Source organism: Citrobacter sp. Cpo061 (assembly GCF_030332845.1).
Classification (GTDB): Bacteria; Pseudomonadota; Gammaproteobacteria; order Enterobacterales; family Enterobacteriaceae; genus Citrobacter; species Citrobacter portucalensis.
In genome coordinates this window covers 173,015-288,357 of sequence record NZ_JAOWHB010000050.1, presented here as the reverse complement: position 1 = coordinate 288,357, position 115,343 = coordinate 173,015, and the positions used below count along the sequence as shown (strand labels likewise).

106 protein-coding genes, 1 other RNA gene, 1 pseudogene and 1 other annotated feature (2 of these 109 running past the window's edge) are annotated in these 115,343 nt (G+C 52.9%); of the genes and pseudogenes, 50 read left to right on the top strand and 58 right to left on the bottom strand.

Annotation, left to right across the window (positions count from 1 at the left end; all coding sequences use genetic code 11):
* From OGX97_RS16280 to ybaK, 9 genes are all read left to right on the top strand, one after another.
* Positions 1 to 552 carry the 3' portion of a heme/hemin ABC transporter substrate-binding protein gene (locus OGX97_RS16280; RefSeq protein WP_057067782.1) on the top strand. Its footprint begins 273 nt before the window's first position, so the window shows 552 of its 825 coding nt (coding positions 274-825); the start codon falls outside the window, past its left edge; the stop codon is at positions 550 to 552.
* An 18-nt stretch (positions 553 to 570) separates the two neighbouring features.
* Positions 571 to 1,908: a heme anaerobic degradation radical SAM methyltransferase ChuW/HutW gene (hutW, locus tag OGX97_RS16275; protein WP_008783980.1), complete on the top strand. Its 1,338-nt coding sequence runs from the start codon at positions 571 to 573 to the stop codon at positions 1,906 to 1,908.
* Positions 1,909 to 1,920: 12 nt separating this feature from the next.
* A complete protein-coding gene (gene hutX, locus OGX97_RS16270) occupies positions 1,921 to 2,415 on the top strand; it encodes a heme utilization cystosolic carrier protein HutX (protein WP_032942563.1) in 495 nt (164 codons plus the stop codon).
* Entirely contained in the window at positions 2,415 to 3,038 is a 624-nt protein-coding gene (gene chuY, locus OGX97_RS16265) for an anaerobilin reductase (RefSeq protein ID WP_057067778.1), read from the top strand. The genes hutX and chuY overlap by 1 nt, the downstream gene beginning before the upstream one ends.
* Positions 3,039 to 3,089: 51 nt before the next feature.
* On the top strand, positions 3,090 to 4,082 hold the full coding sequence (locus OGX97_RS16260) for a FecCD family ABC transporter permease (RefSeq protein ID WP_103284820.1): 993 nt from the start codon (positions 3,090 to 3,092) through the stop codon (positions 4,080 to 4,082).
* Positions 4,079 to 4,849 (top strand): heme ABC transporter ATP-binding protein, encoded by a 771-nt coding sequence (locus OGX97_RS16255; protein WP_032942558.1) that lies wholly within the window; start codon positions 4,079 to 4,081, stop codon positions 4,847 to 4,849. The genes OGX97_RS16260 and OGX97_RS16255 overlap by 4 nt, the downstream gene beginning before the upstream one ends.
* A gap of 147 nt (positions 4,850 to 4,996) precedes the next feature.
* On the top strand, positions 4,997 to 7,498 hold the full coding sequence (copA, locus tag OGX97_RS16250) for a copper-exporting P-type ATPase CopA (protein ID WP_057067776.1): 2,502 nt from the start codon (positions 4,997 to 4,999) through the stop codon (positions 7,496 to 7,498).
* Positions 7,499 to 7,651: 153 nt separating this feature from the next.
* Positions 7,652 to 8,446, top strand: a complete 795-nt coding sequence (locus OGX97_RS16245) for a TraB/GumN family protein (RefSeq protein ID WP_003831057.1) — start codon at positions 7,652 to 7,654, stop codon at positions 8,444 to 8,446.
* A gap of 201 nt (positions 8,447 to 8,647) precedes the next feature.
* The gene (ybaK, locus tag OGX97_RS16240) at positions 8,648 to 9,127 is read left to right on the top strand and encodes a Cys-tRNA(Pro)/Cys-tRNA(Cys) deacylase YbaK (RefSeq protein ID WP_003831056.1); all 480 of its coding nucleotides are present in this window, start codon (positions 8,648 to 8,650) and stop codon (positions 9,125 to 9,127) included.
* A 181-nt stretch (positions 9,128 to 9,308) separates the two neighbouring features.
* On the opposite strand, the gene ushA is transcribed toward ybaK, so the two are convergent.
* A complete protein-coding gene (gene ushA / locus OGX97_RS16235) occupies positions 9,309 to 10,961 on the bottom strand; it encodes a bifunctional UDP-sugar hydrolase/5'-nucleotidase UshA (protein WP_057067773.1) in 1,653 nt (550 codons plus the stop codon).
* Between the two features lie 174 nt (positions 10,962 to 11,135).
* On the opposite strand from ushA, the gene fsr reads away from it, so the two are divergent.
* Together fsr and ybaL are read left to right on the top strand one after the other, a co-directional pair.
* Positions 11,136 to 12,356, top strand: a complete 1,221-nt coding sequence (fsr, locus tag OGX97_RS16230) for a fosmidomycin MFS transporter (protein WP_003021788.1) — start codon at positions 11,136 to 11,138, stop codon at positions 12,354 to 12,356.
* A gap of 225 nt (positions 12,357 to 12,581) precedes the next feature.
* Positions 12,582 to 14,261: a YbaL family putative K(+) efflux transporter gene (ybaL, locus tag OGX97_RS16225; RefSeq protein WP_003021783.1), complete on the top strand. Its 1,680-nt coding sequence runs from the start codon at positions 12,582 to 12,584 to the stop codon at positions 14,259 to 14,261.
* A gap of 45 nt (positions 14,262 to 14,306) precedes the next feature.
* On the opposite strand, the gene gsk is transcribed toward ybaL, so the two are convergent.
* Positions 14,307 to 15,611 (bottom strand): inosine/guanosine kinase, encoded by a 1,305-nt coding sequence (gene gsk / locus OGX97_RS16220; protein ID WP_235124942.1) that lies wholly within the window; start codon positions 15,609 to 15,611, stop codon positions 14,307 to 14,309.
* A gap of 152 nt (positions 15,612 to 15,763) precedes the next feature.
* Here gsk and aes point away from each other — a divergent pair, with 152 nt between their 5' ends.
* Positions 15,764 to 16,723, top strand: a complete 960-nt coding sequence (gene aes / locus OGX97_RS16215; protein ID WP_003831053.1) for an acetyl esterase — start codon at positions 15,764 to 15,766, stop codon at positions 16,721 to 16,723.
* On the opposite strand, the gene hemH is transcribed toward aes, so the two are convergent.
* From hemH to OGX97_RS16175, 8 genes are all read right to left on the bottom strand, one after another.
* A complete protein-coding gene (gene hemH, locus OGX97_RS16210) occupies positions 16,720 to 17,682 on the bottom strand; it encodes a ferrochelatase (RefSeq protein WP_003831052.1) in 963 nt (320 codons plus the stop codon). The two genes, aes and hemH, sit on opposite strands and share 4 nt — an antisense overlap.
* A 163-nt stretch (positions 17,683 to 17,845) precedes the next feature.
* Positions 17,846 to 18,490 carry an adenylate kinase gene (adk, locus tag OGX97_RS16205; RefSeq protein ID WP_003021773.1) on the bottom strand — a complete coding sequence of 215 codons (645 nt, stop codon included), beginning with the start codon at positions 18,488 to 18,490 and terminating at the stop codon, positions 17,846 to 17,848.
* A 231-nt stretch (positions 18,491 to 18,721) separates the two neighbouring features.
* The gene (gene htpG / locus OGX97_RS16200) at positions 18,722 to 20,596 is read right to left on the bottom strand and encodes a molecular chaperone HtpG (protein ID WP_057063194.1); all 1,875 of its coding nucleotides are present in this window, start codon (positions 20,594 to 20,596) and stop codon (positions 18,722 to 18,724) included.
* A gap of 109 nt (positions 20,597 to 20,705) precedes the next feature.
* Entirely contained in the window at positions 20,706 to 21,311 is a 606-nt protein-coding gene (recR, locus tag OGX97_RS16195; protein ID WP_003831050.1) for a recombination mediator RecR, read from the bottom strand.
* Complete coding sequence (locus tag OGX97_RS16190) at positions 21,311 to 21,640, bottom strand: YbaB/EbfC family nucleoid-associated protein (RefSeq protein ID WP_003021764.1); 330 nt, start codon at positions 21,638 to 21,640, stop codon at positions 21,311 to 21,313. The genes recR and OGX97_RS16190 overlap by 1 nt, the downstream gene beginning before the upstream one ends.
* Positions 21,641 to 21,697: 57 nt before the next feature.
* Complete coding sequence (gene dnaX, locus OGX97_RS16185; protein ID WP_003831049.1) at positions 21,698 to 23,626, bottom strand: DNA polymerase III subunit gamma/tau; 1,929 nt, start codon at positions 23,624 to 23,626, stop codon at positions 21,698 to 21,700.
* Positions 22,301 to 22,365, bottom strand: a sequence feature (DnaX frameshifting element). It overlaps the preceding gene by 65 nt.
* Positions 23,627 to 23,836: 210 nt before the next feature.
* A complete protein-coding gene (gene apt / locus OGX97_RS16180; RefSeq protein WP_003021759.1) occupies positions 23,837 to 24,388 on the bottom strand; it encodes an adenine phosphoribosyltransferase in 552 nt (183 codons plus the stop codon).
* 193 nt (positions 24,389 to 24,581) lie between these two features.
* Positions 24,582 to 24,959: a DUF454 family protein gene (locus OGX97_RS16175; RefSeq protein ID WP_008783969.1), complete on the bottom strand. Its 378-nt coding sequence runs from the start codon at positions 24,957 to 24,959 to the stop codon at positions 24,582 to 24,584.
* A gap of 69 nt (positions 24,960 to 25,028) precedes the next feature.
* On the opposite strand from OGX97_RS16175, the gene priC reads away from it, so the two are divergent.
* The 3 genes from priC (at position 25,029) to OGX97_RS16160 (ending at position 26,731) form a co-directional block, all read left to right on the top strand.
* Positions 25,029 to 25,556 (top strand): primosomal replication protein N'', encoded by a 528-nt coding sequence (gene priC / locus OGX97_RS16170; RefSeq protein ID WP_008783968.1) that lies wholly within the window; start codon positions 25,029 to 25,031, stop codon positions 25,554 to 25,556.
* Positions 25,557 to 25,570: 14 nt separating this feature from the next.
* Positions 25,571 to 25,738, top strand: coding sequence for a pleiotropic regulatory protein RsmS (gene rsmS / locus OGX97_RS16165; protein ID WP_065772037.1), 168 nt, complete (start codon positions 25,571 to 25,573; stop codon positions 25,736 to 25,738).
* Positions 25,739 to 25,807: 69 nt separating this feature from the next.
* A complete protein-coding gene (locus OGX97_RS16160; RefSeq protein ID WP_048214781.1) occupies positions 25,808 to 26,731 on the top strand; it encodes an Rpn family recombination-promoting nuclease/putative transposase in 924 nt (307 codons plus the stop codon).
* A 39-nt stretch (positions 26,732 to 26,770) separates the two neighbouring features.
* Here the strand turns inward: OGX97_RS16160 and mscK are convergent, their stop codons facing one another.
* Together mscK and acrR are read right to left on the bottom strand one after the other, a co-directional pair.
* On the bottom strand, positions 26,771 to 30,136 hold the full coding sequence (gene mscK / locus OGX97_RS16155; RefSeq protein ID WP_048214782.1) for a mechanosensitive channel MscK: 3,366 nt from the start codon (positions 30,134 to 30,136) through the stop codon (positions 26,771 to 26,773).
* A gap of 128 nt (positions 30,137 to 30,264) precedes the next feature.
* Positions 30,265 to 30,915, bottom strand: a complete 651-nt coding sequence (gene acrR, locus OGX97_RS16150) for a multidrug efflux transporter transcriptional repressor AcrR (protein ID WP_003831045.1) — start codon at positions 30,913 to 30,915, stop codon at positions 30,265 to 30,267.
* A gap of 141 nt (positions 30,916 to 31,056) precedes the next feature.
* Here acrR and acrA point away from each other — a divergent pair, with 141 nt between their 5' ends.
* From acrA to OGX97_RS16120, 6 genes are all read left to right on the top strand, one after another.
* Positions 31,057 to 32,250 (top strand): multidrug efflux RND transporter periplasmic adaptor subunit AcrA, encoded by a 1,194-nt coding sequence (acrA, locus tag OGX97_RS16145; RefSeq protein WP_032942549.1) that lies wholly within the window; start codon positions 31,057 to 31,059, stop codon positions 32,248 to 32,250.
* A 22-nt stretch (positions 32,251 to 32,272) separates the two neighbouring features.
* Positions 32,273 to 35,422 carry an efflux RND transporter permease AcrB gene (gene acrB, locus OGX97_RS16140; protein WP_008783964.1) on the top strand — a complete coding sequence of 1,050 codons (3,150 nt, stop codon included), beginning with the start codon at positions 32,273 to 32,275 and terminating at the stop codon, positions 35,420 to 35,422.
* A 488-nt stretch (positions 35,423 to 35,910) separates the two neighbouring features.
* Positions 35,911 to 36,285, top strand: a complete 375-nt coding sequence (tomB, locus tag OGX97_RS16135; protein ID WP_003021733.1) for an Hha toxicity modulator TomB — start codon at positions 35,911 to 35,913, stop codon at positions 36,283 to 36,285.
* 27 nt (positions 36,286 to 36,312) lie between these two features.
* Positions 36,313 to 36,531, top strand: a complete 219-nt coding sequence (locus OGX97_RS16130; RefSeq protein WP_002892050.1) for an HHA domain-containing protein — start codon at positions 36,313 to 36,315, stop codon at positions 36,529 to 36,531.
* Between the two features lie 181 nt (positions 36,532 to 36,712).
* Positions 36,713 to 37,264, top strand: coding sequence for a maltose O-acetyltransferase (gene maa / locus OGX97_RS16125; protein WP_003835924.1), 552 nt, complete (start codon positions 36,713 to 36,715; stop codon positions 37,262 to 37,264).
* Between the two features lie 116 nt (positions 37,265 to 37,380).
* On the top strand, positions 37,381 to 37,851 hold the full coding sequence (locus tag OGX97_RS16120; RefSeq protein ID WP_063941318.1) for a YlaC family protein: 471 nt from the start codon (positions 37,381 to 37,383) through the stop codon (positions 37,849 to 37,851).
* 78 nt (positions 37,852 to 37,929) lie between these two features.
* Here OGX97_RS16120 and ykgO read toward each other — a convergent pair whose 3' ends face one another.
* Positions 37,930 to 38,070, bottom strand: coding sequence for a type B 50S ribosomal protein L36 (ykgO, locus tag OGX97_RS16115; RefSeq protein ID WP_005125190.1), 141 nt, complete (start codon positions 38,068 to 38,070; stop codon positions 37,930 to 37,932).
* A gap of 1 nt (position 38,071) precedes the next feature.
* On the bottom strand, positions 38,072 to 38,332 hold the full coding sequence (locus OGX97_RS16110) for a type B 50S ribosomal protein L31 (protein ID WP_008783961.1): 261 nt from the start codon (positions 38,330 to 38,332) through the stop codon (positions 38,072 to 38,074).
* A gap of 188 nt (positions 38,333 to 38,520) precedes the next feature.
* Here OGX97_RS16110 and OGX97_RS16105 point away from each other — a divergent pair, with 188 nt between their 5' ends.
* Positions 38,521 to 40,074, top strand: coding sequence for an EAL domain-containing protein (locus OGX97_RS16105; RefSeq protein WP_071692491.1), 1,554 nt, complete (start codon positions 38,521 to 38,523; stop codon positions 40,072 to 40,074).
* Between the two features lie 51 nt (positions 40,075 to 40,125).
* Here OGX97_RS16105 and OGX97_RS16100 read toward each other — a convergent pair whose 3' ends face one another.
* Positions 40,126 to 40,479 carry a DUF1428 domain-containing protein gene (locus tag OGX97_RS16100; protein ID WP_048226278.1) on the bottom strand — a complete coding sequence of 118 codons (354 nt, stop codon included), beginning with the start codon at positions 40,477 to 40,479 and terminating at the stop codon, positions 40,126 to 40,128.
* Positions 40,480 to 40,543: 64 nt separating this feature from the next.
* On the bottom strand, positions 40,544 to 41,173 hold the full coding sequence (gene yczE, locus OGX97_RS16095) for a membrane protein YczE (RefSeq protein ID WP_071445860.1): 630 nt from the start codon (positions 41,171 to 41,173) through the stop codon (positions 40,544 to 40,546).
* A gap of 87 nt (positions 41,174 to 41,260) precedes the next feature.
* Here yczE and yczR point away from each other — a divergent pair, with 87 nt between their 5' ends.
* Entirely contained in the window at positions 41,261 to 42,688 is a 1,428-nt protein-coding gene (gene yczR, locus OGX97_RS16090) for a MocR-like transcription factor YczR (protein ID WP_136391582.1), read from the top strand.
* Between the two features lie 59 nt (positions 42,689 to 42,747).
* On the opposite strand, the gene OGX97_RS16085 is transcribed toward yczR, so the two are convergent.
* The 3 genes from OGX97_RS16085 to ffs form a co-directional block, all read right to left on the bottom strand.
* Positions 42,748 to 42,966: a hypothetical protein gene (locus OGX97_RS16085; RefSeq protein ID WP_032942544.1), complete on the bottom strand. Its 219-nt coding sequence runs from the start codon at positions 42,964 to 42,966 to the stop codon at positions 42,748 to 42,750.
* A complete protein-coding gene (locus tag OGX97_RS16080; protein WP_003831029.1) occupies positions 42,963 to 43,214 on the bottom strand; it encodes a hypothetical protein in 252 nt (83 codons plus the stop codon). Before OGX97_RS16080 ends, OGX97_RS16085 begins: the two co-directional genes overlap by 4 nt.
* 198 nt (positions 43,215 to 43,412) lie before the next feature.
* An RNA gene (ffs, locus tag OGX97_RS16075) (signal recognition particle sRNA small type) lies at positions 43,413 to 43,509 on the bottom strand.
* 84 nt (positions 43,510 to 43,593) lie between these two features.
* Between ffs and OGX97_RS16070 the strand changes: the two are divergent.
* A pseudogene (locus OGX97_RS16070) lies at positions 43,594 to 43,983 on the top strand (MGMT family protein).
* A gap of 31 nt (positions 43,984 to 44,014) precedes the next feature.
* Here the strand turns inward: OGX97_RS16070 and OGX97_RS16065 are convergent.
* Entirely contained in the window at positions 44,015 to 44,584 is a 570-nt protein-coding gene (locus tag OGX97_RS16065; protein ID WP_003021666.1) for a YbaY family lipoprotein, read from the bottom strand.
* Between the two features lie 212 nt (positions 44,585 to 44,796).
* Here OGX97_RS16065 and tesB point away from each other — a divergent pair, with 212 nt between their 5' ends.
* Positions 44,797 to 45,657, top strand: a complete 861-nt coding sequence (tesB, locus tag OGX97_RS16060; protein WP_003831027.1) for an acyl-CoA thioesterase II — start codon at positions 44,797 to 44,799, stop codon at positions 45,655 to 45,657.
* Between the two features lie 50 nt (positions 45,658 to 45,707).
* On the opposite strand, the gene amtB is transcribed toward tesB, so the two are convergent.
* The 5 genes from amtB to decR form a co-directional block, all read right to left on the bottom strand.
* Positions 45,708 to 46,994: an ammonium transporter AmtB gene (gene amtB, locus OGX97_RS16055; RefSeq protein ID WP_008783954.1), complete on the bottom strand. Its 1,287-nt coding sequence runs from the start codon at positions 46,992 to 46,994 to the stop codon at positions 45,708 to 45,710.
* Positions 46,995 to 47,025: 31 nt separating this feature from the next.
* Positions 47,026 to 47,364, bottom strand: a complete 339-nt coding sequence (glnK, locus tag OGX97_RS16050; RefSeq protein ID WP_003021657.1) for a P-II family nitrogen regulator — start codon at positions 47,362 to 47,364, stop codon at positions 47,026 to 47,028.
* Positions 47,365 to 47,612: 248 nt separating this feature from the next.
* Positions 47,613 to 49,391, bottom strand: a complete 1,779-nt coding sequence (locus OGX97_RS16045; RefSeq protein ID WP_279850397.1) for a SmdB family multidrug efflux ABC transporter permease/ATP-binding protein — start codon at positions 49,389 to 49,391, stop codon at positions 47,613 to 47,615.
* Entirely contained in the window at positions 49,384 to 51,156 is a 1,773-nt protein-coding gene (locus OGX97_RS16040) for a SmdA family multidrug ABC transporter permease/ATP-binding protein (RefSeq protein WP_020996575.1), read from the bottom strand. Before OGX97_RS16040 ends, OGX97_RS16045 begins: the two co-directional genes overlap by 8 nt.
* A gap of 44 nt (positions 51,157 to 51,200) precedes the next feature.
* Positions 51,201 to 51,659: a DNA-binding transcriptional regulator DecR gene (decR, locus tag OGX97_RS16035; protein ID WP_003831023.1), complete on the bottom strand. Its 459-nt coding sequence runs from the start codon at positions 51,657 to 51,659 to the stop codon at positions 51,201 to 51,203.
* Between the two features lie 116 nt (positions 51,660 to 51,775).
* Here decR and OGX97_RS16030 point away from each other — a divergent pair, with 116 nt between their 5' ends.
* Positions 51,776 to 52,831, top strand: a complete 1,056-nt coding sequence (locus tag OGX97_RS16030) for a PLP-dependent cysteine synthase family protein (RefSeq protein ID WP_220471131.1) — start codon at positions 51,776 to 51,778, stop codon at positions 52,829 to 52,831.
* Positions 52,832 to 52,881: 50 nt separating this feature from the next.
* Here the strand turns inward: OGX97_RS16030 and cof are convergent, their stop codons facing one another.
* The gene (cof, locus tag OGX97_RS16025) at positions 52,882 to 53,700 is read right to left on the bottom strand and encodes an HMP-PP phosphatase (RefSeq protein ID WP_008783948.1); all 819 of its coding nucleotides are present in this window, start codon (positions 53,698 to 53,700) and stop codon (positions 52,882 to 52,884) included.
* Between the two features lie 144 nt (positions 53,701 to 53,844).
* Here cof and OGX97_RS16020 point away from each other — a divergent pair, with 144 nt between their 5' ends.
* Positions 53,845 to 55,545, top strand: a complete 1,701-nt coding sequence (locus tag OGX97_RS16020; RefSeq protein ID WP_235124951.1) for an SgrR family transcriptional regulator — start codon at positions 53,845 to 53,847, stop codon at positions 55,543 to 55,545.
* A 65-nt stretch (positions 55,546 to 55,610) separates the two neighbouring features.
* Positions 55,611 to 56,306 carry a 7-cyano-7-deazaguanine synthase QueC gene (gene queC, locus OGX97_RS16015; protein WP_003021638.1) on the top strand — a complete coding sequence of 232 codons (696 nt, stop codon included), beginning with the start codon at positions 55,611 to 55,613 and terminating at the stop codon, positions 56,304 to 56,306.
* 105 nt (positions 56,307 to 56,411) lie between these two features.
* On the opposite strand, the gene fadM is transcribed toward queC, so the two are convergent.
* The 9 genes from fadM to bolA form a co-directional block, all read right to left on the bottom strand.
* Positions 56,412 to 56,810, bottom strand: coding sequence for a long-chain acyl-CoA thioesterase FadM (gene fadM, locus OGX97_RS16010; protein WP_003021636.1), 399 nt, complete (start codon positions 56,808 to 56,810; stop codon positions 56,412 to 56,414).
* 106 nt (positions 56,811 to 56,916) lie between these two features.
* Entirely contained in the window at positions 56,917 to 57,291 is a 375-nt protein-coding gene (locus OGX97_RS16005) for a helix-hairpin-helix domain-containing protein (RefSeq protein WP_235124954.1), read from the bottom strand.
* A 146-nt stretch (positions 57,292 to 57,437) separates the two neighbouring features.
* Positions 57,438 to 59,312 carry a peptidylprolyl isomerase gene (gene ppiD / locus OGX97_RS16000; RefSeq protein ID WP_235124962.1) on the bottom strand — a complete coding sequence of 625 codons (1,875 nt, stop codon included), beginning with the start codon at positions 59,310 to 59,312 and terminating at the stop codon, positions 57,438 to 57,440.
* Between the two features lie 268 nt (positions 59,313 to 59,580).
* Positions 59,581 to 59,871, bottom strand: a complete 291-nt coding sequence (gene hupB / locus OGX97_RS15995; protein ID WP_219352570.1) for a nucleoid-associated protein HU-beta — start codon at positions 59,869 to 59,871, stop codon at positions 59,581 to 59,583.
* Between the two features lie 190 nt (positions 59,872 to 60,061).
* On the bottom strand, positions 60,062 to 62,416 hold the full coding sequence (gene lon / locus OGX97_RS15990) for an endopeptidase La (protein ID WP_003831014.1): 2,355 nt from the start codon (positions 62,414 to 62,416) through the stop codon (positions 60,062 to 60,064).
* 184 nt (positions 62,417 to 62,600) lie between these two features.
* Positions 62,601 to 63,875 (bottom strand): ATP-dependent protease ATP-binding subunit ClpX, encoded by a 1,275-nt coding sequence (gene clpX, locus OGX97_RS15985; RefSeq protein WP_003831013.1) that lies wholly within the window; start codon positions 63,873 to 63,875, stop codon positions 62,601 to 62,603.
* Positions 63,876 to 64,001: 126 nt separating this feature from the next.
* A complete protein-coding gene (clpP, locus tag OGX97_RS15980) occupies positions 64,002 to 64,625 on the bottom strand; it encodes an ATP-dependent Clp endopeptidase proteolytic subunit ClpP (RefSeq protein ID WP_003021624.1) in 624 nt (207 codons plus the stop codon).
* 247 nt (positions 64,626 to 64,872) lie between these two features.
* Positions 64,873 to 66,171, bottom strand: a complete 1,299-nt coding sequence (tig, locus tag OGX97_RS15975) for a trigger factor (RefSeq protein ID WP_003021622.1) — start codon at positions 66,169 to 66,171, stop codon at positions 64,873 to 64,875.
* A gap of 344 nt (positions 66,172 to 66,515) precedes the next feature.
* Positions 66,516 to 66,833, bottom strand: a complete 318-nt coding sequence (bolA, locus tag OGX97_RS15970; protein ID WP_003021619.1) for a transcriptional regulator BolA — start codon at positions 66,831 to 66,833, stop codon at positions 66,516 to 66,518.
* A 306-nt stretch (positions 66,834 to 67,139) separates the two neighbouring features.
* Between bolA and OGX97_RS15965 the strand changes: the two genes are divergently transcribed.
* The 8 genes from OGX97_RS15965 to OGX97_RS15930 all read left to right on the top strand — a co-directional run bounded on the left by OGX97_RS15965 (position 67,140) and on the right by OGX97_RS15930 (position 76,078).
* Positions 67,140 to 67,718 carry a lipoprotein gene (locus OGX97_RS15965; RefSeq protein ID WP_032941838.1) on the top strand — a complete coding sequence of 193 codons (579 nt, stop codon included), beginning with the start codon at positions 67,140 to 67,142 and terminating at the stop codon, positions 67,716 to 67,718.
* A gap of 44 nt (positions 67,719 to 67,762) precedes the next feature.
* Entirely contained in the window at positions 67,763 to 69,238 is a 1,476-nt protein-coding gene (ampG, locus tag OGX97_RS15960) for a muropeptide MFS transporter AmpG (protein ID WP_057067572.1), read from the top strand.
* 460 nt (positions 69,239 to 69,698) lie between these two features.
* Positions 69,699 to 70,646, top strand: a complete 948-nt coding sequence (cyoA, locus tag OGX97_RS15955; protein ID WP_032942534.1) for a cytochrome o ubiquinol oxidase subunit II — start codon at positions 69,699 to 69,701, stop codon at positions 70,644 to 70,646.
* A 19-nt stretch (positions 70,647 to 70,665) separates the two neighbouring features.
* On the top strand, positions 70,666 to 72,657 hold the full coding sequence (gene cyoB, locus OGX97_RS15950; RefSeq protein ID WP_003831008.1) for a cytochrome o ubiquinol oxidase subunit I: 1,992 nt from the start codon (positions 70,666 to 70,668) through the stop codon (positions 72,655 to 72,657).
* Positions 72,647 to 73,261, top strand: a complete 615-nt coding sequence (locus OGX97_RS15945; RefSeq protein ID WP_003831007.1) for a cytochrome o ubiquinol oxidase subunit III — start codon at positions 72,647 to 72,649, stop codon at positions 73,259 to 73,261. The genes cyoB and OGX97_RS15945 overlap by 11 nt, the downstream gene beginning before the upstream one ends.
* Complete coding sequence (locus OGX97_RS15940) at positions 73,261 to 73,590, top strand: cytochrome o ubiquinol oxidase subunit IV (RefSeq protein ID WP_003831006.1); 330 nt, start codon at positions 73,261 to 73,263, stop codon at positions 73,588 to 73,590. The genes OGX97_RS15945 and OGX97_RS15940 overlap by 1 nt, the downstream gene beginning before the upstream one ends.
* Before the next feature lie 11 nt (positions 73,591 to 73,601).
* Positions 73,602 to 74,492, top strand: a complete 891-nt coding sequence (gene cyoE, locus OGX97_RS15935; protein ID WP_003831005.1) for a heme o synthase — start codon at positions 73,602 to 73,604, stop codon at positions 74,490 to 74,492.
* A gap of 221 nt (positions 74,493 to 74,713) precedes the next feature.
* Positions 74,714 to 76,078, top strand: a complete 1,365-nt coding sequence (locus OGX97_RS15930; RefSeq protein WP_071445875.1) for an MFS transporter — start codon at positions 74,714 to 74,716, stop codon at positions 76,076 to 76,078.
* A gap of 46 nt (positions 76,079 to 76,124) precedes the next feature.
* On the opposite strand, the gene OGX97_RS15925 is transcribed toward OGX97_RS15930, so the two are convergent.
* On the bottom strand, positions 76,125 to 76,616 hold the full coding sequence (locus OGX97_RS15925; RefSeq protein WP_003831002.1) for a YajQ family cyclic di-GMP-binding protein: 492 nt from the start codon (positions 76,614 to 76,616) through the stop codon (positions 76,125 to 76,127).
* A gap of 174 nt (positions 76,617 to 76,790) precedes the next feature.
* On the opposite strand from OGX97_RS15925, the gene panE reads away from it, so the two are divergent.
* The 3 genes from panE to OGX97_RS15910 are packed head-to-tail and all read left to right on the top strand — an operon-like array spanning position 76,791 to position 79,370.
* Complete coding sequence (panE, locus tag OGX97_RS15920) at positions 76,791 to 77,702, top strand: 2-dehydropantoate 2-reductase (RefSeq protein WP_048235974.1); 912 nt, start codon at positions 76,791 to 76,793, stop codon at positions 77,700 to 77,702.
* Positions 77,665 to 78,255 carry a protein deglycase YajL gene (gene yajL, locus OGX97_RS15915; protein WP_008783935.1) on the top strand — a complete coding sequence of 197 codons (591 nt, stop codon included), beginning with the start codon at positions 77,665 to 77,667 and terminating at the stop codon, positions 78,253 to 78,255. Before panE ends, yajL begins: the two co-directional genes overlap by 38 nt.
* A 32-nt stretch (positions 78,256 to 78,287) precedes the next feature.
* Positions 78,288 to 79,370, top strand: coding sequence for a hypothetical protein (locus tag OGX97_RS15910; protein ID WP_279850396.1), 1,083 nt, complete (start codon positions 78,288 to 78,290; stop codon positions 79,368 to 79,370).
* 65 nt (positions 79,371 to 79,435) lie between these two features.
* On the opposite strand, the gene thiI is transcribed toward OGX97_RS15910, so the two are convergent.
* Entirely contained in the window at positions 79,436 to 80,884 is a 1,449-nt protein-coding gene (gene thiI, locus OGX97_RS15905; protein ID WP_008783933.1) for a tRNA uracil 4-sulfurtransferase ThiI, read from the bottom strand.
* 196 nt (positions 80,885 to 81,080) lie between these two features.
* Between thiI and xseB the strand changes: the two genes are divergently transcribed.
* Genes xseB through yajO form a run of 4 tightly spaced genes read left to right on the top strand, consistent with a single transcriptional unit; the run spans position 81,081 to position 85,141 of the window.
* Positions 81,081 to 81,323: an exodeoxyribonuclease VII small subunit gene (gene xseB / locus OGX97_RS15900; RefSeq protein WP_003021586.1), complete on the top strand. Its 243-nt coding sequence runs from the start codon at positions 81,081 to 81,083 to the stop codon at positions 81,321 to 81,323.
* Complete coding sequence (gene ispA / locus OGX97_RS15895) at positions 81,324 to 82,223, top strand: (2E,6E)-farnesyl diphosphate synthase (protein WP_153686885.1); 900 nt, start codon at positions 81,324 to 81,326, stop codon at positions 82,221 to 82,223.
* Positions 82,224 to 82,247: 24 nt separating this feature from the next.
* Positions 82,248 to 84,110 carry a 1-deoxy-D-xylulose-5-phosphate synthase gene (gene dxs, locus OGX97_RS15890; RefSeq protein WP_003830996.1) on the top strand — a complete coding sequence of 621 codons (1,863 nt, stop codon included), beginning with the start codon at positions 82,248 to 82,250 and terminating at the stop codon, positions 84,108 to 84,110.
* 56 nt (positions 84,111 to 84,166) lie between these two features.
* The gene (yajO, locus tag OGX97_RS15885; RefSeq protein WP_286592603.1) at positions 84,167 to 85,141 is read left to right on the top strand and encodes a 1-deoxyxylulose-5-phosphate synthase YajO; all 975 of its coding nucleotides are present in this window, start codon (positions 84,167 to 84,169) and stop codon (positions 85,139 to 85,141) included.
* Between the two features lie 99 nt (positions 85,142 to 85,240).
* On the opposite strand, the gene pgpA is transcribed toward yajO, so the two are convergent.
* The 6 genes from pgpA to nrdR all read right to left on the bottom strand — a co-directional run bounded on the left by pgpA (position 85,241) and on the right by nrdR (position 89,348).
* Entirely contained in the window at positions 85,241 to 85,759 is a 519-nt protein-coding gene (pgpA, locus tag OGX97_RS15880) for a phosphatidylglycerophosphatase A (protein ID WP_003021578.1), read from the bottom strand.
* Positions 85,737 to 86,714, bottom strand: coding sequence for a thiamine-phosphate kinase (thiL, locus tag OGX97_RS15875; protein ID WP_279850394.1), 978 nt, complete (start codon positions 86,712 to 86,714; stop codon positions 85,737 to 85,739). Before thiL ends, pgpA begins: the two co-directional genes overlap by 23 nt.
* 77 nt (positions 86,715 to 86,791) lie before the next feature.
* Positions 86,792 to 87,211 carry a transcription antitermination factor NusB gene (gene nusB, locus OGX97_RS15870; RefSeq protein WP_000801129.1) on the bottom strand — a complete coding sequence of 140 codons (420 nt, stop codon included), beginning with the start codon at positions 87,209 to 87,211 and terminating at the stop codon, positions 86,792 to 86,794.
* Between the two features lie 19 nt (positions 87,212 to 87,230).
* Positions 87,231 to 87,701, bottom strand: coding sequence for a 6,7-dimethyl-8-ribityllumazine synthase (ribH, locus tag OGX97_RS15865; protein ID WP_003021575.1), 471 nt, complete (start codon positions 87,699 to 87,701; stop codon positions 87,231 to 87,233).
* A gap of 90 nt (positions 87,702 to 87,791) precedes the next feature.
* Positions 87,792 to 88,895: a bifunctional diaminohydroxyphosphoribosylaminopyrimidine deaminase/5-amino-6-(5-phosphoribosylamino)uracil reductase RibD gene (ribD, locus tag OGX97_RS15860; RefSeq protein ID WP_008783929.1), complete on the bottom strand. Its 1,104-nt coding sequence runs from the start codon at positions 88,893 to 88,895 to the stop codon at positions 87,792 to 87,794.
* A gap of 3 nt (positions 88,896 to 88,898) precedes the next feature.
* On the bottom strand, positions 88,899 to 89,348 hold the full coding sequence (gene nrdR, locus OGX97_RS15855) for a transcriptional regulator NrdR (protein WP_003021571.1): 450 nt from the start codon (positions 89,346 to 89,348) through the stop codon (positions 88,899 to 88,901).
* Positions 89,349 to 89,501: 153 nt separating this feature from the next.
* Between nrdR and OGX97_RS15850 the strand changes: the two genes are divergently transcribed.
* The gene (locus OGX97_RS15850) at positions 89,502 to 90,041 is read left to right on the top strand and encodes a DUF3251 domain-containing protein (RefSeq protein ID WP_032944319.1); all 540 of its coding nucleotides are present in this window, start codon (positions 89,502 to 89,504) and stop codon (positions 90,039 to 90,041) included.
* A 298-nt stretch (positions 90,042 to 90,339) separates the two neighbouring features.
* Entirely contained in the window at positions 90,340 to 91,203 is an 864-nt protein-coding gene (locus OGX97_RS15845) for a nucleoside-specific channel-forming protein Tsx (RefSeq protein WP_003021561.1), read from the top strand.
* A 45-nt stretch (positions 91,204 to 91,248) separates the two neighbouring features.
* Here OGX97_RS15845 and OGX97_RS15840 read toward each other — a convergent pair whose 3' ends face one another.
* The 7 genes from OGX97_RS15840 to queA form a co-directional block, all read right to left on the bottom strand.
* A complete protein-coding gene (locus OGX97_RS15840; protein ID WP_057067578.1) occupies positions 91,249 to 91,941 on the bottom strand; it encodes a helix-turn-helix transcriptional regulator in 693 nt (230 codons plus the stop codon).
* 23 nt (positions 91,942 to 91,964) lie between these two features.
* A complete protein-coding gene (locus OGX97_RS15835; RefSeq protein ID WP_008783926.1) occupies positions 91,965 to 92,330 on the bottom strand; it encodes a VOC family protein in 366 nt (121 codons plus the stop codon).
* Between the two features lie 170 nt (positions 92,331 to 92,500).
* The gene (gene secF, locus OGX97_RS15830) at positions 92,501 to 93,472 is read right to left on the bottom strand and encodes a protein translocase subunit SecF (RefSeq protein ID WP_003021550.1); all 972 of its coding nucleotides are present in this window, start codon (positions 93,470 to 93,472) and stop codon (positions 92,501 to 92,503) included.
* Between the two features lie 10 nt (positions 93,473 to 93,482).
* Positions 93,483 to 95,330 carry a protein translocase subunit SecD gene (secD, locus tag OGX97_RS15825; RefSeq protein ID WP_003021547.1) on the bottom strand — a complete coding sequence of 616 codons (1,848 nt, stop codon included), beginning with the start codon at positions 95,328 to 95,330 and terminating at the stop codon, positions 93,483 to 93,485.
* 27 nt (positions 95,331 to 95,357) lie between these two features.
* Positions 95,358 to 95,690 carry a preprotein translocase subunit YajC gene (gene yajC / locus OGX97_RS15820; RefSeq protein WP_003021544.1) on the bottom strand — a complete coding sequence of 111 codons (333 nt, stop codon included), beginning with the start codon at positions 95,688 to 95,690 and terminating at the stop codon, positions 95,358 to 95,360.
* A gap of 22 nt (positions 95,691 to 95,712) precedes the next feature.
* A complete protein-coding gene (gene tgt, locus OGX97_RS15815; RefSeq protein WP_003021535.1) occupies positions 95,713 to 96,840 on the bottom strand; it encodes a tRNA guanosine(34) transglycosylase Tgt in 1,128 nt (375 codons plus the stop codon).
* Positions 96,841 to 97,048: 208 nt separating this feature from the next.
* Positions 97,049 to 98,113 (bottom strand): tRNA preQ1(34) S-adenosylmethionine ribosyltransferase-isomerase QueA, encoded by a 1,065-nt coding sequence (gene queA / locus OGX97_RS15810; protein ID WP_032942525.1) that lies wholly within the window; start codon positions 98,111 to 98,113, stop codon positions 97,049 to 97,051.
* Between the two features lie 90 nt (positions 98,114 to 98,203).
* Between queA and acpH the strand changes: the two genes are divergently transcribed.
* Together acpH and OGX97_RS15800 are read left to right on the top strand one after the other, a co-directional pair.
* The gene (acpH, locus tag OGX97_RS15805) at positions 98,204 to 98,785 is read left to right on the top strand and encodes an ACP phosphodiesterase (RefSeq protein WP_003830978.1); all 582 of its coding nucleotides are present in this window, start codon (positions 98,204 to 98,206) and stop codon (positions 98,783 to 98,785) included.
* A 168-nt stretch (positions 98,786 to 98,953) separates the two neighbouring features.
* A complete protein-coding gene (locus tag OGX97_RS15800) occupies positions 98,954 to 99,556 on the top strand; it encodes a peroxiredoxin (RefSeq protein WP_003021524.1) in 603 nt (200 codons plus the stop codon).
* A gap of 67 nt (positions 99,557 to 99,623) precedes the next feature.
* Here OGX97_RS15800 and OGX97_RS15795 read toward each other — a convergent pair whose 3' ends face one another.
* The 3 genes from OGX97_RS15795 to OGX97_RS15785 form a co-directional block, all read right to left on the bottom strand.
* Positions 99,624 to 101,492 carry an amidohydrolase gene (locus tag OGX97_RS15795; protein ID WP_128612079.1) on the bottom strand — a complete coding sequence of 623 codons (1,869 nt, stop codon included), beginning with the start codon at positions 101,490 to 101,492 and terminating at the stop codon, positions 99,624 to 99,626.
* Between the two features lie 21 nt (positions 101,493 to 101,513).
* On the bottom strand, positions 101,514 to 102,059 hold the full coding sequence (locus OGX97_RS15790; protein WP_003830975.1) for an antibiotic biosynthesis monooxygenase: 546 nt from the start codon (positions 102,057 to 102,059) through the stop codon (positions 101,514 to 101,516).
* Positions 102,060 to 102,232: 173 nt separating this feature from the next.
* Positions 102,233 to 102,874 (bottom strand): hydrolase, encoded by a 642-nt coding sequence (locus tag OGX97_RS15785; protein ID WP_003021513.1) that lies wholly within the window; start codon positions 102,872 to 102,874, stop codon positions 102,233 to 102,235.
* A gap of 273 nt (positions 102,875 to 103,147) precedes the next feature.
* Here OGX97_RS15785 and OGX97_RS15780 point away from each other — a divergent pair, with 273 nt between their 5' ends.
* Positions 103,148 to 104,050, top strand: coding sequence for a LysR family transcriptional regulator (locus OGX97_RS15780; protein ID WP_048235979.1), 903 nt, complete (start codon positions 103,148 to 103,150; stop codon positions 104,048 to 104,050).
* Here OGX97_RS15780 and malZ read toward each other — a convergent pair.
* The 5 genes from malZ to phoB all read right to left on the bottom strand — a co-directional run bounded on the left by malZ (position 104,044) and on the right by phoB (position 111,215).
* Entirely contained in the window at positions 104,044 to 105,861 is a 1,818-nt protein-coding gene (gene malZ, locus OGX97_RS15775) for a maltodextrin glucosidase (RefSeq protein WP_279850392.1), read from the bottom strand. The genes OGX97_RS15780 and malZ overlap by 7 nt on opposite strands.
* A 138-nt stretch (positions 105,862 to 105,999) precedes the next feature.
* A complete protein-coding gene (gene proY, locus OGX97_RS15770; protein ID WP_003021504.1) occupies positions 106,000 to 107,373 on the bottom strand; it encodes a proline-specific permease ProY in 1,374 nt (457 codons plus the stop codon).
* Positions 107,374 to 107,454: 81 nt separating this feature from the next.
* On the bottom strand, positions 107,455 to 108,774 hold the full coding sequence (brnQ, locus tag OGX97_RS15765; RefSeq protein WP_003021501.1) for a branched-chain amino acid transporter carrier protein BrnQ: 1,320 nt from the start codon (positions 108,772 to 108,774) through the stop codon (positions 107,455 to 107,457).
* A gap of 405 nt (positions 108,775 to 109,179) precedes the next feature.
* Positions 109,180 to 110,475 (bottom strand): phosphate regulon sensor histidine kinase PhoR, encoded by a 1,296-nt coding sequence (gene phoR / locus OGX97_RS15760; RefSeq protein ID WP_048235981.1) that lies wholly within the window; start codon positions 110,473 to 110,475, stop codon positions 109,180 to 109,182.
* Between the two features lie 50 nt (positions 110,476 to 110,525).
* Positions 110,526 to 111,215, bottom strand: a complete 690-nt coding sequence (gene phoB / locus OGX97_RS15755; protein WP_003830970.1) for a phosphate response regulator transcription factor PhoB — start codon at positions 111,213 to 111,215, stop codon at positions 110,526 to 110,528.
* Positions 111,216 to 111,405: 190 nt separating this feature from the next.
* Here phoB and sbcD point away from each other — a divergent pair, with 190 nt between their 5' ends.
* Together sbcD and sbcC are read left to right on the top strand one after the other, a co-directional pair.
* The gene (gene sbcD, locus OGX97_RS15750; RefSeq protein ID WP_191226337.1) at positions 111,406 to 112,608 is read left to right on the top strand and encodes an exonuclease subunit SbcD; all 1,203 of its coding nucleotides are present in this window, start codon (positions 111,406 to 111,408) and stop codon (positions 112,606 to 112,608) included.
* Positions 112,605 to 115,343, top strand: the 5' portion of a protein-coding gene (gene sbcC, locus OGX97_RS15745) for an exonuclease subunit SbcC (RefSeq protein ID WP_286592599.1). It continues 405 nt past the right edge of the window; only the first 2,739 of its 3,144 coding nucleotides appear in the window; the start codon lies at positions 112,605 to 112,607; its stop codon lies beyond the right edge, outside the window. The genes sbcD and sbcC overlap by 4 nt, the downstream gene beginning before the upstream one ends.

Genomic DNA, 115,343 nt, shown 5'->3' with positions numbered 1-115,343 from the left:
GTGTTGGATCAGTTGCGGGCGCAAAAGGTTAACGTCGTGACGTTGCCGCGCGTACCGGCCACCGTCGAACAGATGTACGCCAACATTCGAGAACTGGCGACAACACTGCACATTCCTGACCAAGGTGAGGCGCTAGTCAATCGCCTGCAGCAACGTCTGGAGCGTATTAAGCACAGCGTGGCGGCGAAAAACGCGCCGGTCAAAGCCATGTTCATTCTCTCTGCTGGCGGCAGCGCACCTCAGATCGCCGGAAAAGGCAGCGTTGCCGATGCCATTATGACCCTCGCAGGCGCACAAAATGTCGCCACCCATGCGCAGTATAAAAGCTACAGCGCGGAGTCACTGATCGCCGCCAACCCGGAGGTGATCGTGGTGACGTCGCAAATGGTCGATGGCGGTCCGGCTCGCCTGAGCGCGATTGCCGGTATTACCCACACTGCGGCCTGGAAAAACCAGCGCATTGTGGCGGTAGACCAGGCGCTGATTCTGGGAATGGGACCACGCGTCGCCGATGCGGTTGAAGCCCTGCACCAGCAATTCTGGCCTCACTAACTGGATTTATTAAGAAGAATGAAAACTGAACATTCGCTGGATCTCACCGCGCATTTTGCGCTCGAGGGAAGTCAGCCATTTAAGGATCGCCGCGCCACGATGCCCTGGCGTGGGGCGATCCCGGTTGCCAAAGAGCTATTGTCACAGACCTGGCAGGAGGTCATCAACCAGCCAACCCCACCGCGTAAACGGCTGGTGTACTTGCATATTCCTTTTTGTGCAACACATTGTACTTTCTGCGGTTTTTATCAAAACCGATTTGAAGAAGACAACTGCGCCCTCTACACCAACGCGCTGTTGCGCGAAATAGAGATGGAAGCTGATAGCGCATTACATCAGTCGGCCCCCATTCACGCCGTCTATTTTGGCGGCGGTACGCCTTCTGCGCTGTCTGCACAGGACCTGGCCAGAATCATTACCGCGCTGCGTGACAAGCTACCGTTGGCGCCGGACTGCGAAATCACCATTGAGGGACGGGTGCTCAATTTTGACGATGCGCGAATTGATGCCTGCCTTGACGCTGGCGCCAATAGATTTTCAATCGGTATTCAGTCTTTTAACAGCCGAATCCGCAAGAAAATGGCGCGTACTTCGGACGGCCCGACCGCGACGGCCTTTATGCAGGGACTGGTAAAACGAGATCGTGCCGCCGTGGTGTGCGATCTGCTGTTTGGTCTGCCAGGACAAGACGCAAAACTGTGGGGCGAGGATCTGGCGATTGCCCGCGACATCGGCCTCGACGGCGTAGATCTTTATGCGCTGAATCTGATCCCTAATACACCGCTTGGCAAAGCGGTTGAAACCGGGCGCACAACCGTTCCCTCTCCCGCCGAACGCCGCGATCTCTATCTTCAGGGCTGCGATTTCATGGACAGCGCGGGCTGGCGCTGCATCAGCAACAGCCACTGGGCGCGTACCACACGGGAACGCAATCTGTACAACCTGCTGATTAAACAGGGTGCAGACTGTCTGGCATTCGGCTCTGGCGCAGGAGGGTCAGTCAATGGCTATTCCTGGATGGTCGAGCGCAACCTGAATACATGGCATGAATCTATCGCCGCCGGAAAAAAACCGCTAATGATGATGATGCGCACCGCCGAGCGTGGTTTCCAGTGGCGACACACTCTCCAGGCCGGTATTGAGACGGCCCGCATTCCGCTGGATGAGCTGACGCCTCATGCACAAAAACTGGCCCCGCTACTGACCCAATGGCATCACGCAGGGCTGACGCGAGATGCCAGCACCTGTGTACGCCTGACCAATGAAGGGCGTTTTTGGGCGAGCAATATTTTGCAGTCTCTTGATGAACTGATTCAGGAACTTAACGCGCCGCGCATTGCGGTAGAGCAACCATAAAAGGAGTGAATAATGAGCCATGTCTCTTTACAGGATTTTTTGAAAACTGAGCCGGACGGTACGCTGGAAGCTATCGCAGCCCAGTACAACACTACATTGCTGGAGGTGGTGAAAAACCTCCCTTCCCCAACGCTGGTTTCCGGCAGTCAATTTGATACCGTCTGGGAAACCGTCTGCGAATGGGGCAAAGTCACCACCCTGGTCCATACTGCTGATGTCATTCTGGAATTCACCGGTGAATTACCTTCCGGATTCCACCGCCACGGTTACTTCAACCTGCGCGGCAAAAAAGGCATGACCGGTCATATCAAGGCAGAAAACTGCACGCATATTGCCCTGATTGAACGCAAATTTATGGGAATGGACACTGCGTCCATTCTCTTCTTCAACCAGGCGGGTAGCGCTATGTTCAAAATTTTCCTCGGTCGCGATGAGCATCGACAGCTGCTGGCCGAACAGGTCAGCGCCTTTCACACGTTGTCTTCATCTTTAAAGGAACATGCCTGATGGCTCCATGGCTTATTTTTGGTGCAGGTGGAAGCGGCGTCGGCGCGAAAACGCTGAAGCTCGCACTGGCGGAGCATCGTCCGGTGATTGCTGTCGTTCGCAATCCCCAGGTTGCTGCCGGGCTGCAGGAAAAAGGTGTGCAGGTTTTTATTGGCGACGCCTGCGACAGCCAGGTCACCGCCTGCGCCTGTCGCGCAGCAGGTCAGCATGCCACGGTAATCTCCTCCATGGGCGGTGCCCAGGATTATCTGGCGCACAGAACCGTCATTGATGAAGCAGAAAAAGCTGAGATCAAACGCATGATTCTGGTTACCTCTCTGGGCTGTGGCGACAGTTGGCCCTTTTTGTCCCCACGCGCCAGGGCCGCATTTGGCCAGGCCGTACGGGAAAAATCGTTGGCTGAAAGCTGGCTACAAACCAGTCTACTGGACTACGCCATTCTCCGCCCCGGCGGTTTGCTGAATGGTGAAGCCACAGGTCTGGCGCAACGCATACAGGCCGAGGAGTGTCATGGCTTTGTGATGCGCGCGGATGTTGCCAGGCACATTCACGAACTGGCCACGGCGCCGACACTCAATAACCAGATTTACAGTTTAGTTGAGCCGGGACTGAAACCCGCGTAAACCCCTCGCGGCGCGGAAACTTCGCGCCGCAAAGACGTTATGGAGCGTTGCGTGCTTAAGGACTCGCTTTCTTCCGTTAGCATTCTGACGGGCCTTTCTCTCTTGCTGGTCGCTCTGATGCTGTTCGGTGCCAGCCAGGGGGCGTTGAACATTAGCTTCAGCGCCCTGTTCAACGACGAATACCGAGATATCTGGTTGAACATCCGCCTGCCCCGCGTACTGCTGGCCGTTTTGGTCGGTGCTGCGCTGGCTACGGCAGGGGTCATTATGCAGGGACTTTTTCGCAATCCAATGGCCGATCCCGGCCTGCTTGGCGTCAGCAGCGGCTCCGCGCTGATGGTCGGCATCGCGATAGTTATCCCATTTTCATTCCCCGTAGTGCTGGTGTTGTATGAGCAGATGATTTTTGCCGTCGCGGGCAGCATGGTGGTCTGCACGATTATTTTCCTGATAAGTCAGCGTCATAACCACGGCGGAATGATGCAACTACTGTTAGCAGGTATCGCTATCAATGCTCTGTGCGGTTCGGCTATTGGTGTGCTGAGCTATGTGGGCGACGAACAGCAGCTACGTCAACTTACGCTGTGGATGATGGGGAATCTCGGCCAGGCCCAGTGGCCAACGCTGCTGGTTGCCAGCACGTTTGTTCTTCCAGCCATTGCAGTCACCGTCTGTATGGCGGGAACGCTTAATTTGCTGCAGTTGGGTGATGAAGAGGCGCATTACCTCGGCATAAACGTCAAACGTAAGCGCCAGCAGTTACTGTTGCTCAGCTCGCTCCTAGTTGGCGCTGCCGTTTCCGTCAGCGGCGTGATTGGCTTTATTGGCCTGGTGATCCCGCATCTGATCAGAATGACTACCGGCGCCGATCATCGCTGGTTGATTCCCTGCTCTACGCTGGCCGGCGCCTGTTTACTTCTGATTGCCGACACGCTGGCCCGCACTCTTGTTCAGCCTGCCGAAATGCCTGTTGGTCTGTTAACCAGTCTGATCGGTGGACCGTATTTCCTGTGGTTAATACTGCGTAGCCGGAGGATGTCATGATCGTCGCTGAAAATCTGGTCTACCACATTCAGGGCAGACGACTGACCGATGACGTTTCCCTGACGCTACCTGATGGAGAAATCATCGCGATTCTTGGCCCGAATGGTGCCGGAAAATCGACGCTGCTGCGCCAGCTTACGGGCTATCTGCAGCCCCACAGCGGGCGTTGTAGCTTGTTTGGCAAGCCGCTGAACGAGTGGTCAATCACCGAGCTGGCAAAAACCCGTGCCGTGATGCGCCAGAACAGTCATATGGCCTTCCCGTTTAGCGTGCAGGAGGTCATCCGCATGGGCAGGCATCCGTATCGTACGCGCAACACGGGCGATGAAACGGAGCACATCATGACGTTGTGTGACTGCCAGGCGCTGGCCGCGCGCGATTACCGGCACCTGTCGGGAGGAGAACAACAGCGGGTACAGCTGGCGCGTCTGCTGGTTCAACTTTGGGAGCCCGAACCCAGGCCAAAATGGTTGTTTCTCGATGAACCCACCTCCGCCCTGGATATTCACCACCAACAGCATCTTTTTCGTCTGCTGCGTCGTCTGGTAGGTGAACGACAGTTCAGCGTCTGCTGCGTCCTGCACGATCTCAACCTTGCGGCGCGCTATGCTGACCGCGTTGTATTGATGGAACGCGGTAGGATAGTTGATAACGGTCGTCCGCAGGATGTTCTGCAGCAATCGTCACTAAATGCACTGTACGGCGCCGATCTCACGGTGATGAATGAACCGCAGCATCGAACGCCGCTTATCGTTCTCAATCAATAACAGACCGGGAACGTGCTGACCTGACGTTCCCGTTTTTCTTCCTTTACGCCCTTTTTGCACCTTTTCTAAAAACTCCCTTGACCTTCCCCTAGATGGAAGGTTTAACCTTTATCACAGTCAGTTAATCCTGCAATAAAGGAGTTGGTTATGTCTCAAACAATCGATCTAACCCTGGACGGCTTGTCCTGTGGTCACTGCGTAAAACGCGTTAAAGAAAGTCTGGAGCAACGCCCGGACGTTGAGCAAGCGGATGTCACTGTGACTGAAGCGCACATCACCGGGAGCGCCAGTGCTGAAGCGCTGATTGAAACCATCAAACAAGCCGGTTACGGCGCGGAGTTAAGCCACCCAAAGGCTAAACCGCTGACGGAGTCATCAATCCCGTCGGAAGCACTGGCAGCGGTCCCTTCCGAGCTTCCGGCAGCTACGGCTGATGATGACAGCCAACAGTTGCTGTTAAACGGCATGAGCTGCGCCAGCTGTGTTATCCGCGTACAAGATGCTCTGCAAAGCGTACCGGGTGTCACGCAGGCACGGGTAAACCTGGCGGAACGTACTGCGCTGGTAATGGGCAGTGCGTCCGCCGACCAGTTAGTGAAAGCGGTGGAAAAAGCGGGCTACGGCGCAGAAGCCATTGAAGATGATGTTAAGCGCCGCGAGCGTCAGCAAGAAACCGCCGTAGCAACCATGAAACGTTTTCGCTGGCAGGCGGCCGTCGCGCTGCTGTTGGGTATCCCTGTCATGGTATGGGGAATGATTGGCGAAAACATGATGGTCACTGACGACAACCGCAGCCTGTGGCTGACGATTGGTCTGGCAACGCTTGCCGTGATGGTTTTCGCGGGCGGTCATTTTTACCGCAATGCGTGGAAAAGCCTGATGAACGGCACCGCGACCATGGATACGCTGGTGGCGCTGGGTACAGGGGTGGCATGGCTTTATTCTATGAGCGTCAACCTCTGGCCGCAATGGTTCCCGATGGAAGCGCGACACCTCTATTATGAAGCCAGTGCGATGATTATCGGTCTGATTAACCTCGGGCACATGCTGGAAGCGCGGGCTCGCCAGCGTTCGTCCAAAGCACTGGAAAAATTACTCGATCTGACGCCGCCGACCGCGCGTGTTGTTACCGACGAAGGTGAAAAGAACGTGCCGCTGGCAGACGTTCAGGCGGGAATGTTGCTGCGCCTGACCACCGGTGACCGCGTTCCGGTAGATGGCGAAATCACTCAGGGAGAAGCCTGGCTGGATGAAGCCATGCTGACCGGAGAGCCTATTCCGCAACAAAAAGGCGAAGGCGATAGCGTCCACGCCGGTACGGTCGTACAGGACGGCAGCGTGCTGTTCCGCGCCAGTGCCGTTGGCAGCCATACCACGCTGTCACGCATTATTCGTATGGTGCGCCAGGCGCAAAGCAGTAAACCGGAGATTGGTAAACTAGCCGACCGTATCTCCTCAGTGTTCGTTCCGGTCGTCGTCGTCATTGCGCTGGTGAGTGCGGCAATCTGGTATTTCTTCGGGCCGGCACCACAAATTGTTTATACGCTGGTGATTGCCACTACCGTACTGATTATTGCCTGCCCTTGTGCGCTGGGCCTGGCTACACCAATGTCGATTATTTCCGGTGTGGGTCGTGCTGCTGAGTTTGGGGTTCTGGTACGTGATGCCGATGCGCTTCAGCGCGCCAGTACGCTTGATACCGTCGTATTTGATAAAACCGGGACATTGACTGAAGGTAAACCGCAGGTTGTCGCCATCAAAACGTTTGGCAACACCGATGAAGCACTGGCAATTCGTCTGGCAGCAGCCCTTGAACAGGGGTCCAGCCACCCGCTGGCCAGAGCGATACTGGACAAAGCCGGTGATGTTACGCTGCCACAGGTCAATGGTTTCCGTACGCTGCGCGGTTTAGGCGTAAGCGGTGAAACGGAAGGTCATACGCTGCTGCTGGGCAACCAGGCGCTGCTCAATGAGCAACAGGTAGATACCACTGAAATGGAAGCTGAAATCACCGCTCAGGCATCCCAGGGGTCAACCCCGGTCCTGTTGGCGATTGATGGTAAAGCGGCGGCGCTGTTAGCGGTGCGTGATCCACTGCGTAGCGACAGCGTGGCAGCACTTCAGCGTCTGCACCGCAACGGGTATCGTCTGGTGATGCTTACCGGTGACAACCCGACCACGGCTAACGCTATTGCCAAAGAAGCCGGTATTGATGAGGTGATTGCCGGTGTTCTGCCGGACGGTAAAGCCGAGGCGATTAAACGTCTGCAAAGCCAGGGGCGTCAGGTTGCCATGGTGGGTGACGGTATCAACGATGCACCTGCGCTGGCTCAGGCCGATGTAGGGATTGCCATGGGTGGCGGCAGCGATGTGGCGATTGAAACCGCCGCGATTACGCTGATGCGCCATAGCCTGATGGGCGTCGCGGATGCACTGTCTATCTCCCGGGCAACCTTGCGTAATATGAAGCAGAACCTGGTCGGCGCGTTTATTTATAACAGCATCGGTATTCCCGTTGCCGCGGGGATCCTGTGGCCGTTCACCGGAACACTGCTGAATCCGGTCGTTGCCGGGGCGGCGATGGCGCTCTCCTCCATTACTGTGGTGAGCAACGCTAACCGACTGCTGCGCTTCAAACCGAAAGAGTAACCCTCTGCCGCATGGCGCTCACGCTTATCCGGCCTACAAAGTGCAGGTAACATTGTAGGCTGGATAAGACGATTTCGCGTCGCCATCCGGCGATTCTCGCATTGCACCTTCCTGGACCACGCGCTAGCATGAAAGTCTACTTAGGGAGGTCGTATGGATCTGTTATACCGGGTAAAAACATTTTTCACCGCGCTACGCGGCAACCACTATACCTGGCCTGCCATCGACATTTCATTGCCCGGCAACCGCCATTTTCATCTGATTGGCAGTATTCACATGGGCAGTCGCGATATGGCACCTCTGCCTGCCAAATTACTCAAAAAACTCAACCATGCCGACGCGCTGATTGTCGAAGCGGATGTTTCCGGTGACGACGCGCCGTTTGCTAACCTTCCTACATTTGCCGCACTCGAAGAACGTATCAGCCCGGAGCAGTTAGAAAACCTGCGTAAAGTCACCAACGAACTGGGTATTTCCCCATCGCTGTTATCTACTCAGCCGTTGTGGCAAATCGCCATGGTATTACAGGCGACACAGGCACAGCAGTTGGGTCTACGGGCAGAATACGGGATTGATTACCAATTGCTGAAAGCGGCAAAACAAGCGCATAAACCCGTTATCGAGCTGGAGGGCGCATCCAGTCAAATCGAGCTGTTATGTCAGTTGCCTGATAACGGACTGGCCTTGTTGGACGATACTCTGACGCACTGGCATACCAATGCCAGATTGTTGCAACAAATGATGGGCTGGTGGCTTAAAACACCGCCACGCAATAGCGAACTGACGCTTCCCAATACCTTTAGCCAGTCGTTGTATGACGTATTGATGCATCAACGCAACACAGCCTGGCGCGATCGGCTCAGGGCGATGCCTGCTGGTCATTACGTCGTGGCCGTTGGCGCGCTACATCTGTACGGAGAGGGAAATTTGCCGGAGATGTTACGGTAAAAAAAATGGCCAATATTTCTATTGGCCCGTCAAAGAGGAATTTCATCATTATTATGATCCCAATGCTTAAAGCATCGGTGTAGTTCGATTGTCGCTCAAAGTCATCATCCTGCCAATACTATTGCGCAAGATGGTACTATTTTTTAGACAGACATCAGGCGTATGCTTGAGTCGTATTTTGTCTGGTCCAGGAAAATTGCTATGACACCCGCCGTTAAATTACTCGAAAAAAACAAAATTTCTTTCCAGATCCACACCTACGATCACGATCCGTCCGAGACGAACTTTGGTGATGAAGTGGTACGCAAGTTAGGTCTGAATGCGGACCAGGTCTACAAAACGCTGCTGGTTGCCGTGAATGGCGATATGAAGCATCTGGCAGTTGCGGTCACGCCTGTAGCCGGTCAACTGGATCTCAAAAAGGTCGCTAAGGCGCTGGGAGCTAAAAAGGTTGATATGGCCGATCCAATGGTTGCGCAACGAACCACCGGTTATCTGGTGGGGGGGATCAGCCCATTAGGACAGAAAAAGAGATTGCCAACGCTCATTGATGCCCCTGCCCAGACGTTTGACACCATTTATGTTTCCGGCGGCAAACGCGGGCTGGATATCGAACTGGCAGCGGGCGATCTGGCGAAAATTCTGGATGCGAAATTCGCCGACATCGCACGCCGCGATTAAGCGGTTATAGACTGATTGCCTGATGGCGCGCAGCTTTAAGGCCTACAAACCGAATACTCAACAGGGCGTTATTGGTGAAGGCAGTTTGGACTCGGCCAGCGCGCAGGAACCGGAGCGTACATGTAGTACGTGAGGATTCCGAGCACTGCCCGCGTTCAAAATGGCGAACAAAATAGCCCTGTTACTGCCAGGTAACTTCACCCTTCGGCTCATACACACTGGCATCCAGCGGTGAGTTCTTCTGCACGAACTCTTTCAGCACTTCTGCATCAATAAACCCGGTATTCACATAGCCTGGTTTGTTATCAATTCGCGGATAGCCATCGCCGCCGGTTGCGTTGAAGCTTAGCGTTGCCATACGATAGTTTTTGGCTGGGTCAACGGGTTCGCCTTTGATTTTCAAATCGTTAAGCTTGCCGTCTTTCGCCACAAAGCTGACGTTGGCAAACTGTGGATAGGCCCCGGAGTCCGGCTTCATTTGCGCCACGGCGGTCAGATAGTCAATCACCTCTTTCCCGCTCATGTCGGCATACACCACGATGTTTCCGAACGGCTGTACTTTCAGCACGCTCTTATAAGTGATATCGCCGCCTTCGATGGAATCACGGATGCCACCACCGCTCATCACGCCAAAATCAGCGCTGGTTCGCGCCATTTGCGCAGCCAGCAGCAAATGTCCCATGTTGGTCTGCACGAAACGGACTTTGCTTCGGTCGCCTTCGAGGCGCGCATTGACGCTACCTATTTTCACGTCGAGCTGCGCTTTACCTTTATTCTGGAACGGCGTCAGCAACGAAAGCATTTGCTGATTTTCAGCTATTTCCGGGGTGTAGAGTACGCGCTCACTTTTACCGTTGTCCCAGGTCACTTTTTTCTTCAGGTTGACGGGAATGAGCTGGTAGTTGACCATTTTCATTTCGCCGTTACGGAACTCAAAGTCCGCCCGGCCCACATATTTCCCCCACTCGTGCGCCTGCACAATCCAGATCCCATTTTGCTTGTCTGGCGCACACGGCGTACCCGGTACGTAATCAACCTGCTTCTTGTTCTCTGAAGCCATACACACCGGATCCTGCGAGTGACCACCGACAATCATCGCCAGCGATCCCGCCGGCAGGCTACGCGCCATTTCGACATCGCCAGGGGCGTTCGAGCCGTGGTTGCCGTTGTCATAATGTCCCATATGGGTGGTCGCGATAATGATGTCTGGCTTTTCACCCATATTCAGTTCCTGGATAACCAGTTTGGCTTCATCAGCAGGTTTACGGAACTCAATATCGGTAAAGAACTCGGGGTTGCCTATTTTCGCCGTATCGTCGGTGGTTAAACCGAGTACAGCAATTTTTAAATCCTGGCGCTTAAAGATGGCCCACGGCTTAAATAAACGCTCGCCGGTGCTTTTCTGATAGATATTGGCCGAGAGAAACGGAAATTTGGACCATTTTTCCTGCTGACGCAATACGGTCATGGGATTATCAAACTCGTGGTTTCCGACCGCCATCGCGTCATAGCCAATCAGGTTCATCCCACGAAAATCAGGTTCCGCATCCTGCAGATCGGACTCCGGTACACCGGTATTAATGTCGCCACCGGAAAGCAGCAGTACGCTGCCCCCTTCCTCTGCCACCTCTTTACGAATACCGTCCACCAGCGTTTTTTGCGCCGCCAGTCCGTATTCTCCGTATTCGCTGCGCCAGAAGTGACCGTGATGATCGTTGGTATGCAGAATGGTAATTTTGTAGGTTTTATCTTTTTCGTACGCTTGTGCAGGCTGACCTGCCAGCGTAAATGCGGCTAATAACGCCAGCGCCACGCCCCGTTTTAAAAACTTCATATTTCTCTCCCTGAGCCAAAATCAACGACTGAAATTACAATGATATGAAATAATAGTCGAAAATGTTTTCAGAAATGAGACTTCCTTCAAACACCTTCCGCAGGTATGTTAGTCAGGTAATAATAACAAAATAGATTACCCTCATAATCGCAACCCAAACAGAAGTGACTTTCTATGGCAATAAGTGAACCAACCCAGCCTGTGGCTGGCGCGTCAGCGTCGGTTGCTAAAGCACGCACCTCATTTGGCATTTTAGGAGCGATCAGCCTCTCCCATCTGCTAAACGATATGATTCAGTCGCTGATCCTGGCGATTTATCCGCTATTGCAGTCAGAGTTCTCGCTAACGTTCATGCAGATCGGGATGATCACCCTAACCTTCCAGCTTGCTTCCTCGCTGCTGCAACCGGTGGTGGGTTACTGGACGGACAAATACCCGATGCCGTGGTCGCTGCCCATTGGGATGTGCTTCACGCTGAGTGGGCTTGTTTTGCTGGCCATGGCCGGTAGTTTCCATATGGTGCTGCTCGCCGCGGCGCTGGTTGGCACCGGCTCTTCGGTATTTCATCCGGAATCGTCCCGCGTGGCGCGCATGGCCTCCGGCGGTCGTCACGGCCTGGCGCAGTCAATTTTCCAGGTTGGTGGCAACTTCGGCAGCTCTCTGGGACCCTTGCTGGCAGCTGTCATCATCGCGCCATATGGTAAGGGTAATGTGGCCTGGTTTGTTCTGGCTGCGTTATTAGCGATTGTCGTCCTGGCACAAATCAGCCGTTGGTATGCCGCGCAGCATCGGATGAGTAAAGGAAAACCGAAAGTTGCCATCGTAAATCCGTTACCGCGCAATAAAGTGGTGCTGGCGGTAAGCATCCTGCTGGTGCTGATTTTCTCCAAATACTTCTATATGGCGAGCATCAGCAGCTATTACACCTTTTATCTGATGCAAAAATTCGGATTATCGGTACAAAACGCCCAGTTTCACCTGTTTGCCTTCCTGTTTGCCGTCGCGGCCGGGACGGTGATTGGCGGACCATTAGGCGATAAAATTGGCAGAAAATATGTTATTTGGGGGTCTATCCTCGGCGTTGCGCCATTTACCCTCGTTTTACCCTACGCAACGCTGGAATGGACCGGGATTTTAACCGTGATCATTGGTTTTATCCTCGCATCGGCGTTTTCTGCTATTTTGGTCTACGCGCAGGAGCTGCTTCCTGGGCGTATCGGCATGGTTTCTGGGCTATTTTTCGGTTTTGCCTTCGGCATGGGCGGCTTGGGAGCCGCGGTGCTAGGGCTGATAGCCGACCATACCAGCATCGATTTGGTCTACAAAATATGTGCTTTCCTGCCACTTCTGGGAATACTGACCATATTCTTACCTGATAACCGACACAAAGCCTGATTTTCTGACGGCCAAAAGTAAATTTTGGCCGTCATTACTTGCAGTAGCCATCAGCCTTTACCTCTCACATATCACCGTACTTTTCCGATCCGTGCTTTTTTACGCTTAAAATTCCGTTTTCTTCAAAATTCAATAATTATTCATAAACATAAACATTAAAATTGTCATAAACTATTACTCGTAGTTTGGGTTTTCAGGATCATCACAGCAACCAAAGGAGACGGAATGCATCACGCCACCCCGCTTATCACCACCATTGTCGGCGGCCTTGTGCTCGCTTTTATATTAGGCATGATTGCCAATAAACTGCGTATTTCTCCTCTGGTGGGATATCTGTTAGCGGGCGTTCTGGCCGGTCCATTTACACCTGGTTTTGTTGCTGATACTAAGCTCGCGCCTGAGCTGGCCGAGCTTGGCGTTATTCTGCTGATGTTTGGCGTGGGGCTGCACTTTTCATTGAAGGATTTGATGGCGGTAAAGTCTATCGCCATTCCCGGCGCGATTGCCCAGATAGCAGTGGCAACGCTGCTGGGTATGGCGCTTTCAGCCGTATTAGGCTGGTCGCTGATGGTGGGGATCGTGTTTGGTCTGTGTCTTTCAACCGCCAGTACCGTGGTGCTACTGCGCGCGCTTGAAGAACGACAGCTCATTGACAGCCAGCGCGGGCAAATTGCCATTGGCTGGTTGATTGTCGAAGACCTTATGATGGTGCTGACGCTGGTTCTCCTGCCAGCCGTCGCCGGGATGCTGGAAAAAGAAGATGTCGGCTTCGCCTCGCTGGCCGTCGATATGGGCATTACCATCGGTAAGGTGGTGGCGTTTATCGCGATTATGATGCTGGTGGGTCGTCGCCTGGTACCGTGGATTATGGCCCGCAGCGCCGCAACCGGTTCACGCGAACTGTTTACCCTCTCTGTCCTCGCCCTCGCCTTAGGTATCGCCTTTGGCGCAGTAGAGCTGTTCGATGTCTCCTTTGCGCTGGGCGCGTTCTTCGCCGGTATGGTGCTGAATGAATCTGAACTAAGCCACCGTGCGGCGCATGATACTCTGCCGCTGCGCGATGCGTTCGCCGTGCTGTTCTTCGTCTCCGTCGGGATGCTGTTCGATCCGTTAGTTCTGATCCAGCAGCCGTTGGCGGTACTGGGCACGCTGGCGATTATCATCTTTGGTAAATCCCTTGCCGCCTATTTCCTGGTGCGCCTGTTTGGTCACTCCCAACGCACGGCGCTCACCATTGCCACCAGCCTGGCGCAGATTGGTGAATTTGCCTTTATCCTGGCGGGTCTGGGAATGGCGTTGAACCTGCTGCCGCAGGCCGGACAGAATCTGGTGCTGGCGGGGGCAATCCTGTCCATCATGCTCAACCCGGTGCTGTTTGCGGTGTTAGAAAAATACCTCGCCAAAACAGAAACGCTGGAAGAGCAGACGCTGGAAGAGGCTATCGAAGAAGAGAAGCAAATTCCGGTGGATATCTGCAACCATGCCTTGCTGGTTGGCTTTGGTCGCGTCGGCAGCCTGCTGGGTGAGAAATTGATGGCTGCGGGGATCCCGCTGGTGGTGATTGAAACCTCACGTACCCGGGTGGATGAACTGCGCGAGCGTGGGATCCGCGCGGTACTGGGAAATGCCGCCAACGAAGAGATTATGAATCTGGCGCATCTGGATTGCGCGCGCTGGCTGCTGTTGACCATCCCCAATGGTTATGAAGCGGGTGAAATTGTCGCTTCCGCGCGTGAGAAATGCCCGTCGATTGAGATTATCGCCCGCGCGCATTATGACGATGAGGTGGAATATATTACCGAACGCGGCGCCAACCAGGTCGTCATGGGTGAGCGTGAAATCGCCCGCACCATGCTGGAGCTGATTGAAACGCCGCCTGCAGGTGAAGTTGCTACGGCCAGTTAATGTCCGTGCCGGATAGCGTTATCGCTTATCCGGCCTATACAAGATTTAACGGTCCCAGTACGACTCTTCGAGACTGTCTTCACGTTCCGGTAAACCGCGCGTCAGGCGCGGTGAATGCTGGTTCAGCACCTGATAACTCACGCGATTAGCATACTTACACACCTGGGCTAACGACGAATAGGTCAGCCAGGTGAACTTGTGCTTGCTGGAGTTAGGCACGTTGCTGCGGTGATAGCTGTTGGCGGTAATATCATGCAGCAATGCCGCCAGCGCGCCGTCACCTGCGCCGTTGGTGTTCATTATCTTCTCAGGCCCGCCCATATACGGAGCGATGTGCGAATACACGCGCAGCGGATTGGTACAGTCTTTATGGCGCATGGCGCGGCTGAATTCGTACTGGTTAAATTCGGCAATAGCACCGGGCAGCAGCGGATGCTGGGTTTTACGTTTCACTTCTTCTTCCGTAAAGCCCGCCATATACAGACCCGCCGGACCCGCCGTGCACAGCACCAGATCCACCCAATCCAGCGCCTTGTCAGATGCCAGCAGCGGATCGTTCTCGCCGGTCAGCGCTTCAGCCTCTTCTTCATTCATCGCCAGAATAGAGACATGCTCTTTCAGGAATGCCTGCCACCACTGCGGGTTATCGGCAATGACGAATTTGGTGCCCAGGGTCAGAACCACCGGTACATTGTGTTTTTTGGCATATTCAATCGCCTTCATGGTCGCTTCCGGCATCGGCTCACCCGGTTCGCAGCGCACCAGATAGGACGTCAGCACCAGCGCGGACGCTCCGGCAATCACCGATTCAGGGATGCTATCCGCTCGTAGCTTATTCATATGCCCAGGGCTGATTGCGAAGGTACGCTCACCTGACTCGCCAATCAGCGTAAAGCAGCGGCCAATCGGTCCGTTAACGCCTTGCAGGTAGTTCAGGTCGGTACGGCTGGAGGTATTGCATAAATAGCGGTACGCATAGCTGCCAATCTCGATATTGCTGCACATCACGCCCAGCAGCACCGAGCGGTCATCCGCCAGCACAGAGTAGTTGTGCATCGTGTTACCGATAGTACCGCCCGCAAACTGATGGGTGATCAAGTTTTCATGCACTAGTTCCTGGTAGAGCGCTTCTGCGACATCATCGGCAATCACCAGAGAATGCCCGGCGCTTAATCCATAACGTTTTACAAAGTCATCATCCACTTTGGCTTCAATATCCACCAGCGTCTGGTCGATACCCACCACCCAGGCTGCGCTGGTTTCATTTTCTGGCTGAATTTGTTGCAGCAACGGATCGCGCGCGCTGACGGGAAAATAGTGTTTGGATTTGCGTTTACCGGGAAATTTCATGGTCGATTTTACGGGTGGTTAACTGAGCGATGCATGGTAGCACATTCCCTGCCACGCATGCGATGCGGCGCTAAGTTTCAATATCAGACGGTGAGATCGCAGTTTATACGGGATTAATTTCTACAATAACTCACCTTCACAAGGAGCGTTTTATGAAGCCGGAAAACAAGATCCCCGTACTCGACAGAATTTCGGATGAAATGAAAAGCGTGGTGAATTTTCATCGCGACGATCTGCCGCCGTGGCCCGCTGCAGATGACTTCGTGGCCCAGCGCCAACACTACATTCATGAACGGCAGTTGTGGAATGCCGATGCCCCAGAGATGAATACCCGCGAATGCGTTATTTCTACCGCATGCGGCCCCGTGGCCACACGTATTTACTCACCGCAGCCTCATAGCCTGGCAACGTTGTATTATCTGCACGGCGGCGGTTTTATTCTCGGTAATCTGGATACCCACGACCGTATTATGCGCTTGCTGGCGCGCTATACGCAGTGCACGGTAATTGGTATCGATTATTCGCTTGCGCCAGAAGCCCGTTTCCCGCAAGCCATCGAAGAGATTGCCGCCGTCTGCCAGTATTTTCATCAGCACGCTGGCGACTATTCTCTTAATGTGAATCATATCGGTTTTGCGGGCGATTCCGCCGGAGCCATGCTGGCGCTTGCCAGTGCGCTGTGGCTGCGGGATAAACGCATTGTCTGCGGCAAGGTGGCTGGGGTGCTGTTGTGGTATGGACTTTACGGCCTGCAGGATTCACTGAGCCGACGGCTGATGGGCGGAGCGTGGGATGGGTTAACCCGCGAGGACTTGCAGATGTACGAAAACGCGTACCTGCGTAGCGCTGACGATCGCGAGTCACCGTATTATTGCCTGTTTAATAACGATCTGACGCGTGACGTGCCACCGTGTTTTATCGCTGGCGCTGAGTTTGATCCGCTGATTGACGATAGCCGCTTACTATTCCAGACGTTGCAGGCGCATCAGCAGCCCTGCCAGTACAAAATGTACCCCGGTACGCTGCACGCCTTCCTGCACTATTCGCGAATGATGAAAACCGCCGACGATGCCTTGCGGGAAGGCGCTCGTTACTTCAGAGCCCAGCTTTAACGGTAAGCGTCGGTCAGTTTAACCATCATTTCGATATGTTCCGGTGCGGCATTAAGCGCCGGAATATATTCATATTGCTTACCGCCAGCCTCGAGGAAAATCTCCCGGTTTTGTACCGCTATCTCTTCCAGCGTTTCGAGGCAATCTGCCGAGAAGCCCGGACACATAACCTGGATATGTTGTGTCCCTTTCTCCGCCAGCATTTTTAACGTTTCGTCGGTATACGGCGTCAGCCACGGTTCGCGACCAAAGCGAGACTGGAAGGTCATCATTACTTTTTCTGGCGGCAGACCAAGCGCTGAAACCAGCTCTCGGGTGGTATCGCGACAGCGCTGCGGGTAGTCATCACCTTCATCGGCGTAACGCTGCGGAATGCCGTGATAGGAGAGCAGCAGCAAATCAGGTTCACCGTGTTGAGCAAATGAATCCCGGGCACTCTTCGCCAGCGCATCGATGTAGCTGCTGTCATCGGCGTAATCACGAATAAATGAAACGCCAGGAATACCGCGTTTACGCGCTAAGATACGCGCCAGTTCGTCCCAGACGGCCGCTACCGTCGAACAGGAATATTGCGGGTACAGCGGTAACACCACCATGTGTTCAACCCCGCTTGCCAACAGTTCATCGACCGCGCTTTCAAGCGACGGCGAACCGTAGCTCATTCCCAGCGCGACAGGGGTATTTGGTAGGCGTTCTGCCAGCGCCCGCTGTTGTGCCTTGCTATAAACCATCAGCGGAGAACCGTCTTCCATCCAGATTGACTGGTACAGCTTGGCTACGCGTGGCGCACGCAACGGTAAAATCACCCCGCGCAGCAGCGGCCACCACAGTGCAGGTGACGTATCAACTACGCGTGGATCGCTTAAAAACTGGCGCAGGTAGCGCTTAACGGCTTCGGGGGTTGGGGCATCGGGAGTGCCGAGGTTTGCCAGCAGGATACCGGTTTTCGTCTGACGCATTACCGCCTCTTATCGATTCAAATTGTTGATAATTGTAGCGGAAAAGCGATAAAGAAGAACTAATTGCTGTGAGAGGTAAGACGAGAATTTGCCTGATGGCGCTACGCTTATCAGGCCTACGCGATAATGGCAGGCCTGATAAGAGGTTTATTACGCGAAAAAATTAGCCGAGGATTTTTTCCAGCGCTGCGCGCACGTCAGCAACGGCCTGGGTGCCGTCAACTTTCGCGTATTTGGTGTTACCCGCCTGCGCTTCTTTAGAGTAGTAGCCGATCAGCGGAGCGGTCATCTGATGGTATTCCACCAGGCGCTTACGTACAGTTTCTTCCTGATCGTCTTTACGGGTGGTCAGCTCTTCGCCGGTCACGTCGTCTTTACCTTCAACCTTAGGCGGGTTGAATTTGATGTGGTAAACGCGGCCAGAAGCAGCGTGTACGCGACGACCCACGATACGGTCAACGATCAGTTCGTCAGGAACATCGAACTCCAGAACGTAGTCCACGTTGATGCCCGCTTCTTTCATGGCGTCTGCCTGCGGAATAGTACGCGGGAAGCCATCCAGCAGGAAACCATTACGGCAGTCTTCCTGAGCAATACGCTCTTTTACCAGCGCGATCACCAGCTCATCAGTCACCAGCTTACCGGCGTCCATGATGTCTTTCGCTTGTTTGCCCAGCTCGGAGCCAGATTTCACGGCGGCACGCAGCATATCACCGGTGGAGATTTGCGGAATACCATACTTCTCCATGATGAACTGAGCCTGAGTTCCTTTACCCGCGCCCGGAGCGCCAAGCAGAATGATACGCATTACGAAAATCCCCTTAAAGGTTGTCGATATTTTTTAAAAAGCGCTAAACGATACCACCATCACGCAATTGGCTCAAGAAAGACGCCCGACGCTGAAACGGTTAACGGTGGGAAAATTAAAAATAAGGCGAGAAAATGCCGGATGGCGGTGGAAACACCGTATCCGGCATACTATTACGAGATGCTGTAGGCCGGATAAGCGTTAGCGCCATCCGGCATTACATTACGGGTATCAGGACACCAGCAACTGGTTCATACGACGGATGAACTGGTTCGGGTCTTCCAGCGTGCCGCGCTCAGCAAACAGCGCCTGATCCAGCAGCAGTTCGACCCATTCTTTGAACTGCGCTTCGTCCTGGGTATCCGCCGTGCGTTTTACCAGCACGTGGTCCGGGTTCAGTTCAAAGATATATTTCACTTCCGGTACGGCCTGGCCCGCAGCGGCAAACAGTTTCGCCATCTGAGTGCTCATTTCATCCGCATCGGTGGTGACGATGGCTGGCGTGTCAGTCAGACGGTGAGTCAGACGCACTTCTTTCACGCGGTCGCCCAGCAGGGTTTTCACGCGCTCAACGAACGGCGTCAGCGCTTTTTCCGCTTCTTTTGCCGATTCATCAACTTCATCCGCCAGCTTGTCGATGGACTCGTCTGCTTTGGCAACAGACTGGAATGCCTTACCGTCGAACTCGGTCAGGTAGTTCATCATCCACTCATCGATGCGGTCAGAAAGCAGCAGGACTTCGATGCCTTTCTTACGCAGCAGTTCCAGGTGCGGGCTGCTCTTCGCTGCCGCATAGCTGTCTGCGGTGATGTAGTAGATTTTCTCCTGCCCTTCTTTCATACGCAACACGTAGTCTTCCAGCGACACGGTCTGTGCGGAGGAGTCAGTGTGCGTAGACGCGAAGCGCATCAGCTTAGCGATCGTTTCCTGGTTGGCGTGATCTTCCGCCGGGCCTTCTTTCAGTACCAGGCCGAACTGTTTCCAGAAGGTCTGGTATTTTTCCGCGTCGTCTTTCGCCAGTTTTTCCAGCATCTGCAGTACGCGTTTGGTCAGCGCGCTGCGCAGGTTACGGGTGACGGTGCTGTCCTGCAGGATCTCACGGGAAACGTTCAGCGGCAGATCGTTGGAATCTATCAGACCGCGCACAAAGCGCAGGTAGTTCGGCATGAACTGCTCGGCGTCGTCCATAATAAACACACGCTGAACGTACAGTTTCAGACCATGCTTGTGATCGCGGTTCCACATATCCCACGGAGCCTGGGACGGGATGTACAGCAGGCTGGTGTACTCCTGCTTACCTTCCACACGGTTGTGGCTCCAGGTCAGCGGGTCAGTGAAGTCGTGGGCGATGTGCTTGTAGAACTCGTTGTATTCGTCGTCTTTGATTTCCGACTTGTTACGGGTCCACAGCGCCTGCGCTTTGTTGATCTTTTCCCAGGAAACCACGGTCTCGCCGTCTTTTTCTTCGGATTTTTCGATCTCTACCGGCAGCGCGATATGGTCGGAATATTTGCTGATGATGGAACGTACGCGCCAGTCATCAAGGAACTCATCTTCGCCTTCACGCAGATGCAGGGTGATTTCGGTGCCGCGATCGTCTTTGGTGATGTCGGCAACGGTGTACTCACCTTCGCCCGCAGATTCCCAGAACACGCCGTTTTCCGGCTTATCGCCCGCAGCGCGGGTACGCACGGTGACTTTGTCCGCCACGATGAACGCAGAGTAGAAACCCACCCCGAACTGGCCGATCAACTGGCTGTCTTTCGCCTGATCGGATCCCATGGATTCGAGGAAAGATTTAGTACCGGATTTCGCAATGGTCCCCAGATGATCGATAACGTCATCACGGTTCATCCCCACGCCGTTATCGGCAATGGTCAACGTACGTTTATCTTTATCGAAGGAAACACGTACACGCAGCTCACCGTCGCCTTCATACAGGTCCGGGTTAGACAGGGCGCGGAAACGCAGCTTGTCTGCCGCATCCGAGGCGTTAGAGATAAGCTCACGCAGGAAGATTTCTTTATTGGAATACAGAGAATGGATCATCAGGTGCAGAAGCTGTTTTACTTCTGACTGAAAACCACGAGTTTCTTGTCCTTTCATGTAGATCTACCTCAACAATGCCATTTTCAATGGTAAAACACGTTGAGGGTGAAATGGGGACAAGCGGGAAGGATTTCAAGCGGAAGCCGCCGTCGCGGCCTCCGTTTGTTCAGAATTTAATCTTGTGTCGCCCTGCCAGAGAGTGCGACAGCGTAGTGCCATCGACCATTTCCAGCTCGCCGCCGACCGGTACGCCATGGGCGATACGGCTGGCTTCAACGCCATATTGCATGCAAAGCTCAGCAATATAGTTGGCGGTCGCCTCTCCTTCGACCGTAGGATTGGTCGCCAGGATCAGTTCGTTGATTTGCTCAGACTCCAGTCGCTGTTCGAGACGATCCAGCCCGATATCATCAGGGCCAATACCGTCCAGCGGCGACAGGTGTCCCATCAGCACGAAGTAACGTCCGGAAAACTGCCCGGTTTGCTCAATGGCGTAGATGTCCGCCGGACTCTCCACCACACAAATCTGACCGTTTTCCTGGCGACGCGGGTTCGAGCAAATGTTGCAGACGTCTTGCTCTGTGAAGGTGCGGCAATCGGCACAATGGCCGATTTCCGACATTGCCTTCGTTAACGCCTGTGCCAGACGCATCCCGCCGCTGCGATCGCGCTGAAGTAGCGTGAACGCCATGCGCTGCGCCGACTTCGGGCCAACGCCCGGCAGACAGCGCAGTGCTTCCATAAGCTGAGTTAACAGCGGGCTGGTTTGCATCAGAACGGCATCTTAAAGCCAGGCGGCAGCTGCATTCCGGAGGAAACAGAGGCCATCTTCTCTTTCTGCGTCTCTTCAATGCGACGCGCCGCGTCGTTGAATGCCGCAGCAACCAGGTCTTCCAGCATTTCTTTGTCGTCTTCCAGCAAGCTTGGATCGATCTCCACGCGACGGCAGTTGTGCGCGCCGTTAATGGTCACTTTTACCAGACCCGCGCCAGATTCGCCGGTCACTTCCAGCTTGGCGACTTCTTCCTGCATCTGCTGCATTTTTTCTTGCATCTGCTGGGCCTGTTTCATCAGGTTACCCAGACCGCCTTTACCAAACATAGGCTTCTCTCTCAATCACGTTAAGGGATGACGACCGTCAAACCATTAGGCTCACGATCAAATGGGGCGAATACTCTCTTCGTCCAGCTCCGCATCGAAAAAACGACGCAGCGTCTGGATGTTATTATCCGCAATAATCGACTCACGCGCCTGCGCGAGTTTCTCTTCATAAATGGCCTGACGCCACTCCAGCGGCGTACGCACCGCTGGATTATCATCTTCAACGATGGTCAATTCAACCGTTGACCCCGTTAAGGAACTCAGTGCTTCAGCCAGTTTTTGCTGCGCGCCGCTGGAATTTAGGTGTCGCTGCGTGGAACGCAGGTGCAGGCAAACTACGTTGCCATTCTCTTCTTTCCAGGCATTAAGCGCCACCTGCTCCACCAGTTTAGGCAGCGAGAGCTGACTCACCTGGGCGGCCCACGGGTCTCGTTCAATGGCTTCAGCCGCAAGCTTTGCCGCCAGTTCCGGCGTTTTTTCATGCTCAAGCGCTTTTTTCAGCGCTTTCGGCGTGGCAACGACTTCTTTAACTTCTGCAACAGGATTGGTCGCTTTCCAGCGATACGCTTCTTTCTTCGCCGGTGCTTTTTCCAGCGCAGAGACCGCCGGACGCGCCTGAACACGTTCCGACACCGAAGCCAGTCTTTCCAGCGCAGCATTATTCACCGGCCGCGCGCGGGAAGCGGCTGCCGGTTCACTCTTTTTTGCTTTGGTTGCTCCCTGAGCGCGTTGCAACTGGCTACGCGCCGCCAACACCTGACTGGTGGCATCGGAGAGCGGCACATTCTGTTGCTGTTGTGCAGGCGCAGGCTGCTGCTGCACCTGCGTCGGGGTCATCACCGCAGTGGGTGCGACCGGGGCAAACGACTGTCGTGGAACTTCAGGTTCCGGGAGCGGCATGCGCGGATGAAAAGCCAGCGCACGCAGCAGCGTCATTTCGACGCCCATTCGCCTGTCCGGTGCATACGGCAGTTCTTTGCGGCCGATTAACAAAGTCTGGTAGTAAAGCTGCACATCGGTTGGCGGAACAATTCGAGCCAGTTCACGCATACGCTGTTCAATGGCGGCCATATCGCTGCCGAGCGCGGCAGGCGAAAGCTGAACCATGGCAATACGATGCAGCAAAGCCGACATCTCAACCAGCAGCGCTTCCCATTCGATACCGCGCGCGGCGGCGTCGTTTACTAGCGCCATAACGCGTTCGCCGTCCGCAGCCACAACCGCTTCAACGAGCGAGAGCGCCTGGTCGTCGTCCAGCGTGCCGAGCATGGTGCTGACCGCCTCGGTCGAGACCTGACCATCGCCGCTGGCGATCGCCTGATCGGTAAGGCTCAGCGCATCACGCAGGCTGCCGTCCGCGGCGCGAGCCAGCAGTTGCAGTGCACGCGGTTCATGGGCGATATGCTCTTCTTTGAGGATATGCTCAAGCTGATGGCGAATCTGTTCGACATCCAACGCTTTAAGATGGAATTGCAGACAGCGCGACAGGATAGTCACCGGCAGCTTCTGCGGATCGGTAGTCGCCAGCAGGAACTTAACGTGCGCGGGCGGCTCTTCGAGCGTTTTCAGCAAGGCATTAAAACTGTGGCGCGACAGCATGTGCACTTCGTCGATCAAGTAGACCTTGAAGCGACCGCGCGCAGGCGCATACTGGACGTTATCCAGCAGGTCACGGGTGTCTTCGACTTTGGTGCGTGAGGCGGCGTCGATTTCAATCAGATCGACAAAACGCCCCTGCTCGATTTCCCGGCAATTATCGCACACGCCGCACGGCGTAGCGGTGATACCGGTTTCACAGTTTAATCCCTTCGCCAGTAAGCGGGCGATAGAGGTTTTCCCGACGCCACGGGTGCCGGAAAACAAATAAGCATGATGAATACGCCCTAACGACAAGCCGTTCGCCAGTGCCGTCAGCACATGTTCCTGGCCGACGACGTCAGCAAAGGTTTGTGGGCGCCATTTTCGGGCTAAGACCTGATAACTCATTGGCAGGCTCTGAAAGGCTGGAGGGTGGATTCACAGGGGGATAATGCTAACACAACCTCGCAGCGACGGCGAGGTTGACACGTTATATTCGGGCGTTATCGTTGCAGTCAGTTTGGTTTCGGGCAGCGCACAGAAACCGGAGCGTACACGCAGTACGTGAGGATTTCGAGCACTGACCGGGGCCAAAATGGCAAAAAAGATAGCCCTAAATTAGTGGCCCGGGAATGGAACCAGGCTATAACAGGTAAGCCCCTGTTTTTCCAGACGCTGTTCGCCGCCCAGATCAAACAGGTTAATGATAAAAGCAGCATCGGTAACTTCACCACCCAGACGGCGGATCAGCTTCACGGTCGCTTCAATCGTGCCGCCAGTTGCCAGCAGGTCGTCCACAACCAGCACTTTATCGCCAGGTTTGATGGCATCAACGTGGATTTCCAGCTGATCGGTGCCGTACTCCAGCTCATAGGTCTCAGCAATAACTTCACGCGGAAGCTTACGGGGTTTGCGTACCGGAACAAAGCCGACGCCCAAACCCAACGCTACCGGCGCGCCAAACAGGAAGCCACGCGCTTCGGTGCCAACCACTTTAGTGATACCCGCATTTTTGTAGCGTTCAACCAGCAATTCAATGCTGAGGGCGTAGGCTTTCGGGTCTTCCAGTAAACTGGTGACATCACGAAAGAGAATGCCCGGTTTTGGGTAGTCGTGGATGCTTTTGATGCTATTTTTGAGAAACTCAAGCTGCTGTGCTGTCGCGGTCATAAGTTTGTGCCTGATTAATACAGTATTACTTCACGGCGCACTAAACACTTCATCCTCGACGAATCTTGAATGATTTTGTGTCTATATAAGAGCCAAGGTTACACTTGCTTAACCTTTGACCACCTGCGCCTGTGCTCGAAAACGGTCGAATTTACTGGCTGTGAGAGACAATTGCAACAGCGATTATTGCGCTTTACTGCTTTTGTTGTTTTTCATCAATCACCGGGATCCGCCACATAAAAATCAGTAAACAGGCGAGAATAACCAGCAGCAGGCCGCGTACCCACATCATATTGACCAGCCACAGTGAAATACCAAACGTCACCAGGATCAACAAAATAGCGCGCGGTTTTGCTCCCGGCGGCATCGCACGGTGTTTTTGCCAGTGGCGCAAATACCCGCCGAACCACGAACGGTAAAGCAACCAGTCGTGAAAACGCGGCGATGAGCGGGCAAAACACCAGGCAGCCAGCAGTATAAACGGCGTCGTCGGCAACAGAGGCAATACAACGCCCAGCGTACCTAGCACTACCGCTATCCAGCCAATGATGATTAGAATAATGCGTTGCATAATATGAGTACTTAACACAGAGAATCGCTACTTTAGCATAACGGTTCTCATTTTCATCGGAGTGTTGTTGTGAAAACCGCCATGCTGTTACAGACGCTCGAAAACCAGCTTAACCGCTTGCGACAACATTGCGCCCCGCTGGCGCACCACACAACGCTTAGCGCCCGCTTTGACAGGCATCTGTTTCACACGCGCAGCACGTTGCTGCAGGCCTGTCTGGATGAGGCTGACGATAATCTTACTGCCCTGCGTCGCGCCGTTGAGCAGCAGCAACTCCCACAAATCACCTGGCTTGCGGAACACCTTGCCTCACAGTTAGAGGCGATTTCACGTGAAACCGCCAGTTGGTCGCTCCGGGAGTGGGACAGCGCATCTCCAGGTCTTGCGCGCTGGCAGCGCAAGCGGGTCCAACACCAGGAGTTTGAACGCCGTCTGGTTGAAATGACGCGAGAACGCAAAGAGCGCCTGGCTCAGGCTACCGGCTTTGAAGAACAGCAAAAACTGCATCGTGAAGTAGAAGCATTCGAAGCGCGACTCGCGCGTTGTCGTCATGCACTGGCAAGAATAGAAAACGTGCTGGCGCGTTTAACCCGCTAATCCCCGGAGAATTTATGTCATTAGAGAACGCCCCGGACGAGGTCAAACTGGCCGTCGACCTGATTGTTTTACTTGAGGAAAATCAGCTACCAGCACGAACAGTGCTACGCGCGCTGGAGATCGTCATGCGTGATTATGAAAACAAACTTAAAACTGCGGAAGGCACCTCGCAAACTGATTAATTGCCCTCTGGTCTGCCATTGGCTTCGGTGTCAGAGTCGTCGCAACATCACGACGATAACGGACAGATCATGGAACGACTCCCCACCACACCCCACGACGCGGTCTTTCGGCAAATGCTGACGCAAAAGGAGGTTGCCCGAGATTTTTTGCAGATCCATTTGCCTGAAGCATTTCTCAATATATGCGATATGGATACATTAACGCTGGAATCAGGCAGCTTTATTGAGGACGATTTACATACCAGCTATTCAGATATCCTCTATTCCCTGCAAACAACACATGGACCCAGCTACGTTTACGCACTGATTGAACATCAGAGTAAGCCCGATAAATTCATGGCCTTTCGCCTGATGCGCTACGCAATTGCCGCCATGCAACACCATCTTAACGCCGGGCATAAGACATTACCTCTGGTCGTTCCTATCCTGTTTTACCATGGTATGGAAAGTCCGTGGCCTTATACCCTTAACTGGCATCACCTGTTTAGCGAACCAAAGCTTGCGAAAGCGCTTTACGGCAATGAATTTACACTGGTAGACCTGACCGTAATGCCAGATAATCAGATCTTGCAGCATCAACGGGTAGCGATGCTGGAACTCCTGCAAAAACATATTCGTCGACGGGATCTGAGTGAGCTATTGGATCAACTGGTCACACTCTTAACACAAGAGCATCTGACAGAATATCAAATCGACGTTTTGATTAATTACATGCTTAAAGCAGGAAATACCACGGAACCCGGCGTACTTGTCCGCCATCTGGCGCAGAGTGCGCCACAGTACAAGGAACAGCTGATGACGATTGCCGAATGGTTGGAAGAAAAAGGCAGAGTGGAAGGCATACAACAAGGGCTGGAAAAAGGGTTAGAAGAAGGTCGGCAGGTTGAAGCGCGTAATATCGCACAAAAAATGCTCGCCCGCGGCCTGGAACTGGAGCTGATTACGCACCTTACAGGCCTGACGCAGGAAGAACTGGTCGCGCTGGCGCACTAAATGCAATCAGGGCGACAAATATGCCGCCCTGATTGCAACTTAACCTACCGAAGGCGTCGGATCATCACCTTTAATGATGTCACGCTTAACCTCGGTCACGGTATCACCTTTCGCGTTATGCAGATGCACTTCGAGCTGGTTAAAGGCGATATCAATGTCGTTTTCACGGCACAAACGATCGACCGCACGGTTCAGTTCATCAACCGTGTGGCTACGATCGCGCAGTTCACGTACGTATAATCGCAGTTCATGATCCAGCGTGCTGGCGCCGAAGGCGGTAAAGAACACCGCAGGCTCTGGATCATGCATCACTTTCGGGTGTTCCATCGCCGCCTGCAGCAGCACTTTCTTCACTTTATCCAGATCCGAACCGTAGGCCACACCGATGCGGATCACCAGACGCGTGGTGGTATCGGAAAGCGACCAGTTGATCAAACGCTCCGTCACAAATGCTTTGTTCGGGATGATCACCTCTTTGCGATCGAAGTCGGTAATAGTGGTGGCACGGATACGGATCTTGCTGACCGTTCCTGAGAACGTACCGATAGTCACGGTATCGCCGATGCGGACCGGGCGTTCAAACAGAATAATCAGACCCGAAACAAAGTTACCGAAGATTTCCTGCAAGCCAAAACCAAGACCAACCGACAGGGCTGCTGCCAGCCACTGTAGCTTATCCCATGAAACACCGAGCGATCCGAAGACCGTCATCGCGCCGATGGCGATGATCGCGTAGTTAAGGATCGTGGTGATCGCATACGAAGCGCCCTGGCGCATCTTCAGTCGCGACAGCACCAGCACTTCCAGCAGGCCGGGTAAGTTACGGATCAGCGCCCACGCGACCATTGACGCAATAATCGCAAACAGCAGGCTGCCCATGGTGACGTCTTTCACCACCGCAGCTCCCGCTTCGGTGCCGTTGTAATGCCAGAGCGTAATGCTATCGAGGTAGCTGAATACAGTTATCAAATCAGACCAAATAGCCCAGAACAGAACACCAAACAGGGCAACCATTACCAGCATGGTGATGCGCAGCGTTTGCTGGTTCACCTGCTCAAGCGCAATGGTCGGTTCTTCCTGCGGCTCGGCTCCTTCCGCCCCTTCTTTCACCAGGTTCTGACGACGCGCTAAGGCACGGCGCCAGGCGATACGCCGTGCCGCCACGCTCAATCCACGCAGTACCGTCTGATACAGCAGGTTCCAGAGGATAACCAGATAGACCGTTTCAATCCAACGACCGGCCAGGCGCAACGTGGTGTAGAAATACCCTGTCGCCGTCAGCACCATTAATGCAATCGGGATAATTGAGAGGACAGTAATGGTAACCAGACGCAAGCCATGCGACTCTTTGTCGCGCCAGCTTTCACGACACATTGGCCATACCAGGAAGGCGATCAGCAGCAGGTTGAGGAAAATAACTACCTGACCCAGCACATCGTCCATCAAATTAAGCGGCGACAGCTCAGCAATGACCGACCAGAAGTTGAGCGGTAACAGCGCCAGGCTAATACGCACGATCTGGCGGCGCCAGTGGCTGGTCTGCTTCGCTGGCATACCAAAATGACGAATTGCCACGCCATCTTTTTCCAGCACCTTCCAGCACAGACCAAACACCAGCCAGAAGACTGTCATCTTCTTACTGAACGCCCACAGCAGGTCGCTGATATTCAACTGCATGGTAAGCAGAATCAGGCCCACGGCGAGGATAATCAGGCACGCCGGCAACGCTCGGATCAGATCGATCAGAATCGCTTTTGGCGTATTGAGCTGACTGTCATTACGTAGATTCCCTACTGCGGCGGCTAATTTCGCCTGATACTCTTTCAACCATTTCAAACGCCAGCGGATTAACCCAGCAATAAGCAGTAGTGGCAGCCCCGCCAGGAACGCAATAAAGACGGCGGGCCAGGCTTTTTCCCAGTTCACCGTGATTTTCATCGACTTAAACTGGTCTTTTAGCGTTTGTGGGAAGGCTTTGATCCAGTCCCAGTCCATCGGACGGTTACTATTAACCCAGAAGATTTGCTGCGTGAGGATCCCTTTCAGGTTCTTCGAGACGCTCATTAGCTGCTGTTGATTGATTTGCAGGTTAATCGCCATCATCAACTGGTTGCCCAGCTGCTTGTTCAGCTGATCCAACAGTTCACGGCGCATATCCACAACCTGCAGCAGGGCATCATGGACTTCACCATTCACTTCGTTGCTGTGCCCTTCTTCCAATTTGGCGACAAACGCATCGTTCTGGAATAGCGCATCACGCTGCTGGTTAATCTCAAACTGTTCCAGACGCAAATCAGCGATCCGGTTAGTCATATCGGCAAGTTCATCCGCCGACGGCAGTGTTTGTTGTTGCTGATACAGAATACGCGACAGCAGCAGGCTGCCTTTCAGGACGGCGATCTGTTCTTTAATATTGCGTTCGGATTGCAGCGCGCGGTCAAGCCAGTTTTTGACTTTGATATTCTGCTGCATCAGGTTGTTGCCGTTTTCGGTCGCGGCAATCAGACGCTGGCTGAGCTGATGGTTAACGTCCAGTTCCTGCTTCACTAACGGGTTTGACTGAATACGTTCGGCTTCATCCGGCGTTACCGCTTCCTGAGCCGTCTTTTCGGTTAACGTTAGTCGTTTGCTGTTCACCGCTTCTTGCAGAAGCTGGAGCTGATGTTCAAGCCGGTTACTGTTAGCTGTTACGTAATCACGTTGTTTTTGCAAGGTATCCTGCAAAACAGTATTACCTTCGAGGCTCTTACGCTGTTGGTCGATCTGCGCATTCAGCAGCGCCTGCTGCGCCTGCAGCAACACCTGCTGGCTGGGGCGTAACGCCGCCTCTCCCACATTGGTGCCATCGAGTCGATTGCGGATTTGCTGCATTTGCTGCGACGCGGTGTACATCGCATTCTGCACACGCTCTGGCTGCGTTTGCAGCGACACCAATTGGCTGTTGTAGGCAGCAAGATCGTTTTGCGAGCTTTGCAGATCATCCAAAACCTGTGCCACGCGCGACTCAAGCTGTCGTAAGGAGAGTGTACTCAGCGTTTTTCGCGTTTCATCGTCGTTATCGACATCGCTGAGCGAATTTAACGCATCCGTCGCCTGACGCATTTTCTCCGGCGCCTGGGCAACTTTCTGACGAAGCTGTACGGTCTCATCTTTCACGCGATCGATTTTATCCAGCGTGGCGATGGTATCGAGGAGATCCTGTTGAACCAGCTTATCCTGCGCGGAGAGATCTTTTTGTTTACTCAGTGCATCCAGTTGGCTCTGAATATCCGCTTTCGTCGGCAGTTCACCACTCTGTTGCGCCCGCGCAAAAGCAGACGACTGGCAAGAAAGCAAGAGAATGAAGAAAAGGATGGTAATAGCAATAAGATGCTGTGAACGTTTATAGAGCTGCAACATAGTCATGAGAGTGAACGTTTCTGAACCGGAAAAGTGACCGAAAATAGTCAAGCGGCAAGAATATCACGGCTGTGACCGGCAGAATAGCAGCAGGCAAAACGACCAGGAGAATTCCTGGTACAGGCCCAAAACATTTAGTGGATTTCCGCCACGCCAAGCCGCAGAGTTGGGCACATAAGGCACATCTCCAGCAGCACTGCGACGTATTCCCGAGCTTCTTTTTTCAGATCAAACGATTCGGGGGCAAATAACCAGTTTTCTATGATTCCGGTAATATAGCTACGCAACAGGACCGCCACGCGACGGGTGTTCAGGTTTTCCGGCAGCATATTGGCATCCATACAGTGCCGCAATGTTTGTTCGATACGATCGTAATTTTCAATACAAAGATGGCGTTGAGCTAACTGAACAGAGGCCATTTCCCCGACAAATTCGCATTTGTGGAATATAATTTCCAGCAACAAACGTCGGCGTTCTTCTGTCACGGTAGCTTCAAGAACGTAAATTAAAATTTCTCTTAATACTGATAGTGGATCGTCGGGGAATTTTGCCTGATACTCAGTCTCTAACTCATCAATGTTAGGTTTTGCTAGCTCCCAGATTTCACTGAATAAATCCGACTTGTTTTTGAAATGCCAATAGATTGCGCCGCGCGTGACACCAGCGGCTTTTGCGATCTCCGCAAGCGAGGTGGATGATACCCCTTGTTGCGAAAACAAATGCAGAGCAACATCGAGAATATGCTGTCGTGTTTCCTGTGCTTGTTGTTTGGTTTTTCGTGCCATATGTCAGTGAATTTACAGGCGTTAGATTTACATACATTTGTGAATGTATGTACCATAGCACGACGATAATATAAACGCAGCAATGGGTTTATGGGCTTTAAGCCATTGATCAATTTGAAATCGGACACTCGAGGTTTACATATGAACAAAAACAGAGGGTTAACGCCTCTGGCAGTCGTTCTGATGCTCTCAGGCAGCTTAGCGCTAACAGGATGTGACGACAAACAGGCCCAACAAGGGGGCCAGCAGATGCCAGAGGTTGGAGTTGTTACGCTCAAAACTGAACCTCTACAGATAACAACTGAGCTTCCGGGTCGCACCAGTGCGTTTCGCATTGCAGAAGTTCGTCCTCAGGTTAGCGGTATTATCCTGAAGCGTAATTTCACCGAAGGTGGTGACATCGAAGCGGGTGTATCTCTCTATCAGATTGATCCTGCGACTTACCAGGCCGCTTATGAAAGCGCAAAAGGCGATCTGGCCAAAGCACAAGCCGCAGCAAATATCGCTCAACTGACGGTTAAACGTTATCAGAAACTGTTGGGTACCAAGTACATCAGTCAACAGGATTACGATAGCGCGCAGGCAGACGCACAGCAGGCAAACGCCGCCGTTGTCGCCGCGAAAGCCGCGGTAGAAACTGCACGCATCAATCTGGCCTATACCAAAGTGACGTCGCCGATCAGCGGCCGTATTGGTAAATCATCCGTTACGGAAGGTGCTCTGGTGCAAAACGGTCAAGCGACCGCACTGGCGACCGTTCAACAGTTGGACCCGATCTACGTGGACGTGACGCAGTCAAGCAACGACTTCCTGCGCCTGAAACAAGAGCTGGCCAACGGCACGCTGAAGCAAGAGAACGGCAAAGCGAAAGTCGAACTGGTGACCAACGACGGCATTAAATACCCGCAGTCCGGTACGCTGGAATTTTCTGATGTGACGGTTGATCAAACTACCGGGTCGATTACGTTACGCGCCATCTTCCCTAACCCGGATCACACCTTACTGCCGGGTATGTTCGTTCGCGCACGTCTGGAAGAAGGGATTAACCCAACGGCATTACTGGTTCCACAGCAAGGCGTTACCCGTACACCGCGTGGCGATGCCAGTGCATTGGTTATCGGTGCAGACAACAAAGTTGAAACTCGTCAAATTGTCGCCGCACAAGCGATTGGCGACAAATGGTTAGTCACTGATGGACTTAAGCCGGGCGACCGCGTGATTGTCACTGGGCTGCAGAAAGTACGTCCTGGCGCGCAGGTAAAAGCGCAGGAAATCACCGCTGATAACAACCAGCAAGGCCAAAGCGGTAGCCAGCCTGAACAGTCCAAGTCTTAACTTAAACAGGAGCCGTTAAGACATGCCTAATTTCTTTATCGATCGCCCAATATTTGCGTGGGTGATCGCCATTATCATCATGTTGGCAGGGGGGCTCGCGATCCTCAAATTGCCGGTAGCGCAATATCCAACTATTGCACCGCCAGCAGTGACGATCTCCGCGACCTACCCTGGCGCTGATGCCAAAACAGTACAGGATACTGTTACGCAGGTTATCGAACAGAACATGAACGGTATCGATAACCTGATGTACATGTCCTCTAACAGTGACTCCACGGGTACCGTGCAGATCACCCTAACCTTCCAGTCTGGTACTGATGCGGATATCGCGCAGGTACAGGTGCAGAACAAACTGCAGCTGGCCATGCCGTTGCTGCCTCAGGAAGTACAGCAACAAGGGGTTAGCGTTGAGAAGTCATCCAGCAGCTTCCTGATGGTGGTCGGTGTTATCAACACCAACGGCACCATGACGCAGGAGGATATTTCCGACTACGTTGGCGCCAACATGAAGGATGCCATCAGCCGTACTTCAGGTGTAGGTGATGTTCAGCTGTTCGGTTCTCAGTACGCGATGCGTATCTGGATGGATCCGAACAAACTGAACAACTTCCAGCTGACGCCGGTTGATGTAATCAGCGCCATCAAAGCGCAGAACGCCCAGGTTGCAGCCGGTCAGTTAGGTGGTACACCACCGGTGAAAGGCCAGCAGCTTAACGCGTCAATCATCGCGCAAACCCGTCTGACCTCCGCTGATGAGTTCAGCAAAATTCTGCTGAAAGTGAATCAGGATGGTTCCCAGGTTCGTCTGCGTGACGTGGCGAAAGTGGAACTGGGCGGTGAGAACTACGACATCATTGCGAAGTTCAACGGTAAACCGGCATCCGGTCTGGGTATCAAGCTGGCGACAGGTGCTAACGCCCTGGATACAGCAAACGCTATCCGCGATGAACTGAAGAAGATGGAACCGTTCTTCCCGTCAGGTCTGAAGATCGTTTACCCGTATGACACCACGCCGTTCGTGAAAATATCTATTCACGAAGTAGTGAAAACGCTGGCGGAAGCAATCATCCTCGTGTTCCTGGTAATGTATCTGTTCCTGCAGAACTTCCGCGCGACGCTGATTCCGACTATCGCCGTGCCGGTGGTGCTCTTGGGTACGTTTGCCGTCCTTGCGATTTTCGGCTTCTCGATAAACACCCTGACGATGTTCGGGATGGTGCTCGCCATCGGCCTGCTGGTGGATGACGCCATCGTTGTGGTCGAGAACGTTGAACGTGTAATGGCTGAGGAAGGACTACCGCCGAAGGAAGCAACGCGTAAATCAATGGGCCAGATTCAGGGCGCACTGGTGGGTATCGCGATGGTACTGTCAGCGGTATTTATCCCAATGGCGTTCTTCGGGGGTTCTACCGGTGCAATTTACCGTCAGTTCTCCATCACCATTGTTTCCGCGATGGCGTTGTCTGTACTGGTGGCATTGATTCTGACCCCTGCCCTGTGTGCGACCATGCTCAAACCGATTGCTAAAGGCGATCACGGAGAAGGCAAAAAAGGCTTCTTCGGCTGGTTTAACCGCATGTTCGATAAGAGTACGCACCATTACACCGATAGCGTAGGCGGTATTCTGCGCAGCACCGGTCGTTATCTGGCGCTGTATCTGATCATCGTTGTGGGCATGGCCTATCTGTTCGTTCGTCTGCCAAGTTCGTTCCTGCCAGATGAAGATCAGGGGGTATTCCTGTCTATGGCTCAGCTGCCAGCGGGTGCAACGCAAGAGCGTACCCAGAAGGTGCTGGACGAAATGACGGATTACTATCTGACCAAAGAAAAAGCGAACGTTGAATCGGTGTTTGCCGTTAACGGCTTCGGTTTTGCAGGTCGTGGTCAGAACACCGGTATCGCATTCGTCTCTTTGAAAGACTGGAGTGAACGTCCAGGTAAAGAGAACAAAGTTGAAGCGATTACTCAACGTGCAATGGGCGCATTCTCGCAGATCAAAGACGCGATGGTCTTTGCCTTTAACCTGCCAGCGATTGTGGAGTTAGGGACCGCGACCGGTTTCGACTTCCAGTTGATTGACCAGGCAGGTCTGGGCCATGAGAAGCTGACTCAGGCGCGTAACCAACTGTTTGGTGAAGTCGCGAAGCATCCTGATCTGTTGGTCGGTGTTCGTCCTAACGGTCTGGAAGATACGCCGCAGTTCAAGATCGATATCGATCAGGAAAAAGCGCAGGCTCTGGGCGTTTCCATTAGTGATATTAATACAACGCTGGGTGCAGCATGGGGCGGAAGCTACGTGAATGACTTCATCGACCGTGGTCGTGTGAAGAAAGTTTACGTCATGTCTGAAGCGAAATACCGTATGTTGCCGGAAGATATTGGAAACTGGTATGTCCGCGGCAGCGATGGACAGATGGTACCGTTCTCCGCCTTCTCTACCTCACGTTGGGAATACGGTTCACCGCGTCTGGAACGCTATAACGGTTTGCCTTCCATGGAAATCTTAGGTCAGGCCGCTCCGGGTAAAAGTACCGGTGAAGCCATGGCCATGATGGAGCAACTGGCCAGCAAACTGCCATCCGGTATCGGTTATGACTGGACCGGTATGTCCTACCAGGAACGACTGTCCGGCAACCAGGCCCCTGCCCTGTATGCCATTTCACTGATTGTCGTGTTCTTGTGTCTGGCAGCGCTGTACGAGAGCTGGTCAATCCCGTTCTCCGTAATGCTGGTTGTACCGCTGGGTGTTATCGGTGCATTGCTGGCAGCAACGTTCCGCGGCCTGACCAACGACGTTTACTTCCAGGTAGGCCTGCTCACAACCATTGGGTTGTCGGCGAAGAACGCGATACTTATCGTCGAATTCGCCAAAGACTTGATGGATAAAGAAGGTAAAGGTCTGATAGAGGCGACGCTGGACGCAGTACGCATGCGTTTACGTCCAATCCTGATGACGTCACTGGCCTTTATTCTGGGCGTAATGCCGCTGGTCATCAGCTCCGGCGCAGGTTCCGGTGCACAGAACGCCGTTGGTACTGGCGTAATGGGCGGGATGGTGACGGCAACCGTGTTGGCGATCTTCTTTGTTCCGGTGTTCTTTGTGGTGGTACGCCGCCGCTTTAGCCGCAAAAATGAAGATATTGAGCATAGCCACTCAGTAGAGCATCATTGATACATCTCTAAAGATAAGGCCGCGCAAGCGGCCTTTTTTCTGGAAAAATCATAAAAATCACTTATTGCCATTCCGTTTATTTTCTATCGGATAAATAAGCGATATAATCCTTGCAGCCTTAAAGGCTATTCTTAAAAAAACAGCGAGAGTTCTTATTTACTTTAATAAATATTAAGATTAATCCTATCCACTGGTTCACATTGTCGGTTGTTGCCTTTCGTTGCTAAACCTAAACAAGATAACCCGATGATTGCCCGAAGAATAAAGAAATTGTCCCATTTCGAATAGCGGCATTTATCTGTTAAAATGTAAAAATGACGTAGCATCATAATTTTACATAATTGTAATTTTTCGTGATATGACGATGAAATCTTTTTTAGAGTAGATTATAGTTAAATCATCAGGAGTCGCGGGCAAGTTCCAGGTAGTTGTTGTATCCATCCCGAAAGGTGTTCGGTTAGTTTAAGCCACTAAGAAGGGGATGCGTTATGGATGAATACTCACCCAAAAGACATGATATCGCGCAGCTTAAATTTCTCTGCGAAACTCTGTATCATGACTGTCTTGCAAACCTTGAACAAAGTAACCATGGCTGGGTTAATGACCCTACCTCTGCAACCAGCTTGCAGCTCAATGAACTGATAGAGCATATTGCAACCTTCGCACTTAATTATAAAATTAAGTACAATGAGGACAATAAGCTGATCGCGCAGATAGATGAATACCTGGATGACACTTTTATGTTGTTCAGCAGTTATGGTATTAATACGCAGGATCTGCAGAAATGGCGGAAGTCAGGTAATCGACTGTTTCGCTGTTTTGTCAATGCCACCAGGGCTAATCCTGTTAGTTTGTCTTGTTAAAAATTATTACAATCATAGGTAAGAGTTATGTCCGATAAACCATTAACTAAAACAGATTATTTGATGCGCCTGCGACGTTGCCAGACAATTGATACGCTAGAGCGCGTTATTGAAAAAAATAAATATGAATTGTCCGACAACGAACTGGCTGTATTTTACTCAGCAGCAGATCATCGCCTTGCTGAATTGACCATGAATAAGCTTTACGACAAGATTCCAACTTCTGTTTGGAAATTCATTCGCTAATTGCACTCAAGGTTAAGTCAGGTATAGCGGTACCGTTGTCTGGCTGACCATTTTCGTATTTACAATGGTTATTTAATTCAAATCGCGTGACTATGATCACAGCAAAGAAGCGGGAACGTTCCCCTTTTTTGCATTACGTTTTACTGTGCTGAAATAACCTTCAGTACACAGGGAATTCGTAATGCGTAATGAAAAGCAAAAAATGATCGCCGGCGAATACTATCGCCCGGCAGATGAAACGCTGCGCAGTGACAGACTACGCGCTCGTCAGTTGATCCATCGCTACAATCTCACCGCACCCGATGAAAAAAATGAGCGTCAGGCAATCCTGCACGATCTGTTAGGTCAGAGTGAGGGAGCCTATATTGAACCCTCTTTCCGTTGTGATTACGGTTATAACATCTATCTTGGTAAAGACTTTTACGCTAATTTCGACTGCGTTATGCTCGACGTCTGTCCAATTCATATTGGCGACAACTGCATGCTGGCACCAGGCGTTCATATCTATACCGCGACCCATCCGCTGGATGCTACCGAGCGCAACAGTGGCCTGGAGTTCGGGAAGCCCGTGACTATCGGCAATAATGTCTGGATAGGTGGCCGTGCAGTGATCAATCCCGGCGTCACGCTGGGCGATAACGTGGTTGTGGCATCAGGCGCAGTGGTCACTAAAAGCGTTCCGGCAAACACCGTGGTTGGGGGCAATCCCGCAAGGATCATCAAAACGCTGTGATCTTAAATGTAACTGTTATGCTAAATTGCGGTTAATCTGTTACTTTCTTCAAAGGGTATCCCCTTTTAAAATAGGGCGATCCCTCCTGAATTTTGCAGATATCACGAAGGCAAGAGATGACAGAAATACAGCGCCTGCTTACTGAAACAATCGACGACTTAAATATTCGCGAGAAGCGCGACAACAAACCGCGCTTTAGCATCAGCTTTATTCGCAAACACCCAGGGCTGTTTATCGGCATGTATGTTGCGTGGTTTGCCACGCTGGCGGTGATGCTACAGTCAGAAACGTTAGTCGATTCGGTATGGCTGCTGGTGGTACTGTTCGTTGTACTCAACGGCTTTTTCTTTTTCGACGTTGCGCCACGATACCGCTTTGAAGATATCGACGTTCTGGATTTTAGAGTTTGCTATAACGGAGAATGGTACAACACGCGCTTTGTCCCCTCCTCGCTCATCGATACTATCCTGCACTCACCGTCCGTGGATAGCGAACATAAAGCACAGTTGCAAAAGATGATATCGCGCAAAGGCGAACTCTCGTTTTACGATGTCTTTACGCTTACCCGCGCCCAGAACAGCCAGTAACGGCATCTCAGCACAGATAAAAAAAGTGCGTTCCTGCGAAGGTAACGCACTTTAATCCCTGAAATGCTGGCAAAGAAACTAACGTCTTTTTTTACGCCCCTGTACTGCTTTAAAGCGCGGATTCGTTTTGCAGATAACGTACAAACGCCCTTTACGTTTCACTATCTGGCAGTCAGGATGACGCTGTTTTGCGCTGCGAAGTGAATTGAGTACCTGCATTTTAACCCCGCTTAACGCCAATAAAATGACCAAAACGTTTTTGGAAACGTGCTGCACTACCTTCATTATCAAAGGTTTTTTGTTTCCCGGTATAGTACGGATGTGATTTAGAAGAGATATCGAGGGTCACGTACGGGTACATTTTCCCCTCAAACTCAATCTCACGCTCAGTCTTGATGGTCGAGCCGACCTTAAAGAATTCATTGGCACTGGTATCGTGAAACACCACGGTACGATAAAAAGGATGAATATCCGGTTTCATGGCAACCTCAATTTGATACGTTATAACATAACCATCAAAATACACCACTCTTGTACAAACCACAACCTGATTTACGCTACAGGGAGTCAAACGGGATGATAAATGGCCGTAAATATATGATGCCAATCGAATAGCTTTTTGGGGTTTCGGATATACTTTCCCTACGCTGTGTAAATAAGGATATCACTGTGACAACACGACATCTGATAAGCCTGGTGACTGGGGTACTGTTCCTTTCTATCCTCGCGCCGGTAGGTTTAAGCCTGTGGCTGGCACATCGACAGGTCGAAACGAAATTTATCGATGAACTCGACATGTTCTCAACACGAGTCGCACTACGTACGGAACGCGTAGGCGAGCAGGCGAAAAAAGCATTACGCCATATTGAAGCATTTCAGGGGGTGCCTTGCAGTGACGAGCATTTGCTGGAAATGCGTCGTTTGTCCTATAGCTACCGCTATATTCAGGAAGTGCTGTACCTCAAAGATAATGTTCCGCAATGCTCATCTCTGGAAAAAAGAAGCCAGGCAGACGCATTTCCACCCGCAATGAAAGTCACGCCTGATGGATATCGCGCATGGCTTACCACGCAAAATGATTTGGGCATCAAGCGCTTTATGGCAGCATTAGGGAGCGAACATTATGTTGTGATGGTCGATCCGGGTTCTTTCATTGACGTCATCCCTTTTGGCTCATGGCCGATTGAAGTGACTATCATTGGCACCGTGCGCAACGTTGTTGTTGCCAGTAGCGCCGATCTGCCATCGGACGTTTTGCAGCATGTACAGCAAGAAAAATCGATTACTCATTTTAAAAAAGATGGCAGCATTTATAACGCCCGCCCCTTTCCTGAGTTGGGTATTACGATCGTAACCTGGGCATCTACCCTGCCATTGCAAAAAACCTGGCACCGGCAGGCACTGATCTGGCTCCCGGCAGGCATTCTTATAGGCTTGCTCACCGCCGCCTTTGTTTTGCGTATTTTGCGCCGCTTACAGTCGCCCCATCACCAATTACAGGACGCTATCCAGCATCGGGACATCAAAGTCCACTACCAACCAATTATCTCGCTCAAAACGGGGAAAGTGGTTGGAGCAGAGGCGCTGGCTCGCTGGCAGCAGGCCGACGGAAGCTATCTGTCGCCGGAAGTTTTCGTCGCGCTGGCGCATGAAACCGGGCTGACAGAGCCTCTCACACGGTTGATTATTGAAAGCGTATTTGAAGATTTAGGTAAATGGCTGCGTCAGCATCCAGACCAGCATATATCCATCAATCTTGAGTCAGCCGATCTGGCCTCCGAAACGCTTCCTGCTCTGTTAAGTCAGAAAGTGAACCACTGGCAACTTAAGCCTACGCAAATCGCGCTGGAACTAACCGAACGCGAGTTTGCCGACCCGAAAAACAGCGCGCCGTTTATTGCCAAATACCGTCAGGCAGGTCATTCAATCTATATTGATGACTTTGGCACCGGCTATTCCAGCCTGAGCTATTTACAGGATCTGGATGTCGACATCCTGAAGATAGACAAATCGTTCGTTGATGCACTGGAATACAACAACGTGACGCCGCATATCATCGAGATAGCAAAAACGCTGAAACTTGAGATGGTGGCGGAAGGTATCGAAACCGAGAATCAGGAAGCCTGGCTACGCCAGCATGGCGTGCAGTACGGTCAGGGCTGGCTTTACAGCAAAGCGCTGCCGAAGGCGGAATTTATTCTGTGGGCAGAAAAACGGCTTTAACATTGCTGTTGATGTTGAGATGGCTGGCGGCACGCCGCACAGCCAGTCACATCACTCTTCCATAATGGGCGCAAATCCACCGTAGATCATTCGCTTGCCGTCAAATGGCATAGATTCACCGAACTCCTTCATACGGGGATCGGACATCATCTTCTGATTCGCCGCATCGCGGACCTCTTTGGAAGGGTATTCAATCCAGCTGAATACCACTTCTTCATGCTCCTGTGCTTTCACAGCCATGCGAAAATCGGTCAGTTTGCCGTCGGGGACATCATCTGCCCAGCACTCCACTATGCGCAATGCACCGAACTCCTTGAAAAGCGGAGCTGCTTTTGCCGCCATCGCAATGTACGCCTCCTTGTTTTCAGCGGGTACGGCAACCACAAAGCCATCAACATACTTCATGAGAAAAACCTCCGAAGTGTACTGCGCGGCAAGCCGATTCCGGCCGCGTCAGTCGAGGTTAAGTTTAGTCGCCAGTAGGCGATCGCGCCCCAGGTGCATTCCTGATACGCGTACATGACTGCGGCTGATGCCGAAACCACGGCAGGCAAAGCTGAATCAACGGTCCGATAGCCAAGGCATACAGCACCGTACCAACGCCCACGGTTCCACCCAGCAGCCAACCGATAAGCAGCACCGACACTTCGATTGCGGTTCGAATTCGTCGTACTGGCCAGCCGGTACGCGCGTGGATACCGGTCATCAGACCATCACGCGGACCGGCGCCAAAACCTGCGCCAATGTACAGGCTGGTTGCTAACGCATTCAATATTACCGCTGACACCAGCAGCCCACTGCGCGCCAGCAGAGATTCAAATCCAGGAATCACCAGCAGCGCGGCATCTGCCGCCAGCCCGATCATAATCACGTTGCTCAGCGTGCCAAAGCCTGGACGCTGGCGCAGCGGTATCCACGCCAGCAGCACCAACACGCCCACGGCAATAATCACCACGCCGATATTCATCGACAATAAATTGGCTACACCCAGGTGAAACACGTTCCACGGATCGGCCCCTAAATCAGCACGGACAAACATCGCCGTCGATACACCGTACAGTGTCAGCCCGATAAACAGCTGAAGCAAACGACGCAGCATGCTTTTCCCCTCTCACTCTCAGATAACTTTCATCTTCACCGCAATTGGCACTATGATTAATGTCCAGTTTTCAAAAAGTGGACTGCTATGTCATCTCGCCGTTATGGAAGTCAGTCTTTGCAACGCCTGCTCGGACACTGGCTGGAAAGCCCCTCGCGAACGCCCATCTGGCGACAGCTGGCAGAAGCGTTACGTCTGCTTATTCTCGATGGTCGGCTGGCGCTGGATAGCCGCTTACCGGGTGAACGCGAGCTCGCCGTCGTCCTGCAAGTAAGTCGAACTACCGTCGCCAGCGCTATGGCGCAACTGCGTGAAGAGGGATATCTGGAAAGCCGTCATGGTAGCGGCTCACGGGTGATCCTGCCGGAACATATTCGCCATGTGCCAACCCGGACCAGTACCGGCACAGCACTTGATTTGTCCACGGCGGCGCTAAGTGCCGGTCCCGAAATTCATCAGGCTTACCAGCAGGCGCTGTTTGCTATGCCACAGCATTTGCTGAGCTCCGGGTATCTGCCGCAGGGGTTGTCGGTATTACGTGAATCCATCGCCCGGCATTATTGCGATCGCGGGCTCCCGACGCAGCCCGATGAAATCATGGTCGTGAATGGTGCAGTCAGCGGCCTGGCGCTGATCCTGCGTTTGCTCACCGGCCCCGGCGATCGCGTGGTGGTCGATCACCCCACTTATCCGCTGGCGATTGCCGCGATTCAAGGCGCATCCTGTCGTCCCGTCGGCGTGTCGCTACCCGAGCACGGTTGGGATACCGCGGGTCTGGTCGCCACCATCGCGCAAACCGCACCGAGAATGGCCTACCTGATGCCGGACTTTCACAATCCGACCGGGCGTTGCATGGACGCTGCAACTCGCCAGGTCGTGGCGGATATTGCCGAACGAACCCGCACTACCCTGGTGGTCGATGAGACGATGGTGAACCTGTGGTATGACGCCCCGCCGCCGCCGCCACTTGCCGCATTCAATCGCGACGCGCCGATCATTCTGTTGGGTTCGGCCGGGAAAAGCTTTTGGGGGGGATTACGTCTGGGCTGGATCCGTGCGTCGGCGCGAACCATTGCGGCGCTGGTACAAACCCGCGACACGTTCGATTTAGGCTCCCCGGTGCTTGAACAACTCGCCACCAGTTGGCTGCTGGATAACGCCGCCGACTTTCTTCCTGACAGAAGACGGCTACTCACATCGCAGCGCGATCTGTGCTCGAGCCTGATGAACGCACATTTCCCGGAGTGGCAGTTTACCCAGCCACAGGGAGGACTCTCTTTTTGGGTTGAACTGCCCGATACGCTGGCAACGCTGTTCGCTACGCGCGCCGAAAGCGTAGGCATTCAGTTAGGAACCGGTACGCGGTTTGGCCTTGATGGCGCATTCGATCGTTTTTTGCGTATGCCTTTCACGTTGCCGGATGACACAGCGCGTGCCGCCTTCAGGGTGTTACAACCCATTTGGGATAACCTGCGTTTGCAGGCCAACAGCGGGAAAGTACGCAAAATAATTTAAGCGACGAGTCAAAGGACTCGCCCTTATAAGCCGGGATGGATGAGAGAGTCCCGGTGATATTACCGCTGAGGGGGAACAGGAAAACCCTTCAGTGAAATCACGAAATTTTCACCGTCTTTCTTAATTTTTGCCCCGGCATCACACCAGTCTGAGGCAATACGGAAGAACTCATCGCTGCCGACGTTCCAGCTCAGACGAACATGTTTCACATAACCGGAGCGCAGCATTTCACAAGCTTCGCCGTAATTACTGGCAGTTGAGAGCGGTTGTTGTTTCATTTTTTCTTCTTCAGTAGTCTGCGCAATGCTTTGATTTCTTTAGGAGTCAGTGCTTCAACTACGGACTCTTCCGTATGCTGGCTATCGATATCCTCAGCGGAGACTCCTGCCTCTTCAACGGCGGTAAACGCAATCAGCAGCAGTTTTTCCGTCGCAACACTTAAATTTTCGTTATGCACTTCAGCGTAATGGCGAAGCTTTTCTTTTAGCGCCTCATCAATTTTGACATTCAATACAGCGGTCGACATCGTAGAAAATCCTTGTGGTCAGCCAAAACACACCGGATGTAAGACCCTGTCGTTACAGCGCGATGGCGGCGGCAAAAGCAACAAATAACATCCCCGAAACACATTGACAGAATTTGATGACAATAAAATGACATTACGATGACAAAGAAAAGAAGATAACCAGAAGGGAAATTGCCGGACGGCAGAATTGGGTGGGGGCCCTGCCAGCTACATCCCGGCACACACGTCATCTGCCTTGGCTGCTTCCTTCCGGACCTGACCTGGTAAACAGAGTAGTGTTGCGGGAGAACCAACAGAGCCCCCATTGAGAGCGTTGTTAACCAACGCGCAGGCGCATTATCACTGCTGCACCCTGTAATTGCAACCCATCCAGCATCGGATGCTGTTTTCTTGTGCAATGCGGCTTCACTCCCTCGCCATTCGGCATTATGCTGGAGGATTAGCGCAGGAATAAATAATGGATATACAAGACACTTTCCCCCAACGCGTCTGGCAAATCGTCGCGTCAATCCCCGAAGGTTTCGTCACCACGTATGGCGATGTTGCCAGGCTTGCCGGTTCGCCGCGCGCTGCGCGCCAGGTCGGCGGCGTGCTTAAGCGTCTCCCTGAAGGCAGCACTTTGCCCTGGCATCGGGTGGTTAATCGTCATGGTGCCATTTCGCTGACCGGCCCCGACTTACAACGGCAGCGTCAGGCGTTGCTGGCAGAGGGAATAGTGGTTTCAGGAAGCGGGCAGATCGATTTACAGCGCTATCGCTGGGTGTACTAACCCTCTCCAGGCGGAGAGGGTTACGACTGCCTTAGTACTGCGTGGGAGCAGGAACGGCAGAAGAAGGATTCACCTGGGTTGGTGACGTTGACGGCACCGTGGTGGCTGCCCCACCGCTTGCCTGAACCGGTACTGCTGTTTGCTGTACAGGAACCAGCGTCAGGTCAGCTTTCGTACCACCCTGATTAATGACAGTCTGAACGGTATCAGTAATAAAGACCAGTTTGTCATTAACCGTAATTGCCGCACTCAGCAGAATACGGGCGTTAGGCTGAATATCTGCCGGGTTAAATGGTAATACAAAGCTGAATGGCGCCTGCTTACCTTCAGTACGGACTGCTTTTTGCGACAGCACTTTTGACGGTGCATCGGCCAGCGACGCATCTGACAGCGTGACGGTCAGCACCGCATCGGGTGGCAAGGCCACTTTCTGGCGGATCCATACCGTACCAGAAACATTTGGCTGTTGAATTTTAGACTGTGTGTCAGCAATTGACGTATTAGGGCTTGGCGCAGGTGTCTGAATATCTGCACTTTTATCAGCACAGGCCGCCAGAGCGACCGCAACCGCTAAACCACTTACCATGTGCACGAGTTTCATTAAATTCTCCTTATCATCTATGCACCAGCGAGAACTTTCCTCGCCAGAAGAGTGGTTAACAAAAACATAACGTGACTAAGTGTGGCACAAGACAGCTGTTTTTGCCTGTAATAGGCCTTTAATTCAGACAATTGCACCCATCGGACCACTTTCAAAATTGCGTTATACTCTGCCTACCTCGCTGCGAGATCGATATAACCTGGAGAGCACGTATGAGTCTGGCGCTGAAAAATTTGCTGACATTGTTAAATCTGGAAAAAATTGAAGAAGGACTCTTTCGGGGCCAAAGTGAAGACTTAGGGTTACGTCAGGTTTTTGGGGGACAAGTTGTCGGTCAGGCGCTGTATGCCGCCAAAGAAACCGTACCGGAAGAGCGTCTGGTGCACTCCTTCCACAGCTACTTTTTACGCCCCGGCGATAGCCAAAAACCCATCATCTATGATGTAGAAGTCTTGCGTGATGGTAACAGCTTCAGCGCGCGCCGCGTTGCCGCAATTCAGAATGGTAAACCCATTTTTTACATGACCGCCTCTTTCCAGGCACCGGAAGACGGATTTGAACATCAGAAAACCATGCCGGATGCGCCGGGTCCCGATGAGCTGAAATCAGAAACAGAAATTGCCCGCTCAGTGGCGCATTTGCTGCCGCCGCTGTTGAAAGAAAAATTTATCAACGATCGTCCGTTGGAAGTGCGCCCGGTTGAATTTCATAACCCCTTAAAAGGTCACGTTGCACCTCCGGCACGCCAGGTATGGATCCGCGCAAACGGCGAGCTGCAGGACGACCTACGCGTCCATCAATATCTGCTGGGTTATGCCTCAGACCTGAACTTCCTGCCTGTAGCGCTGCAGCCGTACGGGATTGGTTTTCTGGAAAAAGGGATTCAGATCGCCACCATTGACCATTCAATGTGGTTCCACCGTCCGTTCAATATTAATGAGTGGCTGTTGTATAACGTCGAGAGTACTTCTGCCTCCGGCGCCAGAGGTTTTGTACGCGGGGAGTTTTATACGCAGGACGGCGTGCTGGTCGCCTCTACCGTGCAGGAAGGGGTAATGCGTAATCGCAATTGAGAATTACCGGATGGTGGCGCTAAAGCGTTGCCATCCGGCAGATTGAAACATCAAGCGTTGTAAGCGTTCTCGCCGTGACTGTTCACATCCAAACCTTCGCGTTCCTGCTCTTCCGGTACGCGCAGACCCACCGTCATATCCGCCAGCTTATAGCCAATGAAGGCCACCACGCCGGACCAGACGATGGTGATCGCCACGCTTTCCAGTTGCACCAGCAGCTGATGCCCCATGGTCACGCCCTCAGCAAAGCCCACGCCGCCCAGTGAGCTGGCAGCGAAAACCCCGGTCAGGATGCAGCCAACAATACCGCACACGCCGTGCACGCCAAACACGTCACACGGATCGTCCACGCGCAGAAAACGCTTCAGCATAGTCACACCCCACAGGCCAGCCAGCCCCGCAACGACACCGATAATCAGCGCCCCGCCGACACCGATGTAGCCACATGCAGGTGTTACGCCCACCAGACCTGCAATAGCACCGGAACAGGCGCCCAGCAGAGACGGTTTACCACGCAGCGCCCATTCACCGAAGATCCATCCGAGGATGGCGGCGGCGGTGGCGACCACGGTATTGACGAAGGCCAGTGCAGCAATTTCATTCGCCGTTCCCGCTGAACCGGCGTTAAAGCCAAACCAACCAATGTAGAGAATAGCGGTACCGGTGAAGACCATCGGCAGGTTATGCGGTTTAAAGGCTTCTTTGCCAAAACCGACGCGTTTGCCAATCAGATACGCGCCAACCAGACCGGCAATCGCTGCGTTGATGTGCACGACCGTCCCGCCCGCAAAATCCAGTGCGCCGTGAGAAGCCAGCAATCCGCCGCCCCAGACCATATGTGCAATGGGGATGTACGACAGCGTTAACCACACCACCACAAAAATCAGCACCGCAGAGAAACGAATACGCTCAGCCAGCGCCCCGACAATCAGCCCAACGGTGATGCAGGCAAAAGATCCCTGAAAAGCAACGTGAATGTACTGGTAGAAGCTCCCCGTGACCGCCGTCAGCGCGATGTTCTTCAGCAATACCCAGTTGAAGTTGCCGAAGAAATTATTCCCTTCGCCAAAGGCCAGTGAGTAGCCATAAACCACCCATAGAATACAAACCAGAGCGAATGTCACCGTCACCTGAGTCAGCATCGACAGCACGTTCTTACCGCGAATCAAACCGCCGTAGAACAACGCAATGCCAGGGATAGTCATAAACAGCACCAGCGCGGTACAGATCATCATAAAAGCGTTATCTGCTTTATCCGCAACCGCCGGTGCCGCCATCGCCAGTCCCGGCAGTAGCGCCAGTGAAGCAATACCCGTTTTCATCGTTGCTATCTTCATTTTTTGGTTTCCTATCACTGTGTGCCAGAAGTTACAGTGCGGCTTCGTCGGCTTCGCCGGTACGAATACGAATCACACGTTGCAGCTCGGCGACGAAGATTTTGCCGTCGCCAATTTTTCCGGTGTATGCCGCCTTACTGATGACATCAATCACGCCATCCAGTTGGTCGTCGGCAATCGCCACATCAATCTTCACCTTTGGCAGAAAATTGACGCTATATTCAGCCCCACGGTACAGCTCAGCATGACCTTTCTGTCGGCCAAATCCCTTCACTTCGGTGACGGTCAGCCCCTGAATACCAATAGACGACAGTGCTTCACGGACGTCTTCCAGTTTGAACGGTTTGATTACCACGGTAACCAGCTTCATAGATCCCCTCCAGTCAGAATTCAGTAGTGGCTGCAGATACACGAGAGGAATATTGCAAGGGGTGTGCCAGGAATGAAAAACGCGGAATGATTCAGGTTCGCCGGGTACTATCGGGAGAGAAAAAGAAAAAACGCACTATAACGGTGCATAGTGCGTTACATTTTTGCACCAGATTGTTGATTGCCGGATGGCGGCGTAAACGCCTTACCCGGCCTACGATACCGCGTGGCCGGATAAGCACTGTGCCGTCAGGCGATAACAGAATCCTCTTGTGTGCTGGCGGCTAACTCTTCCCCCGCCAGTTGCAGCTGATACATCTGCCAGTAACGGCCTTGCGACGCCAGTAATTGCTGGTGCGTACCACGCTCAACCGCCTGACCGCGATGCAGCACCAGAATGGTATCCGCATCGACAATCGTCGATAACCGATGCGCAATCACCACCAGCGTAGTGTGTTCACGGACCGCCGCCAGCGCGTGCTGAATGGCCTGTTCAGTACCGGAATCAATACTGGCCGTGGCTTCATCGAGGATCAGCACCTGCGGCGTTTCAACCAATACCCGCGCCAGCGCCAGCAGCTGTTTCTGCCCAACGGAGAGATTATTGCCCTGCTCGCCCAGCCGGGTATGGATCCCCTCGCTCAAACCCCGAGCCAGTTCTGCCAGTTGCACAGTCTCCAGCGCCTGCCAGACCCGCTCTTCTGAGATATCGCGACCCAGCGTGACGTTTGCCAGGAAGGTATCCGCCATCACCACCGGATCCTGCTGCACCATCGCGATGCCCTGACGTAACGCACCGTGGCTCAGAGAAGACAACGGACGTCCGTCAAGGCGGATTTCCCCCTGCGTCAGCGGGTAATATCCCATCAGCAGGCTGGCCAGCGTGCTTTTGCCGCTGCCTGTGTGTCCGACCAAAGCCACAAAGCTGCGCGAAGGCACGGACAGACTGATGTTTTGCAGCACCAGGTTGTCGTCGCGATAGGCAAATGAAACGTTATCCACCTCAATGTCTCCGCTTTTGAGCGGGCGATCGTCTTCACCATAGCGCTGACGAGGCCCGTCCATCAGTTCGAACACTCGCTCACCAGCGACAACCGCCTGCTGCAGCATTGATTGCTGGGTGGTCAGCTCGATCAGCGGTTCGTTCAAACGGCCGAGGTAGCTGATGAACGCGTACAGCACGCCAACCTCGATGGAGGTGCCAGAGGTAAAACTGAACAGCATCAGCAAACCGCAGAGGATCAGCGCCGAGAACAGGCTCAGCAGTGGACGCAGCAAAAAACCATCCAGTCGCAGGGTTTGCATACGCGCCATATAGTGCGAGCGGCTGGCCTCGCCCATTCTCTCGCCAAACCTTGCCTGCTGGCGGAACTGCTGGATAACGCTCATGCCGTTGATGACTTCGTTAAAGCCATCGTTAATATCCGCCAGATAAGCGCGCACCCGACGCACAATCGGGGTGCTGTAGCGTTGGTAAATCACCATCACCACCAGCACGGCCGGGAAAATGGCCATTGCCACCAGCGCCATGCGCCACTCCAGGCTGAACATCGCCACCAGCATCGCGCCGATTAAGGCCGCACTGCGCAGAACCGTTGCGACCACCGTCACGTACAGGTCGCGAATAACTTCAGTATCATTGGTCACACGTGAGATAAGCTGCCCGACGGGCTGAGTATCAAAAGCGCTGAGCGGCTGGCGCAGCGCAGCGTCCATTACGTCGGTGCGTAACTGTTGTACTACGCCAACCGCCGCCTGGTTAAACAGCAATGACTGCGCGTAATGCAGACCTGCCGCCAGCAGTTGCAGACCGACATAGGCCGCAACCAGCCCGGCAACCATCGCCAATGGCAGATTGTTCTTCGCCACCATGTTATCGATAAAATAGCTAATCAGCAGCGGACCGCTGACTTCCGCCGCCGCAGCCACCCATAGCATGACTACCGCAATCGCCAGCTGTTTTCGCCATGGGGAACCATACGCCAGCAGTCTTTTCAGAGTTGGCCATAATTGCCCGAAACTACGCATTAGCCGCCTCCTCGTTTATCTCTGGTGCATCAGACAGCGCCGCTTCAAGTTGCTGATAGCGGTACATGTCGCGATACCAACCGGGCTGTTGCACTAAAGATTCATGCTCACCGCGCTGAGCAATATGCCCATGCTGCATCACGATAATCTCGCTGGCTTCCGTCAAAGCCGATAAACGGTGAGCGCTGATAATCACGGTTCTGCCTTCGCCCCACTGGCGCAGGTTATGCAGGATCTGATGCTCGGTACGACCGTCCACCGCCGACAGCGCATCATCCAGAATCAGAATTTCAGCGTTCAGCAGTAACGCTCGAGCGATAGAAATACGCTGTTTTTGCCCGCCTGACAGCATCACCCCGCGTTCGCCCACTTCGGTGTCGTAGCCCTGAGGAAGACGTAAAATATCCTCATGAACGCTGGCAAGGCGCGCCACATGCTCGATCTCTTCCTGCGTGGCCTGCGGGCGTCCTAAGGCGATGTTATTACCGACGGTATCGGAAAACAGGAATGGTGTCTGGCTGACAACCGCCAGTCGGCTGCGCCAGCTATCCAGCTGTAAGCGCGTTAATGGGATATCATGAAAGCGCACATCGCCCTGGGTGATATCAAAATGACGCTGGATCAGCGACAGTACCGTACTTTTTCCCGCGCCGGTCGGACCACAGATGCCCAGCATCTGTCCAGGTTTGAGCTGGAAATTCACATTTTCCAGCGCCGGGTGGGTGGTTTGAGGGTAACAAAATTCGCGAATCGCCACCGCCAGCTCGCCGCGTCCTTCCGGCACCGGTTCAGTACCGTCATCCACTACCGGCGCTTCTGCCAGCATGGCGCGAATTCGGCTATACGCGGCGCTGCCGCGTTCGACGATGTTAAACATCCAGGCCAGCGCCAGCATCGGCCAAATCATCAGACCGAGATACATCATAAAGCTGGTGAGCTGCCCGAGCGTCAGCGAGCCGTGAACCACCATCCAGCTTCCCCCGGCAATCGCCAGCAGGTTAGCCATACCAATGGCGATATAAATCGTAGGATCAAAGCGGGCGTCAATGCGCGCCACACGCAGGTTTTTCTTACCGGTATCTTCAGCATCAGCAGCAAATAATGCCGACTGCCGATCCTCCAGCCCAAAGGCCTTGATCATACGAATACTAGTCAGGCTTTCCTGAGTACGATCGTTGAGACTGGAAAACGCCGCCTGCGCCAACTTAAAACGGTTATGGAGTCGATCGCCGTAACGTTTGATCATCAACGCCATCACCGGCATCGGCAGCAGCGCAATGAGCGTCAGTTGCCAGCTTATCTGCGTTGACATCACGATCAGCACCGCACACCCCATAACCAGCGAATCTACCAGCGTCAGCACCCCTTCTCCGGCGGCAAATACGACGCGATCGACATCGTTGGTTGCCCGCGCCATCAGATCGCCCGTACGGTGCCGCAGATAAAATTCTGGATGCTGGCGACTCAACTGACGGTAATAATCTTCCCGCAGCTCAACCGCCAGTTGGTAGGATGCGCCAAACAGCAGCACGCGCCAGACATAACGCAGCAAATAAACCACCACGGCAATCAGGGCAATTGTCCCCACCCACATCAGCAGCCGCTCGGTGGTGAAGCGTTGAGTCGTCACGCCATCCACAATGATCCCGACCACTTTCGGCGGAATAAGCTGAAGGATAGCGATGATGATAAGCAGGGCCACTGCCCCGAGGTAGCGACGCCACTCCCGGCGGAAGTACCAGCTTAATTGAGCAAATAATCGCACGCGTTATGTCCTGACAAGATTTCCGGCAATAAGCGCCGGGAGAATTATTCAATAGGTAGAGCAGTTGTGTATTTAATCTGTTCCATGGCAAAGCTGGAGGTGACGTCAGACAGGCCCGGTACGCTGTTCACCAGGCGCTTATAGAATTCATCATAGCTTTTCATATCAGCAACCTGCACTCGCATCAGGTAGTCATACTCCCCTGCCATACGCCAGAACCCCAGAACCTCGGGCATTCCGGTCACTTCAGTGACAAAGCGGCAATACCATTCGCTGCTGTGATGCTGAGTTTTGATCAGCACAAACGCGGTGAGTCCCAGCCCCAGTTTTTCTGGATCCAACAGGGCGACTCTGCCCAGCAGGATACCGTCATCCTCAAGTCGTTTGAGACGTTTCCAGCAAGGGGTGGTAGTCAGATTAACGGCATCTGCTAATGCCTGCAAAGAAAGGGTGCAGTCCTGTTGCAGTAAACCGAGTAGCTTGCGGTCAATTTTGTCTAACATATCCACTCCACAGAGAAGAATTTTCTCCTTACATTCTATTTTAAAGGCTAAATGGCAACAATTTTTTCCGTGCTTTTCGCTATTCTGGGCACAAAATGACAAATGGATATCTATTAATGATGAATAGCTCCTGGGTTAAAAACGCCATCAATGAAATCAACGCGGATTATCAGCGTTCTGCGGATACGCATCTCATTCGCCTGTCGCTACCGGCGTTCCCGGGCATTCAGCTCTATTTAAAAGATGAGAGCACGCATCCGACCGGGAGTCTGAAGCATCGTCTGGCGCGCTCACTGTTTCTGTACGGATTGTGCAATGGCTGGATCAAAGAAGGCACCACCATCATTGAATCATCGTCCGGTTCAACGGCGGTCTCTGAGGCTTATTTCGCTCGACTGTTAGGGTTGCCATTTATTGCCGTCATGCCTTCCTGTACGGCAAAACGTAAAGTTGAACAGATTGAATTTTACGGCGGTCGCTGTCATTTCGTGGAAAGCGCCTGCGAAATCTATGCAGCCTCTGAGCAACTGGCGCGTGAGCTGAACGGTCATTACATGGACCAGTTCACTTACGCTGAGCGCGCCACCGACTGGCGCGGCAATAATAATATCGCCGACAGCATCTTTCGTCAGATGCAGTGCGAGCCCAACCCCGTTCCCCGCCATATTGTGATGAGCGCCGGAACCGGTGGCACCTCAGCAACCATTGGCCGCTATATTCGCTGTCAGGGCTACGATACTCAACTGATGGTGGTAGACCCGGAAAACTCGGTCTTTCTGCCCTTCTGGCAGGATCGCGATGCCACGTTACGCAGCCCGGTAGGAAGTAAAATTGAAGGTATCGGGCGTCCGCGCGTAGAACCCTCTTTCATTCCTGACGTGGTCGATGAAATGCTGCGCGTGCCGGATGCCGCAAGCGTGGCCACCGCACACTGGCTGGAAACCCAGTTGGGCCGCAAGGTCGGCGCCTCTACCGGCACAAACATGTGGGGAACGCTACAACTTGCCGCCCGTATGCGCGATGCAGGCGTTACCGGTTCGCTGGTGACACTGTTGTGTGACAGCGGCGAACGCTATCTGGAAACCTACTACAACCCACAGTGGGTCGACGCGCACATCGGTGATTTAACGCCGTGGAAAGCGGAGCTTGCCCAACTACTGAACACCCATTAATGGGATAAAAAAAAGCCAGACGCGAAGTCTGGCTTGCTGGAAGGGATCTCTCATTCGGGGGAATAAGGTAGATGTGGATTGTCCAGCCAATGCGTCAAAAAGTGTGACACTGCCTGATTACGGCAATGCCCAATCACCGATAAATGAGGCAGTTCAGCAATCAGTTGCGGCATCGCGTTACCCATAATCAGGCCGCGCCCAACGCTGCCTAACATTTCGCGATCGTTCATGGCATCGCCAAACGCCATACACTCGGCCATTGAATAACCTAAATGGTCGCTCAACACCGCCAATGCCGATCCTTTATTACAGCCCAGCGGCAGCACCTCAAGGCAATCAAACGCGGAAAAACAGAGATTCGCCTGTTCACCCAGCGCTTCATTCAGTTGAATTCGCAATTGGATCAGAGAGTCATGATCGCCGCAGAAACAGACTTTCGTAACCTGATGCGCCGGAATACGTTTCACATCGACGATCTGGTAGCGAAATCCGCTATACACATGCGCCTGCAGCAGCGAGGGGATCTCTTGTCCGGTGAACCAGCCATTGTCATTAAAGACATGCATGCTTGCGGTAGTGTCCCACTTCTGATGCAACACAATGTCCGCGACATTCGGATCCAGATCCTGACGGTGTAACACATCGCCCTCAACAGAGTGAATGCGCGTGCCATTACCCGTGATCAAAAAGGCGTCCAGTGAGATCGAGCCTAAAATATGGCGCATCTCAAGCACATGGCGACCGGTGGCAAATGTCAGAGTAATATCGCGTTCACGCAGGCGCGACAGCGTTGAAAGCGTTTCGTCACCTAAATGGTGATTCGGCATCAAAAGGGTGCCATCCATATCAAATGCAGCCAGACGAGCCATTTCTTTCTCCACACTGTGACGCGGTTAACTTGTGATCCAGTATCACCTGAGATATACGGAAGTAATAGTGAATAGATAAAATGAATTGTTCCGGGTTTCTCTACGCATACACCGTTAACGAACATCCTGAAGGAAAAAGTATCAATGCGTCTGCTTAATCGCCTGAACCAGTACCAACGCCTGTGGCTACCCTCGAACGGCGAACCGCAGTCGGTGACCGTCGGGGAACTGGCCGAACGCTGTTTTTGTAGCGAACGCCATGTGCGTACCCTGCTAAAGCAAGCGCAGGATGCAGGCTGGCTGGAGTGGCATGCCCAGTCGGGGCGCGGGAAACGCGGGCAGCTGCGGTTTTTAGTGACGCCAGATTCACTGCGCAACACCATGATGGAACAGGCCCTGCAAAAGGGCGAGCAGCTTAGCGTACTGGAACTAGCTCAGCTGGCGCCGGGCGAATTGAGAACACTGCTACAACCGTTTATGGGCGGTCAGTGGCAAAACGACACGCCAACCCTGCGTATACCCTATTACCGCCCGCTCGACCCCTTGCACCCCGGGTTTCTCCCCGGTCGCGCGGAGCAACACCTCGCTGGACAAGTTTTCTCTGGCCTGACCCGGTTTGACAGCACTACGCAACGTCCCTGTGGAGACTTAGCCCACCACTGGAATATCTCCGCTGACGGCCTGCGCTGGGATTTCTATATTCGTTCCACCCTGTACTGGCATAACGGCGATGCGGTCAGCAGCACACAGCTACATCAGCAGTTGCTGAAGCTGTTAGAACTCCCCGCGCTGAATAAGCTGTTTATCAGCGTAAAGCGCATTGAGGTGACGCATCCCCAGTGTCTGACCTTTATTCTGCATCGTCCCGACTTCTGGTTGGCGCACCGTCTGGCAAGCTACAGCAGTCACCTGGCGCATCCTGAGCACCCGTTTGTGGGTACCGGCCCGTTCCGGCTGACGCTGTTTACTCCTGAGCTGGTGCGTATCGAGAGTCACGATCACTACCATCTGAGTCATCCGCTGCTAAAAGCCATTGAATACTGGATAACCCCGCAGCTCTTCTCCCAGGATCTGGGCACCAGCTGTCGCCATCCGGTGCAAATTGCGATTGGTAAACCCGAAGAGTTGCCTATGCTAAGCCAGGTAAGCAGCGGGATCAGTCTTGGTTTTTGCTATCTCACGCTCAGAAAAAGCGCGCGACTGAATACGCAGCAGGCCCGTAGACTAATAAATATCATCCACCGTTCTTCCCTGCTACAAACGCTTGAAGTGGATGAAAATCTGATCACGCCAAGCAATGCACTGCTCCCCGGATGGACTATCCCGCAATGGGATGAACTCGACGAGGTAGCGCTGCCGGAAAAGCTGACGCTGGCTTATCACCTGCCGGTAGAACTTCACGCTATGGCTGAACAGCTTCGCCAGGCGTTGGCGCTGCTCGGCTGTGAATTAACGCTTATTTTTCATAATGCTAAAAACTGGGATGGCGATCATCCCTTAGCCCAGGCCGACCTGATGATGGGCGACAGGCTGATTGGTGAGGCACCTGAATATACTCTCGAACAGTGGTTGCGCTGTGATCAGCTCTGGTCACATGTATTGAATGCGCCAACATACACACATTTGCAAACGACCCTGGATGCCCTTCAAATTCAGGCCGATGAGGACGATCGCCGCGCGGCTTTACAACAAGTTTTCGCCACGCTAATGCATGACGCTACCCTGACGCCACTGTTCAATTATCACTATCGCATCAGCGCGCCACCGGGCGTGAACGGCGTACGCCTGAATCCTCGTGGCTGGTTCGAGTTTACCGAAGCCTGGCTGCCACCTCCTTCCGCGTGAAGAAGCTGGTCGACGGCACGCCCAGGCGCTACCATAAGGGCTTCGTTATTTTGTCAGGAAAAGCCATGAAACGTGCCGTTGTTGTATTCAGTGGAGGTCAGGACTCCACGACTTGTCTGGCGCAAGCGCTGCATCAGTATGATGAAGTGCACTGCGTGACCTTTGATTATGGTCAGCGCCATCGCGCTGAGATTGATGTCGCACGTGACCTGGCCTTAAAACTTGGCGCGCGCGCGCACAAAGTGCTTGATGTCACATTGCTCAGTGAACTGGCTGTCAGCAGCCTGACCCGCGATAACATTCCGGTACCCGATTACGAACCGGATGCGAACGGCATTCCCAATACCTTTGTGCCAGGACGCAATATTCTGTTCTTAACGCTGGCAGCAATTTACGCGTACCAGGTGCAGGCAGAGGCGGTCATTACCGGCGTTTGTGAGACCGATTTCTCCGGCTATCCGGACTGTCGCGACGAGTTCGTTAAAGCCCTGAACCATGCTGTAAGCCTGGGGATGGCGAAAGATATTCGCTTTGAAACCCCACTAATGTGGATCGATAAAGCCGAAACCTGGGCACTGGCCGATTATTGGGGCAAGCTGGACCTGGTACGCGAAGAAACGCTGACCTGCTATAACGGCATCAAAGGTGACGGTTGCGGTCACTGTGCGGCGTGTAATCTGCGTGCCAACGGCCTGAACCATTATCTTGCGGATAAACCGGCAGTGATGGCGGCAATGAAGCAGAAAACCGGGTTAAAGTGATTGTATTGCCGGATGGCGCTTTGCTTATCCGGCCTACATGCAGTTGCAGCAACTCTTGTAGGCCGGATAAGACGCTTGAGCGTCGCCTTCCGGCAGTCGCAGCCACTACTGCACCATCTGCTCCAGTTTTTCGCGCAACTCCCCTTCCAGCGGCAACGCTTTTTGCGTTTTCAAATCAATACAGACGAACGTAATCAGCGCGTCTGCCACCACCTGCCCTTCTGGCTCCAGGGTAATGGTCTGATTTAACACGCCACTTTTGCCATTTAACTGTTGAACCTGACTGGTGATAGTCAGCAGGTCGCTCAGCACCGCAGGACGGCGGTAGTTGATATTAATATTCACGACCACAAAAGCGATGTTGTGTGCGGTCATCCACTGAAAGCTGTCGCTGTTTTCCAGACCATCCCAGCGGGCCTCTTCCAGAAACTCCAGATAGCGGGCATTGTTAACGTGCTGATAGACATCAAGATGAAAACCACGAACTTTGATTTGTGTTTGCATAGCGCAGGAGCCTTACGTTGTTTTTATAGGAACAGATTTTTGGGTAAAGAGGTCATAACTGGTATGACCTCTACAGTCTGGCAAACTTTCAGCGCTCTGCAAGTTATTAAAGTGTTAAAACTGCCAGGTTACGCTCAACCAGTGAACTGCCCATGCCCGGCACCTGCTTTAAATCGTCCACCGTTTTAAACGGCCCGTACTCCTCACGATAGCTCACAATCGCCTGCGCTTTCTTTAGACCCACGCCATTCATAACTCGCGCTAAATCCTCCGCAGAAGCGTTGTTGATGCTTACCCTGGTGCCCTCATCGTCGCTTGCTTTAGCGGGCAGTGTGGCTTTGCTGTGTGCCGCCCCTGGGTTTTCCGCTTTGGTTTGAGTCGCCTGGCTTTTGGCGACAGGCTCAGCCGCCAATGCGGTTTGGGCCATACCAGCGCAGGTCAATGAAAGAGTGATAAGCAGAGCTTTGATTCCATGTTTCATACTGTTTTCTCCTTGTTTGTTAACAGTGGAATCACGATAGCGAGGTGCAGAACGGCAGACAAACGGCAAATATCAGAAATGGAAAAGGCCGCGAAAGCGGCCTTTGGTAGATACAACTTTTTGCAATTTTTTGCGAACTGCCTCGGTTATTGCTGCTGTTCCAGCGCATCACCGACTTTAATTTTTGCGGCTTTACGCAGGTTGCTCATCAGCGCTTCGAAGACAATCTGCGCGTTGTTCTGAGTGATCCCCTGAACCATCGCTTTCTTCTGCGCTTCAGGCATAGAACCAGCTTTCACCTCGTCCAACGCCAACAGAACAACGTTACCCTGCATGTCGTTCGCGACGCCGTAGCTCGGTTTGTCTTTCGCCGGCAGGCTCAGACCAAAGGCAGCCTGGCTCAGCGGATCCTGACCCGTACGGCTCAGCGTTTTCGCCTCGCCAAAGCTCAGACCCGCCGCTTTCATCGCTTCATCGCCTTTACCGGCTTTCAGATCCACCAGCAGTTTATCGGCATCAAGCTTCGCCTGCTGCTCTGCTTTATTGTGCTTAACGAGCGCAGTTACCTGCTCTTTCACTTCAGCCAGTGGCTTCACGGCTTCGGCTTTGTGCTCTGCAATACGCAGCACGAACGCACGATCGCCGTCCACGGTGATGATATCGGAGTTACTGCCAGGCGTACCGTTCTCACCAACCAGACCACCATTGAAAATGATGTCAGCGACTGGTTTGAAATTCAGTTCTTCCGGCAGGCTGTCACGGCTAAACCAGCCCGTTTCAACCGCTTTCATACCCGCAGCCTGCTCTGCACCCGCCAGAGATTCGTTATCATTGCTGGCCGCGTCGCTGACTTTCTGCTGCAGCGCATAGTACGCATCCAGCGCTTTTTCCTGCTTCACTTTTGCCGCAATCTCGTCACGGGCTTCGCTCAGCGGTTTAACTTGCGCAGGCTGTACGTCGTCAAGACGTGCAACGAGGAAACCAACGGAAGACTTAATTACGCCAGACAGTTGGCCTTTTTCTTTCAGACCAGCATTTTTCAGCTCATCCGGGGTGGTGGAATCTTCCAGCCATCCCATATCGCCGCCTTTACGGGCAGAGATGATATCGGCAGATTTTTCTTTCGCCAGCGCAGCAAAATCACCGCCTTTGTTCAGCTCGTCCAGTACCGCTTTGGCTTCATCTTCCGTTTTGGTCTGAATGATGCTGTAGCGGTTACGCTGCGGCTGAGTGAACTGATCCTGATGCTGGTCATAGTAAGACTGAATATCAGCATCGCTGGCCGTCTCCTGCATTGCAGCAGCGTCCAGCTTGATGTAGCTCACGCGGAACTGTTCCGGCGTCATAAAGTTGTTTTTATTCTGCTCGTAGTAGCTGGCAACTTCCTGCTCGGTAACAGACTGCTTCGCGGCCAGTGCGTTAACGTCAATCGTCGCCTCGCGCACGATACGCTGCTGTGCGACCAGCGCCGCCAGTTCGTCCGTTTCACCTTTCAGCATGAAGTCCGTACCGGCAACACCGTTAATCAGCTGCTGTGTCGTAAGCTGATTACGTAATGCCTGAGCATACTGGTCTGCAGTCATTCCCATTTGATTGACAATCGCGTTGTAGCGGTTGTTATCAAACTTGCCGTCCACCTGGAACGCAGGCGTGGCGAAAATGGCCTGTTTAACCTGATCGTCGCTGATGTTGAGCTTAAGCTCGCGGGAATACTGATCCAGCAGTGCTTCGTCAACAAGACGATTCAGCACCTGCTGACGCAGCGTTTTCATATAACCTTCGTTCGCGGCCAGCTCGGAGTATTGATCGCCCAGCTGTTGCTGCATGCGGTTACGTTCGCTGTTGAACGCATTCTCGAACTGCCCGCGGCTGATCTCCTGGCCATTCACTTTGGCGGCGAAGTTATTGCCTCCGCCAATCAGGTAACCACTCACGCCGGTCAAAATGAACGACACGATAATGATACCGAAAATAATCTTGAGCACGAGACTGTTAGCAGCCGTGCGTAAGCTGTCCATCATGGTGTAACCACACTCCGCTGTAGATGACTATACGCGTTATCCTCTCTGCTGCCCCCGCGTTGATGACAACAACGGCAACAAGGATTTTGAGTATATATGCTTCACGCAGCATAGCGTTTCCTGAACGCTGCGCACAAAGGTCTATTGTGACAAGAAACAGGGGCAATTGTCAGCCCACAACGCGTAGAAAGTACCGGAATTACAAATAAAAAAGGCACATCAGTCGATGCGCCCTTGTACTTCGTCACATCCCCAAAGGGGAAATCACTTAGTTTACCGCGTCTTTCAGTGCTTTACCTGCACGGAAGCCCGGTACTTTAGCCGCGGCGATGGTGATCTCTTTACCTGTTTGCGGGTTGCGACCAGTACGGGCAGCACGCTCTTTAACGGCAAAAGTACCAAAACCTACCAGCGCTACGTCATCACCTTCTTTCAGAGATTCGGTAACAGAAGCAATAATTGCATCTAACGCACGTCCAGCCGCAGCTTTAGAGATATCAGCCCCTGCAGCAATTTTGTCGATCAGTTGAGATTTATTCACTCTTCTCTTCCTCTTTATAATTTATATCGCACCTGAATCCTTCAAAGTGCGACCGCGCAGCAGTTATATCAGGCCTGCCATGCCCTTACAACACCCGTTAATGATGGCAAGCCTAATCCGTTATCTAAATTAGCTATACAAAAAAAGGCTGGCAAGCCCGAAATGGCCTGCCAGCCCTGTTTTTATTAATGCTCTTTGCGCGAGGTCACTATTTTGCCGTCACAACCTGCATTCCAGAGGGTTCATTTTGCAACGCAAGAGTCAGAACTTCCTCAATACGTTTCACCGGGTGAATATTAAGATCGGCAATTACGTTGTCCGGAATCTCTTCCAGGTCACGTTTGTTCTCATCGGGAATTAAGACCGTCTTAATGCCGCCACGGTGTGCCGCCAGCAGTTTTTCTTTCAAACCACCGATAGGCAGAACCTGACCACGCAGGGTGATCTCACCCGTCATCGCCACGTCGGCGCGAACTGGGTTACCGGTAAGACAAGAAACCAGCGCAGTACACATAGCAATACCCGCACTTGGACCGTCTTTCGGCGTAGCCCCTTCAGGTACGTGAACGTGGATGTCGCGTTTTTCGTAAAAGTCCGGGTTAATACCCAGTTTTTCCGCACGCGCACGCACCACGGTCAGCGCAGCCTGAATCGACTCCTGCATGACTTCACCCAGAGAACCGGTGTAGGTCAACTTACCTTTACCCGGTACGCAGGCGGTTTCGATAGTCAGCAGATCGCCGCCCACTTCCGTCCACGCCAGACCCGTCACCTGACCAACGCGGTTTTCGTTGTCCGCGCGGCCATAGTCAAAGCGCTGTACACCCAGATAGTCGTGCAGGTTGTCGCCATTGATCTCAATATGTTTCAGCGATTTATCCAGCAGCAGCTGTTTCACCGCTTTACGGCACAGTTTAGAGATTTCACGTTCCAGACTACGCACGCCTGCTTCACGGGTGTAGTAACGAATAATGCCCACAATGGCGCTATCGTCGACCGTCAGCTCACCTTTTTTCAGCGCATTACGCTCAATCTGTTTCGGCAACAGGTGACGTTTGGCAATGTTCAGCTTTTCGTCTTCGGTATAACCGGACAGACGGATCACTTCCATACGATCCAGCAACGGTGCCGGAATATTCATGGAGTTAGAAGTCGCAACAAACATTACGTCGCTGAGATCGTAGTCCACTTCCAGGTAGTGATCGCTGAACGCCACGTTCTGCTCTGGATCCAGCACTTCAAGTAGTGCGGAAGCCGGATCGCCACGCATGTCGGAAGACATTTTGTCGATCTCATCAAGCAGGAACAGCGGGTTTTTAACGCCCACTTTGGCCATTTTCTGGATCAGTTTACCCGGCATAGAACCGATATAGGTCCGGCGGTGACCACGAATTTCGGCTTCATCACGCACGCCGCCCAGCGCCATACGGATGTATTTACGCCCAGTTGCCTTAGCGATGGACTGCCCCAGAGAGGTTTTACCTACCCCCGGCGGTCCAACCAGACACAGGATCGGCCCCTTGATTTTATTTACACGGCTTTGAACCGCGAGATACTCAAGGATACGGTCTTTGACGCGCTCCAGACCATAATGGTCGGTATCGAGGATTTCCTGCGCCTGACGCAGGTCTTTTTTGACCTTGCTACGCGCATTCCACGGCACCTGTACCATCCAGTCGATGTAGCCACGCACCACGGTCGCTTCCGCCGACATAGGAGACATCATTTTCAGCTTCTGCAGTTCTGCTTCCGCTTTCTCTTTTGCCTCTTTCGGCATTTTCGCCGCGTCGATTTTACGCTTCAACGCTTCGTTTTCGTCCGGTGCATCGTCCATCTCACCGAGTTCTTTCTGAATAGCTTTCATCTGCTCGTTCAGATAGTACTCGCGCTGAGATTTTTCCATCTGCTTTTTCACACGGTTGCGAATGCGTTTCTCAACCTGCAGCAGATCGATTTCAGATTCCATCATCGCCATCAGATATTCCAGACGTTCGTTAACGTCGGACATCTCCAGCACGGACTGCTTGTCAGCCAGCTTCAGCGGCATGTGTGCAGCGATGGTATCCGCCAGACGTGCAGGATCGTCAATGCTGTTCAGCGACGTCAGCACTTCTGGTGGGATTTTCTTGTTCAGCTTGATATAGCCTTCGAACTGGCTGATAGCGGTACGCACCAGCACTTCCTGTTCGCGCTCATCAATAGCAGGCGAGTCAAGGTACTCTGCTTTCGCAGAGAAATGCTCGCCGTTGTCAGACAGCGCAGAAATACGCGCGCGCTGTAACCCCTCGACCAGCACTTTTACGGTGCCGTCAGGCAGTTTCAGCATCTGCAAAATAGAGGCCACGGTCCCGACGGTGAAAAGATCGTTTACACCCGGCTCATCCGTTGACGCTTCTTTCTGTGCGACCAGCATGATTTTTTTATCATGGTCCATAGCCGCTTCCAGACAACGGATAGATTTTTCCCGCCCTACAAATAAGGGTATGACCATGTGCGGATAAACCACCACATCGCGCAACGGCAATACGGGGATTTCAATGCGTTCAGAACGCTCAGGATTCATAGAGCTCTCTCTTAGTTTAGTTTCCGCCAGGTAATCAGGTGGTACGACTGTGCTTCACACCACCTTTAACATGTATGTCAGTATATGGGGATGTTTCCCACACATTCAACGCCATGTTTACGGAAAAATAAAAGGGGAGATAAAATCCCCCCTTTTTAATTAAATGTCTGTATGAATTGATGAATTATTCGCCAGATGCCTGCTGCGCTTCCGGCTTACCGTAAATCAGCAATGGCTTGCTCTGACCGCCAATCACCGACTCATCGATCACCACTTTTTCGACGTCTTCCATAGAAGGCAGATCGTACATGGTGTCGAGCAGCGCGGCTTCGACGATAGAACGCAGACCACGAGCACCGGTTTTACGCGCCATCGCTTTCTTAGCGATCGCATCCAGCGCTTCCTCACGGAATTCTAGATCGACACCTTCAAGATTGAACAGCGCCTGGTACTGCTTGGTCAGGGCGTTTTTCGGCTCTTTGAGGATCTGGATCAATGCTTCTTCGCTCAGCTCGCTCAGCGTTGCCACAACCGGCAGACGACCGATGAACTCAGGGATCAGACCAAATTTGATCAGATCTTCCGGTTCAACCTGCGACAGCAGTTCACCTTCGCTGGCTTTATCAGACTGTGCTTTTACCGTTGCGCCAAAACCAATGCCGGAGCCGGTTTCAACACGGTTAGCAATCACTTTATCCAGACCGGCAAAGGCACCACCGCAGATAAACAGGATCTTGGAGGTATCAACCTGCAGGAATTCCTGCTGAGGATGTTTACGACCACCCTGCGGCGGAACGGCAGCAACCGTCCCTTCGATCAGTTTCAACAGCGCCTGCTGTACACCTTCGCCGGAAACGTCACGGGTAATAGATGGATTATCAGACTTACGAGAAATCTTGTCGATCTCATCGATATAGACGATCCCACGCTGTGCTTTCTGCACGTCGTAATCGCACTTCTGCAACAGTTTCTGAATAATATTTTCAACATCTTCACCCACATAACCGGCTTCGGTCAGCGTGGTGGCATCAGCCATGGTGAACGGAACGTCCAGCAGGCGCGCCAGCGTTTCAGCCAGCAGCGTTTTACCGGAACCCGTCGGGCCAATCAGCAGGATGTTACTTTTGCCCAACTCGACGCCATTGCTGGTGTCGCCATTGCGCAGACGTTTGTAATGGTTGTATACCGCGACCGCCAGCACTTTCTTCGCCTGCTCCTGACCGATAACGTAATCGTCCAGGTGGTTGCGAATTTCATGTGGCGTCGGCAGCGCACTGCGTTCACGGTGCGGTGCTACTTCCTTAATCTCTTCGCGAATGATGTCGTTGCATAAATCAACACATTCGTCGCAGATATACACGGATGGACCGGCAATCAGCTTACGCACTTCATGCTGGCTTTTGCCGCAAAAAGAGCAGTACAACAATTTGCCCGAGCCATCTTTGCGTTTATCTGTCATGGGTCAAAACCTCTTCTTTGTTCTTTGTGCCGCACACGACGACGCAAATGCCATTCTCAGGCGCAAGACGCTAGTCAGCGTTGTGCCGCTCCAGGTAATTATAGCGGCACACCTGCGCACTGGGCATTAATTACGATGGGTCAAAATCGAGTCAACCAGACCGTACTCTACCGCTTCAGAAGCGGAGAGGAAGCGATCGCGCTCGGTATCACGTTCAATCTGCTCAAGAGATTGACCCGTATGATGCGCCATAAGTTCGTTCATGCGCCCTTTTACCTTCAGGATTTCACGGGCATGAATTTCAATATCCGTTGCCTGGCCCTGGTAACCGCCCAGAGGCTGGTGGATCATGACGCGAGAGTTAGGCAGGCAAAAACGTTTGCCTTTCGCCCCGGCGGTCAGCAGGAACGCGCCCATTGAGGCCGCCTGGCCCATACAAATGGTGCTGACGTCCGGCTTAATAAACTGCATGGTGTCATAGATAGACATCCCGGCAGTGATCACTCCACCAGGGGAGTTGATGTACAGGTAGATATCTTTTTCTGGGTTTTCTGCTTCCAGGAACAGCATCTGCGCCACGATCAGGTTAGCCATATGGTCTTCGACCTGGCCGGTCAGAAAAATGACGCGTTCCTTAAGTAGACGAGAATAGATATCAAAAGAGCGCTCACCACGTGAGGTCTGTTCAATGACCATCGGCACCAGCGCCATATGGGGTGCAAAGTTATCTCGTTCGCCGCTGTATGACATTTCCGTCTCCTGGATAAAATTTGAAAAAACCTGCTGTGCTGATTGTAACCTTATGGACGGATTATCAGCTAGTCCCTCAGTAATGGGTACGACATCGCCATAATTCAAGCATAACAATCTTTTGTTGTAACGCTAACACTGAAACGCTGTTTTCGCACTCTTCCCATGCAAAATGCGTGACAAAAAAAAACCCGCCACCAAAAGGTGACGGGCTTGCGTACGAAATTCGAGCTAAAAAAGCGACGAATTACGCCTGCTGGTTCATCAGTTCGTTGAAGGAAGTGGCTTTTTCAGTCACTTTCGCTTTCGCCAGAACGGCTTCAACAGCCTGCTCTTCCAGAGCGACGTTACGCATGTTGTCCATCAGCTCTTTGTTTTTGCTGTAGAACTCAACAACTTCTTTCGGATCTTCGTAAGCAGAAGCCATCTCTTCGATCAGGCCTTTAACGCGATCTTCGTCAGCTTTCAGTTCGTTGGTACGAATTACTTCGCCCAGCAGCAGACCAACAACTACGCGACGCTTAGCCTGTTCTTCGAACAGTTCACGCGGCAGTTCCAGAGCTTGTTTCTCGTTGCCGCCGAAACGTTGTGCAGCCTGACGACGCAGAACGTCGATTTCGCTGTCGATCAGAGCAGCCGGAACGTCGATGTCGTTAGCTTTTACCAGACCTTCGATCGCCTGAGACTTAACGCGGTTACGCACAGCGCCTTTCAGCTCGCGTTCCATGTTTTTACGGACTTCAGCGCGCAGACCTGCTACGGAACCATCTTCAACGCCGAAACGTTTGATGAATTCTTCAGTCAGTTCTGGCAGTTCGCGTTCTTCAACTTTCTTCAGGTTGATAACGAACTTCGCAGCTTTACCTTTCAGGTTTTCAGCGTGGTACTCTTCCGGGAAGGTCACGTCGATAGTGAACTCTTCGCCAGCTTTGTGGCCTTTAACGCCTTCTTCAAAGCCCGGGATCATACGACCCTGGCCCATCGCCAGTACGAAGTCAGACGCTTTGCCGCCTTCGAACTCTTCGCCGTCTACAGAACCGGTGAAGTCGATGGTTACACGGTCTTCTGCATCAGCAGCGCCGTCTTTGTCTTTCCAGGTAGCCTGCTGCTTGCGCAGGGTGTCCAGCATTACGTCAACGTCAGCGTCGGTAACTTCAACAACCGGTTTTTCAACTTCGATTGCTTCCAGGCCAGTCAGCTCAACTTCCGGGTAAACTTCAAACTCTACCGCGTAAGTAAAATCTTCACCCAGTTTGTATTCGCCCGGAACGTAGTTCGGTGCGCCAGCCGGATTGATTTTTTCTTTGATGATCGCGTCAACGAAGTTGCGGCTCATCAGGTCACCCAGAACGTCCTGGCGAACAGACGCGCCATAACGCTGAGCAACAACATTCATCGGTACTTTTCCTTTGCGGAAACCGTCAATACGCACTTTCTTCGCTACGTTGACCAGCTCGCTTTTCACAGCGGTCTCGATGCTGTCAGCAGCGATAGTAATCGTTACACGGCGGCCAAGGCCTTGAGTGGTTTCAACTGAAACTTGCATCTTGTTACCTCAAAAAATCACAGTGCTCGGTCAACTCTTCTCCGCAAGCACAGGTTGTTGGCTTCGCGGAACTGGGATGTTCTCATAAGCAATCACATTCCCTGTCGTCAGAATCATCCCGAAGACATTCCGAAAAATAAGACGCGCATTATAGCGGCATCACTTTTATGAGTCGAGAACGGTTATCGCGCGTTGCTGCGGCTTTTTTCACAATTCCCGGCTAATTTTTGTCTGAATACTGTACGACTGCCCCAGAATTCAGACAAAACAAAACGGCCCGCAGGCCGTTTTCACATAATCTGTAGCAACATACTGGAAAAGCGTCGGTTGTTGCAAATCCGTTTTTACGCGATGCTTCCCGCTCCACGACACGGAGGCGATGCAAAAATCGTATCCTGCAACGCTTCCCACTCCTTAATAGTGTAGGTATGCAGGGCAAGCGCATGAACGGTTGTGGAAAGCTCCGCCGTTAACGTGCTGTAAATCATCCGATGACGATTAAGAAAACGTTCACCTGTAAAGCGATCGCTAACCAGTACAACCTTAAAGTGGCTTTCAGAACCAGCCGGGACATTGTGACGATAGCTTTCATCCACAACTTCGAGGAACACGGGTTCGAACGCTGCCCTTAATTTTTCTTCTATTTGCTCACGAATCATCATGAAATTTTTCCTCCGACAACGCTGAGATGTCACCCATCCCTTTAAATACTAGCCGCTTTTACCGTTTTCATTACACCTTAGCAACAAAAAATTAGCGCTTGTCTGATTTTCTCATTCAAACGGATGAAGTTCACTGATTCCTCACTCCAATTTATTGCAAAAAGTCCGTTTATAGTCTCCACAAAGTCATAAAACGGACAACACAATGAATTTACATGCGTTACCCACTTCCCCTCATCGTTGGCGATGTTATGATGGCGGGAATTTTCTCTAACCATACAATTTAGATTCGCTGAGAGCCCTGGCATGTTTAAAAAAATCCTCGTCCCGTTTGTCGCACTGTTTATGTTAGCTGGATGCGCAACGCCGCCGACTACTATTGAAGTCTCCCCGAAAATTACCCTGCCGCAGCAGGACCCGAGCCTGATGGGTGTGACCGTTAGCATCAACGGTGCCGACCAGCGCCAGGATCAAGCGCTGGCAAAAGTCACCCGTGACAACCAGCTGGTAACCCTGACCGCGTCCCGCGATCTGCGTTTCCTGCTACAAGAAGTGCTGGAAAAACAGATGACCGCACGTGGTTATATGATTGGACCAAACGGTGCAGTCAACCTGCAAATCATTGTTAACCAGCTGTATGCTGACGTGTCTCAGGGTAGCGTGCGCTATAACATCGCAACCAAAGCAGACATCGCCATCATCGCGACCGCCGCCAACGGCAACAAGATGACCAAAAACTACCGCGCAAGCTATTCTGTTGAAGGTGCCCTGCAGGCCTCTAACAAAAATATCGCTAACGCCGTTAACAGCGTACTGACCGACACCATCGCTGATATGTCTCAGGACACCAGCGTTCACGATTTCATCAAGCAGAACGCTCGTTAATTTCTGCCCATATGGCCCGGCGTTCGTCGGGCCTATAGAAGCCCATGTCCAGTCAATACTTACGTATTTTTCAGCAACCACGTTCAGCTATCCTGCTCATTCTGGGGTTCGCCTCCGGTTTACCGCTCGCACTCACCTCCGGTACGCTTCAGGCGTGGATGACCGTCGAGAATATCGATCTTAAAACCATCGGTTTCTTTTCCCTGGTCGGTCAGGCCTATGTATTTAAATTTCTCTGGTCCCCGTTGATGGACCGTTACACGCCACCGTTTTTAGGTCGACGTCGCGGCTGGCTGCTGGCGACCCAGGTGCTGTTGTTAATTTCTATCGCCGCGATGGGCTTTCTGGAGCCTGGCACACAGTTACGCTGGATGGCCGCACTCGCAGTAGTGATCGCTTTTTGCTCGGCATCGCAGGATATCGTCTTTGATGCCTGGAAAACCGACGTATTGCCCGCAGAAGAGCGCGGCACCGGCGCGGCTATTAGCGTGCTGGGCTATCGATTAGGGATGCTGGTTTCAGGCGGATTGGCCTTGTGGATGGCCGATCGCTGGCTGGGCTGGCAAGGGATGTACTGGCTGATGGCTGCGCTGTTGATTCCCTGTATCATCGCCACCCTGTTAGCACCTGAACCGACTGACACCATTCCAGTGCCTAAAACGCTGGAACAGGCAGTTGCGGCTCCGCTGCGAGACTTCTTTGGTCGTAACAACGCATGGCTGATCCTGCTGCTTATTGTGCTGTATAAGCTCGGGGATGCTTTCGCCATGAGCCTGACCACCACCTTTTTAATCCGCGGCGTTGGGTTTGATGCGGGTGAAGTTGGCGTGGTGAATAAGACGCTGGGGCTACTGGCGACCATTGTTGGCGCGCTGTACGGTGGGATCCTGATGCAGCGCCTCTCTCTGTTCCGCGCATTGCTTATTTTCGGCATCCTGCAAGGGGCGTCGAATGCGGGCTACTGGCTACTGTCCATCACTGACAAACACATGTTCAGCATGGCGGCGGCCGTCTTCTTTGAAAACCTGTGCGGCGGAATGGGCACGGCGGCATTTGTCGCTTTATTAATGACGCTGTGCAATAAGTCCTTCTCAGCGACCCAGTTCGCCCTGCTCTCCGCGCTTTCAGCCGTTGGTCGCGTTTACGTTGGCCCGGTAGCGGGTTGGTTTGTCGAAGCACACGGCTGGCCGACGTTTTATCTGTTCTCCGTATTTGCCGCGATCCCCGGCCTGATACTGCTGCTGGTATGTCGCCAGACCCTGGAACATAGCTGGCAAAATGAAAGCTTCATTCCGCGCACGGAATTTCGTGGAGCATACAGTCTGGCATTAATGACGTTGGTAGTGGGCTGCTGCCTGCTGCTGGTTTGGCTGCTGCTGTTAACCATGAACGCGATGGATTACACCAACTTCTCCTTCCTGCCGGAACTGCTTGAAGTCTCAGTGGTAGTCGCGGTCTGCGGGGTCGTTTTTGGTGGATTGCTGGATTATCTGGCACTGCGAAAAACGCGTCAGGCGTAAAAAAACCGCATTAATATCGCCGTTGTAATCACCCTGCGTAATTATAACGGCGAAATAAGCAACAACTGCTAAAAATAATATTTGTTATTTTGTGCGCCAAAGAATTTGGAAATTATTGACGCCTTTTATATATACTATTTCCCTTACTCGATTCAGCCACGAAAGATTTATTTTTTGTTCCTCAATTGTCCGTTTATTGATAATCAATTGTTAATCAATTGTTTTATTTTCGTATTGGTTATACCAATTGCCCTCAGTACGTCCCCCACCTGCCCGCTTTCGTTATAACGTGATGTTGCAACAGGTTCTTAAAGCCAAAGCGACATATATTGCAACATATGTGACATGCACGGCAGAACCCAGTAACACAGATCTAGAGATGTTTACAGTAATGTAACCTTCCCGTAAAATGCCCTCACACTTTAAACGCCACCCGGTCCCGTGGAATTGAGGTCGTTAAATGAGACTCAGGAAATACAATAAAAGTTTGGGATGGTTGTCATTAATTGCAGGCACTGCATTACTCAGTGGCTGTAATTCTGCGCTGCTTGACCCTAAAGGACAGATTGGACTGGAACAACGGTCATTGATACTGACGGCATTTGGCCTGATGTTGATTGTCGTTATTCCCGCCATCTTGATGGCTGTTGGTTTTGCCTGGAAGTATCGTGCAAGCAATAAAGATGCGAAGTACAGCCCGAACTGGTCACACTCCAATAAAGTGGAAGCTGTGGTCTGGACGGTGCCGATCTTAATCATCATTTTCCTTGCCGTTCTGACCTGGAAAACCACTCACGCTCTTGAGCCAAGCAAACCGCTGGCGCATGACGAGAAGCCCATTACCATCGAAGTGGTTTCCATGGACTGGAAATGGTTCTTCATCTATCCGGAACAGGGTATCGCTACCGTGAATGAAATCGCCTTCCCGGCGAATACTCCGGTTGAATTCAAAGTGACTTCCAACTCCGTGATGAACTCCTTCTTTATCCCGCGTCTGGGTAGCCAGATTTATGCCATGGCCGGTATGCAGACTCGACTGCATCTGATCGCCAACGAAGTCGGTACTTATGATGGTATCTCCGCAAGTTATAGCGGACCAGGCTTCTCCGGTATGAAGTTCAAGGCTATCGCAACAAAGGACCGCGCCGAATTCGACCAATGGGTTGCTAAAGCTAAACAGTCCACGAACACCATGAGCGACATGGCAGCGTTCGAGAAAGTGGCTGCGCCAAGCGAATACAACCAGGTGGAATACTTCTCCAACGTGAAACCGGATTTGTTTAAAGATGTTATTAACAAATTTATGGCTCACGGTAAGAGCATGGACATGACCCAACCCGAAGGTGAGCACAGCGCACACGAAGGAATGGAAGGCATGGACATGAGCCACGCGGAATCCGCTCACTAAGGGGCCGAGGAAGAATACGATGTTCGGAAAATTGACGCTGGATGCAGTTCCGTTCCATGAACCTATTGTCATGGTTACGATTGCTGCCATTATCATCGGTGGTGCGGCCTTACTGGGCCTTATCACTTACTTCGGTAAGTGGACCTACCTGTGGAAAGAGTGGCTGACTTCTGTTGACCACAAACGCCTTGGCATCATGTATGTCATCGTCGCAATCGTCATGTTGATTCGTGGCTTTGCCGACGCCATCATGATGCGTAGTCAGCAAGCGCTGGCTTCTGCAGGTGAAGCGGGCTTCCTGCCACCTCACCACTACGACCAGATCTTCACGGCTCACGGCGTGATTATGATCTTCTTCGTGGCAATGCCATTTGTTATCGGTCTGATGAACCTGGTGGTTCCGCTGCAGATCGGCGCACGTGACGTTGCATTCCCGTTCCTGAACAACCTGAGCTTCTGGTTCACCGTTGTCGGCGTAATCCTGGTTAACCTTTCTCTGGGCGTGGGTGAATTCGCGCAGACCGGTTGGCTGGCGTATCCGCCACTTTCGGGAATAGAGTACAGTCCAAGCGTCGGGGTCGACTATTGGATATGGGCAGTCCAGTTGTCCGGTATTGGTACAACTCTGACCGGTATCAACTTCTTTGTGACCATCATTAAGATGCGTGCACCAGGAATGACCATGTTCAAGATGCCAGTGTTTAGCTGGGCATCTCTGTGTGCAAACATCCTGATTATCGCTTCTTTCCCAATCCTGACGGTTACCGTCGCGTTGCTGACCCTGGATCGCTATCTGGGCACCCATTTCTTTACCAACGATATGGGCGGCAACATGATGATGTACATCAACCTGATTTGGGCCTGGGGCCATCCGGAAGTGTACATTCTGGTTCTGCCAGTCTTCGGCGTGTTCTCCGAAATCGCAGCAACCTTCTCGCGTAAACGTCTGTTTGGTTACACCTCGCTGGTGTGGGCAACCGTGTGTATCACCGTTCTGTCGTTCGTTGTTTGGCTGCACCACTTCTTCACCATGGGTGCAGGCGCTAACGTAAACGCCTTCTTCGGTATCACCACCATGATTATCGCCATCCCGACCGGGGTGAAGATCTTCAACTGGCTGTTCACCATGTATCAGGGCCGTATCGTATTCCACTCAGCAATGCTGTGGACGATTGGCTTTATCGTCACCTTCTCAGTCGGCGGCATGACCGGTGTACTGCTGGCGGTGCCGGGTGCGGACTTCGTTCTGCACAACAGTCTGTTCCTGATTGCGCACTTCCATAACGTTATCATCGGCGGCGTCGTATTTGGATGCTTCGCTGGTATGACCTACTGGTGGCCAAAAGCGTTTGGCTTCACGCTGAACGAAACTTGGGGTAAACGCGCATTCTGGTTCTGGATCATCGGCTTCTTCGTAGCATTTATGCCACTGTACGTGCTGGGCTTCATGGGTATGACCCGTCGCCTCAGCCAGCAGATTGATCCACAGTTCCATCCGATGCTGGTCGTTGCCGCCTGCGGCGCCGCGCTGATTGCACTGGGTATCCTGTGCCAGCTGATTCAGATCTTCGTTTCTATTCGCGACCGCGAGCAGAACCGTGACCTGACCGGTGACCCATGGGGTGGTCGTACGCTGGAGTGGGCAACCTCTTCCCCGCCTCCGTTCTATAACTTTGCCGTTGTGCCGCACGTTCACGAGCGTGATGCCTTCTGGGAAATGAAAGAAAAAGGTGAAGCGTACAAGCAGCCTGCGCACTATGAAGAAATTCATATGCCGAAGAACAGCGGTGCCGGTATCGTCATTACCGCCTTCGCAACACTGTTTGGTTTCGCCATGATCTGGCATATCTGGTGGCTGGCGATTGCAAGCTTCGCAGGCATGATCATCAGCTGGATTGTGAAAAGCTTTGATGAAGACGTGGATTACTACGTGCCGGTCCCGGAAGTCGAAAAACTGGAAAACCAGCATTTCGATGAGATTACTAAGGCAGGGCTGAAAAATGGCAACTGATACTTTAACGCACGCGACTGCCCACGCGCACGAACACGGGCACCACGATGCAGGCCAGACCAAGATCTTCGGATTCTGGGTCTACCTGATGAGCGACTGCATTCTGTTCTCTATTCTGTTTGCAACCTATGCCGTTCTGGTGAACGGCACCGCAGGTGGCCCGACAGGTAAGGACATTTTTGAACTGCCGTTCGTTCTGGTTGAAACATTCCTGCTGTTATTCAGCTCCATTACTTACGGCATGGCAGCGATTGCCATGTACAAGAACAACAAGAGCCAGGTTATCTCCTGGCTGGCGTTGACCTTCTTGTTCGGTGCCGGATTCATCGGGATGGAACTCTATGAATTCCATCACCTGATTGTTAACGGTATGGGCCCGGATCGCAGCGGCTTCCTGTCTGCGTTCTTCGCGCTGGTCGGTACTCACGGTCTGCACGTCACCTCCGGTCTTATCTGGATGGCAGTGCTGATGGTGCAAGTTGCTCGTCGCGGCCTGACCAGTACTAACCGTACCCGCATCATGTGCCTGAGCCTGTTCTGGCACTTCCTGGATGTGGTGTGGATCTGTGTGTTCACTGTTGTTTATCTGATGGGGGCGATGTAATGAGTCATTCTAACGAGAGCGGCGGCGCATCCCATGGCAGCGTAAAAACCTACATGACAGGTTTTATCCTGTCGATCATCCTGACGGTCATTCCGTTCTGGATGGTGATGACAGGTTCTGCCTCACCGGCCGTCATTCTGGGAACTATTCTGGCAATGGCAGTGGTACAGATTCTGGTGCACCTGGTGTGCTTCCTGCACATGAATAGCAAATCTGATGAAGGTTGGAACATGACGGCCTTTGTCTTTACTGTGCTAATCATCGCCATCCTGGTTGTGGGCTCCATCTGGATTATGTGGAACCTTAACTACAACATGATGATGCACTAAGAGCGGCGATTATGATGTTTAAGCAATACCTGCAAGTAACGAAACCAGGCATCATCTTTGGCAACCTGATCTCGGTGATTGGGGGATTCCTGCTGGCCTCGAAAGGCAGCATTGATTATCCCCTGTTTATCTACACGCTGGTTGGGGTGTCACTGGTTGTGGCGTCGGGTTGTGTATTTAACAACTACATCGACAGGGATATCGACAGGAAGATGGAGAGGACCAAAAACCGCGTGCTGGTTAAAGGTCTGATTTCCCCTGCGGTCTCGCTGGTATACGCCACCCTGCTGGGTATTGCTGGCTTTATGCTGCTGTGGTTTGGCGCGAACCCTCTGGCCTGCTGGCTGGGGGTAATGGGCTTCGTGGTCTATGTGGGCGTTTATAGCCTGTACATGAAGCGCCATTCCGTTTATGGCACGCTGATTGGCTCACTCTCCGGCGCTGCGCCGCCGGTGATTGGCTACTGTGCCGTAACCGGTGAGTTCGATAGCGGTGCGTTGATTCTGCTGGCTATTTTCAGCCTGTGGCAGATGCCGCACTCTTACGCGATTGCGATTTTCCGCTTCAAGGATTATCAGGCTGCCAACATCCCGGTACTGCCGGTGGTGAAAGGTATTTCGGTCGCGAAGAACCATATCACGCTGTACATCGTGGCGTTTGCTATCGCCACGCTGATGCTAACCCTGGGCGGCTATGCAGGTTATAAATACCTGATTGTTGCCGCGGCGGTGAGCGTCTGGTGGTTGGGCATGGCGCTGCGTGGTTATAAAGTGGAAGATGACAGAGTCTGGGCGCGCAAGCTGTTCGGTTTCTCCATCATCGCCATTACCGCGCTTTCCGTGATGATGTCCGTCGACTTTATGGTGCCAAACTCGCAGAACCTGCTGACTTACGTCTGGTAAGTTAATCGTCACACCTTCTATGCCGGATGGCGGCTGACGCCTTATCCGGCCTACCAAAAAGCATATAGCTTGTAGGCCGGATAAGTTACGTTCAGATCGCTATCCGGCATTTTCGTCTCCAGCCGACGCCCCTCACAACCCCAACATTTGTTAATAAAGCGCATATTTACCCAGCCTGCTTAGCGCTTTACACTAGGCGCGAAATTAATACAGAGGTGGGAATGAACGATTACAAAATGACACCCGGTGAGTTGCGCGCCACCTGGGGTTTAGGGACCGTATTCTCGTTGCGCATGCTTGGCATGTTTATGGTCCTGCCGGTTCTGACCACTTACGGTATGGCGCTACAGGGTGCCAGCGAAGCGCTGATAGGCCTTGCCATCGGCATATATGGTCTGGCTCAAGCCGTCTTCCAGATCCCCTTTGGCCTGCTCTCTGACCGCATTGGTCGTAAGCCACTTATCGTCGGCGGGCTGGCGGTATTCGTTCTCGGCAGCATAATTGCTGCTCTCTCCGATTCAATCTGGGGCATTATTCTTGGTCGGGCTTTACAAGGCTCTGGCGCGATTGCTGCTGCCGTAATGGCGCTACTTTCCGACTTAACCCGTGAGCAAAACCGTACCAAAGCAATGGCGTTTATCGGCGTCAGCTTTGGTATCACCTTCGCCATTGCGATGGTGCTGGGACCAATCGTTACCCATGCGCTGGGGCTACACGCGTTGTTCTGGATGATTGCAGCCCTTGCTACCACGGGTATCGTGCTGACCATTTGGGTCGTTCCCAATAGCACTACCCACGTGCTGAACCGCGAGTCGGGCATGGTAAAAGGCAGCTTCAGCAAAGTGCTGGCAGAGCCCAAACTGCTGAAGCTCAACTTTGGCATCATGTGTCTGCACATATTGCTGATGTCCACCTTCGTCGCCTTACCAGGTCAACTGGCGAAAGCAGGCTTCCCTGCAGCAGAGCACTGGAAAATTTATCTGGTGACGATGCTGCTGTCCTTTGTTTCCGTAGTGCCGTTCATCATTTACGCCGAAGTGAAGCGCCGCATGAAACGCGTGTTCCTCGCCTGCGTGTTACTGATACTTATTGCAGAGATTGTATTGTGGAGCGCTAACGTGCGTTTCTGGGGGTTGATTGCGGGCGTGCAGATATTCTTCCTCGCCTTCAACCTGATGGAAGCCCTCCTCCCCTCGCTTATCAGTAAAGAGTCTCCGGCTGGCTATAAAGGCACGGCAATGGGCGTTTACTCCACCAGCCAGTTTCTTGGCGTGGCGATTGGCGGTTCGCTCGGCGGTTGGGTGGTTGAAATGTTTGATGGTCAGGCCGTATTCCTGGCCGGTGCGCTTCTGGCGGCAGTGTGGTTATTGGTGGCGAGTACAATGAAAGAGCCGCCGTATGTCAGCAGCCTGCGGGTGGAAATCCCACCTGAAATTGCTGCGGATGACACCCTGAAGCAGCGTCTGCTGGCTAAAGAAGGGATAAGCGAAGTGTTAATTGTCGCGAAAGAACATTCGGCCTACGTGAAAATCGACAGCAAAGTCACCAATCGATTTGAGGTTGAGCAGGCCATCAGCCAGGCGTAAAGATGAGATTTGTCAGATGGCGGCTTACGCCATCTGACATAACGACTTAATCGCGGAAGTTCTTGAACTGGAACGGTTGACCGAGGTCGCCGCCGCGAACCAGCGCCATAACGGATTGCAGGTCGTCACGCGCCTTGCCGGTTACACGGATTTCTTCGCCCTGAATCTGCGCCTGCACCTTCAGTTTGCTGTCTTTGATCAGCTTAACGATTTTCTTTTGCACTGCGCTTTCAATGCCTTGTTTCAGCTTAGCTTCAACAAACCAGGTTTTACCGCTGTGCACGAAGGTTTCTGGTACGTCCAGCGACGTGCCTTCAATACCGCGTTTGAGCAGCTTGGCACGCAGAATATCCAGCAACTGATTGACCTGAAAATCAGATTCGCTCAGCACCTTAATCGTCTTATTTGACTCATTCAGCTCAAAAGTCGCTTCAACGCCACGAAAATCAAAGCGTGACTCCACTTCGCGGCTGGCGTTATCTACCGCGTTACGGGCTTCCTGAAGATCAACTTCAGAGACAATATCGAAAGATGGCATCTTTTCCTCTCCCTTCATTTTTGATGCGAAGCATAATACCTGCAAAGTTACCCAACAGACAGCGCTATACTAGGCTGTATCCTTTAATTGTACGTGGTACTGATACCTGCGAACAATAATGGGGTACGGCCGATATGGATTAACACCTGGTGCTGTTGCAGGTGAGGAGGAAGAATGAAAATTACCGTACTGGGATGTGGAGCGCTAGGACAGCTTTGGCTTACCGCGCTATGCAAACATGGACATGAGGTGCAAGGGTGGCTACGCGTACCGCAACCCTATTGCAGCGTAAACCTGATCGACACGGATGGGTCAGTTTTTAATGAATCCCTGACGGCAAACGACCCCGACTTTTTGGCAAAAAGCGACCTGCTACTGGTCACCCTTAAAGCCTGGCAGGTTTCTGATGCGGTAAAAGGCCTGGCCGCAATTCTGCCTGAAGCTACTCCCATTCTGCTGATTCACAACGGCATGGGGACAATTGAAGAGCTGCATAACATTAAGCAACCTCTGCTGATAGGTACCACCACCCACGCAGCACGCCGTGACGGCAACGTCATCATTCATGTCGCTCAGGGAACAACGCGCATTGGTCCGGCACGTGAACAAGACGGTGATTTCAGTTATCTGGCTGAAGTCCTGCAAGAGGTGCTACCGGACGTCGCCTGGCACGACACTATTCGCGCCGAGCTGTGGCGAAAGCTGGCCGTCAACTGCGTCATTAACCCGCTGACCGCATTATGGGATTGCCCAAACGGCGAGTTACGCCATCATCCTGAAAAAATAGCACTCATCTGCGAGGAAGTGGCCGCGGTCATTGAACGCGAAGGCCACCACACATCTGTGGATGATTTACGCTATTATGTCGAGCAAGTGATTGACAGTACGGCGGAAAATATCTCATCAATGCTGCAAGACATTCGTGCCCTGCGTCATACAGAGATCGACTACATTACCGGATATTTGTTAAAACGCGCCCGCGCGCACGGCATCGCCGTCCCGGAAAACGCCCAACTGTTTGAAATGGTAAAGAGAAAGGAAAGTGAGTATGAGCGCTCAAGCACTGGTATGTCTCGCCCCTGGTAGTGAAGAGACCGAAGCGGTCACCACTATCGATCTGCTGGTGCGCGGCGGAATTAAGGTCACGACCGCTAGCGTCGCCAGCGATGGCGACCTGACGATCGTGTGCTCACGCGGAGTGAAGCTGCTGGCGGATGCGCCATTAGTCGAAGTTGCTGATGGCGATTTCGACATTATCGTGCTACCGGGCGGTATTAAAGGCGCCGAGTGTTTTCGCGACAGCCCGCTGCTAATCGAAACCGTGAAACAGTTTCATCGTTCCGGGCGCATTGTCGCGGCAATTTGCGCCGCGGCCGCCACCGTACTCGTCCCACACGATATTTTCCCCATCGGTAACATGACCGGTTTTCCGGCGCTGAAAGACCAAATTCCCGCTGACCAGTGGCAGGACAAGCGCGTCGTATGGGATCCGCGCGTCAATCTGTTAACCAGTCAGGGACCGGGGACCTCAATCGATTTCGGTTTAAAAATCATTGATCTGCTGGTGAGTCGCGAAAAAGCTCACGAGGTGGCGTCACAACTGGTGATGGCCGCGGGAATCTATAACTACTACGAGTAAATCTTCGAGCCACTCCCTTATAAGGAATCATAATGAAAGGATATCTGAGTGGAGTGGCTTTACTGCTCCTTTCCGGTTATGCCACTGCGACGCAACTCGAAATAAAGAGTATTGAATATCGCTATCCCGGAAGCACTGAAATGCAGTATCGCGTGCCATGGTTTTCCTCGACGGATAACCCCAACGTTGCAAAACGCATTAACGATTATATTTTCGCAAGCTTTATCAATCAGCTACCGGGTAATACTCCACAGGCCACAGTAAATCAGTTTGCGAAATCAGCCATGAATCCCACCGCAAACCTTGACTACACGGTTGAGTATCGCGACGCAAAAATCCTGACGCTCAACATGTTTGTCGAAGGTTGCGGGGCGTATTGCGAGTCGTACAATGTGCCGATCAGCTTCGATTTAGCCAGCGGTGCGGCAATTACCCTTAACGATCTCTTTTCCCGGGCTACAATCGCCGAATTAAACACCCGCACCAGAAAAGATATCCGCGGCCAAATCGATACCTTTGTTACGGCGCATAATTCGCAAACACCAGAACAAATAAAAGAAGAGAAAGGTGAAGATTTTAACTATGCCGAATTCTACGCATCGTGCGCAACCTACACCGACGGTTTGTACTACATCGACAAATTCTCCCTGCAAAAAGACCATCTGGCTTTCCTGAACGGACGCTGTAGCAACCACGCCAGCCGTGCGCTCGACGAGTTGGGTGATTTCACAACGAAAATCCCAACCGCGGAACTGCAAAATCAACTCACACCGTACGGCCAATATCTGACTACCGCAAAGAGTACAACACCAGTTTCGCCAGCGCCCGGCATTGACGGCAAAGTCATGTACGGCACGCTGGGAAAAAGCATGCGTATTGTGTTGAAGGTGGACTGCAAATACGGTGATTTTTTTGAAGGGGCTTACTTTTACCAAAAATTTGGCGCACCGATTGAATTGACCGGCAAATGCGACACAGCCGACAATCAACATTATGAACTGAAGACATCTGCGGCTGAACAAACGCAAGAGAAGATAACGCTGGAATTAAAAAACGGTGTCTATCAGGGGGTCTGGGAGTCGAACGGGAAGACGCTTCCCGTTCGTTTTGAATAATATCGTTATATTGCCGGATGGCGGCGTAACCGCCTTATCCGGCCTACAACACGGTGTTTACTCAATTACGGGCGATACACCTTCACATTTTCAAAGCCCTGCTCGCGCAGATAAAGCGCCTGCAGGCGACTCATCACCCCGCGTTCACACCACAGCAGCCAGGTTTTACTCTGGTCCAGATCGCCGAATTTAGTGCTCAGCTTGTAGAATGGCAGAGAAACGACGTCCACACCTTCAACCTTCAGCGGTTTATCATCCTGTTCATCCACAGAACGGATATCAAGGATTACGTCATTCGGGCCGAAACCGCTCACGGTTTCCACTTCTACCACGGTCTGCTGCGTCTGCTGGGCGATATCGCGAATATCGATATTGTTCGCTTCTTCAACCACTTTATCGAGGATAGAGAAATCGAAGTTTTCTTCTTCGGCCTCAATCTTCGCTTTGATCGCTTTCACCGTCGGGCTTTTTGAAATTACACCGCAGTATTCCGGCATGGTACGGGCAAAGTCCTCGGTACCAATTTCACGCGCCAGATTGATGATGTGCTCTTTATCATGGGAGATAAGCGGGCGCAGGATCAGGGTGTCAGAAACGTTATCGATCAGACGCAGGTTGGTCAGCGTCTGGCTGGACACCTGGCCCAGTGCTTCACCGGTTACCAGCGCCTGTACGCCGTAGCGCTCAGCGACTTTCGACGCCGCGCGAACCATCATACGTTTGAGAACCACGCCCATCTGGCCGTCATCAACTTTCTCCAGGATCTCACCGACCACCGGTTCAAAGTTGATAGCAACAAAACGCACGCGATGCGAACTACCGAAGCGGTTCCACAGGTAATGCGCCACCTGGCGAACGCCGATTTCATGCGCTGCGCCGCCAAGGTTAAAGAAGCAATAGTGTACACGGCAGCCGCGACGCATCAGCATGTAGCTGGATACACCAGAGTCGAAACCGCCGGAAATCAGCGACAGTACGTCTTCCTGCGTCCCAATCGGGAAACCACCAATACCTTCATAGCGGCCTTTAACCAGCAGCAGACGGTCGTTTTCGATTTCAAGATTAACGGTCACATCCGGCTTCGTCAGCTTCACGCGTGCAGATTCAATATGTTGGTTCAGTCCACCGCCAACATAACGTTCCACCTCAATGGAGCTAAACTCATGCTTCCCGCGACGCTTCACGCGAACACAGAAGGTTTTACCTTCCAGTTGATCGCGATACTGCACCAGTGCCTTCTCGAAAATATCGTGCATATCGGTAAACGGCACGTCTTCTACTTCGAGAATGTGGTGGATACCCGGAATACGGGTCAGCGCGTCGCGAATATCCAGGCGCTGGCTTTCATCTTTAGCGCGAACCTCAACGTGATCCCAGTGACGGACAACGGCAAGGTCTTCATCATAGTGCTTTAAAACGTTACGAATGTTCCCTGTCAGAATTTTTATAAAGCGCAAACGCACAGATTGGCTTTTGATGGTGATTTCTGGGAACAATTTAATGATAAACTTCATGGCGGCAATGGTTCTTAGGCAAGTCTGAATGACTTGTAATGGAAAAAAATACAGCAGCCCATACCCGCGACTGCATCCAGGCGCGCAAGTATATCACCATCACGCGGCTACTGTGCACATTGCGCGTTATTTGCTTATCAGTGCGAGTCCGTTACCATAGTCTTGTGCTGCCAATACAGAGAGTCAGACATTCATTATGCCGAAGAAAAATGAAGCGCCCGCCAGTTTTGAAACCGCGCTGAGCGAGCTGGAACAAATTGTTACCCGTCTGGAAGGCGGCGACCTGCCGTTAGAAGAAGCGTTGAACGAATTCGAACGTGGCGTACAGTTGGCGCGTCAGGGACAGGTCAAATTGCAACAGGCTGAACAGCGCGTACAAATACTGCTGTCAGATACTGAAGACGCCGCCCTTACGCCTTTTACACCGGATAATGAGTAAATGGACTTTACGCAGCAGCTACAGGCTTGCGTTGAGCAGGCAAACCAGGCACTGAGCCGTTTTATCGCGCCACTGCCCTTTCAGAACACTCCCGTGGTCGAAACCATGCAATATGGCGCATTATTAGGCGGTAAACGCCTGCGCCCGTTCCTGGTGTATGCGACCGGTCAGATGTTTGGTGTCAGCCTGAGTACGCTTGATGCTCCCGCTGCCGCCGTCGAATGCATTCATGCCTATTCGCTGATGCACGATGATTTGCCCGCGATGGATGACGATGACCTGCGACGCGGTCTGCCGACTTGCCACGTAAAATTTGGCGAGGCAAATGCGATCCTGGCCGGAGATGCGCTACAAACGCTGGCATTCTCCATTATCAGCGACGCCCCAATGCCGGAAGTCACTGACCGTGACCGCATCGCGATGATCTCTGAACTGGCTCAGGCCAGCGGCATCGCCGGTATGTGCGGCGGTCAGGCACTGGATCTGGAAGCTGAAGGTCATCAGGTTGAGCTGGATGCGCTGGAGCGGATTCATCGCCATAAAACCGGAGCATTGATTCGCGCCGCCGTGCGTTTGGGGGCGTTAAGTGCTGGCGATAGAGGGCGAGAATGCCTGCCAATACTCGACAAATACGCAGAAAGCATCGGTCTGGCTTTCCAGGTTCAGGATGACATCCTGGATGTGGTAGGCGATACTGCAACATTGGGTAAACGTCAGGGTGCTGACCAGCAGCTTGGCAAAAGTACCTATCCTGCACTTCTGGGTCTTGAGCAAGCCCAGAATAAAGCCCGGGATTTAATCGAGGATGCCCGCCAGTCGCTAAGTCTGCTGGCCGCACAGTCACTCGATACCTCGGCACTGGAAGCGCTAGCGGACTACATAATCCAGCGTGATAAATAAACCAACATATCCCATGAGCTTGCGATGAGTTTTGATATAGCCAAATACCCGACCCTGGCGCTGGTCGACTCCACCCAGGAGTTACGTCTGCTGCCAAAAGAGAGCCTGCCAAAGCTTTGCGACGAACTGCGCCGCTATTTGCTCGACAGCGTAAGCCGTTCCAGCGGGCACTTCGCCTCTGGTCTGGGCACGGTGGAACTCACCGTCGCGCTGCACTATGTCTACAACACCCCGTTTGACCAGTTAATCTGGGATGTGGGACATCAGGCTTATCCGCACAAAATTCTGACCGGTCGCCGCGATAAAATCGGCACCATTCGTCAGAAAGGCGGCCTGCATCCGTTCCCATGGCGCGGTGAAAGCGAGTATGACGTACTGAGCGTTGGGCACTCTTCAACCTCTATCAGCGCAGGTATCGGTATTGCCGTTGCCGCCGAGAAAGAAGGTAAAGAGCGCCGTACCGTGTGTGTGATTGGTGATGGTGCCATCACCGCAGGGATGGCGTTTGAAGCGATGAACCACGCGGGCGATATTAGGCCCGACATGCTGGTTATCCTCAACGACAACGAAATGTCGATTTCAGAGAACGTTGGCGCGCTGAACAATCATCTGGCACAGCTGCTCTCTGGCAAACTCTACTCATCGCTGCGCGAAGGCGGGAAGAAAGTCTTCTCCGGCGTGCCGCCGATTAAAGAACTGCTCAAACGTACCGAAGAACACATTAAAGGTATGGTTGTGCCGGGGACTCTGTTTGAAGAACTGGGCTTTAACTATATCGGTCCGGTGGACGGTCACGACGTGCTGGGGCTTATTACTACGCTCAAAAACATGCGCGATCTGAAAGGCCCGCAGTTCCTGCACATCATGACCAAAAAGGGTCGTGGCTACGAGCCTGCGGAAAAAGATCCGATAACCTTCCACGCGGTACCCAAATTCGATCCGTCCAGCGGATGCCTGCCGAAAAGCAGCGGCGGTCTGCCGAGCTATTCAAAAATTTTCGGTGACTGGCTGTGCGAGACCGCAGCGAAAGACAATAAGCTGATGGCAATCACCCCGGCAATGCGCGAAGGTTCCGGAATGGTGGAGTTTTCACGTAAGTTCCCGGACCGCTATTTCGATGTGGCGATTGCCGAGCAGCACGCTGTGACGTTTGCTGCCGGTCTGGCGATTGGCGGCTACAAGCCGGTGGTAGCCATTTACTCGACCTTCCTGCAACGCGCCTACGATCAGGTGCTGCACGATGTAGCCATCCAGAAACTGCCGGTCCTGTTCGCCGTTGACCGGGCAGGGATTGTTGGCGCAGATGGACAAACCCACCAGGGGGCGTTCGATCTCTCCTTCCTGCGCTGCATCCCGGAAATGGTCATCATGACCCCGAGTGATGAAAACGAATGCCGCCAGATGCTGTTCACCGGCTATCACTACAACGATGGTCCAACGGTCGTGCGCTACCCACGCGGTAACGCGGTAGGCGTTGAGCTGACCCCGCTGGAACAACTGCCAATTGGTAAAGGCATCGTGAAACGTCACGGGGAAAAAGTGGCGATTCTCAACTTCGGCACCCTGATGCCGGAAGCCGCTCAGGTCGCAGAGTCGCTGAACGCCACGCTGGTCGATATGCGCTTTGTAAAACCACTGGATGAGACGTTGATCCTTGAAATGGCTGCCCAACACGAGGTGCTGGTTACCATTGAAGAGAACGCCATTATGGGTGGTGCTGGCAGCGGCGTAAACGAAGTGCTGATGGCCCATCGTAAGCCCGTCCCGGTGCTGAACATTGGCCTACCTGACTTCTTCATCCCGCAGGGAACTCAGGATGAAGCTCGTGCCGATCTGGGTCTGAATGCCGCCGGAATTGAGACCAAAATCAAGGCCTGGCTGGCATAATCCCCTCCCCGCTCCTGCTATGCTTAATTCATCACGAGCTAAGCAGGAGTGGATTGATGAAATACAACATCTTAGGAAAAACCGACCTACGGGTCTCCCGCCTTTGCCTGGGTTGCATGACATTTGGCGAACCCAATCGCGGCAATCACGCCTGGACGCTACCTGAAGAAAACAGCCGCCCGATAATCAAACACGCCCTTGAGGGCGGCATTAACTTTTTCGATACCGCCAACAGCTACTCCGCTGGCAGCAGCGAAGAGATTGTCGGCCGCGCGCTGCGTGATTTCGCCCGCCGCGAAGATGTCGTGGTCGCTACCAAGGTTTTTCACCAGGTTGATGATTTAGCAGAAGGATTATCCCGCGCACAAATTCTGCGCTCGATTGATGACAGCCTCAGACGCCTGGGTATGGACTATGTGGACATCCTGCAAATTCACCGCTGGGATTACAACACGGCAATCGAAGAAACGCTGGAGGCTCTAAACGACGTCGTGAAAGCCGGTAAAGCTCGCTATATTGGCGCCTCATCCATGCACGCTTCGCAGTTTGCCCAGGCTCTGGCCTTACAGAAGCAACACGGCTGGGCGCAGTTCGTCAGCATGCAGGATCACTACAACCTAATCTACCGCGAAGAAGAACGCGAAATGCTGCCGCTTTGCTATCAGGAAGGCGTGGCCGTTATCCCATGGAGCCCGCTGGCGCGCGGTCGCCTGACGCGTCCCTGGGGAGAAACAACCGCACGTCTGGTTTCCGATGAAGTCGGTAAAAATTTGTACAACGAGAGCGATGAAAACGACGCGCAAATCGCCGCACGACTGACCGGTGTCAGTGAGGAGTTGGGTGTAACGCGGGCACAGGTTGCGCTGGCCTGGCTGCTGAGCAAACCCGGCGTGGCAGCGCCAATTATTGGTTCTTCACGTGAGGAACAGCTGGATGAGTTGCTCAACGCGGTAGATTTAACGTTGAAGCCGGAGCAAATTGCCGAGCTGGAAACGCCGTACAAACAGCATCCGGTGGTGGGATTTAAATAAGCGCGGTTGAAGATTGTAGGCCGGATAAGCATAGCGCATCCGGCACTGATCGCCCGATGTCGCGGCGCTTATCGGGCCTACAATAGCCCCTGAAAAGGGTTAAATGATACCTACCGGCCAGTGATGACCGATAAAATACAAAATTCCGGCAGAGAGTATCCCGGCCACAATATCGTCGATCATGATCCCCGTCCCGCCATGTACGTTGCGATCGAACCAACGAATCGGCCACGGCTTCCACATATCCAGAATACGGAAAATCACAAACCCGGCGGCAACCCACTGCCAGTCGTTGGTCGGCAACGCCATCAGGGTAATCCACATCCCGACAAACTCGTCCCAGACAATGCTACCGTGATCGTGCACGCCCATATCTTTCGCCGTTTGATGGCACAGATAAACGCCGATACAGATAGATAACATCACCACCAGCGAATACAGCTGCCACGGCAGAAAGGTCATTAAATACCAAAAAGGGATCGCCGCCAGCGATCCCATCGTGCCAGGAACAATTGGGCTCAGCCCGCTGCCAAAACCGGTGGCTAACAGGTGCCACGGATTGCGCATACTCAGGCGGCTTTTGGCGACATCTTTTTTAAGGCGCGGCAAAATGGTCATATCCTTTCCAGTCAAACGTGACGGGTTTTCCATCGCGCGTAAAGTGAATGCCTTCCACGTCCGCGCTCATCTGCCCAATACAGGTAAACGCTGCGCCGAGATTTCCCAGCGCCACGTCCAGCGCACCACGATTAATTTCCGGTACGGTAAAGCATAACTCATAATCTTCGCCACCCGCGAGCGCCCAGCGCAGGGCCTTTTCCGGCTCAACGTGCTGTGACAATGCCGTGGAGTATGGCAGCGCCTCAACGTTAACCCGCGCGCCACAGCCGCTGGCATTAACGATGTGTCCCAAATCGGAAATCAGGCCATCGGAGAGATCGATAGCCGCACTGGCCAGATCGCGCAGGGCTTGTCCCTGCAAAATACGCGGCGTGGGACGCAGATGGCGTTGCAGAAGATAGTCCGCGTCTGTTGCATCTGCAACCTGCAATCGGTTCTGCAAAATCGCCAGCCCGGCCGCACTGTCGCCCGGCGTGCCGGTAACATAAATCCAGTCACCCGGTTTCGCGCCAGAGCGTTTTAAGGCCCGCCCAACGGGGACGTAGCCATGGATACCCAGCGTCATCGACAGCGGCCCACGCGTGGTGTCACCGCCAATCAGCTGCATATCATAGTAATTGAGGAGTTCAAACAGGCCATCGCTGAAGGCTTCCAGCCAGGCTTCATCGACGTCAGGTAACGTGAGCGCCAGCGTCAGCCACGCAGGATCCGCCCCCATCGCCGCCAGATCGCTCAAATTCACCGCCAGTGCTTTCCAGGCGAGATCGGTCGGATCAATGTCGGGGAGAAAGTGGTTGCCTGCCACCAGCGTATCGGTACTGATCGCCAGCGTTTGTTTTTCAGGGATGTTCAGAAGTGCGCAGTCGTCACCAATACCGGTTTCGACATCAAGACGAGAAGTTCTTACGCGGTCAAAATAACGGGCAATCAGGGAAAACTCGCCACATGCCATACGTTATGCCTCAGCAGAAAAAAAAGAAAAAGCCGGGGACAGCGGAAACAGGTTCCACCATCCAGCCGGCCTCGGGATTACTTTTTGTTGGGGCGAATCACAGGTGCTGCTTTATCCAGTACGCCGTTCACGAATTTGTGGCTATCTTCAGCGCCGAAGGTTTTTGCCAGTTCAATCGCTTCGTTGATGGCCACTTTGTACGGCACATCACTACGTTTAGACAATTCAAACAGCGCAATACGCAGTACGGCTTTTTCTACCTGACCCAGCTCTTCCAACAGACGAGACAGGTAAGGCTTCATTAATCCATCCAGGTACGCGCTGTTAGTCGCCACCCCGGACAGCAGTTCACGGAAATACAGAACGTCGACATCTTTAACGTCCTGTTCCGCCAGGAACTGGTATTCAACATCAGCGATGTCGTTCTGGGACAACTGCCAGGAGTAGAGCGCCTGGACGGCACACTCACGGGCGCGGCGACGAGCAGCAGGTTTCACGGATTTCCCCTTACAAAAATCAGGCCTTGATGGCTTTCAATACATTAATCATTTCAAGCGCAGTCAGTGCAGCTTCTGCGCCTTTGTTACCGGCTTTAGTGCCAGCACGTTCGATGGCTTGTTCAATACTTTCGGTGGTCAGAACACCGAAGGCTACCGGAATGCCACTGTCCTGAGCGACATGCGCCAGGCCATTGCTTGCACCGCCAGCCACATATTCGAAGTGCGCGGTACCGCCACGGATCACCGTACCGAGCGCAATCACCGCGTCGTATTTACCGGTTTTTGCCAGTGCGTCAGCCGCCAGTGGCAGCTCATATGCACCTGGAACCCAAACAACGGTAATGTTTTCATCTTTAACCTGGCCAATACGTTTCAGGGCGTCGATAGCACCTTCCAGCAGGCTGTCATTGATAAAGTTGTTGAAACGCGCAATGGTGATGGCGACGCGAGCGTCCGGGGTAGCAACGTTAGCTTCAATAATGTTCATATTCTTCCTTCGGGTTCGATTTATGGCCCCGTAAGGGGGGCGGATTTTATCATAATATTCTGTGCGCTGCTTCCTCTAAATCAGAAAGCCTCACGCAGTCGTTAAATGCAGGCAAACGTCCGGGCCCACCTGGCGTATCTCATTGAATTTGAAATGGGGTGCGTCAGCCAGTTTCTCAAGGCCTGGAAGCACACATAATCCTCTCGCATCGCTGCCTAACAGTTTAGGCGCAACATACACGATTAGCTCATCGACCAAACCGGCCTGTAATAATGCCCCGGCGAGCGTTGGGCCTGCTTCAACCCAAATGCTGTTAATTTGCTGTTTGCCCAGTTGCATCATTAGCACCACCAGATCCAGATGCCCGTTATGTTCCGGCACCTTCAGGCTGCGCACCGTCTCCGGCCAGCTACGAGGGTCGTCTTCAGTCCGGACAATCCAGGTTTCTCCAGGCTGTTGCACAATTCGGTGCGCCGGTGTGACCTGATTCTGGCTATCAAGAACAATGCGGATTGGCTGACGCAGCTCTTCCTGCGGGTAACTCGCCTGAGTTGACTCCCCAAGCTCCGACCAACGCACGGTAAGCTGAGGGTCGTCTGCCAGCACCGTAGCACTGCTGGTTAAAATGGCATGGCTTTGCGCGCGCAAGCGTTGCACATCGCGGCGCGCCTGTGGCGAGGTAATCCACTGGCTTTCACCGCTGGCCATCGCTGTACGGCCATCAAGCGACGCGCCAAGCTTAAGCTGAAGATACGGGAATCCCGTACGCATGCGCTTGAGGAAGCCTTTATTCAGTTGCTCAACTTCGCTCATCATCAGCCCGTGGCTGACGTCGATACCCGCCTGCTGCAAACGGTAGAGCCCACGTCCTGCGACCTGCGGATTGGGATCCTGCATCGCCGCAACCACACGCGACACCCCCGCCGCAATCAGCGCATCGCAACACGGCGGCGTGCGACCATGATGACTACAGGGTTCAAGCGTCACGTAGGCAGTTGCCCCCTGCGCTTTTTCTCCAGCCATCCGCAGAGCATGAACTTCGGCATGTGGTTCGCCCGCTCGGTGATGATATCCTTCACCGACGATCTCCCCATCTTTCACAATCACGCAGCCCACGTTGGGGTTGGGGTGAGTGGTAAAACGTCCGCGCGCAGCAAGCTTTAGCGCGCGCGCCATGTACAATTCATCCTGCATGGCTTAGTCCTGTAGGCGAGCAATCTCTTCGCCAAATTCTTTGATGTCTTCGAAACTCCGGTAGACAGAGGCAAAGCGGATGTAGGCGACTTTATCGAGCTTTTTCAACTGCTCCATCACCAGGTTGCCAATCATCTTGCTCGGCACCTCACGCTCACCCGTCGCACGCAGCTGTGATTTGATATGGTTTAACGCCATTTCGACGTCATCTGCGCTGACAGGCCGTTTCTCAAGCGCTCTGAGCATGCCGCTGCGCAGCTTTTCTTCATTAAAGGGTTCACGCACATCGTTGCTTTTCACAACGCGCGGCATGACAAGTTCAGCCACTTCAAAAGTGGTGAAACGTTCGTTACAAACCAGACACTGCCGACGGCGGCGTACCGAGGAGCCCTCGCCTACAAGACGAGAGTCAATTACCTTAGTGTCTACGGCGAAACAGAATGGGCAATGCATACGGCGTCCTGTACCTCAGTGGTTAACAGAATCTATTTTACCCTGAACTGCCGTGACAACAAAGGCGCTGCGCTTTTGAGACAAAGGATCGATGCCTTCGTGCTCAGTGCACACTACCATTATGCTATCGCGACAATGAAGGAAGTAATCACAATGACAAGACGTTACCTAAGAATTCTCCTGGTGGGAAGTCTCTTTAGTCTTAGTGCCTGCGCACAGCAAAGCGAAGTACGCCAGATGCATCAAAGCGTTAGCACGTTGAATAAAGAGATGACGCAGCTTAATCAGGAAACGGTAAAAATTACGCAACAAAATATGTTGAATGCAAAATCAACCAGCGGCGCCTATCTGCTGCCGGGCTCCAAAACCCCGGCACGACTGGACAGCCAGATTGGCACCTTACGCATGTCGCTGGTGAACATTGCGCCGAACGCCGATGGTACGCGCCTGACGCTACGAATTCAGGGTGAATCTAACACGCCTTTACCCGCCTTTAGCGCCACCGTCGAATACGGGCAAATTCAGGGCACCACGGACAACTATCAGGAAGTGAACGTTCATAACCAATTGGTCAACGCTCCGGCGAGTATTCTTGCTCCCAGCGACGTAGACATTCCGTTACAGATGAATGGCCTCACTCCAGATCAGTTAGGATTTGTGCGCATCCACGACGTCCAGCCTGTTAGCCAATAAACTTTTTTGCGGAACGTTTTGTGCGTTCCGCAACATCACTCCGCTTCTTTTTGTTACTCCCCTGACATAACCGATATTTCTGGTAAAACTTGGCAACATTCATGGGAGCCAGTACAATTCGCCGCCTAAAGTACGCAAACGTGAACGCAATCGATTACGTAAATGATAGAACTGTGAAACAAGACATATTTTTGTGAACAATGATTTTTATAATAGGCTCCGAAGAATTACGAAATATTTAGAAACGCAAATTGCGCATTTTTCACTCCCGAAAGGGATTTCAAACAGTGGCATACATATGAAAAAAACATTACTTGCAGCCGGTGCAGTGCTGGCGCTCTCCTCGTCTTTTACTGCCAACGCAGCAGAAAATGACAAACCGCAATATCTGTCCGACTGGTGGCACCAGAGTGTCAACGTGGTGGGTAGCTATCACACCCGTTTCTCCCCGAAACTGAACAACGACGTGTATCTGGAATACGAAGCGTTTGCCAAAAAAGACTGGTTTGACTTCTATGGCTACATCGATATTCCGAAAACCTTCGACTGGGGTAACGGCAACGATAAAGGTATTTGGTCTGACGGTTCCCCGCTGTTTATGGAAATCGAACCGCGTTTCTCCATCGACAAACTGACCGGTGCTGACCTGAGCTTTGGTCCGTTCAAAGAATGGTATTTCGCCAACAACTACATCTACGATATGGGTGATAACAAAGCCAGCCGCCAGAGCACCTGGTACATGGGTCTGGGTACCGATATCGATACCGGCCTGCCGATGGGTCTGTCCCTGAACGTGTATGCTAAATACCAGTGGCAGAACTATGGCGCATCCAACGAAAACGAGTGGGATGGCTACCGTTTCAAAGTTAAATACTTTGTGCCGATCACCCAGGTTTGGGGCGGCCAGTTGACCTACATCGGCTTCACCAACTTCGACTGGGGCTCAGATTTGGGTGATGATCCGAACCGCACCAGCAACTCTATCGCGTCCAGCCACGTCCTGGCGCTGAACTACGATCACTGGCACTACTCCGTCGTAGCGCGTTACTTCCACAACGGCGGTCAGTGGAAAGGTGGAGATACCCTGAACTGGGGCGAAGGCGACTTCAGCGCGAAATCTACCGGTTGGGGTGGTTACCTGGTCGTAGGTTACAACTTCTAATCCAGACAATGTCTCGCAGACAAGCCAGCTTAACCGCTGGCTTTTTTATGGCTGGTCTTCACAGCGTACTTTACGCAAAAAGTCACTTAGCGAGCGATCTGCCGATTCGCGAAAATGCCTTTCGAGTGGCGTAATCTTCAGACATCGATCAACGCGAAAGCAACGATAATCGTCACGCTTCTCGCACCAGCCAACCAGCAGCCAGTGCTCGCCCCAGAAAAATAATCCCAGCGGCTGAACGTCGCGCCAGGAGAGGTTCCCGGACTCATCGCGATAATGCAGCGCCAGCACCTGCTGGGCTGAAACCGCGCGATGTATGAGATCGAAGGCACTACGTGAATGCGGCTGATTACCAAAATCTGGCGCGAAAATCCGCGTTTGCTCGGCTCTGCGCCGACTCTCTGGCGGCAATATCGCCAACACTTTTTCCTGCGCGGATTCCAACGCCTGTGAGAGTGAATCCCCACCCCATGTTTTCAGCAATCGAATCGCTACCATCAATGCTTCTGATTCGTGATGCGTTAACATCAACGGCGGTAGATCAAACCCGGCCATTAAGCGGTATCCGCTGCCCACTTCGCCTTCAATAGGCACACCGGATAAAGAGAGATCGCGGATATCGCGATAAATCGTCCGTTCAGAAACCTCAAGACGCTCTGCCAGCAGCGCCGCCGTTGTCACTCGCCTGCCACGCAGGATTTGCACAATCTGAAACAAGCGGTCGGCGCGTCTGCTCATTTTAATCCTCAGTGCTGAAAATATTACGCGGGTTGATGTAAACCAACACGATTGCCTTCGCTGTCAGTAAATAGCGCAATCGTACCAATGTCCTGCCCCAGTTCTAGTGGGCCAAACACACACTGACCGCCAGCAGTGGCGACGCGTTCAAGCGTTGCAGCCAAATCGTCCGTATGCAGATAAATAATAGCGCCCTGCGTTGAAGGCGTAATACCGTCAAATTTAGCCAGCGCCCCGCCGGGAGCGGGATCCTGATGCGGAAATACGGCGAGCTCAGCGCAGTCCATGTTCTCCCGGCGCAAAGAAACCTGCATTACTGGCTCATAAAAAGCGATGGCGCGGTCCATTTGTGCCACGGGGATTTCAAACCAATTAATTACATTGCTCATACTTCCTCCTGCCTGTGTGGGTAATCTCAGGAGGACTATATGACAGGGCTACTGACAGCATACTGTCAGTAGTGTGGCGACAGGAAAAGATAATTACCTGTCGCTAATTCACAGGCAAAAAAAATCCCGACCTTGCGATCGGGATTCCAGTATCTTCACTCCTGGATGGGTTAAGGCAGAATCGACGGTTGATCCGCCCCTTCTTTCTCGACCTTCTGCTGCAGCATGTGCTCACGCTTCATACCCAGCTTCAGCGCCAGCGCCGATGCCACGTAGATAGAAGACGCAGTACCGATAGAAACACCGATCAGCATCGTCAGCGAGAATCCTTCCAGTACCGGACCACCGAACAGGAACAGCATCAGAATAACCATCAACGTTGTACCGGACGTAATCAACGTACGGTGCAGCGTTTGAGTCAGTGACACGTTAAAGATTTCGTAAGGCGTACCGCGACGAATTTTGCGGAAGTTTTCACGAATACGGTCAGATACAACGATACTGTCGTTCAGCGAGTAACCGATTACCGACATCAGTGATGCGACGATAGTCAGGTCAATCTCGATATGGAACAACGACAGGATCCCAAGTGTGATAATCACGTCGTGCGCCAGCGCGATAACTACCCCTGCCGCCAGTCGCCACTCAAAGCGGAAACCGACGTACACCAGGATGGAGATCAACGCCGCCATCAGCGCCATCGCACCGGTTTGCGCCAGGTCTGCACCCACGCTCGGACCCACGAATTCAATTCGCTTCACCGCGGCGTTTTGGTTGGTGGATTCGTTAATCACACTCAACACTTTGCTACCCAGCACCTGACCGCCGTCTGCACCTTCAGTTGGCGGCATACGTACCATAATGTCGTGGCTGCTGCCGAAGTTCTGCAGAAGCGGATCAACGAAGCCCGCTTTCTCCAGCGCATCGCGCATCACGTCCATATCGGCCGGTTTTTCCAGCGTGATTTCAATAACCGTACCACCGGTGAAATCGAGCCCCCAGTTAAACCCGCGTACGCCCATCACCACGATGGCCGCAATCAGCAGGAAACCTGAAATTCCGAAAGCCCAGTAGTCCCAGCGCATAAAGTCCCAGACTTTACGGCCGTGGTTCAATTGTTCAACAGTATATTCCTGTGCCACTTCGCACTCCTCAGATTGACAGCTTTTTGACGCGCTTGCCGCCATACAACAGGTTTACGATGGCACGTGTACCGACAATCGCGGTAAACATCGACGTCGCCACACCAATACCGGTAGTAATCGCGAACCCTTTAATTGCCCCGGTGCCAACTGCGTACAGGATGATGACCTTGATCAGCGTCGTAATGTTCGCATCAAAGATGGAGCTAAATGCGCCCGCATAACCTTCATTGATGGCCTGCTGTACCGAACGCCCGTTACTCAACTCTTCTTTGATACGTTCGTTGATCAGTACGTTCGCATCGACCGCGACGGCAAGGGTTAAGACGATCCCCGCAATCCCCGGCATACTCAGCGTAGCACCCGGCAGCAACGACATAATACCGACAATCAGCACCAGGTTAGCAATCAGCGCACTGGTCGCAATCAGACCGAACTTCTTATAGAAGAAGATCATGAACAGGATAGACACCACCAGACCGGCCAGACATGCTTCCAGACCCTGTTTAATGTTCTGCATACCCAGGGTTGGGCCGATGGTACGTTCTTCAACAATCTGAATCGGCGCAATCAACGCACCGGCACGTAACAGCAGGGAAAGCTGGCGTGCTTCGTTCGGGTTGTTGATACCGGTGATACGGAAGCTGTTACCCAGGCGAGACTGGATATTGGCGATGTTAATCACCTCTTCCTGCTTCACCAGTACTGCACGACCGTTGGCATCTTTCTTACCGCTGTCTTTGTACTCCACGAACAGGGTCGCCATCGGCTTACCGATGTTGTCCTTGGTGAAGTTGGACATGATGTTACCACCTGCGCTATCCAGCGAGATGTTAACCTGCGGCTGATTGTATTCGTCCTGGCTGGAAGTGGAGTCGGTGATATGGTCACCGGTCAGGATCACGCGCTTGTACAGCACAACCGGCTGACCTTCACGAGATTGTTTCACTTCCGAGTCACCCGGTACACGCCCGGATGCCGCAGCAGACTGGTCAACGTTGGTATTTACCAGACGGAATTCCAGCGTCGCGGTTGCGCCCAGAATTTCTTTCGCACGCGCGGTATCCTGAATACCCGGCAGTTCGACCACAATGCGGTCAGCACCCTGACGTTGTACCACCGGCTCAGCAACACCCAGTTGGTTAACACGATTACGCAGAATGTTGATGTTCTGCTGTACCGCGTATTCACGGGCTTCGCTCAGGCGCGCATCGGTCATTACCGCACGCAGAGCATTGCTGCCCTGGCTGGAAATAACCAGATCCTGGTGACGTTTGCTCAGGTAAGAGATAGCTTCATCACGGGCGCTGCTATCACGGAAAGTGATGCTCAGACCGTAGTTATCTTCTTTGCGAACGGTAGTATAAGGAATGCCTTTTTCACGCAGATCGCTGCGCAGGCTATCGATATTTTGTTCCTGCAACTTACTCAGCGCGGTGTCCATATCCACTTCCATCAGGAAGTGAACGCCGCCACGCAGGTCAAGACCGAGTTTCATCGGTTCTGCGTGAATGGCAGCCAGCCAGCGCGGGGTTGCCGGAGCAAGGTTAAGCGCCACGACGTACTGATCGCCCAGTACGCCCATTAATACTTCACGTGCGCGCAGTTGGGTATCAGTGGAGTCGAAGCGCGCGAGAATAGCACCCTCTTCCAGAGCCACAGACTTAGGTGTGATTTTATCTTCTTGTAACGTTTTCTGGACCTGGATCAGCGTTTGCTCACTGGCGGCGGCACCGCGCACGCCAGTGATTTGAACAGCCGGATCCTCACCATACAGGTTGGGAAGCGCATAGAGCAGACCGACGACAATAACGACGATCAGCATGACATACTTCCACAAAGGATAACGGTTTAACACGGCAGTTCCCTTTGGGAAAACAATAAATTACAGCGCCTTCATGGTGCCTTTCGGCAGAACGGCAGCTACGAAATCACGTTTGATAACCACTTCAGTGGTGTCGTTCAGCGCGATAGCGATGTAGCCAGATTCTGCTACTTTAGTCACGCGACCCACCAGACCACCGTTAGTCAGTACTTCATCGCCTTTCGCAATGGAGTTCATCAGGTTCTTGTGTTCTTTGGTACGCTTTTGCTGTGGGCGCAGGATCATGAAATAGAAAATCAGACCAAACACCACCAGCATCAGAATCAGAGACATCGGGCTGCCCTGCGCCGGAGCACCTGTTGCCGCTACCGCATCAGAAATAAAAAAGCTCATTCAAATTCCCTCATTATTAAAATTAATCAACGTTCACAGGTGGAACTGGTCTACCCTGACGTTGGTAAAAATCGGTCACGAAGCTCTCTAATTTACCCTCTTCAATAGCCTTGCGTAAACCCGCCATCAAACGCTGGTAGTAGCGAAGGTTATGAATCGTGTTGAGACGCGCGCCCAATATTTCGTTGCAACGGTCGAGATGATGCAAGTAAGCGCGCGAATAATTGCGACAGGTGTAGCAATCACACTCAGCATCGAGCGGACTGGTGTCGCTTTTATGTTTCGCGTTACGAATTTTTACCACGCCGTCAGTCACAAACAAATGACCATTACGGGCATTTCGCGTTGGCATCACGCAGTCAAACATATCGATACCGCGACGCACGCCTTCAACCAGATCTTCTGGTTTGCCGACGCCCATCAGGTAACGCGGTTTATCTGCCGGAATCTGTGGGCATACATGCTCCAGGATGCGGTGCATATCTTCCTTCGGCTCACCGACAGCCAAACCGCCGACAGCGTAGCCATCAAAGCCGATATCTACCAGACCTTTAACAGAGATATCACGTAAATCTTCGTAAACGCTGCCCTGAATGATGCCAAAAAGCGCATTTTTGTTGCCGAGACTATCAAAACGGTCACGGCTGCGCTTCGCCCAACGCAAAGACATCTCCATTGAGCGTTTAGCATAGTCCCAGTCGGCCGGATACGGTGTACATTCATCGAAGATCATCACGATATCGGAACCGAGATCGTATTGAATCTCCATCGACTTCTCGGGATCGAGGAAAATCGGATCGCCGTTGATCGGGTTACGGAAATGCACGCCCTGCTCGGTTATCTTACGGATATCGCCCAGGCTGAACACCTGGAAGCCGCCGGAGTCGGTGAGGATCGGCCCTTTCCACTGCATGAAATCGTGCAGATCGCCGTGCAGTTTCATGATTTCCTGACCCGGGCGCAGCCACAGGTGGAAAGTGTTGCCGAGGATGATCTGCGCGCCGGTCGCTTCAACTTCTTCCGGCGTCATGCCTTTTACTGTGCCGTAAGTACCGACCGGCATAAAAGCAGGCGTTTCTACTACGCCACGATCAAAAACCAGGCGGCCACGGCGAGCGCGACCGTCTGTGGTATCCAGTTCAAATTTCATTTTTTCTCCTGCATCAGAGAGACAGTCTGATGATTAAACTTTCCCCACGGAATCACTCCACGGAGTAAAAATATATTAACCCACTGGCGAAGGCGCAATCGGCGCAGCCAGTTTGGGGGCGACCAGCGCACAGCCACCGGAGCGTACACGCAGTACGTGAGGATGGCGAGCACTGCCCGACATCAAAATGGCAAGTGAGATAGCCTTCTCACGGTCGCTCAGAAATAGCCTGCGGATTGTACGTGATAAACATGGCATCCCCGTAACTAAAAAAGCGATATTCCGCTTTTACCGCTTCATGATAGGCGTGCATGGTGTTTTTATAACCAGCAAATGCGGAAACCAGCATAATCAGCGTCGATTCCGGCAGGTGGAAGTTGGTGACCAGAGCATCAATCACCTGATATTTATAGCCTGGATAAATAAAGATTTGTGTATCGCCGAAGAACGGCTCGATGAGATCGTTTTTGGCCGCCTGCGCCGCACTTTCCAGCGAACGCACGGAGGTGGTACCTACCGCAATCACGCGATTACCGCGCGCTTTCGCCGCCAGCACCGCGTCCACCACATCCTGCGGCACTTCCGCATATTCGGAATGCATAATGTGGTCTTCGATGGTGTCTACGCGTACCGGCTGGAAAGTACCCGCTCCAACGTGCAGGGTGACGAACGCCATTTCAATGCCTTTATCGCGCAGTTTAGCCAGCAGCGGATCGTCAAAATGCAGACCCGCGGTCGGTGCAGCGACGGCACCCGGTTTTTCGCTGTACACGGTCTGGTACAGCTCGCGGTCGGCGTCTTCATCCGGACGGTCGATATACGGCGGCAACGGCATATGGCCGATGGCGTTGAGGATATCCAGCACGCTGCGTTCGTCGTTAAACTCAACTTCAAACAGCGCGTCATGGCGGGCGACCATCGTCGCTTTAATACTTTCGTCGTCGCCCAGCAGCAGCTCGGCACCCGGTTTCGGCGCTTTCGAGGCACGAATATGCGCCAGAATACGTTTGTCATCCAGCATACGTTCGACCAGCACTTCAATCTTGCCGCCGCTGGCTTTACGACCAAACAGACGCGCAGGAATGACGCGGGTGTTGTTAAAGACCAGCAAGTCTCCAGGGTTGAGCTTATCGAGTAAATCGGTGAAAGTACCGTGCGTCAGCGCGCCCGTCGGCCCGTCCAAAGACAGCAAGCGGCAGCTACTGCGCTCAGCTTGCGGATAGTGGGCAATCAGGGATTCGGGTAGTTCAAAGGTGAAATCGGTAACGCGCATGACACTGACTCAGACTAAAATAAGAGGCGGGTAGTCTAGTGCCGGGGCGTTCTCCCTGCAACCTTTACCCCTCTGGATAAACGTTTAACTATGAATTTTCTTGCACATTTGCATCTCGCTCACCTTGCCGATAGCTCGCTTTCCGGCAATCTGCTGGCCGATTTTGTCCGGGGTAATCCGGAAACGCACTACTCGCCTGATGTGGTAGCAGGCATCTTCATGCATCGTCGTATCGACGTGATGACCGATAACTTACCGCAGGTGCGTGAAGCCAAAGAGTGGTTTCGTAGCGAAACGCGCCGCGTCGCGCCGATTACGCTGGACGTTATGTGGGATCATTTTCTGTCGCGCCATTGGTCGGAAATCTCCCCTGACTTCCCGCTGACGGACTTTGTGCGCTATGCCCGTACCCAGGTAACCACTATTTTGCCGGAATCGCCGCCGCGCTTTATCAATCTGAACAACTATATATGGTCAGAGAAATGGCTTGAGCGCTACCGGGACATGGATTTTATCCAGAACGTCCTGAACGGCATGGCCAGCCGCCGTCCACGGCTCGATGCCCTACGCGACTCATGGTATGACCTCGATACGCATTACGATGCGTTAGAAGAACGATTCTGGCAGTTTTATCCGCAAATGATGGAACAGGCGCGGTGTAAAACCCTTTGATCGCAGCCCGCATTCCCCGCCGGATAAGCAGTAGCCGCCATCCGGCAAAAGATTGATAGACAAAACCTGTCTCATTGATTGCCAGCGCCTCTTTGTCTTATTCCCGAACACTCTCTATACTGGCCCGCGTTGCGTTCCAAAAACCCCTTAACATTGCAGGAGAATTATATGGTACTGGTAACTCGTCAGGCTCCGGATTTCACAGCAGCTGCGGTACTGGGTAGCGGTGAGATCGTTGAAAACTTCAACTTCAAACAGCATACCAACGGTAAAACCACCGTTCTGTTCTTCTGGCCGATGGACTTCACCTTCGTTTGCCCGTCTGAACTGATCGCATTCGACAAACGTTACGAAGAATTCCAGAAGCGCGGCGTTGAAGTTGTTGGCGTTTCCTTCGACTCTGAATTTGTCCACAACGCATGGCGTAACACCCCTGTCGACAAAGGCGGCATCGGTGCAGTGAAATACGCAATGGTTGCTGACATCAAACGCGAAATCCAGAAAGCCTACGGCATCGAGCACCCGGAAGCGGGCGTTGCGCTGCGCGGTTCTTTCCTGATCGACGCTAACGGCGTTGTTCGCCACCAGGTGGTTAACGATCTGCCGCTGGGTCGTAACATCGACGAAATGCTGCGCATGGTTGACGCGCTGCAGTTCCACGAAGAGCACGGTGACGTTTGCCCGGCACAGTGGGAAAAAGGTAAAGAAGGTATGAACGCGTCTCCGGACGGCGTGGCAAAATACCTGACCGAGAACGTTTCCAGCCTGTAATTGGCATGAATCGACAAAAGGCCCGCAAATGCGGGCCTTTTTTATTGTTAGCAGATCCGATAAGCGATTAAAACGCGAAGCAGGAACAGCCAAGCGCGCCCCAGAAAGCCCGGTCATCTGACACCGGAATCCCCGATTTCCGCGCAATATCATGCTGGTGACCGTGTACGCCGCAGCTGCCGCAGCACTGGTGCATCTGCACCATTGCGCCAATTTTCGCCGCAGCAGGTGGCGCTGAGCGATAGTGCCCCGGCACCTTCACCACTGGCGACCAGTCCGGCACAATCGGAATAGCAGGTGGTGCCAGCGGGGTGAAATGCCCGGCGGCGTAAACCACTTTGCCATCAACAACGGTCATCACCGACTCGATACCTTTGATCTCTTCTTCCGGCACGCTGAAGTAATCTTTAGACAGCACCACCAGGTCGGCCAGTTGATCTTTCTCGATGCGCCCTTTCTTACCCTGCTCGCTGGAAAACCAGGCGCTACCGGCCGTCCACAGTTCCAGGGCAACATCACGCGGCAGACGGTTGTTATCATCGTACATTGCCATCCCGCCAACGGTACGGCCCGAAACCAGCCAGTAGAGCGCGGTCCACGGGTTGTAGCTGGCCACGCGGGTGGCGTCAGTCCCCAGCCCGACCGGAACGTCAGCCGCCAGCATTTTCGCCACCGGCGGCGTATGTTTAACCGCGTCTTTGCCGTAGCGATCGACAAAATACTCTCCCTGGAACGCCATACGGTGCTGAACCGCAATCCCACCGCCCAGTGCTTTTACACGCTCGATGTTTCGTTCGGTAATTGTTTCGGCGTGATCAAAGAACCAGTGCAGACCATTGAACGGGATATCACGATTAACTTTCTCAAATACGTCCAACATTCGGCTGATAGATTCATCGTAGGTGGCGTGCAGGCGGAACGGCCAGCGATGCTCCACCAGGTGACGAACCACGCGCTCCAGCTCATCTTCCATCCCCTCCGGCAGATCCGGACGTGGCTGAAGGAAGTCTTCAAAATCCGCTGCAGAAAAGACCAGCATTTCCCCCGCCCCGTTGGCACGATAGAAGTCGGTTCCCTGCCCTGGCTTGAGCATATCGGTCCAGCGTTCAAAGTCTTCCAGTTCCTGCTTCGGACGCTGGGTAAACAGATTGTAGGCAATACGTACCGTCATCTGTTTGTTAGCGTGTAACTGCTCAATGATCTCGTAATCTTCCGGGTAGTTCTGGAAGCCGCCGCCCGCATCGATGGCGCTGGTCAGTCCCAGACGGTTCAGTTCACGCATAAACTGACGGGTCGAGTTAACCTGCATTTCCAGCGGCAGTTTTGGTCCTTTTGCCAGCGTCGAATAAAGGATCATGGCGTTCGGTTTAGCGATCAGCATTCCGGTCGGGTTGCCGTTGCTATCACGCACAATCTCACCGCCCGCCGGATCCGGCGTCGCTTTGGTATAGCCAACCGCTTTCAGCGCGGCGCGGTTGAGCAAAGCCCGGTCGTAGAGATGCAGAACAAAAACCGGAGTATCAGGAGCGGCTTCATTCAGTTCTTCGAGGGTTGGCATGCGACGTTCGGCAAACTGGAATTCACTCCAGCCGCCCACCACGCGTACCCATTGTGGCGACGGCGTTCTGTCAGCCTGGTCTTTGAGCATGCGTAGCGCGTCCGCCAGTGACGGCACGCCCTCCCAACGCAATTCCAGGTTGTAATTCAGTCCACCACGAATAAGGTGCAGGTGCGAATCGTTCAGGCCCGGGATCACCGTATGTCCTTGCAGATCGACAACCTGCGTCCCTTTGGCGGCAAAGCTCATTACCCGTTCGTGGCTACCGGTCGCCAGGATCTTTCCGTTGGCGATCGCCACCGCCTCGACCTGCGGACTTTGCCTGTCGAGAGTATGAATTTTTCCGTGAGTCAGAATCAGTGTGGCAGTTTGAGACATAACAATCTCCTGAGATACCGGTCAGGCTTTTTTCAGCCATCCGGCAAACAGACGGGTTACGATGGGCATCCAGAACCAGACCACCAGCGCAACCACAAAGGCATCATTGATGAGATGCAGGAGTAACGAGCCCTTCATTGCAGGCAGTACAATGCCGGTCAACCACGGCACCAGATTGGTACTGGGAAATATCACCAGCAGGGTTATCAGAAACTGTTTCCAGCGTTTGGGCTGGCGTACATGGGGCGCGGGCGGCGTAAACCAGAATGCTGCTTCGGTGCGAATTTCGGTTTTGTCACCTTCAGCCAGCAGTGGAGCAATCTCTTCGACCAACACGCGGCGCGTATCGGACTGGGTCCAGCTATACAGATGCTCAAGCGTGTCGAAGCGGATAATGATGTTCCACAGGTTGTTGCCATCTGCCGGGCGAATCACGTTCGCCCCGAGATGACCGGGAAATTCAGCCGCTACAGGCATGATTTTCCCCAGCCACTGCTCATACCGCTGCGCCTGCTCAGGTAGCAGAGTGTGAGTAATTACCAACGTCACATGTTTGTTCTGCGCCATGAAGGGTTCCTTGTTGACAGGAAACAGGCCGCTTAGGCCAGGAAAGCAATACACAAAATCATTCATGGTGTATCGAGGCGGCAAGGTTGTGGATCCCCGGGAGCTTACATAAGTAAGTGACCGGGGTACGCAAGCGAAGCCAACAAAGATGCAACATGAAGGATGACATGTATTTAAGCTTTACGTTCCGGCGCGCCATGCACCATGGTATAGGCATAATCCACGCCCATACCGTAGGCGCCGCTGTGCTCGCGTACCAGATCCATGACGGCGTCGTAGGTTTCTTTGCGGGACCAGTCGCGCTGGTACTCGAGAAGAACCTGTTGCCAGGTTACGGGTACGGCACCTGCCTGTACCATGCGGTCGATAGAACGCTCATGAGCATCTACGGACGTGCCGCCGGAGGTATCCGTTACCACATAAACTTCATAGCCTGCCTCCAGTGCCATCAGCGCCGGAAAAGTCAGGCATACTTCGGTCCACAGCGCGGAGATAATCAGTTTTTTACGCCCGGTCGCTTCCACTGCTTTCACAAACGCCGCATCTTCCCAGGAGTTCATTGAGGTGCGTTCAATGGGTTTGACATCAGGATGAACCGCTAACAATTCCGGCCAGATATATCCGCTAAAACTTTTGGTTTCTACAGAAGTATAAATCACCGGAACATTGAATATTTTCCCGGCTTTCGCTAATGCCACGGTATTATTTTTTAAAGTCTGGCGATCAATATTCGCCACACCGAATGACATTTGCGGCTGATGATCAATAAAAATAAGCGTAGAGTTTTGAGGGTCAATCAGTTCCCGAATAGACATAGCACACCTTCTTAATCAATAAGTTAAAAGGCAACGGTCTGTATCTGCCGTCAGCAGCAGGATCCTGAATCAGAAAGCTTGTTGAGTATAGCGGGAAATTTCTAACGAGTTATTAAAGAAAACTTACCATCCTGTGAAACTATTAATTTTGTGTTGCGATATATCCTAAACAACATCAAAAAAATGCGCATGACTCATCTAATTTATTCACTGGCATTGTTTTTCTTCATTCGGTACAACAGAAGGGTTTAATTTTCAGGATATTTTCTGCTTATGCGCATTAATCTGGATGTTTTGCTTATTCTCGACGCTCTCGACAAACAGGGTTCATTTGCCGCAGCGGCCGAGTCGCTGTTTAAAACCCCTGCCGCACTCAGCTATATGATTCAGAAGCTGGAAAGCGATTTGAATATCGAGCTGCTTGACCGTTCCGGGCACCGGGCAAAATTTACCGATACCGGACAGATGATGCTGGAAAAAGGGCGTTTGCTGCTGAATGCGGCAAAAGATCTCGAAAAGCAGGCGGTACAGCTGAGTTCAGGCTGGGAAAAAGAGCTGGCAATTGCGCTGGACGACTCCTTTCCTTTCTCCGCGCTGTTGCCCATTATCGATGAATTTCATGCGCTGAATAAGCAAACTCGCCTCAGTTTTACCCACCATACGCTGGCGGGCTCCTGGGAGGAGCTGACCCATAATGGAGCCGATATTATTCTGGGGGCAATTAATGAACCGCCAACGTCTGCAGCCTGGTCCTATAAAATGCTCGGCACGTTGGACAATGTGTTTGTCGTTGCGCCTGAGCATCCGCTGGCCGCAGCAGCAGACGGCCTGACCAACGAACAGTTATGCCTGCATCGGGCGATTGTTATCAGCGACAGCGCCCGCTTCTGCCATCCGTTACAAACCAATCTGATGGAGGAACAGGCGCAAATCCGCGTCGATGACTTCCACAGTAAGGTGATGCTACTACGAGCCGGTATGGGCTGCGGATTTCTCCCCCGCCATATTGCCAGCCCGTGGCTTACCACGGGCGAGCTGGTGGAAAAAACGGTTATCTCATTTCGCCAAAAAGACGTGGCATATATGGCATGGCGCAATAACCGCGATGGGCTGGCACAGCGCTGGTGGCGGGAAACGCTGCTGGCAAGCCCGGAGATTGCGCGCTTATATCAATGACCTATCCATACTGAGGCGGAAATCGCCGGCAACGTCAGGATATCGTCGGCAAGCATGCCATTGCCCTCTTTGTGCTGCCATTGACTCACGCTCAGTAATGGCGAGGCTGGCAGGACCACTTCACAAGCGTGGCCACGGTTAATCGCCACCAGTACGCGCTGTCGGTTTAGCACGCGAACAAACACCACCACGTTATCCTCGGCGTAAATCACCTGGCAACCACCGTGGCGCAGCGCCTGATTCTGGTGGCGTAATTTTGCCAACCGCTGATACAATGCCAGCAGAGTAGCGTCCTGTTTTTCAGGCTGCCACGGGAACGGTTTGCGACAAAACGGATCGTTGTTCCCGTCCAGCCCCACTTCGTCACCGTAGTAAATACAGGGCACGCCAGGCCAGGTAAACAGCCATACCACCGCTAGCGGTAACCGTGCGACGTCTTTACCGAGCAGAGATTTAAAGCGGGCGGTATCGTGGCTGTCGAGCTGATTAAACATCCGCAGCTGTTGCTGATGCGACAACCCCGCGCGGTAGTTATCCATCCATGCCATACAGGTCTGGGCATCAATGGATTGCGGGTCGTATGAGATATCGGTATTGGCGAGAAATCCCCAGAGGGGGAAAGTAAAGCCGCGATAGTTCATGGCGGCATCTTCTGCATCAGCCTGCAACCACTGGCGCGCATCGCCAAAATGCTCACCCACCACATACGCCTCTGGCTGGGTTTCTTTTGCCGCCTGCGTAATTCCGGCCACATGTTGTAGGTTGTTACGTGCGCCTCCGGCCTCTCCCAGCATGTGCACCACATCAAGACGCCAGCCGTCCATACTCCACGGCGCTTTCAGCCAGTGGCGGACGATACTGTCTTCACCACGATAAATTTCATTCACCAGGCTTTCCGAGGAAAAGTCCAGCTTAGGTAAGCTGGAATATCCCAGCCAGTCGAGCGCAACGCCGTCGGCTGAGAAATGATACCAGTCGCGCCAGGGGGATTCTGGATTATGGCACGCCCCGTCTGTCCCCCGATTATGTCGGTCAAACCAGGCGTGCGAATCGCCGCTATGGTTAAAGACGCCGTCGAGAATCAGACGCATGCCCTGCTGTTGGGTGTTGTGCCGCAGACGCAGTAGCGCCCTGTCGCCGCCAAATTGCGGATCAACATGACGGTAATCTTCGGTATCGTATTTATGCACGCTCGGGGCGGTAAATACAGGATTCAGGTACAGCGCCGTGACCCCTAACGTTTTCAGGTACGGTAGCTTTTCGCTGATGCCGTCCAAATCCCCGCCATAAAACGTGGAGCCACCGGCCTGAGCCGTAAGCGGTTCGTCCCATTCGCGCCGCACGATGTCGTGTCCGGCGGCGTGGTGGTAATAGACGTTATCCTGGCCCGCTTCACGCGACTGGCTGCGGGCAAAACGGTCCGGGAAAATTTGATAGAAAATCTGATCGGCAACCCACTGCGGACCATTATCCGGCACATCAACCGCAAACTGCTCCAGACGCGCAGGCGGAAAACGGCTGAATCCCTGCGGGGTGAACCACAGCTGACGATCGAGCCAAAGTAATTTAAAGCTATAGCGTCGACGAGGCTGCCCGCTGGAGAGATCGATCGCCGCTCGCCACGCGGTCACACCCGGCTGCGGCTGGCTGCGCTGCTTGTGCATAGCCAGCGAAATCTCTTCGTTATCGTTTTCTGCGCGTAGCGTCACCCGCAGGGGTGGATTTTCCCCCGCCAACCATAATGTAATCGTCAGTTGATCTTTGTTTTGCTTAACAAATGGGGCAACCGGAAGGTGCCAGGCGTTCAACATCACGTATCCCCTTTGATGATAATGACGTCACCTTGCCATAGTGAAGTGCAGGATCACTCATCATCTTAACGTTTATTGGGGGAGGAGTTCGGGGGAGGAGAAAATTGCCGGGTAACGCAAAGCTACCCGGCAAAAATATTACTGTGCTTCAGCCAGTTGGCGCTCGCGACGGCGCTTGAATCCCCATCCGACCAGCAGCAGGACAATCCACGCAAAGCCGACGTACAGCGAAATGCGGGTATCCGGATGATAGCCGATGAGCGCGATGATAAAGACCAGGAAAATCAGGCCAACAACAGTCGTCGTGACCCCACCCGGTACTTTAAATTTCAGCGCTTTGACCTCTTCAGGCGGCAGACGACGACGGAAAGCAATCTGCGACAACAGGATCATAATCCACACCCATACCGTGGCGAAAGTCGCCAAAGAGGCGATCACCAGGAAGACGTTTTCCGGCATGATGTAGTTAAGATACACCGCAAACAGCAGCGCGATAGTCATCACCATTACCGTCACCCACGGCACGCCACGACGCGACGTCTTGGCGAACATTTTCGGGGCACTGCCCTGCTCCGCCATGCCGTGTAGCATACGCCCCACACCGAAGACGTCAGAGTTAATAGCCGACAGCGACGCAGTCAGAACCACAAAGTTGAGGATCCCGGCAGCAAAAGTAATGCCCATATGCTGGAACGTCATAACGAACGGGCTACCGTCGGTACCCACCTGGTTCCACGGGTAGATAGACATAATGACGAACAGCGTCCCCACATAAAATACCAGGATACGCATTGGTACGGAGTTGATGGCGCGCGGAATAGATTTTTCCGGGTCTTTGGCTTCGCCTGCGGTAATCCCGATAATCTCAATCCCGCCATAGGCAAACATCACCATTTGCAGCGACATCACCATGCCGAGCCAGCCGTTGCTGAAGAAGCCACCGTTGCTCCATAAGTTATGGATACCGGTTGGTTGCCCGCCGTTGCCAATCCCCCAAATGATGATACCGAAACCGGCGACAATCATGATGATAATGGTGGCGACTTTGAAGAACGAGAACCAGAACTCCAGCTCACCAAACACCTTCACGCTCATCAGGTTGATGGCGCAGATAATCAGCACCACGCTGAGTACCCAAATCCAGTGCGGTACCGCCGGGAACCAGACGCCCATGTATATGCCGAAGGCTGTCACATCGGCAATGGCGACAATCAGGATTTCAAAACAGTAGGTCCAGCCGGTAATGTAGCCTGCCAGCGGTCCGAGGTTTTCCTGCGCGTAGCGCGAGAAGGAGCTGGCTGCCGGGTTATGAACAGACATTTCGCCCAGCGCACGCATAATAATGTACGCCGCGACACCGCCGATAATATAGGCCAGCAATACGCTTGGCCCCGCCATTTTGATAGCGTCGGCCGAGCCGTAAAACAGCCCGGTACCAATTGCTGAACCTAATGCCATAAAGCGGATGTGCCGGGTGCTCAGCCCACGCTTTAGCTTGTTATTACTTTCCATCGATTCCTAACCTGTTAACACAATAAAAAAACCACGGGGCCATGTTAATAGCCCCGTGGTTAAAACTTATTGTCAGTGATATTAGTGTGCGCTGGAGGTCACTTGTCGACCCGCGGCGCGATCCCAGATAACTGCCAGGACCACCATCACGACTGTTGGCATCAACCACGCCAGCCCCTGCTCCGCCAGCGGTAAACGCTGGGTCCAGGCCGGTAACACGTCGCCAATTGCAGAAGCTTTAATGCCATCAAGGATACCAAAAATCAGGCTGATAAACATCGCAGGTGCAATGACGCGGGAAGAATTATGCCACCATGAGCGGGTAAAGCTTAATACAACCAGTGCGATACATGGCGGATAGATAGCCGTCAGCACCGGAATAGAGATCTGAATCAGATGGCTCAGACCCAGGTTAGAAACCACCATCGAGAAGCCGCCGAGGATAAATACCAGCGTACGATAAGACAGTGGAACGTACTGGGCAAAGAACTCTGCGCACGCACAGGTCAGGCCAACCGCGGTAACCAGACAGGCGATGAAAATCAGCGCCGCCAGCAGGAAGCTTCCTGCACCGCCAAAGGTGTGCTGAACATACGCATGCAGAATCGCCGCGCCGTTAGCAGACTGATCGACCAGAATCGCGCTGTCTGAACCCAGACGGAACAGCGCGAGATACAGCAGCGTTAAGCCCACCCCCGCCATTAAACCCGCCCAAACGGTATAACGGGTCAGCAGACGCGCTTCAGTAACACCACGCGAGCGAGCGGCGTTAACGATAACAATACCAAACACCATCGCGCCCAGCGTATCCATGGTCAGATACCCGTTCACGAAGCCATTAGAAAACGCCGCAGTTTGATAGGCTTCCATCGCATTACTGATCGGGCCTGCTGGCCAGACGATTGCAGCGACAGACAGGACCACCAGCGCCAGAATTTTCAGCGGTGCCAGGAAATTGCCCACCGTATCCAGCAGTTTGCCCGGATAAAGCGAAACCAGAATGACAATCGCGAAATAGATAACGCTATAGATAAACAGCGGCAGCGCAGAGTCACCAGTCAGCGGTGCAATCCCGACTTCAAAAGAGACTGTCGCGGTACGCGGGGTAGCAAATAACGGCCCAACGGCCAGATAGCAAACGGTCGCCAGCAGCAGACCGGCAACTTTACCGATAGGCGTGCTCAGTCGGTCCACACCACCGCCGACTTTCGCCAGCGCGACAACGGTAAGCACCGGCAGGCCAACGGCCGTAATCAAAAAGCCAAAAGCCGCAGTCCAGACGTGTTCACCTGCCTGCAAACCAACCATTGGGGGGAAGATGATGTTACCTGCACCAACGAACAGTGCAAATGTCATAAATCCCAAAGCGATAATATCGCGCGATTTTAACTGATGGGTCATAAAGTCTTACTGCCTGTGGATGTGGTGTTGAAAATAGTAAATTTTTGCCTTTCCCTGGGGGACAATACAGCGGCATTTTTGCTCAATTCCAGCGGGAAACACTCCCGACCTGGCGCGGCGAAGAATAGTTTTTCGATTTACCGCGTAAATGCAGTCGGTATGACAGCACCTGGAGCGCAATTTAAACGCTTATAACGTTTTAAAGCAAGGTGGGATCCAAAAACCAGAACAATATAGCGATATGAAAAATAGGGTTAGCACAAAACACCATTTCATGGAAAAAGGTATGGGTAATAATTCGAACAAAAAACAATCAAACGTCGTAAAATTCAGGAGGCATCTATTGACCACATAAAAAAAACCAGCTTGTGCTGGCTTTTGGAAAGATTATCTTACGAATACGTCTTAGCCGTTACTTTTGGCAATGAAACGTTCCGGGATCATGAAACTAAATCGCGCCCCTTTGCCTGGTTCGCTTTCGATGTTCAAACGGCTGTCGTGGTGATGCAGCGCATGTTTCACGATAGCCAGCCCCAGCCCGCTACCACCCGTTTGTCGCGATCTCGCCTTATCCACACGATAAAAACGTTCGGTCAAACGTGGAATATGCTCGGGGGCAATGCCCGGACCGTTGTCTTCCACGCAAAACTCCGCCCCCGACGCCACATGATGCCAGCGTACGGTAATGTGCGTTCCTGCTGGTGTGTGGTTAACCGCGTTGTACACGAGATTCGAGATAGCGCTACGCAACTGCTCCTCGTTGCCTCGCACATTCAGGCTGTTATCGACATCAAAGGTAAACGTATGTTTATGCTGGCTCAGGGTTTGCGCTTCGTGCTCGATCACGCGCAGCATCATGGGTACATCGACTTTCTCATTCAGCTGCAACGTCGGCGCAGCTTCAATTTTTGACAGCGTCAGCAGCTGTTTCACCAGGCCTTCCATACGGTACGTTTGTTCACGCATGGTATGCAGTGCTTTTTCGCGCGTTGTCCCTTCCAGCGGATGCTCCTGCATCATTTCCAGGTAGCCTTGCAGCACCGTCAGCGGTGTGCGCAACTCATGGCTGGCGTTGGCGAAAAAGTTACGCCGTGAACCTTCCAGTTGGTGCATCTGGGTAACGTCGCGCGCCACCATCAACAATTGCTTATCGGTATAGGGCATCACGCGAATTTCCAGATGCCGTCCGGTATTGAGCACCAGATTGATTGGCCGGCTAAAATCGCGCGTTTTCAGATATTGTGTGAATTCCGGGTAGCGCAGCAGGTTAAGAATATTTTGCCCGCTATCGTCCGGCCAACGCAGTCCCAGAACCTGCTGAGCCAGTCCGTTACACCAGAAGATACCGCCTTCTTCGGTGGTCAACACCACCGCGTCGGGTAGGGATTCCGCCCCGCTGCGAAAACGTTTAATCAGGTTACCCAGTTCTCGACGGCGCTTTTTGTTGCGAAGCTGCATTTGATGCAGCCCATATAACAACGGCTCCCAACTGCCTCGCCCCGGCGGCGGCGTCATGCTTCTGTCGACCCATAACCACCAGGACAAACGTAATAAATTCCAGAAATGCCAGATAAGCAGGCCCGTTACCGACGCCAGTAAAAACCAGGGCAGGTAACCGAAAAAAGCGCTAAGGATAAATGCCGGTATGCAGCACAGGATCAGCTCCAGTACCAACCTTTTCCATGACAATCGTTCTAGCAAACGTCTTACTCCATAAACGGCCTAATCCATCAGGCCCTGATTCTTGTCAGTCAAAAGCGGGTCGAAAAACGATATCCCGTCCCGCGAACTGTCTGCACCATTCGATCGTGTCCGCTGTGCTCCAGCGCTTTACGTAAGCGGCGGATATGCACATCCACTGTCCGGTCTTCTACGTAGACATTGGTTCCCCAGACATGATTGAGGAGTTGTTCACGACTGTATACACGCTCGGGGTGAGTCATAAAGAAGTGCAACAGTTTGAATTCGGTCGGCCCCATATCCAGCGGTTCTTCGCCGGTCATTACGCGATGCGAAGTGGGATCAAGACTCAGCCCCTGCATCTCAATAACCTCTTCCACCGCCATGGGGGAAATTCGACGCAGCACAGCTTTAATACGCGCCACCAGCTCCTTGGGAGAAAACGGCTTGGTAATATAATCATCCGCACCGGTTTCCAGACCCCGGACGCGATCTTCCTCTTCTCCTCTCGCCGTCAGCATCATCACGGGGATGTCCCGCGTCATGGCTTCGCGCTTGAGATGCTTAATAAACTGTAGACCCGAGCCGCCGGGAAGCATCCAGTCAAGCAGGACAAGATCCGGCCAGGGTTCATTGAGTTGGTTCACAGCACTGTCATAGTCTTCGGCTTCTACGGGTTGAAAACCGTTTTGCTCGAGCACGAAGCAGACCATTTCACGAATTGGAGCTTCATCTTCTACGACCAGAATACGTCTCGCCATGATTTGCCCTGTTTATAATTAAATCGTTTGCCATCAATACGGTGCCATTATGCGTCAGTTTTATGACAGATTTATGAAAAGATAGTCCAGGTTTAACGCAGCCAGACGAATTATGACAGCCCGGAGACAAGATATTACCGTCTCTGAAAGGTTATAATCCCCGCCACTGTTTTATCGTCATGGAACTCTTATGCGCATCCTTCACACGTCTGACTGGCATCTGGGCCAAAATTTCTACAGCAAGAGCCGCGCCGCTGAACATCAGGCCTTTCTCGACTGGCTGCTGGAAACGGCACAATCCCAGCAGGTGGATGCCATTATTGTGGCGGGCGATATTTTCGATACCGGCTCACCGCCAAGCTACGCCCGTGAGCTGTATAACCGTTTTGTCGTCAATCTGCAGCAAACTGGCTGTCATCTGGTCGTGCTGGCAGGCAACCACGACTCCGTCGCCACGCTCAATGAGTCCCGCGATATTCTGGCGTTTCTCAACACCACGGTCGTTGCCAGCGCCGGCCATGCGCCGCAGGTGCTGCCGCAACGTGATGGCACGCCGGGAGCGATCCTGTGTCCGGTTCCTTTCTTACGACCACGTGACATCATTACCAGCCAGGCCGGGCTAACCGGACAAGAAAAACAGCAGCATCTGCTGGGGGCGATCACCGACTATTACCAGCAGCAGTATCAGGACGCCTGCACGCTGCGTGGCGATCGAAACCTGCCCATCATTGCGACCGGCCATTTGACCACCGTTGGCGCCAGTAAAAGTGACGCCGTACGTGACATTTATATCGGTACGCTGGACGCCTTTCCGGCGCAAAACTTTCCACCCGCGGACTACATCGCACTGGGGCATATTCACCGGGCGCAGGTTATCGGCGGGACGGACCATATTCGCTACTGCGGTTCACCGATTGCCCTCAGTTTTGACGAGTGCGGCAAAAACAAATGTGTACATCTGGTGAGCTTTGAAGCGGGGAAACTCAGCGCCGTTGAAAATCTCACCGTACCGGTCACCCAGCCGCTTGCGGTACTGAAAGGCGATTTAGCCGCCATTACCGCCCAGCTTGAACAGTGGCGTAACGTGCCACAAGAGCCGCCGATATGGCTGGATATTGAAATCACCACCGACGACTATCTGCATGACATGCAACGTAAGATCCAGGCCTTAACCGAAGATTTACCGGTCGAGGTGTTATTGGTGCGCCGCAGTCGGGAACAACGTGAACGTATTATGGCCAATGAACGACGCGAAACGTTAAGCGAGCTAAGCGTAACGGAAGTTTTTGACCGCCGCCTGGCGCTGGAAGAGCTCGAGGAGCCTCAGCGTGAGCGGTTGAATCAGCTGTTTAGCGCAACCTTACACACGCTTGCCGGGGAGAGTGAAGCATGAAAATTCTCAGCCTGCGCCTGAAGAACCTCAACTCCCTGAAGGGAGAATGGAAAGTCGATTTCACAGCAGAACCTTTTGCCAGCAACGGGTTGTTCGCCATTACCGGGCCAACGGGCGCGGGGAAAACCACCCTGCTGGACGCGATTTGCCTCGCCCTGTACCACGAAACACCGCGCCTGAATACCGTGTCACAGTCGCAAAACGACCTGATGACTCGCGATACCGCGGAGTGTCTGGCCGAAGTTGAGTTTGAGGTGCGCGGCGAAGCCTACCGCGCATTCTGGAGCCAGAACCGGGCGCGCAATCAGCCCGAGGGCAACCTGCAGGTCCCGCGCGTAGAGCTAGCCCGCTGCGCTGACGGTAAAATCCTCGCCGATAAAGTCAAAGACAAGCTGGAGATGACAGCCGAGCTTACCGGGCTGGATTACGGGCGTTTTACCCGTTCGATGCTACTGTCTCAGGGCCAGTTTGCCGCCTTTCTTAATGCCAAACCGAAAGAGCGCGCCGAGCTTCTGGAGGAGTTAACTGGTACTGAGATCTACGGCCAAATCTCCGCCATGGTGTTTGAAAAGCACAAGTCGGCGCGTACGGAGCTGGAAAAACTGCAGGCCCAGGCCAGTGGCGTGGCGCTGTTAGCACCAGAGCAGGTGCAGTCCCTGACGGAAAGTTTGCAGGTACTTACTGACGAAGAAAAACAATACCTTACCAGCCAACAAACCCAGCAACAGCACCTCAACTGGCTTATTCGGCAAAATGAGCTTCAGACGGACATAAACCGCCACCAGCAGGCATTAGAGGCAGCACTTCAGGCGCAAGAAGACGCGCAGCCGCAGCTGGCAGCGCTGAGCCTGGCGCAGCCGGCCAGAGCATTGCGCCCTCACTGGGAGCGAATCCAGGAACAAACGGCTACTATCGAGCGTACGCGCCAGAAGATTCAGGAAGTGAATACTCACTTACAAAGCAGCTTAGCGCTGCGCGGGCGTATCCGTCAGCAGGCGCACACGCAATCGACCGCGATACTCGCCGAACAACAGACGTTAACCGACTGGCTGAACGAACATGACCGCTTCCGCTTATGGAGTAGCGAACTGGCAGGATGGAAAGCGCTGCTGGCGCAACAGTCCGACGCCAGCGCCCAGCTACGCCAGTGGCAACAGCTGCGGGAGAACGACACACGTAAGCTCGATGCCCTGCTGCTTCCCACGTTGACCCTTTCGCCGCAGGAAGTGACAGAAGCGCTGGCGCAACATGTGCAGCTTCGTCCACTACGCCAGCGCCTCAGTAATCTGCACGGGCAAATCGCCCCGAAGCAAAAGCAGCTGGCACAGCTACGCGCTTCACTGGTGCAGCGCCAGCAAGAGCTGACCCAGCGCAACGCGGTACTTGCCGAGAAACGTCAGCGCTATAAATATAAAAATCAGCAACTTGCCGATGTGAGACTCATTTGCGAGCAGGAAGCCCGCATCAAAGATCTGGAAAGCCATCGGGCATTACTGGAATCCGGCAAACCTTGTCCGCTTTGTGGCTCTATTACACATCCGGCTATCGCGCGTTACCAGACGCTTGAGCTGAGCGTAAATCAGGCACGACGTGAAGCGCTGGAAAAAGAGGTCAAAACGCTGGCCGATGAGGGTTCAACCCTGCGCGGGCAGCTTGAGGCGATAACGCAGCAACTTCAGCGCGATGAACATGAAGCACAGAGTCTTTCTCAGGAGGAGCAAGCACTTACTCAAGAGTGGTTGACCGTTACCGCCAGCCTCAACGTATCGCTACAACCGCAGGATGACATTGCCCCGTGGCTGGCCGCTCAGGAAGAGTACGAACAACAGCTTCACCAGTTAAGCTTGCGTCATACCCTGCAGGCGCAAATCGCCGCGCATACCGAACAGATTACTCAACTCCAACAGCATATTGACCAGCGCCAGGCGACGTTAACCTCAGAGCTGGACCGTCATGGTCTGGCCCTTCCGCCCGAGGACGAAGTCTCCCCATGGTTAAGCGAACGGGCGAACGAAGCGCAAATGTGGCAACAGCGCCAGAATGAACTGACCGAGATACAGGCCCGGATTGCCCAGCTTGCGCCGCTGCTGGAAACGCTGCCAGAATCAGAGGCTCTTTCTGAAATCATTGAGGATCTGTCGCTGGAAAACTGGCGGCAGGTGCACGACGATTGCCTCTCTTTACAGGGACAGTGGCAAACCTTGCAGCAGCAGGAAGCACAGGACGTTCAGCGCGCCGCAGACATTCAGGCGCAGTTTGATGCCGCATTGCAGGCCAGCATCTTTGACAATCGTGACGCCTTTATCGCCGCCTTGCTGGATGAAGAGACCTTCAACCGTCTTGAGCTGTTGAAACAATCGCTGGAAAACCAGCAACAACAGGCACAAACGCTGCTTAATCAGGCCCAGCAGGCGCTGGTGACTCATCAACAGCAGCAACCAACCGGGGTGGATCTCACGCTCACGGCACAACATCTTCGCGACACGCTGGCACAGCTCACCCAACTGCTGCGGGATAACACCACTCGTCAGGGAGAAATTCGCCAGCAGCTCAGGCAGGATACTGAAAACCGCCAGCAGCAGCAGGCGCTGATGCTGGAGATTGAAAAAGTCGCGCAGCAGGTCGAAGACTGGGGCTATCTGAATGCGCTGATCGGCTCGAAAGAGGGAGATAAGTTCCGCAAATTTGCCCAGGGGCTGACGCTGGATAACCTGGTCTGGCTTGCCAACAACCAG

Excerpts from the sequence above, each read along its gene's own strand:
- sbcD (WP_191226337.1), top strand. The coding sequence starts at position 111,406 with ATGCGCATCCTTCACACGTCTGACTGGCATCTGGGCCAAAATTTCTAC.
- clpX (WP_003831013.1), bottom strand. The coding sequence starts at position 63,875 with ATGACAGATAAACGCAAAGATGGCTCGGGCAAATTGTTGTACTGCTCT.
- OGX97_RS16130 (WP_002892050.1), top strand. The coding sequence starts at position 36,313 with ATGTCCGATAAACCATTAACTAAAACAGATTATTTGATGCGCCTGCGA.
- queC (WP_003021638.1), top strand. The coding sequence starts at position 55,611 with ATGAAACGTGCCGTTGTTGTATTCAGTGGAGGTCAGGACTCCACGACT.
- ampG (WP_057067572.1), top strand. The coding sequence starts at position 67,763 with ATGTCCAGTCAATACTTACGTATTTTTCAGCAACCACGTTCAGCTATC.
- OGX97_RS16175 (WP_008783969.1), bottom strand. The coding sequence starts at position 24,959 with ATGCAACGCATTATTCTAATCATCATTGGCTGGATAGCGGTAGTGCTA.
- OGX97_RS16110 (WP_008783961.1), bottom strand. The coding sequence starts at position 38,332 with ATGAAACCGGATATTCATCCTTTTTATCGTACCGTGGTGTTTCACGAT.
- gsk (WP_235124942.1), bottom strand. The coding sequence starts at position 15,611 with ATGAAATTTCCCGGTAAACGCAAATCCAAACACTATTTTCCCGTCAGC.
- OGX97_RS16120 (WP_063941318.1), top strand. The coding sequence starts at position 37,381 with ATGACAGAAATACAGCGCCTGCTTACTGAAACAATCGACGACTTAAAT.
- dxs (WP_003830996.1), top strand. The coding sequence starts at position 82,248 with ATGAGTTTTGATATAGCCAAATACCCGACCCTGGCGCTGGTCGACTCC.
- ybaL (WP_003021783.1), top strand. The coding sequence starts at position 12,582 with ATGCATCACGCCACCCCGCTTATCACCACCATTGTCGGCGGCCTTGTG.
- hutX (WP_032942563.1), top strand. The coding sequence starts at position 1,921 with ATGAGCCATGTCTCTTTACAGGATTTTTTGAAAACTGAGCCGGACGGT.
- cyoB (WP_003831008.1), top strand. The coding sequence starts at position 70,666 with ATGTTCGGAAAATTGACGCTGGATGCAGTTCCGTTCCATGAACCTATT.
- ribD (WP_008783929.1), bottom strand. The coding sequence starts at position 88,895 with ATGCAGGATGAATTGTACATGGCGCGCGCGCTAAAGCTTGCTGCGCGC.
- cyoA (WP_032942534.1), top strand. The coding sequence starts at position 69,699 with ATGAGACTCAGGAAATACAATAAAAGTTTGGGATGGTTGTCATTAATT.
- OGX97_RS15930 (WP_071445875.1), top strand. The coding sequence starts at position 74,714 with ATGAACGATTACAAAATGACACCCGGTGAGTTGCGCGCCACCTGGGGT.
- OGX97_RS15940 (WP_003831006.1), top strand. The coding sequence starts at position 73,261 with ATGAGTCATTCTAACGAGAGCGGCGGCGCATCCCATGGCAGCGTAAAA.
- brnQ (WP_003021501.1), bottom strand. The coding sequence starts at position 108,774 with ATGACCCATCAGTTAAAATCGCGCGATATTATCGCTTTGGGATTTATG.
- thiI (WP_008783933.1), bottom strand. The coding sequence starts at position 80,884 with ATGAAGTTTATCATTAAATTGTTCCCAGAAATCACCATCAAAAGCCAA.
- cof (WP_008783948.1), bottom strand. The coding sequence starts at position 53,700 with ATGGCTCGTCTGGCTGCATTTGATATGGATGGCACCCTTTTGATGCCG.
- OGX97_RS16005 (WP_235124954.1), bottom strand. The coding sequence starts at position 57,291 with ATGAAACATGGAATCAAAGCTCTGCTTATCACTCTTTCATTGACCTGC.
- rsmS (WP_065772037.1), top strand. The coding sequence starts at position 25,571 with ATGTCATTAGAGAACGCCCCGGACGAGGTCAAACTGGCCGTCGACCTG.
- tgt (WP_003021535.1), bottom strand. The coding sequence starts at position 96,840 with ATGAAATTTGAACTGGATACCACAGACGGTCGCGCTCGCCGTGGCCGC.
- ispA (WP_153686885.1), top strand. The coding sequence starts at position 81,324 with ATGGACTTTACGCAGCAGCTACAGGCTTGCGTTGAGCAGGCAAACCAG.
- OGX97_RS15850 (WP_032944319.1), top strand. The coding sequence starts at position 89,502 with ATGACAAGACGTTACCTAAGAATTCTCCTGGTGGGAAGTCTCTTTAGT.
- panE (WP_048235974.1), top strand. The coding sequence starts at position 76,791 with ATGAAAATTACCGTACTGGGATGTGGAGCGCTAGGACAGCTTTGGCTT.
- fadM (WP_003021636.1), bottom strand. The coding sequence starts at position 56,810 with ATGCAAACACAAATCAAAGTTCGTGGTTTTCATCTTGATGTCTATCAG.
- yczR (WP_136391582.1), top strand. The coding sequence starts at position 41,261 with ATGTCATCTCGCCGTTATGGAAGTCAGTCTTTGCAACGCCTGCTCGGA.
- OGX97_RS15965 (WP_032941838.1), top strand. The coding sequence starts at position 67,140 with ATGTTTAAAAAAATCCTCGTCCCGTTTGTCGCACTGTTTATGTTAGCT.
- ykgO (WP_005125190.1), bottom strand. The coding sequence starts at position 38,070 with ATGCAGGTACTCAATTCACTTCGCAGCGCAAAACAGCGTCATCCTGAC.
- hutW (WP_008783980.1), top strand. The coding sequence starts at position 571 with ATGAAAACTGAACATTCGCTGGATCTCACCGCGCATTTTGCGCTCGAG.
- pgpA (WP_003021578.1), bottom strand. The coding sequence starts at position 85,759 with ATGACCATTTTGCCGCGCCTTAAAAAAGATGTCGCCAAAAGCCGCCTG.
- OGX97_RS15945 (WP_003831007.1), top strand. The coding sequence starts at position 72,647 with ATGGCAACTGATACTTTAACGCACGCGACTGCCCACGCGCACGAACAC.
- phoB (WP_003830970.1), bottom strand. The coding sequence starts at position 111,215 with ATGGCGAGACGTATTCTGGTCGTAGAAGATGAAGCTCCAATTCGTGAA.
- maa (WP_003835924.1), top strand. The coding sequence starts at position 36,713 with ATGCGTAATGAAAAGCAAAAAATGATCGCCGGCGAATACTATCGCCCG.
- OGX97_RS15780 (WP_048235979.1), top strand. The coding sequence starts at position 103,148 with ATGCGCATTAATCTGGATGTTTTGCTTATTCTCGACGCTCTCGACAAA.
- OGX97_RS16085 (WP_032942544.1), bottom strand. The coding sequence starts at position 42,966 with ATGAAACAACAACCGCTCTCAACTGCCAGTAATTACGGCGAAGCTTGT.
- OGX97_RS15785 (WP_003021513.1), bottom strand. The coding sequence starts at position 102,874 with ATGTCTATTCGGGAACTGATTGACCCTCAAAACTCTACGCTTATTTTT.
- mscK (WP_048214782.1), bottom strand. The coding sequence starts at position 30,136 with ATGACTATGTTGCAGCTCTATAAACGTTCACAGCATCTTATTGCTATT.
- dnaX (WP_003831049.1), bottom strand. The coding sequence starts at position 23,626 with ATGAGTTATCAGGTCTTAGCCCGAAAATGGCGCCCACAAACCTTTGCT.
- yczE (WP_071445860.1), bottom strand. The coding sequence starts at position 41,173 with ATGCTGCGTCGTTTGCTTCAGCTGTTTATCGGGCTGACACTGTACGGT.
- OGX97_RS15790 (WP_003830975.1), bottom strand. The coding sequence starts at position 102,059 with ATGGCGCAGAACAAACATGTGACGTTGGTAATTACTCACACTCTGCTA.
- aes (WP_003831053.1), top strand. The coding sequence starts at position 15,764 with ATGAAGCCGGAAAACAAGATCCCCGTACTCGACAGAATTTCGGATGAA.
- ribH (WP_003021575.1), bottom strand. The coding sequence starts at position 87,701 with ATGAACATTATTGAAGCTAACGTTGCTACCCCGGACGCTCGCGTCGCC.
- OGX97_RS16045 (WP_279850397.1), bottom strand. The coding sequence starts at position 49,391 with ATGCGTAGTTTCGGGCAATTATGGCCAACTCTGAAAAGACTGCTGGCG.
- OGX97_RS15925 (WP_003831002.1), bottom strand. The coding sequence starts at position 76,616 with ATGCCATCTTTCGATATTGTCTCTGAAGTTGATCTTCAGGAAGCCCGT.
- thiL (WP_279850394.1), bottom strand. The coding sequence starts at position 86,714 with ATGGCATGTGGCGAGTTTTCCCTGATTGCCCGTTATTTTGACCGCGTA.
- OGX97_RS15835 (WP_008783926.1), bottom strand. The coding sequence starts at position 92,330 with ATGAGCAATGTAATTAATTGGTTTGAAATCCCCGTGGCACAAATGGAC.
- copA (WP_057067776.1), top strand. The coding sequence starts at position 4,997 with ATGTCTCAAACAATCGATCTAACCCTGGACGGCTTGTCCTGTGGTCAC.
- htpG (WP_057063194.1), bottom strand. The coding sequence starts at position 20,596 with ATGAAAGGACAAGAAACTCGTGGTTTTCAGTCAGAAGTAAAACAGCTT.
- OGX97_RS16160 (WP_048214781.1), top strand. The coding sequence starts at position 25,808 with ATGGAACGACTCCCCACCACACCCCACGACGCGGTCTTTCGGCAAATG.
- OGX97_RS15840 (WP_057067578.1), bottom strand. The coding sequence starts at position 91,941 with ATGAGCAGACGCGCCGACCGCTTGTTTCAGATTGTGCAAATCCTGCGT.
- chuY (WP_057067778.1), top strand. The coding sequence starts at position 2,415 with ATGGCTCCATGGCTTATTTTTGGTGCAGGTGGAAGCGGCGTCGGCGCG.
- xseB (WP_003021586.1), top strand. The coding sequence starts at position 81,081 with ATGCCGAAGAAAAATGAAGCGCCCGCCAGTTTTGAAACCGCGCTGAGC.
- OGX97_RS16080 (WP_003831029.1), bottom strand. The coding sequence starts at position 43,214 with ATGTCGACCGCTGTATTGAATGTCAAAATTGATGAGGCGCTAAAAGAA.
- malZ (WP_279850392.1), bottom strand. The coding sequence starts at position 105,861 with ATGTTGAACGCCTGGCACCTTCCGGTTGCCCCATTTGTTAAGCAAAAC.
- acrA (WP_032942549.1), top strand. The coding sequence starts at position 31,057 with ATGAACAAAAACAGAGGGTTAACGCCTCTGGCAGTCGTTCTGATGCTC.
- glnK (WP_003021657.1), bottom strand. The coding sequence starts at position 47,364 with ATGAAGCTGGTTACCGTGGTAATCAAACCGTTCAAACTGGAAGACGTC.
- OGX97_RS15845 (WP_003021561.1), top strand. The coding sequence starts at position 90,340 with ATGAAAAAAACATTACTTGCAGCCGGTGCAGTGCTGGCGCTCTCCTCG.
- proY (WP_003021504.1), bottom strand. The coding sequence starts at position 107,373 with ATGGAAAGTAATAACAAGCTAAAGCGTGGGCTGAGCACCCGGCACATC.
- OGX97_RS15800 (WP_003021524.1), top strand. The coding sequence starts at position 98,954 with ATGGTACTGGTAACTCGTCAGGCTCCGGATTTCACAGCAGCTGCGGTA.
- ushA (WP_057067773.1), bottom strand. The coding sequence starts at position 10,961 with ATGAAGTTTTTAAAACGGGGCGTGGCGCTGGCGTTATTAGCCGCATTT.
- tesB (WP_003831027.1), top strand. The coding sequence starts at position 44,797 with ATGAGTCTGGCGCTGAAAAATTTGCTGACATTGTTAAATCTGGAAAAA.
- hemH (WP_003831052.1), bottom strand. The coding sequence starts at position 17,682 with ATGCGTCAGACGAAAACCGGTATCCTGCTGGCAAACCTCGGCACTCCC.
- OGX97_RS16020 (WP_235124951.1), top strand. The coding sequence starts at position 53,845 with ATGCGTCTGCTTAATCGCCTGAACCAGTACCAACGCCTGTGGCTACCC.
- lon (WP_003831014.1), bottom strand. The coding sequence starts at position 62,416 with ATGAATCCTGAGCGTTCTGAACGCATTGAAATCCCCGTATTGCCGTTG.
- bolA (WP_003021619.1), bottom strand. The coding sequence starts at position 66,833 with ATGATGATTCGTGAGCAAATAGAAGAAAAATTAAGGGCAGCGTTCGAA.
- yajL (WP_008783935.1), top strand. The coding sequence starts at position 77,665 with ATGAGCGCTCAAGCACTGGTATGTCTCGCCCCTGGTAGTGAAGAGACC.
- acrR (WP_003831045.1), bottom strand. The coding sequence starts at position 30,915 with ATGGCACGAAAAACCAAACAACAAGCACAGGAAACACGACAGCATATT.
- OGX97_RS15910 (WP_279850396.1), top strand. The coding sequence starts at position 78,288 with ATGAAAGGATATCTGAGTGGAGTGGCTTTACTGCTCCTTTCCGGTTAT.
- OGX97_RS16245 (WP_003831057.1), top strand. The coding sequence starts at position 7,652 with ATGGATCTGTTATACCGGGTAAAAACATTTTTCACCGCGCTACGCGGC.
- OGX97_RS16030 (WP_220471131.1), top strand. The coding sequence starts at position 51,776 with ATGATGAATAGCTCCTGGGTTAAAAACGCCATCAATGAAATCAACGCG.
- yajC (WP_003021544.1), bottom strand. The coding sequence starts at position 95,690 with ATGAGCTTTTTTATTTCTGATGCGGTAGCGGCAACAGGTGCTCCGGCG.
- fsr (WP_003021788.1), top strand. The coding sequence starts at position 11,136 with ATGGCAATAAGTGAACCAACCCAGCCTGTGGCTGGCGCGTCAGCGTCG.
- recR (WP_003831050.1), bottom strand. The coding sequence starts at position 21,311 with ATGCAAACCAGCCCGCTGTTAACTCAGCTTATGGAAGCACTGCGCTGT.
- tig (WP_003021622.1), bottom strand. The coding sequence starts at position 66,171 with ATGCAAGTTTCAGTTGAAACCACTCAAGGCCTTGGCCGCCGTGTAACG.
- OGX97_RS16065 (WP_003021666.1), bottom strand. The coding sequence starts at position 44,584 with ATGAAACTCGTGCACATGGTAAGTGGTTTAGCGGTTGCGGTCGCTCTG.
- yajO (WP_286592603.1), top strand. The coding sequence starts at position 84,167 with ATGAAATACAACATCTTAGGAAAAACCGACCTACGGGTCTCCCGCCTT.
- tomB (WP_003021733.1), top strand. The coding sequence starts at position 35,911 with ATGGATGAATACTCACCCAAAAGACATGATATCGCGCAGCTTAAATTT.
- apt (WP_003021759.1), bottom strand. The coding sequence starts at position 24,388 with ATGACCGCGACAGCACAGCAGCTTGAGTTTCTCAAAAATAGCATCAAA.
- amtB (WP_008783954.1), bottom strand. The coding sequence starts at position 46,994 with ATGAAGATAGCAACGATGAAAACGGGTATTGCTTCACTGGCGCTACTG.
- ybaK (WP_003831056.1), top strand. The coding sequence starts at position 8,648 with ATGACACCCGCCGTTAAATTACTCGAAAAAAACAAAATTTCTTTCCAG.
- nrdR (WP_003021571.1), bottom strand. The coding sequence starts at position 89,348 with ATGCATTGCCCATTCTGTTTCGCCGTAGACACTAAGGTAATTGACTCT.
- cyoE (WP_003831005.1), top strand. The coding sequence starts at position 73,602 with ATGATGTTTAAGCAATACCTGCAAGTAACGAAACCAGGCATCATCTTT.
- adk (WP_003021773.1), bottom strand. The coding sequence starts at position 18,490 with ATGCGTATCATTCTGCTTGGCGCTCCGGGCGCGGGTAAAGGAACTCAG.
- ppiD (WP_235124962.1), bottom strand. The coding sequence starts at position 59,312 with ATGATGGACAGCTTACGCACGGCTGCTAACAGTCTCGTGCTCAAGATT.
- OGX97_RS16100 (WP_048226278.1), bottom strand. The coding sequence starts at position 40,479 with ATGAAGTATGTTGATGGCTTTGTGGTTGCCGTACCCGCTGAAAACAAG.
- OGX97_RS16255 (WP_032942558.1), top strand. The coding sequence starts at position 4,079 with ATGATCGTCGCTGAAAATCTGGTCTACCACATTCAGGGCAGACGACTG.
- OGX97_RS16190 (WP_003021764.1), bottom strand. The coding sequence starts at position 21,640 with ATGTTTGGTAAAGGCGGTCTGGGTAACCTGATGAAACAGGCCCAGCAG.
- clpP (WP_003021624.1), bottom strand. The coding sequence starts at position 64,625 with ATGTCATACAGCGGCGAACGAGATAACTTTGCACCCCATATGGCGCTG.
- acrB (WP_008783964.1), top strand. The coding sequence starts at position 32,273 with ATGCCTAATTTCTTTATCGATCGCCCAATATTTGCGTGGGTGATCGCC.
- decR (WP_003831023.1), bottom strand. The coding sequence starts at position 51,659 with ATGTTAGACAAAATTGACCGCAAGCTACTCGGTTTACTGCAACAGGAC.
- OGX97_RS15795 (WP_128612079.1), bottom strand. The coding sequence starts at position 101,492 with ATGTCTCAAACTGCCACACTGATTCTGACTCACGGAAAAATTCATACT.
- acpH (WP_003830978.1), top strand. The coding sequence starts at position 98,204 with ATGAATTTTCTTGCACATTTGCATCTCGCTCACCTTGCCGATAGCTCG.
- queA (WP_032942525.1), bottom strand. The coding sequence starts at position 98,113 with ATGCGCGTTACCGATTTCACCTTTGAACTACCCGAATCCCTGATTGCC.